The organism is Oceanospirillum sp. (assembly GCF_048265165.1).
Taxonomy (GTDB): domain Bacteria; phylum Pseudomonadota; class Gammaproteobacteria; order Pseudomonadales; family Halomonadaceae; genus Oceanospirillum.
Window position 1 is genome coordinate 1 of sequence record NZ_JBLXCD010000005.1, and the last position, 115,343, is coordinate 115,343.

General features: G+C 49.1%; 91 protein-coding genes, 5 tRNA genes, 1 other RNA gene and 1 pseudogene (1 of these 98 running past the window's edge). 39 read left to right on the plus strand and 59 right to left on the minus strand.

The genetic code is table 11. The annotated features are described in order from the left end of the window. The 6 genes from ACN0R8_RS10810 to ACN0R8_RS10835 all read right to left on the minus strand — a co-directional run. Positions 1 to 612: hypothetical protein (locus ACN0R8_RS10810; RefSeq protein ID WP_417597282.1), on the minus strand; the 612-nt coding region annotated here is incomplete at its 3' end. A gap of 113 nt (positions 613 to 725) precedes the next feature. Next, a complete protein-coding gene (locus ACN0R8_RS10815) occupies positions 726 to 2,114 on the minus strand; it encodes an HlyD family type I secretion periplasmic adaptor subunit (RefSeq protein WP_417597285.1) in 1,389 nt (462 codons plus the stop codon). Continuing rightward, positions 2,114 to 5,881: a peptidase domain-containing ABC transporter gene (locus tag ACN0R8_RS10820; RefSeq protein ID WP_417597287.1), complete on the minus strand. Its 3,768-nt coding sequence runs from the start codon at positions 5,879 to 5,881 to the stop codon at positions 2,114 to 2,116. Before ACN0R8_RS10820 ends, ACN0R8_RS10815 begins: the two co-directional genes overlap by 1 nt. 131 nt (positions 5,882 to 6,012) lie before the next feature. Continuing rightward, entirely contained in the window at positions 6,013 to 7,656 is a 1,644-nt protein-coding gene (locus tag ACN0R8_RS10825) for a LuxR C-terminal-related transcriptional regulator (RefSeq protein WP_417597289.1), read from the minus strand. Positions 7,657 to 7,662: 6 nt separating this feature from the next. Further along, positions 7,663 to 10,038 carry an efflux transporter outer membrane subunit gene (locus ACN0R8_RS10830; RefSeq protein WP_417597291.1) on the minus strand — a complete coding sequence of 792 codons (2,376 nt, stop codon included), beginning with the start codon at positions 10,036 to 10,038 and terminating at the stop codon, positions 7,663 to 7,665. Between the two features lie 462 nt (positions 10,039 to 10,500). Continuing rightward, a complete protein-coding gene (locus ACN0R8_RS10835; protein WP_417597293.1) occupies positions 10,501 to 13,014 on the minus strand; it encodes a putative bifunctional diguanylate cyclase/phosphodiesterase in 2,514 nt (837 codons plus the stop codon). 431 nt (positions 13,015 to 13,445) lie between these two features. Here ACN0R8_RS10835 and ACN0R8_RS10840 point away from each other — a divergent pair, with 431 nt between their 5' ends. Continuing rightward, complete coding sequence (locus tag ACN0R8_RS10840; RefSeq protein WP_417597295.1) at positions 13,446 to 14,375, plus strand: LysR family transcriptional regulator; 930 nt, start codon at positions 13,446 to 13,448, stop codon at positions 14,373 to 14,375. Between the two features lie 392 nt (positions 14,376 to 14,767). Here the strand turns inward: ACN0R8_RS10840 and ACN0R8_RS10845 are convergent, their stop codons facing one another. The 11 genes from ACN0R8_RS10845 to glnT form a co-directional block, all read right to left on the minus strand. Continuing rightward, positions 14,768 to 16,645, minus strand: coding sequence for a methyl-accepting chemotaxis protein (locus ACN0R8_RS10845; protein WP_417597297.1), 1,878 nt, complete (start codon positions 16,643 to 16,645; stop codon positions 14,768 to 14,770). Between the two features lie 313 nt (positions 16,646 to 16,958). Beyond that, positions 16,959 to 17,648, minus strand: coding sequence for a sarcosine oxidase subunit gamma (locus ACN0R8_RS10850; protein ID WP_417597299.1), 690 nt, complete (start codon positions 17,646 to 17,648; stop codon positions 16,959 to 16,961). 3 nt (positions 17,649 to 17,651) lie between these two features. Further along, the gene (locus ACN0R8_RS10855) at positions 17,652 to 20,660 is read right to left on the minus strand and encodes an FAD-dependent oxidoreductase (protein WP_417597300.1); all 3,009 of its coding nucleotides are present in this window, start codon (positions 20,658 to 20,660) and stop codon (positions 17,652 to 17,654) included. Next, positions 20,657 to 20,968, minus strand: a complete 312-nt coding sequence (locus ACN0R8_RS10860; RefSeq protein ID WP_417597302.1) for a sarcosine oxidase subunit delta — start codon at positions 20,966 to 20,968, stop codon at positions 20,657 to 20,659. Before ACN0R8_RS10860 ends, ACN0R8_RS10855 begins: the two co-directional genes overlap by 4 nt. 69 nt (positions 20,969 to 21,037) lie before the next feature. After that, on the minus strand, positions 21,038 to 22,294 hold the full coding sequence (locus ACN0R8_RS10865) for an FAD-dependent oxidoreductase (protein WP_417597305.1): 1,257 nt from the start codon (positions 22,292 to 22,294) through the stop codon (positions 21,038 to 21,040). Positions 22,295 to 22,365: 71 nt separating this feature from the next. After that, complete coding sequence (gene folD, locus ACN0R8_RS10870) at positions 22,366 to 23,223, minus strand: bifunctional methylenetetrahydrofolate dehydrogenase/methenyltetrahydrofolate cyclohydrolase FolD (RefSeq protein ID WP_417597307.1); 858 nt, start codon at positions 23,221 to 23,223, stop codon at positions 22,366 to 22,368. Positions 23,224 to 23,234: 11 nt separating this feature from the next. Beyond that, on the minus strand, positions 23,235 to 24,119 hold the full coding sequence (purU, locus tag ACN0R8_RS10875) for a formyltetrahydrofolate deformylase (RefSeq protein ID WP_417597309.1): 885 nt from the start codon (positions 24,117 to 24,119) through the stop codon (positions 23,235 to 23,237). Between the two features lie 137 nt (positions 24,120 to 24,256). After that, a complete protein-coding gene (locus ACN0R8_RS10880) occupies positions 24,257 to 25,588 on the minus strand; it encodes an FMN-binding glutamate synthase family protein (protein WP_417597311.1) in 1,332 nt (443 codons plus the stop codon). A 24-nt stretch (positions 25,589 to 25,612) separates the two neighbouring features. Continuing rightward, entirely contained in the window at positions 25,613 to 26,296 is a 684-nt protein-coding gene (locus ACN0R8_RS10885) for a protein glxC (protein WP_417597313.1), read from the minus strand. Between the two features lie 40 nt (positions 26,297 to 26,336). Further along, positions 26,337 to 27,233, minus strand: coding sequence for a class II glutamine amidotransferase (locus ACN0R8_RS10890; protein WP_417597315.1), 897 nt, complete (start codon positions 27,231 to 27,233; stop codon positions 26,337 to 26,339). Between the two features lie 156 nt (positions 27,234 to 27,389). Beyond that, positions 27,390 to 28,721 carry a type III glutamate--ammonia ligase gene (glnT, locus tag ACN0R8_RS10895; RefSeq protein ID WP_417597317.1) on the minus strand — a complete coding sequence of 444 codons (1,332 nt, stop codon included), beginning with the start codon at positions 28,719 to 28,721 and terminating at the stop codon, positions 27,390 to 27,392. A gap of 293 nt (positions 28,722 to 29,014) precedes the next feature. On the opposite strand from glnT, the gene ACN0R8_RS10900 reads away from it, so the two are divergent. Continuing rightward, positions 29,015 to 29,608 carry a helix-turn-helix domain-containing protein gene (locus ACN0R8_RS10900; protein WP_417597319.1) on the plus strand — a complete coding sequence of 198 codons (594 nt, stop codon included), beginning with the start codon at positions 29,015 to 29,017 and terminating at the stop codon, positions 29,606 to 29,608. Between the two features lie 132 nt (positions 29,609 to 29,740). Here the strand turns inward: ACN0R8_RS10900 and amt are convergent, their stop codons facing one another. The 6 genes from amt to ACN0R8_RS10930 all read right to left on the minus strand — a co-directional run bounded on the left by amt (position 29,741) and on the right by ACN0R8_RS10930 (position 35,414). Further along, the gene (gene amt, locus ACN0R8_RS10905; RefSeq protein ID WP_417597321.1) at positions 29,741 to 30,994 is read right to left on the minus strand and encodes an ammonium transporter; all 1,254 of its coding nucleotides are present in this window, start codon (positions 30,992 to 30,994) and stop codon (positions 29,741 to 29,743) included. Positions 30,995 to 31,003: 9 nt separating this feature from the next. After that, positions 31,004 to 31,342: a P-II family nitrogen regulator gene (locus ACN0R8_RS10910; protein WP_417597323.1), complete on the minus strand. Its 339-nt coding sequence runs from the start codon at positions 31,340 to 31,342 to the stop codon at positions 31,004 to 31,006. A 417-nt stretch (positions 31,343 to 31,759) separates the two neighbouring features. After that, positions 31,760 to 32,629, minus strand: coding sequence for a glutathione-dependent disulfide-bond oxidoreductase (yghU, locus tag ACN0R8_RS10915; RefSeq protein WP_417597325.1), 870 nt, complete (start codon positions 32,627 to 32,629; stop codon positions 31,760 to 31,762). 44 nt (positions 32,630 to 32,673) lie between these two features. After that, entirely contained in the window at positions 32,674 to 33,756 is a 1,083-nt protein-coding gene (locus tag ACN0R8_RS10920; RefSeq protein ID WP_417597327.1) for an alkene reductase, read from the minus strand. A 138-nt stretch (positions 33,757 to 33,894) separates the two neighbouring features. Further along, on the minus strand, positions 33,895 to 34,221 hold the full coding sequence (locus ACN0R8_RS10925) for a putative quinol monooxygenase (protein ID WP_417597329.1): 327 nt from the start codon (positions 34,219 to 34,221) through the stop codon (positions 33,895 to 33,897). After that, positions 34,221 to 35,414 carry an MFS transporter gene (locus ACN0R8_RS10930; protein ID WP_417597331.1) on the minus strand — a complete coding sequence of 398 codons (1,194 nt, stop codon included), beginning with the start codon at positions 35,412 to 35,414 and terminating at the stop codon, positions 34,221 to 34,223. Before ACN0R8_RS10930 ends, ACN0R8_RS10925 begins: the two co-directional genes overlap by 1 nt. Before the next feature lie 169 nt (positions 35,415 to 35,583). Between ACN0R8_RS10930 and ACN0R8_RS10935 the strand changes: the two genes are divergently transcribed. The 8 genes from ACN0R8_RS10935 to ACN0R8_RS10970 all read left to right on the plus strand — a co-directional run bounded on the left by ACN0R8_RS10935 (position 35,584) and on the right by ACN0R8_RS10970 (position 42,874). Further along, a complete protein-coding gene (locus ACN0R8_RS10935; protein WP_417597684.1) occupies positions 35,584 to 36,465 on the plus strand; it encodes a LysR family transcriptional regulator in 882 nt (293 codons plus the stop codon). Between the two features lie 126 nt (positions 36,466 to 36,591). Further along, on the plus strand, positions 36,592 to 37,380 hold the full coding sequence (locus tag ACN0R8_RS10940; RefSeq protein WP_417597333.1) for a metalloregulator ArsR/SmtB family transcription factor: 789 nt from the start codon (positions 36,592 to 36,594) through the stop codon (positions 37,378 to 37,380). After that, positions 37,373 to 37,657, plus strand: coding sequence for an NADPH-dependent FMN reductase (locus ACN0R8_RS10945; RefSeq protein ID WP_417597335.1), 285 nt, complete (start codon positions 37,373 to 37,375; stop codon positions 37,655 to 37,657). The genes ACN0R8_RS10940 and ACN0R8_RS10945 overlap by 8 nt, the downstream gene beginning before the upstream one ends. A gap of 32 nt (positions 37,658 to 37,689) precedes the next feature. Then, entirely contained in the window at positions 37,690 to 38,709 is a 1,020-nt protein-coding gene (arsB, locus tag ACN0R8_RS10950) for an ACR3 family arsenite efflux transporter (protein ID WP_417597337.1), read from the plus strand. 86 nt (positions 38,710 to 38,795) lie between these two features. Then, positions 38,796 to 39,797: an ArsJ-associated glyceraldehyde-3-phosphate dehydrogenase gene (locus tag ACN0R8_RS10955; RefSeq protein ID WP_417597339.1), complete on the plus strand. Its 1,002-nt coding sequence runs from the start codon at positions 38,796 to 38,798 to the stop codon at positions 39,795 to 39,797. Further along, positions 39,798 to 41,030, plus strand: a complete 1,233-nt coding sequence (gene arsJ / locus ACN0R8_RS10960; RefSeq protein ID WP_417597341.1) for an organoarsenical effux MFS transporter ArsJ — start codon at positions 39,798 to 39,800, stop codon at positions 41,028 to 41,030. Between the two features lie 189 nt (positions 41,031 to 41,219). Next, positions 41,220 to 42,542, plus strand: a complete 1,323-nt coding sequence (locus ACN0R8_RS10965; protein WP_417597343.1) for a permease — start codon at positions 41,220 to 41,222, stop codon at positions 42,540 to 42,542. A gap of 101 nt (positions 42,543 to 42,643) precedes the next feature. Further along, on the plus strand, positions 42,644 to 42,874 hold the full coding sequence (locus ACN0R8_RS10970; protein WP_417597345.1) for a thioredoxin family protein: 231 nt from the start codon (positions 42,644 to 42,646) through the stop codon (positions 42,872 to 42,874). Positions 42,875 to 42,958: 84 nt separating this feature from the next. Here ACN0R8_RS10970 and ACN0R8_RS10975 read toward each other — a convergent pair whose 3' ends face one another. Then, positions 42,959 to 43,888, minus strand: a complete 930-nt coding sequence (locus ACN0R8_RS10975) for a LysR family transcriptional regulator (protein ID WP_417597347.1) — start codon at positions 43,886 to 43,888, stop codon at positions 42,959 to 42,961. 256 nt (positions 43,889 to 44,144) lie between these two features. On the opposite strand from ACN0R8_RS10975, the gene ACN0R8_RS10980 reads away from it, so the two are divergent. Then, positions 44,145 to 44,948: an SDR family NAD(P)-dependent oxidoreductase gene (locus tag ACN0R8_RS10980; protein ID WP_417597349.1), complete on the plus strand. Its 804-nt coding sequence runs from the start codon at positions 44,145 to 44,147 to the stop codon at positions 44,946 to 44,948. Here the strand turns inward: ACN0R8_RS10980 and ACN0R8_RS10985 are convergent. Then, positions 44,945 to 45,088 (minus strand): annotated as a pseudogene (locus ACN0R8_RS10985) (zinc-binding dehydrogenase); the annotation flags it as partial. The gene ACN0R8_RS10980 and the pseudogene ACN0R8_RS10985 sit on opposite strands and share 4 nt — an antisense overlap. A gap of 258 nt (positions 45,089 to 45,346) precedes the next feature. Here ACN0R8_RS10985 and ACN0R8_RS10990 point away from each other — a divergent pair. The 3 genes from ACN0R8_RS10990 (at position 45,347) to ACN0R8_RS11000 (ending at position 48,882) form a co-directional block, all read left to right on the plus strand. Further along, positions 45,347 to 46,702, plus strand: a complete 1,356-nt coding sequence (locus ACN0R8_RS10990; RefSeq protein ID WP_417597351.1) for a diguanylate cyclase — start codon at positions 45,347 to 45,349, stop codon at positions 46,700 to 46,702. 138 nt (positions 46,703 to 46,840) lie between these two features. Then, entirely contained in the window at positions 46,841 to 47,701 is an 861-nt protein-coding gene (locus ACN0R8_RS10995; protein WP_417597353.1) for an alpha/beta fold hydrolase, read from the plus strand. A 20-nt stretch (positions 47,702 to 47,721) separates the two neighbouring features. After that, complete coding sequence (locus ACN0R8_RS11000; protein ID WP_417597355.1) at positions 47,722 to 48,882, plus strand: amidohydrolase; 1,161 nt, start codon at positions 47,722 to 47,724, stop codon at positions 48,880 to 48,882. A gap of 152 nt (positions 48,883 to 49,034) precedes the next feature. On the opposite strand, the gene ffs is transcribed toward ACN0R8_RS11000, so the two are convergent. Beyond that, positions 49,035 to 49,131: signal recognition particle sRNA small type (gene ffs / locus ACN0R8_RS11005), an RNA gene on the minus strand. Between the two features lie 572 nt (positions 49,132 to 49,703). On the opposite strand from ffs, the gene ACN0R8_RS11010 reads away from it, so the two are divergent. From ACN0R8_RS11010 to ACN0R8_RS11020, 3 genes are all read left to right on the plus strand, one after another. Then, positions 49,704 to 50,168, plus strand: coding sequence for an ATP-dependent zinc protease (locus tag ACN0R8_RS11010; RefSeq protein ID WP_417597357.1), 465 nt, complete (start codon positions 49,704 to 49,706; stop codon positions 50,166 to 50,168). Positions 50,169 to 50,231: 63 nt separating this feature from the next. Further along, positions 50,232 to 51,137 carry a 30S ribosomal protein S6--L-glutamate ligase gene (rimK, locus tag ACN0R8_RS11015; RefSeq protein WP_417597359.1) on the plus strand — a complete coding sequence of 302 codons (906 nt, stop codon included), beginning with the start codon at positions 50,232 to 50,234 and terminating at the stop codon, positions 51,135 to 51,137. Positions 51,138 to 51,270: 133 nt separating this feature from the next. Continuing rightward, on the plus strand, positions 51,271 to 52,335 hold the full coding sequence (locus ACN0R8_RS11020) for a succinylglutamate desuccinylase/aspartoacylase family protein (protein ID WP_417597361.1): 1,065 nt from the start codon (positions 51,271 to 51,273) through the stop codon (positions 52,333 to 52,335). 98 nt (positions 52,336 to 52,433) lie between these two features. On the opposite strand, the gene ACN0R8_RS11025 is transcribed toward ACN0R8_RS11020, so the two are convergent. The 6 genes from ACN0R8_RS11025 to nhaD all read right to left on the minus strand — a co-directional run bounded on the left by ACN0R8_RS11025 (position 52,434) and on the right by nhaD (position 61,702). After that, entirely contained in the window at positions 52,434 to 53,822 is a 1,389-nt protein-coding gene (locus ACN0R8_RS11025; RefSeq protein WP_417597363.1) for a sigma-54-dependent transcriptional regulator, read from the minus strand. Next, complete coding sequence (locus ACN0R8_RS11030; RefSeq protein ID WP_417597365.1) at positions 53,822 to 55,702, minus strand: sensor histidine kinase; 1,881 nt, start codon at positions 55,700 to 55,702, stop codon at positions 53,822 to 53,824. The genes ACN0R8_RS11025 and ACN0R8_RS11030 overlap by 1 nt, the downstream gene beginning before the upstream one ends. A gap of 140 nt (positions 55,703 to 55,842) precedes the next feature. Then, positions 55,843 to 58,041: a TRAP transporter permease gene (locus ACN0R8_RS11035; protein ID WP_417597367.1), complete on the minus strand. Its 2,199-nt coding sequence runs from the start codon at positions 58,039 to 58,041 to the stop codon at positions 55,843 to 55,845. 236 nt (positions 58,042 to 58,277) lie between these two features. Further along, complete coding sequence (locus ACN0R8_RS11040; RefSeq protein WP_417597369.1) at positions 58,278 to 59,306, minus strand: TAXI family TRAP transporter solute-binding subunit; 1,029 nt, start codon at positions 59,304 to 59,306, stop codon at positions 58,278 to 58,280. Between the two features lie 249 nt (positions 59,307 to 59,555). Then, on the minus strand, positions 59,556 to 60,035 hold the full coding sequence (locus ACN0R8_RS11045) for a YbjN domain-containing protein (protein WP_417597371.1): 480 nt from the start codon (positions 60,033 to 60,035) through the stop codon (positions 59,556 to 59,558). Positions 60,036 to 60,451: 416 nt separating this feature from the next. Continuing rightward, positions 60,452 to 61,702, minus strand: coding sequence for a sodium:proton antiporter NhaD (gene nhaD, locus ACN0R8_RS11050; protein ID WP_417597373.1), 1,251 nt, complete (start codon positions 61,700 to 61,702; stop codon positions 60,452 to 60,454). Between the two features lie 275 nt (positions 61,703 to 61,977). Here nhaD and ACN0R8_RS11055 point away from each other — a divergent pair, with 275 nt between their 5' ends. Next, positions 61,978 to 63,468, plus strand: coding sequence for a protein adenylyltransferase SelO (locus tag ACN0R8_RS11055; protein WP_417597375.1), 1,491 nt, complete (start codon positions 61,978 to 61,980; stop codon positions 63,466 to 63,468). A gap of 131 nt (positions 63,469 to 63,599) precedes the next feature. Here the strand turns inward: ACN0R8_RS11055 and ACN0R8_RS11060 are convergent, their stop codons facing one another. The 4 genes from ACN0R8_RS11060 to ACN0R8_RS11075 form a co-directional block, all read right to left on the minus strand. Beyond that, positions 63,600 to 65,711 carry a methyl-accepting chemotaxis protein gene (locus tag ACN0R8_RS11060; RefSeq protein WP_417597377.1) on the minus strand — a complete coding sequence of 704 codons (2,112 nt, stop codon included), beginning with the start codon at positions 65,709 to 65,711 and terminating at the stop codon, positions 63,600 to 63,602. Between the two features lie 390 nt (positions 65,712 to 66,101). Next, positions 66,102 to 66,189 (minus strand) — tRNA-Ser (locus tag ACN0R8_RS11065). Between the two features lie 160 nt (positions 66,190 to 66,349). Then, a complete protein-coding gene (locus tag ACN0R8_RS11070; protein WP_417597379.1) occupies positions 66,350 to 66,802 on the minus strand; it encodes a YiiD C-terminal domain-containing protein in 453 nt (150 codons plus the stop codon). Between the two features lie 51 nt (positions 66,803 to 66,853). Then, positions 66,854 to 67,414 (minus strand): nitroreductase, encoded by a 561-nt coding sequence (locus tag ACN0R8_RS11075; RefSeq protein WP_417597381.1) that lies wholly within the window; start codon positions 67,412 to 67,414, stop codon positions 66,854 to 66,856. A 183-nt stretch (positions 67,415 to 67,597) separates the two neighbouring features. Between ACN0R8_RS11075 and ACN0R8_RS11080 the strand changes: the two genes are divergently transcribed. Then, positions 67,598 to 68,383 carry a hypothetical protein gene (locus ACN0R8_RS11080; RefSeq protein ID WP_417597383.1) on the plus strand — a complete coding sequence of 262 codons (786 nt, stop codon included), beginning with the start codon at positions 67,598 to 67,600 and terminating at the stop codon, positions 68,381 to 68,383. A gap of 115 nt (positions 68,384 to 68,498) precedes the next feature. Here ACN0R8_RS11080 and queF read toward each other — a convergent pair whose 3' ends face one another. The 7 genes from queF to ACN0R8_RS11115 all read right to left on the minus strand — a co-directional run bounded on the left by queF (position 68,499) and on the right by ACN0R8_RS11115 (position 71,862). Continuing rightward, positions 68,499 to 69,371 carry an NADPH-dependent 7-cyano-7-deazaguanine reductase QueF gene (gene queF / locus ACN0R8_RS11085; protein ID WP_417597385.1) on the minus strand — a complete coding sequence of 291 codons (873 nt, stop codon included), beginning with the start codon at positions 69,369 to 69,371 and terminating at the stop codon, positions 68,499 to 68,501. Positions 69,372 to 69,374: 3 nt separating this feature from the next. Further along, a complete protein-coding gene (locus tag ACN0R8_RS11090) occupies positions 69,375 to 70,148 on the minus strand; it encodes an ABC transporter permease (RefSeq protein WP_417597387.1) in 774 nt (257 codons plus the stop codon). Then, complete coding sequence (locus tag ACN0R8_RS11095; RefSeq protein ID WP_417597390.1) at positions 70,149 to 71,123, minus strand: ABC transporter ATP-binding protein; 975 nt, start codon at positions 71,121 to 71,123, stop codon at positions 70,149 to 70,151. A 250-nt stretch (positions 71,124 to 71,373) separates the two neighbouring features. Continuing rightward, positions 71,374 to 71,449, minus strand: a tRNA-Gly gene (locus ACN0R8_RS11100). Positions 71,450 to 71,496: 47 nt separating this feature from the next. Then, positions 71,497 to 71,572 (minus strand) — tRNA-Glu (locus ACN0R8_RS11105). A gap of 73 nt (positions 71,573 to 71,645) precedes the next feature. After that, positions 71,646 to 71,721, minus strand: a tRNA-Gly gene (locus ACN0R8_RS11110). 65 nt (positions 71,722 to 71,786) lie between these two features. Beyond that, a tRNA-Glu gene (locus ACN0R8_RS11115) sits at positions 71,787 to 71,862 on the minus strand. A gap of 362 nt (positions 71,863 to 72,224) precedes the next feature. Here ACN0R8_RS11115 and ACN0R8_RS11120 point away from each other — a divergent pair. The 4 genes from ACN0R8_RS11120 to ACN0R8_RS11135 all read left to right on the plus strand — a co-directional run bounded on the left by ACN0R8_RS11120 (position 72,225) and on the right by ACN0R8_RS11135 (position 75,781). Next, entirely contained in the window at positions 72,225 to 73,001 is a 777-nt protein-coding gene (locus ACN0R8_RS11120; RefSeq protein ID WP_417597392.1) for a hypothetical protein, read from the plus strand. A 38-nt stretch (positions 73,002 to 73,039) separates the two neighbouring features. Further along, on the plus strand, positions 73,040 to 73,465 hold the full coding sequence (msrB, locus tag ACN0R8_RS11125) for a peptide-methionine (R)-S-oxide reductase MsrB (RefSeq protein ID WP_417597394.1): 426 nt from the start codon (positions 73,040 to 73,042) through the stop codon (positions 73,463 to 73,465). Positions 73,466 to 73,586: 121 nt separating this feature from the next. After that, positions 73,587 to 74,471, plus strand: coding sequence for a ribosome biogenesis GTPase YlqF (gene ylqF, locus ACN0R8_RS11130; protein ID WP_417597687.1), 885 nt, complete (start codon positions 73,587 to 73,589; stop codon positions 74,469 to 74,471). A 107-nt stretch (positions 74,472 to 74,578) separates the two neighbouring features. Next, complete coding sequence (locus ACN0R8_RS11135) at positions 74,579 to 75,781, plus strand: GGDEF domain-containing protein (RefSeq protein ID WP_417597396.1); 1,203 nt, start codon at positions 74,579 to 74,581, stop codon at positions 75,779 to 75,781. 61 nt (positions 75,782 to 75,842) lie between these two features. Here the strand turns inward: ACN0R8_RS11135 and ACN0R8_RS11140 are convergent, their stop codons facing one another. Beyond that, positions 75,843 to 76,670, minus strand: coding sequence for an enoyl-CoA hydratase (locus tag ACN0R8_RS11140; RefSeq protein WP_417597398.1), 828 nt, complete (start codon positions 76,668 to 76,670; stop codon positions 75,843 to 75,845). 199 nt (positions 76,671 to 76,869) lie between these two features. Here ACN0R8_RS11140 and ACN0R8_RS11145 point away from each other — a divergent pair, with 199 nt between their 5' ends. From ACN0R8_RS11145 to ACN0R8_RS11160, 4 genes are all read left to right on the plus strand, one after another. Beyond that, a complete protein-coding gene (locus ACN0R8_RS11145) occupies positions 76,870 to 78,084 on the plus strand; it encodes a pyridoxal phosphate-dependent aminotransferase (protein ID WP_417597400.1) in 1,215 nt (404 codons plus the stop codon). A 269-nt stretch (positions 78,085 to 78,353) separates the two neighbouring features. After that, positions 78,354 to 79,235, plus strand: coding sequence for a protease HtpX (gene htpX / locus ACN0R8_RS11150; RefSeq protein ID WP_417597402.1), 882 nt, complete (start codon positions 78,354 to 78,356; stop codon positions 79,233 to 79,235). A 341-nt stretch (positions 79,236 to 79,576) separates the two neighbouring features. Next, positions 79,577 to 82,180 carry an ATP-binding protein gene (locus ACN0R8_RS11155; protein ID WP_417597404.1) on the plus strand — a complete coding sequence of 868 codons (2,604 nt, stop codon included), beginning with the start codon at positions 79,577 to 79,579 and terminating at the stop codon, positions 82,178 to 82,180. 2 nt (positions 82,181 to 82,182) lie between these two features. Further along, positions 82,183 to 83,937 (plus strand): EAL domain-containing protein, encoded by a 1,755-nt coding sequence (locus ACN0R8_RS11160; RefSeq protein ID WP_417597407.1) that lies wholly within the window; start codon positions 82,183 to 82,185, stop codon positions 83,935 to 83,937. 102 nt (positions 83,938 to 84,039) lie between these two features. Here ACN0R8_RS11160 and ACN0R8_RS11165 read toward each other — a convergent pair whose 3' ends face one another. The 5 genes from ACN0R8_RS11165 to pdxB all read right to left on the minus strand — a co-directional run bounded on the left by ACN0R8_RS11165 (position 84,040) and on the right by pdxB (position 89,211). Then, on the minus strand, positions 84,040 to 84,492 hold the full coding sequence (locus ACN0R8_RS11165; protein WP_417597409.1) for a universal stress protein: 453 nt from the start codon (positions 84,490 to 84,492) through the stop codon (positions 84,040 to 84,042). A gap of 21 nt (positions 84,493 to 84,513) precedes the next feature. Continuing rightward, positions 84,514 to 85,800 carry a TRAP transporter large permease gene (locus tag ACN0R8_RS11170; protein WP_417597411.1) on the minus strand — a complete coding sequence of 429 codons (1,287 nt, stop codon included), beginning with the start codon at positions 85,798 to 85,800 and terminating at the stop codon, positions 84,514 to 84,516. Positions 85,801 to 85,863: 63 nt separating this feature from the next. After that, positions 85,864 to 86,439 carry a TRAP transporter small permease gene (locus ACN0R8_RS11175; protein ID WP_417597413.1) on the minus strand — a complete coding sequence of 192 codons (576 nt, stop codon included), beginning with the start codon at positions 86,437 to 86,439 and terminating at the stop codon, positions 85,864 to 85,866. Between the two features lie 113 nt (positions 86,440 to 86,552). Continuing rightward, positions 86,553 to 87,578 (minus strand): TRAP transporter substrate-binding protein DctP, encoded by a 1,026-nt coding sequence (gene dctP / locus ACN0R8_RS11180; protein ID WP_417597415.1) that lies wholly within the window; start codon positions 87,576 to 87,578, stop codon positions 86,553 to 86,555. Between the two features lie 469 nt (positions 87,579 to 88,047). After that, positions 88,048 to 89,211 (minus strand): 4-phosphoerythronate dehydrogenase PdxB, encoded by a 1,164-nt coding sequence (pdxB, locus tag ACN0R8_RS11185; RefSeq protein ID WP_417597417.1) that lies wholly within the window; start codon positions 89,209 to 89,211, stop codon positions 88,048 to 88,050. A 358-nt stretch (positions 89,212 to 89,569) separates the two neighbouring features. On the opposite strand from pdxB, the gene ACN0R8_RS11190 reads away from it, so the two are divergent. Next, the gene (locus ACN0R8_RS11190; protein ID WP_078320125.1) at positions 89,570 to 89,857 is read left to right on the plus strand and encodes a WGR domain-containing protein; all 288 of its coding nucleotides are present in this window, start codon (positions 89,570 to 89,572) and stop codon (positions 89,855 to 89,857) included. Here ACN0R8_RS11190 and ACN0R8_RS11195 read toward each other — a convergent pair. Together ACN0R8_RS11195 and rlmKL are read right to left on the minus strand one after the other, a co-directional pair. After that, entirely contained in the window at positions 89,854 to 90,099 is a 246-nt protein-coding gene (locus ACN0R8_RS11195; RefSeq protein WP_417597419.1) for a glutaredoxin family protein, read from the minus strand. The genes ACN0R8_RS11190 and ACN0R8_RS11195 overlap by 4 nt on opposite strands. Positions 90,100 to 90,211: 112 nt before the next feature. Continuing rightward, positions 90,212 to 92,395, minus strand: a complete 2,184-nt coding sequence (rlmKL, locus tag ACN0R8_RS11200) for a bifunctional 23S rRNA (guanine(2069)-N(7))-methyltransferase RlmK/23S rRNA (guanine(2445)-N(2))-methyltransferase RlmL (RefSeq protein WP_417597421.1) — start codon at positions 92,393 to 92,395, stop codon at positions 90,212 to 90,214. 437 nt (positions 92,396 to 92,832) lie between these two features. Between rlmKL and rmf the strand changes: the two genes are divergently transcribed. Further along, positions 92,833 to 93,042 carry a ribosome modulation factor gene (gene rmf / locus ACN0R8_RS11205; RefSeq protein WP_078320122.1) on the plus strand — a complete coding sequence of 70 codons (210 nt, stop codon included), beginning with the start codon at positions 92,833 to 92,835 and terminating at the stop codon, positions 93,040 to 93,042. Between the two features lie 141 nt (positions 93,043 to 93,183). On the opposite strand, the gene ACN0R8_RS11210 is transcribed toward rmf, so the two are convergent. From ACN0R8_RS11210 to ACN0R8_RS11220, 3 genes are all read right to left on the minus strand, one after another. Next, a complete protein-coding gene (locus tag ACN0R8_RS11210) occupies positions 93,184 to 94,218 on the minus strand; it encodes a quinone-dependent dihydroorotate dehydrogenase (protein WP_417597425.1) in 1,035 nt (344 codons plus the stop codon). A 155-nt stretch (positions 94,219 to 94,373) separates the two neighbouring features. Then, positions 94,374 to 94,595 carry a DUF2835 domain-containing protein gene (locus ACN0R8_RS11215; protein ID WP_417597427.1) on the minus strand — a complete coding sequence of 74 codons (222 nt, stop codon included), beginning with the start codon at positions 94,593 to 94,595 and terminating at the stop codon, positions 94,374 to 94,376. A gap of 10 nt (positions 94,596 to 94,605) precedes the next feature. Next, positions 94,606 to 99,453, minus strand: a complete 4,848-nt coding sequence (locus ACN0R8_RS11220; RefSeq protein ID WP_417597429.1) for an NAD-glutamate dehydrogenase — start codon at positions 99,451 to 99,453, stop codon at positions 94,606 to 94,608. Positions 99,454 to 99,940: 487 nt separating this feature from the next. Between ACN0R8_RS11220 and ACN0R8_RS11225 the strand changes: the two genes are divergently transcribed. The 6 genes from ACN0R8_RS11225 to ACN0R8_RS11250 all read left to right on the plus strand — a co-directional run bounded on the left by ACN0R8_RS11225 (position 99,941) and on the right by ACN0R8_RS11250 (position 107,232). Continuing rightward, positions 99,941 to 100,915: an AAA family ATPase gene (locus ACN0R8_RS11225; protein ID WP_417597431.1), complete on the plus strand. Its 975-nt coding sequence runs from the start codon at positions 99,941 to 99,943 to the stop codon at positions 100,913 to 100,915. Further along, the gene (locus ACN0R8_RS11230; RefSeq protein ID WP_417597433.1) at positions 100,915 to 101,892 is read left to right on the plus strand and encodes a DUF58 domain-containing protein; all 978 of its coding nucleotides are present in this window, start codon (positions 100,915 to 100,917) and stop codon (positions 101,890 to 101,892) included. Before ACN0R8_RS11225 ends, ACN0R8_RS11230 begins: the two co-directional genes overlap by 1 nt. 162 nt (positions 101,893 to 102,054) lie before the next feature. After that, on the plus strand, positions 102,055 to 102,549 hold the full coding sequence (locus ACN0R8_RS11235) for a DUF4381 domain-containing protein (RefSeq protein ID WP_417597435.1): 495 nt from the start codon (positions 102,055 to 102,057) through the stop codon (positions 102,547 to 102,549). An 83-nt stretch (positions 102,550 to 102,632) separates the two neighbouring features. Continuing rightward, positions 102,633 to 103,670: a vWA domain-containing protein gene (locus ACN0R8_RS11240; RefSeq protein WP_417597437.1), complete on the plus strand. Its 1,038-nt coding sequence runs from the start codon at positions 102,633 to 102,635 to the stop codon at positions 103,668 to 103,670. Continuing rightward, positions 103,658 to 105,526 (plus strand): VWA domain-containing protein, encoded by a 1,869-nt coding sequence (locus ACN0R8_RS11245; RefSeq protein WP_417597439.1) that lies wholly within the window; start codon positions 103,658 to 103,660, stop codon positions 105,524 to 105,526. Before ACN0R8_RS11240 ends, ACN0R8_RS11245 begins: the two co-directional genes overlap by 13 nt. After that, positions 105,520 to 107,232, plus strand: coding sequence for a BatD family protein (locus tag ACN0R8_RS11250; protein ID WP_417597440.1), 1,713 nt, complete (start codon positions 105,520 to 105,522; stop codon positions 107,230 to 107,232). Before ACN0R8_RS11245 ends, ACN0R8_RS11250 begins: the two co-directional genes overlap by 7 nt. A gap of 152 nt (positions 107,233 to 107,384) precedes the next feature. Here ACN0R8_RS11250 and trmA read toward each other — a convergent pair whose 3' ends face one another. Beyond that, complete coding sequence (trmA, locus tag ACN0R8_RS11255) at positions 107,385 to 108,485, minus strand: tRNA (uridine(54)-C5)-methyltransferase TrmA (RefSeq protein WP_417597442.1); 1,101 nt, start codon at positions 108,483 to 108,485, stop codon at positions 107,385 to 107,387. 267 nt (positions 108,486 to 108,752) lie between these two features. Between trmA and ACN0R8_RS11260 the strand changes: the two genes are divergently transcribed. Then, positions 108,753 to 110,120, plus strand: a complete 1,368-nt coding sequence (locus ACN0R8_RS11260; RefSeq protein ID WP_417597444.1) for a hypothetical protein — start codon at positions 108,753 to 108,755, stop codon at positions 110,118 to 110,120. 116 nt (positions 110,121 to 110,236) lie between these two features. Here ACN0R8_RS11260 and ACN0R8_RS11265 read toward each other — a convergent pair whose 3' ends face one another. The 3 genes from ACN0R8_RS11265 to ACN0R8_RS11275 all read right to left on the minus strand — a co-directional run bounded on the left by ACN0R8_RS11265 (position 110,237) and on the right by ACN0R8_RS11275 (position 111,758). Further along, the gene (locus ACN0R8_RS11265; RefSeq protein WP_417597446.1) at positions 110,237 to 110,551 is read right to left on the minus strand and encodes a TraR/DksA family transcriptional regulator; all 315 of its coding nucleotides are present in this window, start codon (positions 110,549 to 110,551) and stop codon (positions 110,237 to 110,239) included. 190 nt (positions 110,552 to 110,741) lie between these two features. Beyond that, entirely contained in the window at positions 110,742 to 110,981 is a 240-nt protein-coding gene (locus ACN0R8_RS11270; RefSeq protein ID WP_417597449.1) for a YdcH family protein, read from the minus strand. Positions 110,982 to 111,284: 303 nt separating this feature from the next. Then, entirely contained in the window at positions 111,285 to 111,758 is a 474-nt protein-coding gene (locus ACN0R8_RS11275; protein ID WP_417597451.1) for a PACE efflux transporter, read from the minus strand. Between the two features lie 205 nt (positions 111,759 to 111,963). Between ACN0R8_RS11275 and ACN0R8_RS11280 the strand changes: the two genes are divergently transcribed. Beyond that, the gene (locus ACN0R8_RS11280; RefSeq protein ID WP_417597453.1) at positions 111,964 to 112,848 is read left to right on the plus strand and encodes a LysR family transcriptional regulator; all 885 of its coding nucleotides are present in this window, start codon (positions 111,964 to 111,966) and stop codon (positions 112,846 to 112,848) included. Between the two features lie 113 nt (positions 112,849 to 112,961). Here ACN0R8_RS11280 and murI read toward each other — a convergent pair whose 3' ends face one another. Further along, positions 112,962 to 113,825, minus strand: coding sequence for a glutamate racemase (murI, locus tag ACN0R8_RS11285; RefSeq protein WP_417597455.1), 864 nt, complete (start codon positions 113,823 to 113,825; stop codon positions 112,962 to 112,964). 181 nt (positions 113,826 to 114,006) lie between these two features. On the opposite strand from murI, the gene ACN0R8_RS11290 reads away from it, so the two are divergent. Continuing rightward, positions 114,007 to 114,858: a transglycosylase domain-containing protein gene (locus tag ACN0R8_RS11290; RefSeq protein ID WP_417597457.1), complete on the plus strand. Its 852-nt coding sequence runs from the start codon at positions 114,007 to 114,009 to the stop codon at positions 114,856 to 114,858. A 106-nt stretch (positions 114,859 to 114,964) separates the two neighbouring features. Beyond that, positions 114,965 to 115,343 carry the 5' portion of a hypothetical protein gene (locus ACN0R8_RS11295; protein WP_417597459.1) on the plus strand. Its footprint extends 947 nt past the window's final position, so the window shows 379 of its 1,326 coding nt (coding positions 1–379); its start codon is at positions 114,965 to 114,967; its stop codon lies beyond the right edge, outside the window.

The window sequence follows — 115,343 nt, forward strand, 5'->3', positions numbered from 1 at the left end:
CTCTGGCTCTGGCTCTGGCTCTGGCTCTGGCTCTGGCTCTGGCTCTGGCTCTGGCTCTGGCTCTGGCTCTGGCTCTGCAGCGTTAGTGTTGCCATCGCCCTGTACAGCTGCAACAGGCGGAGTCTGAGAAGACTGAGAAGAATCCAGCGGAGTAATAAAATCACTCAAAGTGGCATCAGAGGGGATATCTGGTGACTGGGGGGCAGAACCCTGAGGTTCAAACGGGGCATTTCCCGGAGAGAAGATCTGTTCACTGACATTAAGCTGCGCACCATCGCCAAGCTCTGAATCAGGAATTAAAGCTTCAGTTTCGCTGTCAATCGGGCTAATTTTCTCAGAAAGTTCTTCCTGTTCAATGATACCTTCACTATAACTGGAGCGCAGGCTATCGCCCTGCTCCGGAACAACAGTCTGGATATTTTCGTTACCAGATTCCTGAGCTCCCCCCTTAATCTCTGAGGTATCAATACGGCTGGGATCTTTTTGCTCGCCTTCTTCCTCGCGGCTAAGAACCGTTGCCTCATCAAACAGCAGAGCCTCGTCAGAAGTTCTCTGAGTACCTGTATCTTCCTTAATACCCGACTCTTTCGGATTGCTGTTTTGATCTGCCATGATTTAAGACCTCAGGTTTTAGATATCACATTCGAATTTAACCCTCAGATAATAAAAGGCCAACTACTAAATAGCAGCTGACCAAAAGTTATATTTTTAATGACAGGAATGAATTAGCGTTCATCGAAACTATTAGATAACCCTTTAGTAATCGGGTCTGCCAAATAGGCGAGCAGTGTTTTATCGCCAGTTAAAATATCAGCAGACACCACCATACCCGGCATTAAAGGGAAGCGCGTATTCTCACTACCTAAATAGTTTTTATCCAAAGTGACCCAACCCTTAAAATAAGGCTGCTCAGATTCATCCAGGGTACTAAATGCTGAAACACGATCTAATTTACCCTTGGCATATCCGTATCTTGCAAAGTCATAACTACTTACTTTGATATTTACATTCTGACCAGGACGAACATAGCCAATATCATCCGGTGAGATACGCACCTCGGCCTCCAGTTCAACATCATCAGGCACAATCTGCATCAGCACCGATCCGGGCTGAACAACCTGACCTGGATTGTTAACGCCGAGATTAAAGACTAAACCACTGGATGGTGCCTTAACCCACAGCTCATCCAAACGGCTTTGCACCTTACTGAGCTCTTCCTGAGTTTCTGCAATCTGAGCTTCCAGTTGATCCAGCTGATCCAAAGGCTCCTGTAAAATCTGATTCTGTGTTTCATAGAAGCGACTTTTCGACTCCGCCAGTTCCTGCTGAATAAGATCCATTTCTTTCAGAATGCGCGCTTCTTCACCACGAGCAGTAACTGCAGCCCGTTCAGTTTCAAGCAATGTTATACGGGTAATAAGGCGCTTTTCAGCCATACTCTGGCGCATAGTCAACATCTGTTCTGTTAGTTTGCTATGTTCCCGAGCCGATTCAAGTGACTTACCCAGCTGCTCCATACGTGATTCACGTTGCTTTATCTGCTGATTCAGCACGTCCAGAGTGGATTCACGCACCTGAAGCTGATTCTTAAACTGCTGTTTCTGAACCGCTACCATCGAAGGGTAGTCCGCCTCATAAGTACTGAAGTCCGGTTGACGCCCGACAACAAAAGCCTCCTGGCGCTCAGCCCTGAGCTTTAACGAGGCCAGGCGACCTTCGATTTGCCGCAGATCAGATAAAGCCCGGGAGTCATCAAGTTTAACCAGAATGTCACCGGCCTGAACCAGAACACGCTCCTCCACCAAAACATCAGAAACCGTCCCTCCACTAAGGTGCTGCACAACCTTAATCTGACCAGAAGGAATAATCTCTCCTGGCGCAGAGGTAACCTCTGTTAACTGAGTAACCGATGCCCAGGCAAAAAAAGCTATTACCATAAGAATAACCAGATATAACACTGGCTTGGCATAAGAGGGTATAAGCTCATCTTCAACCTGAATGGTTTCTGATAATAACCGACGCTGCCTGGAACCCAGCGAGAGTTCAGCGCTGAGATTATTTGTATATTCGCCGACCTGAGCCTTGCGCTCTTGTTTTTTGGATTTACCGGACATTAGTTCAATCCTGCCATAATTTTGTCTTCAATTTCGGCGTAACTACCGCGCGCTGTAACCGTGCCGTTTTCCATATAGAGAATATGGTCGGCGTCTCTCAAATGACTTGGCCTTGGTGTGACCAGAACCAGTGTAACGCGCCCTCTAAGCCAGCTAATACAGCGCATCAGGGCTTCATCACCAGCATCATCCATTCCGTTACCAGGCTCATCAAGCAGAACAATAGAGGATGGCTTAAGGACTGTTCTTGCCAAAGAAAGCCGCTGACGAAATCCGTTCGACATCTCATCGGAACTGGAATCGGAAATTCGGGTATTAATACCTTGCTCCATTCGCTTAACATCCTGCGTCAACCCAGCCATACCAATGGCCCACCACAGCTCTTCTTCTGTTGCTGCCGGGTGTGCCAAACGCAAATTCTGCGCAATAGTACCGTAGAAAATATCACAGTTCTGCGGCATATAACTGATGATCGACCGCAGGTATTCTGCGTCTATCTGGCGGGTGTCAATGCCATCAATACGCAATGATCCTGCCTGAGGAGAGTGTAAACGACTAATCAAAGCCAGTAGCGTAGACTTACCTGCACCGTCCGGGCCGGTTATTCCCAGTAACTTACCCGAAGGAACCTTAAAGGTGACACCCAGTAAAACGGGGTCCAGGTGAGCGGCATACCGGAATGAAACACGATTAAAATCGATCGCACCTTTATTGACGAAACGGTTCGCCTCCGGGTTATGCCCGTCACTTTCCTGGGCCAGCTTCATCAGCTGGTTAACCTGAAACATATTAGTAGAGATACGCGACCAACTGCTTAGCGCATTAAAGAGATTCTGTAGTGGCGAAATAAGCCTCCAGGTCAGAATCATGGTCGCCATGATGGTTCCCGGGGTAATCGCCTGAAGAATGACCATATAAGCAGACGTTACCAAAATCGCCAATCCTGTCAGGCTGCCAATAAGGTGCGATACCGCAGAAATTTTCTGCTGAGTCTGCTGTTCACTGAAACCTGTATGAGCCGATGTGCCGCTAATATCACGGAAACGCTTCATCCAGACAGTCTGGCCGCCAAGAATACGAAGGCCGCGCATTTTGCCCAATGACTCATCCACCAACTCACTTTTTTTGCCTGAAGATTCAGATGCTAATTCTGAAGCACGATCCACAAGAGGGCGAGTCAGAAGCAAAAGCACAAAAAATGCAAAAATAGATACCAGCATGACGGCCCCAGCCCACGGGTTAATCAAAAAGATAACCACAAGCAGAATAATACTGGCTGGCAGATCAAAAAATAGAGTAACAAGAGGCCCTAAAAATAGCTCTCTCAGGCGCTCAAGACTTTTAATTCGGCTAATCTGACGACTAACAGAAACGCCATTCAGTGAAGAGGTTGGTAAACGAAGTACACGCTCAAAGATACTGCTACCCAGAATATATTCGATACGCCCTCCGATATACGCCAACAGTTTCCCTCTGAGGGTATTCAGAAACCAGCCGATACTGATTGCTAAGCCAACACCAAAGAGCAGATAAGCTCCCATCACAATATCGCCGGTAGGTAAAACCGTATCAAAAACAGAGCGCACAAAAAGAGAGGGAGCAATCGCCAGGCCTGTGCTAAGAAGCGTAATCAGAAAGACTAGGCTCAAATGCTTGCGAAATTTCCAGAAAAGTTCTCGAACCCAAGGGCGCTTACTTTGCTCTTCATCCGGTGGCAACGGCTGAAAAATATAGATTTCACCTTTACCCTCTGGCAATGTTTTATGGATCTCTTCTTCATTTGTCTTGCTGTTAAATACCCGGAAATCACCGTCTGAAAGTACTTCAAGGACCACAAGCGCAGGCTTCTGGTCAGGGACAAAAATACAGGGAAGCAGGCGGTTATCAAATTGCTTGAAATTATTGCCATAAAAACGGGCTTTGAAGCCCATATTAACCATAGCACCAAAGAAATATGACAGATCGATCTGATCGGCCAGGTGAGGGAGCGATTGTGCAAACTCACGCACACTCCCGCCCCACCCAAGATATCTTGCCAGAGGCAGAAGGCAGCGTGATAAGTCGGACTCATTAAAGACACGGGTTCCGATCACAGATTCCATTGCGTTATCGGCAGTAGGGCGGCTTGCCCCTGTATCCTCATGCTCATGACGGGCAAACGTAAACTCACCATCGTCTGAAACCAACTTGCCATCCTGAATACGATAGATCGTATCTGCCAACTTAACCATAGATGGTCGGTTAGCCACCATAATGATGGTCAGATCACCTTTACGGGACTCAAGATAGTGACGCAGCTTCTTATCACCTTCAAAATCCAGAGCACTGTTAGCTTCATCAAACAGCACAACATCAGGGTCGTAAGCCAAAGCCCGTACAATAGCAATCAGCTGGCGAACCCCCATAGGTAAAATCTCACTGGCATTTTCACCAAGAGGGGTCTGATACCCTTGCTTCATACCAGCAACAACCATATCCAGGCCGATCTGTTCAGAGATCTCCAGTGCTCGTGCCTCCCGGCTGGGCTCGAACATTGTCAGGTTTTCCAGGATAGAACCAACAAATACCGTACCCTGCTGTGGCAGCATGGCAATCTTCTGACGAACCGTCTCTGACTGGTATGCAGTAATCTTCTCACCATCAACCAGAACCTGACCTGAATCCGGCGTCTCAATACCATTAATCAGAGACAGAAGTGTTGTCTTACCACTACCACTGTCACCACGGATCGCGATGCACTGCCCTTTAGTAACCCCCAGATTAAGGTTTTTGAAAAGGTACGTTGTCCCATCTTCAGTCTCACTACCCAGGGAAATATTATCCAAGGCCAGCTCATTATAGACACCAGACAGAGGGGCCAGTCCAACCTCATGATCACCAGGCATCGACAAGACAGAACTAAGTCGTTTATCTCCGGCTATAAATGCCTGATAACGAAGCCAGGTACTCAACGCTTTTTGCAGAGGCTGTAACGCTCTTACCGATAACATCATGCATGCAGCAAGCGCCCCAAAACTCATGTCACCATCAAGAACAAGCATCGCTCCGAAAAAGATCACCAGAACAATCATAACCTGAGACATAACGCTGCCCAGGTTGCTTGCAAAGTTATTACCAAAGAATAAACGCTCCCCCTGGGAAGCACTATTCTCCTTCAGGCGCTCGTACCTGCGCTGCATAATACTTTCAAGCGACATCGTCTTAACTGAAAGCAAACCCGCTAAAACTTCTGTTAAAAAGCTTATCCGGCGCTCATCGTTGGTATCCCGCATAATAATTTGCTTATACATCCAACGACCGAAAAAGATAACGGCAACCAGAAAAACAAGCATCAGTAAAAGAGGAACAATGACGAGCTCTCCGGCAATAAGCCAGATAGCCCCTAAAAAGATAAAGACAAAAGGAAGATCCAACAGAACCAAAAGAGCACTGCCGGAATAAACATCAGCAACCTTAGATACCGTCTGCATTTTTTCAGCATATGCACCAGGTTCTTCTTTGCTGAACAGGCGCATAGGAATCTGAAACAGCTTGTTTAATACCTGCATACTGGCTCTGTGCTTAAATCGGGCACCAAGCCAGTTTGTAACCGTCGTGTTAATACCTTTGAGCAATTCCTCAAGCAGCATCATCATCACAATACCTATGGTCAGAACAACCAAGGTATCTATTGACTGATTTTTTAATACCCGATCAAAGATCTGCAACATACCCAACGGTAAAGCCAGAGCAAGCACATTGGTCATTAAAGAGGTAAGAACGATCACAGGAATGAGACGCCGCACATCACGTGACGCTAATATTTTGCGCAGTGACCGTATGCCTTTTATTTCAGTTTTCGGAGTATATCCGGTACCTGAATTTTGCTGCCTGGAGAATAATTTATTTTGATTCTGACTCATGAAGCTCTACTTACTACGTCGGAATGTTGATTTGGCTTAAACAGGTAATGGACAACATCTTTGACCAGAGGATGTTTAAAGCTGGCCTGTGCTTCGTCCAGAGAGAGAACCCCTAAAGCGACAGCCCGGTTGACTGCTGCTTTGATATAAGCAAAGTCATCGCACATCAGTTCTGACAGGCGAATCATAGAAACACTTTCTTTATGGGAGGCCACACAGTACAGGAGCTTCCAGTCAACACGGAATTTATCAATACGAGAGGCTACGGTAACCAAAAGTGCAAAAGATATAGTACCGGGTTCATTCATAGCCAACTCTCGGGCAAACAGAGGGATACCACGACAACGCTCAGCAAGCTCAGGACTGACATCAGCACCACTGAAAAAAGTATCCAGGTCAGACTGAGACAGGCGCTGCAGGTGAACTTTACGGACAATTAGTTCAATAGAAGGGTCAAAAGCATACGTCTGAGACTGGCGTCCACTGACTAGCAGCTTATGATGCTCAGGCAAACCATTCATATACTCAGTCAGGTCTGCACAGCCTTCATCAGTAAGATGATGTGCTTCATCAACAACAACCAAAACCGGAGTATTGTCCGGTAAGGCCCGCACAATATCCTGCCATTGGTCATAGTAACCATTGTTTGCACTATCAAGATACCCGGTGGGTAAAACCCGAATATAAGACAGGAAGTACTTTTGGCTGATCGCTTTCCTTGCAGCCTCACGACACAATCGAGACTTGCCTATGCCGTTCTCACCCTCAACGATAAGAATACTGAAGGCACCGGCAAGGAGCTTCTCAATCTCAGAAAATTCGCTTTCCCGGCCTACCAAAGGCTTATCCGTCCGAACATCCCAGTCATTAAGCGTAGAAATATCAGAGAACGCTAACTGATCAGGTACTCCATTCGGCATTGTCAGGTCAAACGCCTTCATAACATCCTGAACCGGCTGGTCTATAACCAGATATCCACCGGGAGCGCTATCCCGCAAGCGGTGCCCCCAGCTCAGAACGTGGCTACCGACTGTATCGCCGGACCAGCCACCAAAGCGGTTTTGGCTGATATTAATAAGGCCAGCTACAATGGCACCACTCAGTACCGACCCACCAGACGGCAATGATGAATCCAGGTCTAAAGGATTGCTCATAACCCGATTGACATGGTCAGCAACAAGTGTTGCCAACCTCATATCCTGGGCTGAGGATCTTTTCAGACCAAAAATAAGATCCCCTTCCCCCTCTTCACGACTTATAAAGAACGCATTGCAATCAAATGCCATTTCTGACAAGCAGGTATGAAACCGTTTGCGAGCAGCCCTTGGCTGTCCTTTGCCTATTTTCAGGCTTAAAACAATACAAGGTCGTTTTGCCATCAGGGTTTCGCCTGAAAATACCTGATCAAAACCCGACTGGTCTTTAAACTCCGCCAGACGGGCTACAGCCATTGTTCGGTTCTGAACATTAAGTTTTCTGAATATGGCTACCAGATGCTGTTTCACAGTGCCAAGGCTAATATCCAACTCACGGGCAATCTCTTTATTAACCTTACCCTGTTGCATCAGTTTCAGAATCTGATGCTGCCTGGGCGTTAACTCATCCATTGCAGATAACTCTGCAGAAGCTTTATTCGTCATATCCGGTCACTCCATGACGGGCAAGGAAATCAGCTTGCCTCCCCAACGAATATCTACACGATTTTCAGTTATAGACTCAATACGGCCTTTTCCGTATAGACGGTCGCCTTCCCGGTGATAATAAATCTCTCCACTTGGGCCACCCCAACGGAGGCGGGCAAAAAGATTACCCTCTGCACCAGATTCGACACTCTCGACTTTATAAAGAGGACGAAGCAGGTAATCTCTATTATCAAAACTGACAACGGCCCGGCTCGGGTTAACGCTTTTCAGTTTGCCATCGTAGGCAAGCCGCGCACCCACAGGAAAACGCCAGACACGGTATGAGCGATTCCCGATTAACCAAGCATGCCCTTGCTCAATTTTAAGCAATGAGTACATCTGACCAAGAGGCATCCCTCCTGCAGAAGTCCTTAACGGTGTGTTCTCAGCCACATACTCCGCTTTGTGCCGTTTTGCCAGTATCGACTCCCCTGTCTGATAGGAACGCTTTTCAGTTTCTTCAACATCAAATAATGCCGCATACCGGAAGTTTTCTTCTGGCTGATAAACAACACACCGCTGTTGATTCTGGCGAAGCATCTGGCACCACTGCTGCGCTTCTTCTTCTGAAGAAAAACCTGAAAAATTGACAGCATACCAAACAGCATCAGACACCGATGCAGTGGTCTCTTCAGCCGGCAAGCCAACATCAATAACTTCAATCAAAACAGACTCTGCCGGAGTGAGTGTTTCATAGCGCCGAGGAAGATCCCTCATCAGGGCTTCCACTGCAAAATAATCATAAACGCCAGTCAGCTTAACCAACCAGGGGCTTTCCTTCATCAGTCCAGGTTCTTTAAGCCAACCCGTTTGTTTGTATTTTTTTTTACTCACAGTAGCCGGTGAGAGCATAGCAATATCTGACACTTGCTGACCTGCGTATACCTCGCTATCTCCAGAGATATCCCGATAAGGAATTCCGCCGCCCAGAGCAGAGTAAAAATCAACAAAAGCCTGATAATATTCAAGCTCTAATTGATGCAGATTATCTTGGCGATCCTGATAAGATTGCATTGAATCCAAATACGTCAGGAAGTCGATTCCACCCACAGAGTAAGATTCAAAGCCAAAGTTCTGAGCGATCTTTGCGGCCTTGGCAGACTCACGCTGCATCGCCAGACGCTCACCGCTAAACTCAAGCTCGGCTACCGCCGTTCGGGCAGCAAGCAGACCATCAAAAACTGTGTCCACATAAGACTCAACCAGCTCATTACGCACAGATTGGGCATATTTAACTTCCTGCTCTTTAGCGCCGCCATCAAAAACAGTGGCGCTCAGCGTCGCTAATGTGCTCCAAATCAAAGTATTCGGCTGAAAAAGATCAGCAGGATTTAAAGACCCGGAACTCAGGTCCGCCGACAGCGTTAACCCGGGCAAAAGTGCTTTACGTGCAACATCAAGGTCAGCATCTGCTGCTAACATTCCAGATTCAATGGCGCGGATATCGGGACGGCGCAATACATACTCCGTAGAAATACCGGACACTCCTGATGGCAATGCAACGCTGTCCAGGCCTTCATTTGTAAGCTGTAAATATCCTGGAGCAACCCCCACCAAACGAGCTATCTGATAACTAAGTTGGTCACGTTCTTTAAGCAGTGTCGGAAGACGAACTTTAGAGTTAAAAACAGCGGATCTCTGAATCTGCATTTCAACAACGGTAGCATCCCCTTGCTCATACCTGTCCTCCATAGCCAGCAGCATCGAAGTCAGAACTTTTTCTGTTTCACGGGTATTCAGAATACGATCGTTTAAAGACAAATATTGAAAGTAACTTTTGGACAGCTGAGAAATAAGCTCAAGCAGCTGAGCATCATACTGAAAAACGGCCTGTTTCAACTTAAGCTCAGCGGAAGACCGTAAAGCACTTCTTTGCCCCCACAGATCAGGGCTGTAGCTTCCGGTAAGCCCGACTTCAAACTCTTCCGAGGTATTAATATCACCGCCGACAGGAACCGTCCCTAAACCATCTTCAGGGGCTTCTGCCTGATAGCTGGTTTGAGCCGTCACCGAAGGCATACTACTGGCTCCCGCCTGCACCGCCCTGGCTTTGGCCTGCACAACCCTTTGCGCGGATATCTGCAGATCCTGACTATTGGTGATCGCCCGATCAATCAACCATTCCAGCTCTTTATTGCCGGTAAAGCGCCACCAAAGGTTAAAAGCGTCACCATTTGGGACATGGATAGACGGTGTCTTTCGATCAAATGGGGAATCATTGCTTACCGATGAAACATCGTCGGCCAGCTCAGGAACAGCAACAATATCATCACTCAATTCATCAGGCACAGAAGAGCAGCCGACCATAAACAGAAAGAGAATGAGCAAATAGTTACGCACTAGCACAAACGAACCCCAAAACGTTAAAAAACGTAGTTCACATACCTGTGTATCTGAGACTTAATCTTAACTCAGCCAATTGAGCGCCATGATTCGGAGCCAATCAATGCTAAGGTAGAAGTAACTATCAAGCCATCAGAGACGTTTAAATAAATTAATCCCAAAAAAGGGAGGTCACTGCCATTGTCGAATGAACTTAAGTATATACAGTACCAAAGCATTTGTTAACAAATGTAACAGAAGAAAATCCCCTATATGTACATTTGGATTCTGACCAAAGGCCACTTTATCAAGTTTTCCTTACCTTTCAAAAAGCAACCGGCTGATTTAAAAGAGAAAAAATATGAACTGAGCGCCTAATTAAAAACATCTGATCAGGGGCTCCCCAGACACGTTCTGATAAAAATAAAAGATCACCAGATACATTGGCTGCTGTACGTCTGCTGTTGTACGTCGAAAATGTCAAGCCTTACTACTTCGGCAGTATGCTATCAACTGATCAAAAGTAATCGGCCGGGAAAAGTAATATCCCTGAACTTCATCGCACTTCTCTGCCGAGAGAAAATCCAGTTGAGCCGCTGTCTCAACCCCTTCCGCAGTCAAAGCCAGTTTAAAGTTCTTTGCAAGGCTGACAACGGCCCTTGTTAAAGCAACGCTATTGCTATCACAGGGCAGCCCATCCACAAAAGATTTATCGATCTTAATTCGTGTTACCGGCATACTCTGCAGTGTATTCATTGCTGAATAACCTGTACCAAAATCATCTATCGCAAGACGAACACCTCTATCGCGGAAATACTGTAGTCGCTCCCGGGCTTTTCCTGGCTGACGGGCAATATAGCTCTCTGTAATCTCCAGCTCCAGCGCATATGGGGCAATTCCACTCTCTTGTAAAACCCGATCCAGAACAGAGGGGAAAGCATCATCATCAAGCTGAACATTAGACACATTGATACTGACATGATCCAGTCTGACGCCAAGCCTGGAAAGCTCCATATAGTCCTGGCAGCCCTGCACTAATACCCACTCCCCTAGCGGGACAATAAGTCCAAGCTCTTCTGCAAGAGGAATAAACCGGGCCGGAGAGACCAGACCAAGACATGGGTGGTGCCAACGAATCAAAGCCTCAACGGCAACCACTTTACCGGTATCAGCAGAAACCTTAGGCTGGTAATACAACTCAAACTCAGAAAAATCTTTCAGCGCGTGTCGCAGTGCACTAGCCAGCTCAGCTTTTTCATTAACCTGTGCGGACAACTCTTTCGAGAAAAAGCAGAAACTGTTCCGGCCGTTTTCCTTGGCTTTGTACATTGCGAGATCAGCATACTTCGTCAGAGTAATGCTATCCTGGCCGTCTTCAGGAAAGAGCGTTATGCCAATGCTTGCAGAGATATTAATCTGCTGTTCGCCGACAGTGAAAGGATGACTGAGCAATCTGATAATTCTGCATGCGACAACTCTGGCATCTTCTGCTGAGCGAAGGTTCTCGATCAAAAGATTAAACTCATCGCCACCGATACGGGCCAGGGTTTCATTTACTGAAAGGCTACACTCCAACCGTGAGGCAACCGCCTGTAATAGTTTATCGCCTACATCATGACCCTGAATATCGTTCACCTCTTTGAACTGGTCCAGGTCAATAAAGAGAATTGCTGCAGAGCTGTGTAATTGGCCTGCTTTTTTAAGGGACTCATCCAGAAAGCGCGACCAGAAACGGCGGTTGGACAGACCGGTCAGCACATCATGATCCGACAAGTATTTCAGCTCTTTCCGGGACTTCGTCAGAGAACACTCCCGCTCACGAACAGTACTGGCCAGTACGTTAATACTCTCAGAAACCTGCTGCAACTCGTCACGACTCTCAAGCACGTGGGTTGGTGAGTAATCACACTGTTGAATTTTGAGAATCTGAGACACCAACGCATCCAGAGGTCGCCGCAGACTACGCACCGTAATAAAGCGAATCCAGAAAAGGGCAAAAAGGACAGCAACAAGCAAAAGCACAAACAGGTGGGTTCGATTCTGACTCAGAACTTGAGTTAACTGGTGACGTTGCATACTAACGTTAAAAAAAACTCGACCGTCAAGAGTATCCAGATACATGCTGCTATAATAACGCTCAGGCCCTTCGAAAATACTGAACACCTGCAAATCGTCGCGCAGAGGCCCGATATTTTCGACACCGCCAGCGGGGTCATCTGAAAGGATAAAATCCAGATTCATATTACCGGAAAGGGCAGTAAAGTAACCCTTACCTAACACCCGTGACATCTCAATATGAGCAATGGGACTATCAGGTTTTTTGTCTGAAAGACTCAGATGTGAAGTAATTGCTAACCCCTCTACCGAGCGGTGCAGCGTCAGATGAGTACTATTCTCTACAACCTCATCCGAATAAAAATTCACATGCTGGTAATTAATTCCGTCAACATCTATGAGAGACCAGGGCACTTCCGAGTAATGCAGTTCAGACTCATAGCGCCGGAAAAGGGTCGGCTCCCCCTTTCTGTAAGAAATAATATTCAAATGAAAGCCTCTGCTGTTATCACGAGCAACATAAGCGATGACTTCCATCTTACGTCCATAAAGTACTATAGAGTCGTTAAAGGAAAGCTTAACCTTATTCAGTAGCTCCTGAGCTAAAGCTTTCTTCTCCTGATCCGGCAGAAAACTTGTGTAGTGTTTCCTATCGTCATAAAGGTTGATCAACTTCAGAGAAGCCAAAGCCGTCTCATCAGCTTTAAGAAAAGCAACGCCATCATTCAGGCTTGATTCGATCTGAGAAAGATTGAAGTTTAAACGCTCAAAGCTGTAGGCCATCCGGGTTCGGGTCGCATCCAGAAAACTGGTACGCAAGAAGTAATCAAAGTAGACACCTAACCCTGTAATGACAATAACAGTCAGCATCGCCACCCAGAATGCTAAGCGGTTAGCCAGTCCATTTCTGCGGACAACAGAATCTTTAGCAAAGATCATCAGTCAGCATCTTCTCCATTTTCAGCAGATCAGCCATGATACACAGGCCGTGATTTCTCATGTTTCATTGCAAGGCCCGTTTTTCTCAGCAGATGGAAGCACTTGATCGTACCATACTCATCTGCTCCCTATATAAATAACCTCTCAGGCAGTTACTTTATACACCTCAGCAGTCATCACCAGGAAGTTCTGTAGGAGTCTGTCAGAAAAACAACGCCCGGGCTTTAGCCATGACAAAATATCAACATATTCACCACCCGCTGAAACATTAAGAAATAAATAAATGCTATCAAATGCAAGACGACCCAGAGCATCTGCCAGCCCGGACTCACAGTACATCACTCACCGGTTTACTAAAGATTGAGATTAAATCTGGTAAAGTGCGCCTTGCACTATTTAGAATCGGCGTAAACTTACCCCTGAACAATTGAGTGAACAACTGCGTGCTAAAAGACCTGAACCTGAAGCATCTCTATTATTTCTGGGTTATTGCAGAAACAGGATCTATTGCCAGAGCCAGTGATCAACTGGATCTGGCCCCTCAAACCCTGAGTGGCCAACTCTCCGCCTTTGAAGCTAAAACCGGTGCCCTTTTCAGCCGTAAAGGTCGTGGCCTGAAGCTAACGGCCCTGGGAGAAAAAGTCAGAGACTATGCAAATAAAATTTTCGCACTGGCCGGGGAACTGGATCAGGTATTGCGTAATCCGGATGACAACCAACCCATCAGGTTTTCTGTGGGCTTTTCTGCTTCCGTTCACAAAATGATCGCTTACCGGCTTATTCAGCCAGCACTTGAATGTGGGCAACGGCTGCAATTAAAGATTGTCAGCGGAGACCTGACTGACTTGCTGCGCAGCCTGAAACGACAGACACTGGATCTGGTCATTAGCGACCAACCCATTACACCGGATATGTCAGCGGGTATTGGTGACCTTCACCCGAAGCACCTGCTCAGCTCTCCCCTCTCCATGTTTGCAGCCCCAAGACTGGCTTGGAGTCTGCGCCAAGGCTTCCCTTACTCACTGGACGGGCACCCTCTGTTAACCAACGATACGGACACTCAGTGGTTTTCAGAACTGTCCTTCTGGTTGAAACAGCAGAAAATTGATATGAAGGTTCAAGCAGAAATTAATGACAGTGCTCTGATTAAAATTTTTGCCCGGGAAGGTATGGGGATATTTACCGCTCCTTCCGTTATTGCCGATGAGGTCTGCCGACAATATTTGGTGGAAGAAGCCGGTGAAATTCAGTCCGTTTCGGTCAGCCATTACGCAGTAACCCGAACACCAGACCCAATTCATCCCGGTATAAAAGCAGTTTTGGCCGCATCCGGGCCTGGTACTGCCGATAAAAAGAGATGATTTATTGATACCCTTGGTGATTACTCATCAATACAGGGATAGAAGATCCACAAAAATTACAAGGTTTTACGAGAAGTAGCAAACAAACGGGTAAAACCGACCAATCATCGAAAAAAACAGACAATTGAAACGAAAAAACCTGTTTTTCCTGATCATTTAATCCGTCACTCTTACGCACGTTGCTGATGCGGAAAACGCTTTTGCTTTTTACAAGCAACGGTACTGATTCGTAATCTGAGGTAACACAGCAAGGCACAGATCCTTCTCGCCCGCCCGCGTTACAGCTTATCCAAGCTGATTATATGGGGGTTTGTGCCTTGCTTTACCTCAGAATGCTGACACATTAGCCCTATATCTCTGAGATATCTTGGTAATGATATTCCTTCAGATCATCAACGATTAGCTAAATTTTCCACTGATTTAAGCTCAATCTCAAATTTGGCACAGTGCTGCTGATACATTGTCTCCAGCTCCAGCTCACCCTTCAGGTTACCCGGCTCATCTTTATAGCCAGCCTTACCTTGCACCGGCTGCCCTTGCCAGCGCTGTTCAATCTGATTTCGTTCCGGACGACTACTGAACCAACGAATAAAGCGGTTTGCCTGTGCCAACAATCGATAGCTGGATGCAGAAGCGGAAACCGCCATGGTGTAGTAAAAAGGTTGCAACTCCGCATGCCCCGGAAGAATCTCAATCTTTCCATACCAGGGGCTCTGAGGATTTTCGCACGCCCAGTAATAAATTGGCAGATCCACCCCAAAGGCATCAACAATCCCATCCGACAGACAGTTATGAATCCGTGACTGATCCGAGTATGCGATCAGGTTGTCCAGAACGACCTTTCCGCCAGGCTTACTGGCATTGGCACTCCAGCGCAGATTATTATCTTCCAGCACCTGAATAGCTGCAGGGTCATTGATCACACCCAGTACTTTACCGTTCAGGTCATTCAGCGTCTTGATTCTGCTATCATCTTTGCGCCGGGCAAGGACAAAATGCAGATAGGTATATGCATCGGAATAAGCCAAATTTCCATACTCAGCAGATGGCGGCAGTGCACTGATCACAATATCCGCCGGAGGTTCTCCAAAGCTCTTGCCCGCACTGAGCAACTCAGTGCACATATCCCAGGGAGCTTCAATAAACTCACATTTCACCCCCAGATAGTCTGCAAACGCCTGAGCATAGTCCACATCCAGCCCTTTCAACGGTTCACCTAAGCGTTCCCGAAAGGATAAACCGACAAAATTTGGCTCAATGGCAACCCGTAAGATACCCCGCTGGAGAATATCATCCAGCTGGTCATGGCCCGGGTCAGGTACCAGATAAAGTTTTTGACTGATCCGGTCAAAAGCACTAACCGCCTGATCGATCTCGCCATTGATCAGGTCAATTCTGTTCAGCCCTTTGCTCATTTCACCGGCAACACTACTAATATGCAGGCTCTTATCATTAATGCGCTCCATCGCACCGGTACTTAACTCCAGTGTTTCAAAAATCACACCGGTATTCTCCATCACCGTACCAATCTGCTGTTCGATGGACTGAAACAGAGTCGTCAACTGATGACTGGAGTTTTGAATGGTATCCACAAACTCCGATAACCGCGCCATATTACTGACACGGACATTATTCAGCTCATCGTTAACCGATGTAAAATCTAATTGAGCAGCTGCCTCCTGAACCTGCTCCATAGTAACCGCAGCCAAACGACGGACTTCATCAGCCACCACAGCAAAACCTCGCCCTTGCTCCCCAGCTCTTGCAGCTTCAATGGATGCATTCAGCGCTAACAAATTAATTCCTTTGCCAATATCCTCAATACCACTTAGCACTGACGTTACGCTACTGGCCTTCTCTTGCAAAACCGTGGAGATCTGACTAAGCGTTCCATTGAGCGCCTCATTAACCTGATTCACCTCATCATCCATCAGGCTTTGCATAGAGTGGACGGTACTGTTTGAGCGGTTAAGGTGATCTTTAGCCTGATTCAACTCATCATCCAGCTTATTTGCCCGCTGCCGCACTTCAGACAAAAAGTTATCCTGAGCTTCCAGTGCCCTGAATACCTGAAGAGAAAGTAAAGAGGTGTGTTCACTGACTAACTGCATTGCACGGTAAAAACGCTTACTTTTCTGGAGATGCTCAGGATCAGGGATAGCAGCCTCCAGACAAGACTCTAATTCCGGGTCAATCATGTCACCTGTATCCAGTTGAGCATCATTGGTACGCGAAAAAGATTTAAATACAGATCCGAGCCTTTTTCTCATATTCCAAGTCCTGTAAAAGGTGGGCTTAACAATCAGGTGTTACAGAGATAACAGCAATAGCTATGCCAGCGTCGCAACCCCTTATAAACGCTGATGTTTCAGGTTAACGCCATCCTATTAACTCAACCTCTGCCAACAAAATGCACGGCCTGACATTGGCTTGCACCACTATAGGGCGCAAGCCTTTATTAATCGCGATAGTCGAGTCCGAGTTAGAAAACAAACAGAAGGGCAAGGCTAGAAAATCAACAGAAGAAAATGTAAGTCCATCAAAAGGCATCGCCGGAGTACTCTCCGGCGATACCCAGGGTATTTACAGCAATGGCGCTATACCGCACAAGCCTCCCTGATACTCAGCTACCGCATCCTGCAAAACCGTCAGCAGATACTCACTGGAGCTGATATCACTGAGAATGGAGAAACAAGGCAGTTCTCGGATCTGGTGACGTACAACAATACAGTTAGTTCGGGCAACCGATGTCTGAGCGATAGCCCCCACAGGAAACGCCTTCTCCCGGAGATCCACCGCACAAAGCTTGGCCATCACCTGTTCGATATAATCGCCGGTCAGTGCAAACCAGGCATGACTGTCCTCACAGAACAACGGATAACAGTGTGCCGGAGTATCCCGATGCTGGAGGGGCATCTGCGCAACCCGCTGCCCCAGATCCTGCAGGCTACCCAGCAACCAGAACTCCGTAGGGCTCAGTCGAAGCGCCAACTCCCCAAGAGGTTGTACTGTGCTCTGATTGGGGGTCTCAGGCAAAAGAGTGCTCTGGTCGCGCAAAAACGCCTCTGCCCCCAGCCCTCGATAACCCACCCGAGGCAGCAGGGTCAGATCCACAATGCCGGCACGCTTCAGACGGTCGGTATCCCCGGCATCAAGCTGTGTCAACAACCTTCCGCCCAAGGCGGTCTCAGTGTCATATTGGCCGGATAACAGACGATAGTACGGCGTACGCACTGCACCTGCTTCCGGCGAACGATCTTGTGTTTGCATCATCAATTAAACCTCCTGCCGCTTTTGTTCAGGATCATAAAAAGGCAGAGCCAACACTTCCGCCTTAACAATCAGGTCTCCCTCAACACGAATCGGGAATGAAGAGCCCACATCCGACTGTTCGATCCCCACATAGGCCATGCCGATAATGGCGTTAACCGTTGGTGAGTATTCACAAGAGGTCACATGGCCGCTGATATCAGCCCCCGGACCGGCATGAGATAGCACAAGATGCCCCTCCTCCGGCTTCTGGTTCTGCGCCACAAGCTCTTTTGGCAGAGTGAAGCCCACCAGTTTTCGGGTTTGTGGACGCTTCATCACAATATCTACGGCCCGACAGCCGTTGAAGTAGGGCTTCTTCTTGCTAACCGCCCAGCCCAGAGCAACCTCACCGGGATGACTCATGCCGTCAGTATCCTGCCCGATGATGATATGCCCTTTCTCAAGGCGCAGCAGACGCTGGGTCTCAACGCCAAAGGGTCGGATATCAAACGACTCACCCGCGTTCATCAGCAGGTCCCAAAGGAGCTCACCAAAGCGGGCCGGAACGTGTAACTCGTAACCCAACTCACCCACAAAGCCGACCCGTAGCATACGAACCGGAATTTCCTGCTCACTGCCCGGAATATTCAGGAAGCCTTCACGACAGGCCAGATAGGGGAAACCTTCCGGACTCAGATCCTGATCCGTCAAACGTTCCAGAACCTTACGGCTGTCCGGCCCCGCAAGGTTGACGGCGGCAAAGGCAGAGCTGACATTAGTGATATCAACATCCAGCCGCCACTGGGTATTCCAGAAGGTCATCAGACGGTAGACCGTATCAACCCCTGTGGTGGTCGCCGTCACATAGAAGTGGTCATCAGCAAAGCGACAGGCCACACCATCATCAATCACGACGCCCTGGTCATTGGTCAAAACAGCATAACGGGTTTTACCCACCGGCTGTTTCAGAAAACCGAAGGTGTAGATACGATTCATCAGTTCTGCAGCATCCGGCCCGCGCAACTCAATGCCACCCAAAGTTGAGACATCAATCAGTCCTACCTTCTGACGCACATGACTGGACTCATTTTCGATGCAGGCATTACGGATCTGGCGTGCCTGAGGCCATAATGGACTGGCATCACTGCCTTGCAACTGCTGATCCGGCGTCGGATAAAAAGCCGGACGCATCCAGAGACCGGCGGGAATCATCTTTGCTCCCATCTCAAGGTGACGATGGTGCATGGCGGTGTGCCGATAGGGGTCAAACCCTCGGCCAGCCAGATAAGCCAGCTTCTCCGGCGTTAACGGCGGGCGCGCCGTTGTCACACCGGTTTCCGATACGGTACGTTGGGTCACCTTCGCCACCAGTCGCGCCGTTGGCAGTGCTGAGTGCCGCCCCTGACTGGGGCCCATGCCAACGGTGGAGAAACGTTTCACCAGTTGAATATCACGGTAACCCATTCGGGTGGCATTAACGATATCCTTAACCTGAAGATCTTCATCAAAATCCACAAACTCTTTGCCCTTAGGGTGAGGGAAGATCGGCCAGGGAAAGTTCATCGTTTTATCGCACAACACCTTGGTGGCTGACTCATCACTCAGCCCCAGCTCTCTCAGAGCCTCAATGGCAGCCCGTTCACCATCTGCTATTACAGCAGATAAGCCATAAATCCCGTTGACAGAACCGGCAATATGCAGATTTTCCGGCAGATTTTTCAGTGAGAATGCAGCCCGTTCATCACTGTAAGAGAGCTGACCTCCCGCTTGACACAGTAGTTGGTAGGCTGGCATATAACCGGCAGACATGCAGAGCAGGTCGCAGGGAATAATTTCGTAATCGCTAGCTACTTCACCCGGTGAGGTGATGGTGCGAAGCTCAACAGACTTCAGATGCAGATCACCTTTTGCTTCATAAACCGTCTGACTGAAGCGAACGTCCACTCCCATGCCGACCAGCTGCCTGACCAGATCCTGTTCTGCTGCTGAAAGCTCAGATGCCTGACGCATTTCCGCCACGGCACAAACCTTAACCTGCTGTTGTTTAAGTGTCAGAGCGGTCAGATAACCATCTTCGTTGCCGGTCAGCACCACGGCACGTTCACCGGGTTTCACCGCGTAGAGTTTCATTATGCGCATCGCAGCGCTGGACAGCACAACCCCCGGAAGGTCATTACCCCGAAAAACCACATGTTGCTCATAAGCACCAGTTGCCATGATGCACTGTTTAGCTCGTACCTTATAAAGGCGTCTTCCCTTTAACACCGGCAGCCAGTTATCCATAAACCAAGCATTACAGACCGCATCCGTCATTACCGAAATATTTTGATGCGCCTCAACTTGAGCCACCAGATCCTGACGCAGCGACTCGGGCTCGGCACCATCCGGGAAAGCGGCATAGGTCAACGCGCCCCCCAGGATCGGGCTCTCCTCCAACAGCAGAACATCGGCACCTGTGTCAGCCGCTTTCAGGGCAGCAGAAAGCCCCGCCGGGCCAGAGCCCACTACCACCAGATCGTGGTGTAAAAAGGCCTTATCGTAGTATTCTGGCTTAAACTTAAGATCAGCAACCCCAAGCCCCGCCTTCACCCGGATCTTCTTCTCCCACCAGTCCCAAACCCCCTTAGGTTTATAGAACGCCCGGTAGTAAAACCCCACCGGCATAAAGCGGCCAAAGTGATTCAAAATGGCATCTTTGTCTTTTTTCAGGCTACCGTTTACATTTTGCCCGCCAATGCTGATGCCATTACTGGCCAGCTGGCGATCAGCCAGTACGTTAGGCTCATCCGGTAGCTGAACCAGACTATTAGCATCATGCCCGGACAGCGTCAGTGGGCCACGGGGACGATGGTATTTAAAAGACCGTGACCAGACCCACTCCCGGTTTGCCAGTAAGGCACTAGCCAGCGTATCGCCTTTTAAGCCAACAATAGGTGTACCTTCAAACTCAAATTCAACCGTTTGTCGCCGATCCAGCAGCAGCCCCATGGGCTCCGGTAGACGATGCAAAACAGCAGGGTTCGGTGCACTCATAAGACCACCTCCCCAGATGATGATCCCACTCCAAACTGAGTTGTGGTGACCTCATCCGCTAATAGCGCAGAATCATAGGTGCGGATAATCTGCTCACTGGTTCGGTCACGTTCCGCCACAAACCAATAACCGGACGCGCTGTGGTACCACCACTCACGGACAACACCTGTACTGTTATTCTTATAGAAGGTGTACTCCGCCCAGGCCTGATCTGTTGCCTGCAGATCCGGCAGCGCCGTCACCTCACCACCAAAAACAAATTCGTTGATGTTTCTAAGCCCATTCAGAGGGCATGTCATCATTTTCATCATCGATCCCCGACTCTTCATAATATATGCCGCTAACCGCCATCAGCGCTGATACGGCTGTTACTCTGTTCAGTGGGAGGCCGCCGTAGCGCCCATTTCATTGACCTGCCTGAACTGGTTAAATCGTTCCGCACCAAAAGGCTGGATTAGCGTAGGGGTTTTACCGGTGGCCACCAGCTCTGCCATCGTCTGTCCGCAGATGGGGGTCGCCTTAAAGCCCCAGGTTCCCCAACCTGCATCCAGGTAATAGTTTTTCACCGGACTCATTCCCATAATCGGACTGTAATCTGAGGTCATATCGGTCAACCCCGCCCACTGGCGCATCAGTTTCAGATTAGCCATAAAAGGGAACAGCTCGACGGCATGGGCCAACAGCTGTTCTTTCAGCTCCAGGCTGGACCGGCTGTTATAAAGCGGGTAAGGGTCAGAACCGCCACCAAAGACCAGCTCACCCCGCCCGGTCTGCTGAACATAACAGTGAAATGCAGGAGAGCTCACCAGAGGGTCCAGGAAGGGTTTTACCGGTTGAGTGACCATCGCCTGTAAGGGATAGGTCACAATCGGCAGACGAAACCCTGCTTTCTCCGCCATCATCGAGCTGTGCCCGGCAACCGCCTGAACAGCAACACCACACGCAATGGTGTGTTCAGCACTTCCCTGTCTGACTTTCACCCCTTTTACGACGCCCTCTTCCACCAGAATATCGGTCACCTCTGTTAGCTGGTGCAGCTCAACACCCCGCTGGGTGGCTCCCTTGGCATAGCCCCAGGCGACAGCATCATGACGAGCGGTAGCACCATCCATATGCCAGAGTCCTGCCAGAACAGGCTGGTGGCCTGGGTTCATATTCAGAGTGGGTACCAGTTCTTTTATCTCCTGAGGCCCAATCAGTTCTGTCTTGCCTCCAAAGTGTTTATTCACTTCGGTTCGCTGACGAAAACCACGAATGGCAGCATCGGTGTGCGCCAGTGTCAGCTGGCCCCGCCTGGAATACATAATGTTGAAATCAAACTCATTGGAAAGCTCCTGAAACAATTTCACCGACTCGCTGTAAAACCGAACCCCCTCTGAGGTCAGATAGTTGGAGCGGATCACTGCGGTATTACGAGCCGTGTTTCCACCGCCCAAATACCCTTTTTCCAGAACGGCTACATTGGTAATGCCATGGTATTTCGCCAGGTAGTAAGCGGTGGCGATCCCGTGCCCGCCACCACCGATAATCACCACGTCGTAGTGTTTTTTCAGCGCGGTTGGTGGGGGTAGGTCGGCATCCTTCTCAAAGGGGAAGTCACTGTTAAGGCCGTATTTAAGAAGTGCAAAGGGCATAAGCCTGCTCCTGTATCATCAGCTCCACTGATGGGATATGTTTCATCTGGCGGCAGATGGCAGCCAACGTCTTACTGCTGAGCTCGTGCAGCCAGCAGTGTATTTTTTATCAGACAGGCGATGGTCATCGGCCCTACGCCACCGGGCACCGGTGTTACGGCATGGGCGATGGGCTCAACCGCGGCATAATCCACATCACCGACCAGCTTGCGCTTACCATCACGCTCGATGACATTGATGCCAACGTCGATAACCGTAGCCCCTGGCTTTACCCATTCGGAGCCGATCATTTCAGGAATACCGACAGCGGCCACCAGAATGTCAGCCTGCCGGGCAAGCTTTTCCGGCTCTGGGGTACGTGAGTGCACAATCGTCACCGTACAATTGGCCTGCAGCAGCAGAGAGGCCATCGGCTTACCAACAATATTGGAGCGCCCCACAACCACCGCGTGTTTACCGGACAGGTTCCCCAAGGTCTGCTGGAGCATAATCATGCAACCCTGAGGCGTGCAGGGCACCAGTGCGTCTTTACCTACACTCAAAGCGCCAACATTTTCCGGATGGAAGCCATCCACATCTTTAGCCGGTGAGATAGCCGCTATCACCTGTTCCTCATCCAGATGCTCTGGCAAAGGGAGCTGTACCAGAATGCCATGTACTTCGGGATCACTGTTCAGTTCTTCGATCAGATCATTCAGAGCGGCCTGAGTTGTCTCGGTTGGTAACCGGTATTCCGTGGAATTCAGGCCCGACTCAGTGGCACGAGCGGTTTTGTTACGCACATAGACCTGACTAGCTGGATCTTCTCCTACCAAAACAACAGCCAGACCGGGCCTGAGGCCGAACTCCCGCTGGAATTCCGCAGCATTCTGCGCCACTGACGTCAACAGCTCAGCAGAGAGCTTTTTTCCATCAATTCGCGTTGCCATAATCTTTCTCCTTACTTGAAGACAACAGTCTTATTGCCGTCCACAAAGACACGGTGATCGGTATGCAGCTTTATGGCCCGGGCCAGAGCCACCGTTTCCGTATCCCGACCGGCACTGGTCAGCTTCTCCGGTCCCATGGTGTGATCAACGGTCTGTACCGACTGCTCAATAATTGGCCCCTCATCCAGATCGGCGGTGACATAGTGAGCTGTGGCACCGATCAGCTTTACCCCCCGGTCATAGGCCTGATAGTAGGGACGTGCGCCTTTGAACCCCGGCAGAAAAGAGTGGTGAATATTGATCGCCTTCCCTGCAAGGTGACCGCAGAGGTTGTCTGAAAGGATCTGCATATAACGGGCAAGAATCACCAGCTCTGAACCGGTTTCTTCAACAATCTCCAGCAAAGCCTGCTCCTGCCGGGGCTTGTTCTCCTTATTGACCGGAAGATGGACAAAGCGGATCCCCTCCCGCTCCACCATAGGTCTCAGATCCAGGTGATTGGAAACCACTGCGGTGATCGCTATCTTCAGGTCACCTTTATTTTTCCGATAAAGCAGATCCCTCAGACAGTGGTCGGCCTTGGAGACCATAATGACGGTTTTTAACGGAGCGCAAGCGTTATGCAGGGTCCACTCCATATTCAAATTCCGGGCAATTTCGGTAAAACCCGATTCAATACGTTTAGCCGTAATTGCCGCCTTATCAGCATCCTCACCCTGAAAATGGAACCGGGTACGCATAAAGAATTTGCCACTATCCTGATCATCAAACTGCGCTTGCTCGCTGATATAGCAGCCCTGCTGAGTCAGATAACCGGCAACATCGGCCACAATGCCACTTCCTGCCGGACAGGTTGTTCGAAGGATATATTCGGTTTTGTTGCTTGCATGAGGCATGGTCAAAATCCTGTTTACTTTTTTCAGGGTGCAGAAACCCGTAAAGCGAATGCTTTAATTAAAAAATGGGCCTTGAAAAGGGTTGATAGCGGAGCTGCCAGGGCAACTCCGGTCTGTCGGTGACTAGATATTCAGGCTCAGAATGACTGTCCCGGAATCCAGCTGGTGCCGGCCAGAGGAACCCGTGCCATGGCAGCGGCTTCCACATTCAGAGCCACCAGATCTTCCGGCTCCAGGTTACGCAGGTCATTCTTGCCGCAGGCCCGGGCCAGAGTTTGCGCTTCCATGGTCAGAACCCGTAAGTAGTTCGCCAGACGACGACCCGCTTCAACCGGATCAAGGCGTTTACTGAGCTCTGGGTCCTGAGTGGAGATACCTGCCGGGTCTTTACCTTCATGATAATCATCGTAATAACCCGCCGCGGAGCCGATCTTTCTGAACTCCTCATCCCATTTAGGATGGTTACAGCCCAGAGCAACCAGTGCGGCTGTACCGATCGCCACGGCATCAGCTCCCAGCGCCATCGCTTTCGCCACATCAGCACCGTTGCGAATCCCACCGGATACGATCAGCTGAACCTTACGGTGCATCCCCATCTCCTGCAACGCCTGCACCGCCTGAGGAATCGCCGCCAGTGTCGGGATACCGACATGCTCAATAAACACTTCCTGAGTGGCGGCGGTTCCCCCCTGCATACCGTCAACCACGATCACATCCGCACCGGCTTTCACCGCCAGCTTTACGTCGTAATAAGTACGGGTTGCACCTACCTTGATGTAGATCGGTACCTGCCAGTCGGTGATCTCCCGCAGCTCCTGAATTTTGATCGCCAGATCATCAGGCCCGGTCCAGTCCGGATGGCGGCAGGCGGAACGCTGATCCACTCCCATGGGAAGGGTGCGCATCTGAGCGACACGATCCGTAATCTTCTGCCCCAGCAGCATACCGCCACCACCGGGTTTAGCTCCCTGCCCCAATACCACTTCGATCGCATCGGCCTTGCGCAGATCATCAGGGTTCATGCCGTAACGGGAGGGCAGATACTGATAAACCAGTTTAGTGGACTGGCCGCGCTCTTCCGGCGTCATACCACCGTCGCCCGTGGTAGTAGAGGTTCCCACGGCGGAAGCTCCGCGCCCCAGTGCCTCTTTAGCATTCGCGGAAAGCGCACCAAAACTCATACCGGCGATGGTAACCGGCGTTTCAATCACAATCGGCTTCTTGGCAAAACGGGTGCCTAAGGTAACCTGGGTATTGCATTTTTCGCGGTAACCTTCCAATGGGTAGCGCGACATGGAAGCTCCCAGAAACAGCAGGTCATCAAAGTGAGGCACCTTGCGCTTGGCACCAAAACCACGGATATCATAGATACCGCTTTCGGCAGCCCGACGGATCTCAGTCATGGTCGCCGCATCAAAGGTTGCAGACTCACGCAGGCCAGCTTTTACATTCAGATCTTGTTCACTCATCGTTTTATCCTCGTCTCTGCGTGATCAGTAAGCACTGACATTATCAACTTTAAAGTTATAAAGCTGGCGGGCTGAGCCATAGCGTTTAAAGCTGGCCGGATCTTCATCCATACCTGCTCGGTTAAGCAGGTCAGCCAGATAATCCAGATGCTCCTGGCGCATCTCTTTTTCCACACAGTCTGCGCCTAATGAAGCGACGCTGCCTTTAACAAAAATCTTGGTTTCATACAGAGAGTCGCCCAGCGCATCACCGGCATCACCACACACAACAAGAGCACCGGCCTGAGCCATAAAGCAGCTCATGTGGCCCACATCACCACCTACAACAATCTCAACCCCTTTCATGGAAATCCCACAACGGGCACCGGCATCACCTTCAATCACCAGCAGCCCTCCATGGGCTGTTGCACCGGCTGACTGAGAGGCCTGACCTTTGACACGTACAATGCCGGACATCATATTTTCTGCCACGCCCTGACCCGTATTACCGTGAACCACCACATGAGCTTTCTTATTCATACCCGCACAGTAATAACCGGCGTGACCTTCAATATCGACACTTAAGGCTGCATCCAGGCCACAGGCAATATTGTGATCCCCTCTGGCGCCGGTAATTTTCCATTCACGCTCAGTGCACTCACCAGACTGCTCATGCAAAGCCTGATTCACATCACGCAGCGAGCTTGTTGCCAGATCAAGTGTTTTCATAATTCAGATTCCTCGTATTTAACCTTGTCAGCGGATGCGCTTAGCTGCGTTCCCAAACGTAGATTTTGGCTGCTTCCGGCTCCCAGACTTTTGCCTTCTCAATACCCGGCAGAGAGGTCAGAGCCTGATACTCAGAGGCCATGGCCACATAATCATCCGTTTCCGCTAAAACCGCTGGTTTACAGGCGATCGGGTCACGAACCACAGCAAAACCGTCCCGGGTGCCGATGGTAAACGTGAAGAAACCATCCAATTCCCGCAGAGCGTTCTCCAGCGCCAGCTTCAGACTGTCTCCCTGCTGCAGACGATGCATCAGATAACCAGCAGCCACTTCAGAATCATTTTCTGTTTCAAAATGAATCCCCTGGCGCTTCAGCTCTAGTCGCATACGGTTGTGGTTAGAGAGGGAGCCGTTATGCACCAGGCAAAGATCCTCTCCGGTTGAAAATGGATGCGAACCGGCCATGGTGACCGCTGACTCGGTGGCCATACGGGTATGTCCGATAATATGAGTCCCTTTCATCCCTTTGAGATTGAAACGGTTGGCGATCACTTCCGGCAGCCCTACCTCCTTCAGAATTTCGATGGAGTGGCCAGCGCTCAAGATCAGAACATCAGATGCCTTTTCTTCCACAAAGGCTGTTGCCTTGTCCGCAGGGCACGCTATTTTAAAAACCGCCACCGTATCATTCCGGAACCAGCTAACTTCAGCATCCAGCTCAATACGCGCCTGCTCCGCCAGTGCTTCCCAGTTGTAGTCCACATCCTCGTGGCGCAGCGTCAGTTTGCAACCATCGGCAACCTCATCACCATAAATGGCAAAACCGGCACTGTCCGGGCCTCGATCGGTCATCGCGATCAGCATGGGCTCAAACAGGGCACCCAGCTGACTTTCCAGCGCCGGGTTCTTCAGGTAGAGACCTACGATTCCACACATCGCATCATCCTCACTTCAAAAAAGAGTCATAAAAAGTCATATCAAAGAGTCAAAATCCGACTCGCCCGCTGATTTCAGGCCGAGCGAAGCCGTTCCGCTTAAATCAGACTTAAGCGGGCTCTATCCATTGGTAAAAATGGTGAAACTCAGGTCAGATCAGAAGAACTCGCCGTAGCGGGCTACTTCCCAATCACTGACATGGCGGCAGTAGTCGATCCACTCATCACGTTTCAGACTGACAAATTCTGCCATCAGGTCTTTACCTAAAGCCTCGGTCAGCACAGTGTCCGCCTCCAGAGCAGCCACCGCTTCACCCAGATTCTGAGGCAGAATATCAATACCTTTCGCGGCCAAGTCCTGGCTGCTCATGGTGTAGAGGTTTTCATTCACCGGATCTCCCGCTTCCAACTCACGCTCAATACCATCCATACCCGCCGCGATCAGTGCTGCATGAACCAGGTAGGGATTGCAGCCTGAGTCCGGCAGCCGGAATTCAAGGCGACCATAGGGAATACGCACCATGGCGGAGCGATTGTTATCACCGTAGCAGATATAAGCCGGAGCCCAGGTTGCCCCGGATGCGGAACCGCCCACCACCAGGCGCTTATAGGAGTTCACGGTAGGGGCTGCAATAGCGCACAACGCCTTAGCGTGATGCAACAGACCCGCCGTAAAGTGATAAGCCATTTTGGACAGTCCCATGCCATGCTTATCGCTGTCGTCGCCAAACAGATTTTTTCCACTCTCATCACAGATGGAAAGGTGGAAGTGCATACCATTACCGGTGCGATCAGAGGCCGGCTTGGGCATAAAGGAGCAGACCATGCCCAGGTCATTGGCAATCTCACCGGCTGCCATACGAACAAAGGTAAAGCGATCTGCGGAAGTTAAAGCATCACTATAGGTGTAGTTAATCTCGAACTGACCATTAGCGTCTTCGTGGTCAATCTGGTAAACATCCATATCCACTTTCTGCAGGCTATCAACCAGCTTCTCAAGAAACTCCCGGGAGCGGGATAATCCTTTGTAGTCGTAGCATGGCTTGGTCAGCGTATCCGTATCATCCACCGGCCCCAGAGAACCATCACTATTGCGTTTAAACAGCGAAAACTCAGGCTCAAGTCCGGTATTGAGTGTCCAGCCCCGGCTACTCAATCGCTTTAGCTGTTCTTTCAACACGACACGACTGTCATAGTGATAAGGCTTGCCCTCCACGTAGCCATCACAGGCGATCCGGGCATAACCCGGCTGCCAGGGAACAATCGTTAAACTATCCAGATCTCCCCGTGCCAAAAAATCAGGGCCATGAGGTTCCATACCTAGTCCCCAAACCGCAAAACCGGCAAAGCCTGCGCCCTTTTCAACAACATCCATCAGGCAATGGGCAGGCACAGACTTCGTCTTGGCAACACCATGAATATCGACAAACTGTGCAAGCACATATTTGATGTCATTCTCATCGCAGAAACGCTTTACATCTAACGGCATCAGGTCACTCCTAAAACAGTTTAGGTCACTCATCTTCCTGTCAGGCTATAAAATTTCCCGTCAGGAATATTTGTTTAAATATAAGAAAGCAACCGCTGTGCCACATATTTTCCTGATGGGAATATTTTATTCATGATCTGATCAAGTTATTGATTTTACTAGAGTTATGAAAATTAGTTTCCTAACAGGAATACTGCTAACCATACACAGAGGGTATAATCCCCTTCTGTTCTTGGGATAACCGCAGGCATTACGCATGAAACCAGTGCGCAACCGCATTAAATTGGAGCACTATGATGGATCAGAACCGCACCGAGGAGTTTAGCCTCGACCAATACATCGGCATGGTGGTTAAAAAGGCCAGAGTAGAGCAAGGGCTTAAAATTACAGATGTTGCCCGCATCTCCAATATCAGTCAGGGGATGATCAGCAAGATTGAAAACGCTCAGGTATCCACCAGTCTTGAGACGCTAAACCGGCTGTGCAACGCCATAGGGCTGTCAATTTCTACCCTGTTCACCGACTACAATCGCCCAGAGGGTAGTGCTCAGTTTACGAAAGCTGGCGAGGGTTTAGAGGTCGTACGACGGGGAACCGATAAAGGCCATAACTATCAGCTACTCACCTATCAGCGGGGAGGAAAGAAAAACTTTGAAGCATTTCTGATCACCATGGATGATCTGGCGGAAGTGTTTCCAACCTTCTCTCATCCGGGGCAGGAGTTTGTTTATCTGCTGTCAGGGCGTCTTCAGTATCGCCATGGTAACCATCTGTATGAGATGAGTGCCGGTGACAGCCTGACTTTTGATGCTGAGGTACCCCATGGCCCAGAGCAGCTCTACGATGTGCCGCTGCAACTACTCTCTATTATCAACTACTCGGAGTAGCATTACGGCAACCCATAAGAAGGAATAAAGCAGAGTGGCTAAAAAAAAGCGCTTACCTGGCTCTGATAAAACCGGTAAGCGCAATAGGTATAGCATCGGAGGGTCTTTCTAATTATTTCATGAACTCATAGCTTACTTGTCATTGGTAAATTCAGGATAGGCGGTCATACCACACTCATGAACATCCATACCTTCCATCTCTTCCTCATCACTGGCCCGCAGACCCATCACCGCTTTGATGATCATCAGCGTTACCATGGTGGCACCAAACATCCAGGCGAAAACGACTACTGTGCCGATTAGCTGATTGATAAAGGTAGCATCCGGATTGCTGATCAGAACCGCAAAGATCCCCCAGATACCCGCTGACCCGTGGACAGAGATCGCACCAACAGGATCATCCAGCTTCAATTTATCCAGCAGAAGTACCGAGCCAACCACAACCAAACCACCTACAGCACCAATAAAGGTTGCCATACCTGCAGAAGGCAGCAGAGGTTCAGCTGTAATGGCTACCAGACCGGCCAGAGCACCATTAATGGTCATGGTCAGATCGGTTTTACCAAACAGGAAGCGCGCCAGCAATGCGGCAGCCACCATACCCGCAGCCGCAGCCGCGTTGGTGTTAACAAAAACCCGGGCAACGGCGTTAGCTTCTTCCACATTAGCGATCTTAAGCTCTGAACCACCATTGAAACCAAACCAGCCCATCCAGAGAATAAACATACCCAGTGTTGCCATTGGCAGGTTTGCACCCGGAATCGCAACAGGTTTACCCTCTTTGGTGTAACGTCCCTTACGTGCTCCAACCATAATCACAGCAGCCAGGGCAGCAGATGCACCCGCCATATGAACGACAACAGAGCCAGCAAAGTCCTGGAATCCCATCTGATCCAGGAAGCCACCACCCCATTTCCAGTAACCCTCTACCGGATAGATCACCGCAACCATCACAATGGCAAAAATCAGGAAGGGCCACAGACGCATCCGCTCAGCAACTGCACCGGAAACAATGGACATGGTCGCCGCTGCAAAAACCGCCTGGAAGATAAAATCAGCCATCGTGGAGTAATAAGGTGCATCATCCGCACCGGATACCACATCAGCAGCGCCATTATCCGCTCCCAGGAAGAACTCGATACCCGGAATCACACTGGAAACAGGGTTCGCCGGATACATAACGTTGTAACCCACAAACAGGTAAACAATACAGGCAATGCCGTAGAGCAGAGCATTCTTATTCAGAATCTCTACCGTATTCTTACTTCTTACTAAACCCGCTTCCAGCATGGCAAAGCCTGCAGCCATCCACATCACTAAAGCAGCGCTTATTAAGAAATAAAACGTGTCCAGGGCGTAACCAATTTCAATGACTAAGTTATCCATTTTTTACTCCTAAAGTGCCTGTTCGCCGGTTTCACCGGTACGAATCCGGACAGCTCGTTCAAGATCTAAAACAAAAATTTTGCCGTCTCCGACCTTACCGCTACCGCAACTTTTTGTGATTGCTTCAATAACTTGGTCTACAAAAGCATCAGAAACAGCAACTTCTATCTTGATCTTCGATATAAACTCAACACTGTATTCAGCCCCCCGATACAGCTCAGTGTGCCCCTTCTGACGTCCGTAACCATGAACCTCCGTGGTTGTGAGCCCCGTTACCCCAAGCTCTTGCAACGCTTCACGTGCATCGTTCAATGCATGGGGTCTGATAATTGCACTGACTAACTTCATAGTATCCCCTTCTTTTTGAGAAAATATATTTCTTGAAAGGAATATTGAAGAATTGTGCCATGTTCCAGAAAACCTATAACTTTCATGGTGTTAGCCATAGAAAGATAAAAAAAAGAGCACCTGAGCACCTGATGGCCGCACCATGAGAGAACAACGGAAGCACAGCAGTGCACCAGACATTAAGTATGGGATCACAGCACTTTTAGGGAGAGGGAGAGGGAGAGGGAGAGGGAGAGGGAGAGGGAGAGGGAGAGACAAAAGTATCGAAGAAGCAGAAAGGTACTACCAGAACAGAAAGGTGTTATCAGGATTGAAAGGAGAAACAGCACCGGAGGCCAAAGGGAAAAATGAAAAACCGGGATGAGGCGACCAAGGCCTCATCCCGGCAATTTGCAAATACGGGTATCCTATGACTTTTTAGCCCAACTGATCAAAATCTGCAGCACTGTGCCGCTCACGCAATTGTTCAAAGGTTTCCCCCCAGGTGCGGTTCACAATACGGCCACGCTGAACCGCCGGACGCAGATCAATCGCTTTTGCCCAGCGCATCACGTTTTTATAGCTGTCCACGTCAAGGAACTCTGCCGCATCATACAAACGGCCCAGCACTAACGCTCCATACCAGGACCAAACAAGGATATCGGCGATACTGTATTCCTCTCCGGCCAGATAAGGATTATCCGCCAGGCGCTTATCCAGTACATCCAGCTGGCGCTTCACTTCCATGGTGAAGCGATTGATCGGATATTCAAATTTCTCCGGTGCATAAGCATAAAAATGTCCAAAACCACCGCCCAGAAAAGGAGCAGAACCCATCTGCCAGAACACCCAGTTCATACACTCCGTTTTCGCAACGGGATCTTTCGGGATAAAAGCACCGAACTTTTCCGCCAAGTATAATAAGATAGCACCGGATTCAAACACCCGTTGCGGCGGACTGACACTATGATCCATCATCGCCGGAATCTTAGAGTTTGGATTGATCTCGACAAACCCGCTACTGAACTGATCCCCTTCTGTAATATCGATCAGCCAGGCATCATATTCCGCCTCTTTAAAGCCCAGTGCCAGCAGCTCCTCCAGCATAACCGTTACTTTAACGCCGTTTGGTGTTGCCAGAGAGTAAACCTGTAGAGGATGCTCTCCCACCGGCAGTGCTTTTTCATGGGTTGCCCCGGAAACCGGACGGTTGATATTGGCAAACTTGCCACCATTACCTGCCTCCCACTTCCAGACTTTAGGGGGCGTGTAAATGTTCTTAGACTCTGTATTTGTGCTGTCGCTCATCGTGTTCTCCTGTTCGTTTCTGCTTGACCGCTTATATCAGACACCTATGCAGGAGCCAGTTCCTCAAGAAACGGATAGTCGTTATAACCTTCCCGTGCCTGAGTATAGAAGGTTTTTGGATCAGCCTGATTCAGCTCCGCTCCTTCTTTAATGCGGCGGGGCAGGTCCGGGTTAGCGATAAAGGGCACACCAAAGGCAACCGCATCAGCAATACCTTCTGCCACGACATGCTGTGCTTCCTGGGGGCTATAGCCCATATTCACAATCAGGTTACCTTTGTAGCTTTCACGAACCGGTGTGACAATATCCATTTGCTGCTCACCTAAAAAGTCAGCACGCATCAGGTGCAGGTAAGCCAGATCGTAGTCGCTTAGTTTCTGCGATAGCCAGGTCATCAGCCCTACCGGATCACTGTCTTTCATGCTGTTAAAGCTGTTCAGTGGTGACAGGCGTACACCGACCCGGCCAGAGTCCCATACCTTGCTGACCGCTTCGATCACTTCCAGCAGCAGACGGGCACGGTTTTCAATCGAGCCACCATAAGGGCCTTCACGCAGATTTGAACCATCGCGCAGGAACTCATCCAGCAGGTAACCATTAGCACCGTGTACTTCTACACCATCAAAGCCGGCACGCTTGGCGTTCTCTGCCGCTATCACAAAACCATCGATAATAGATGGAATTTCAGCATCTTCCAGAGCGCGGGGCTCGGTATAAGCCTTTTTACCTTCCGGTGTGTGTATATCTGAATTGGTAATCGCGATAGCGCTCGGCGCTACCGGTTGTTTGCCGTCATTCAATACCGGATGACAGGCACGACCACCGTGCCAGATCTGCAGAAAAATCTTCCCACCTTCAGCATGTACGGCATCGGTCACCTTTTTCCAGCCTTCGACCTGCGCCTCTGAATAGATACCCGGCTCACGCCAGAAGGCAGAGTTACCCTCCATCGCCATGGTCGCTTCAGCAATCAGTAGACCACCGGTAGCACGCTGGGCGTAATGCTCAGCAATCAGGTCCGTGGGCACATGATTCTCATCCGCACGGCAGCGGGTTAGCGGAGCCATCAATACCCGGTTTTCTACTTCAACAGCGCCCAGTTTCAGCGGTGAAAACAGATCAGTCATAGTCGCTCCAAAAATCGTTTAAAATTGATTTAGTTACTTGGTTACTCTCCAGATGGATACGAATAGTGAGATTTAAAGATCATCGAACCGAAAGATGGCCAGGCAAAATTAATCATTCACAGTTAATGAAACCCAAAATCAGGCTATAGGAGTTATACAAGCTCTGCTCAGGGTATTTAAACGGATCTCTGTGATCCATTCAGTGGCTTGCTCCTGAAATACATGCATATATTCCTTTTCAAGGTGGCGATGCAGGTCAGTTTCACTACGCCAGATCTCTGAGATCAATATCAGGTTGTCTGACAACGCATTCCGCCCTTCCAGTTCTATCGGCAGATCCTGAAGTAGTTCGTACTGAATGCAACCAGGTTCTTTCAGGGTTTCAGTACGCAACCGATCCAACGACTCAAGCACCTGGTGCTTATGGCCGGAAGTCACCTGCAGGTGAGCTAGCAGATAAAGCATCAGAGCACCTCCTTTGTGACTAGCTGACCACATTGATCGCGTTGATCCAGAAAACCGGACAGACGGGTCAGCCCAAGTGCTACGACCACAATAAGAGCACCGATCCAGGGCAGATCGAGCAAGGTCATACTTTCGATAATCACGCCACCCAAAAGAGAGCCCAGAGCGATACCAACGTTGAAAGCTGCGATATTCAGGCCCGAGGCAACATCCACCGCTTCCGGGGTGTACTTCTCCGCCAGCTGAACCACATAGACCTGCAAGCCCGGAACATTACCGAAGGCAAACGCACCCCAGATCAATACCGTTAACACCGAAGAAACAGGATTAGCCGCAGTAAAGGTGAAGGCCAGCATCACTAACGCCAGCGCAGTGAAGATAATATGCAGCGCTTTAATCGGCCCCATACGATCCGCCAGGCGGCCACCCCAGATATTACCTATCGCGACAGACACACCGTACACCAGCATAATCAAACCGATAGAGCTGGATTCAAAACCGGAGACCTGTTCCAAAATCGGAGCCAGAAAGGTAAAGGCAACGAAAGTACCGCCATAGCCCACCGCCGTCATACCGTAGACCAGCAGCAAACGGGGCTGAGTCAAGACTTTCAGCTGTTGACTGATTTTGGCCGGTGCTGATTGTTTCAGATTCTTCGGCACCAGAAGCGCACTACCGATCAGAGCGATCAGTCCCAGTGCAGCAACCACCATAAAGGTCGCCCTCCAACCAAAGTTTTGACCGATCCAGGTGCCCAAAGGTACACCGGTCACTAGTGCAACGGTCAGGCCGGTAAACATAATGGCAATCGCACTGGCTTCTTTCTCTTTACTGACCAGTCCCGTGGCAATCGTGGAGCCAATGGAGAAAAAGACACCGTGGGCAAGCCCCGTCAGAATACGGGCAGTGACTAATGACTCGTAACCCGGAGCAACCCAGGCCAGAAGATTACCCAGCACAAAGAGCGCCATAATGGTCAACAGAACCGTCTTACGCTTCCAGCGCCCGGTCAATGCAGTCAATACAGGTGCGCCAACCGCAACACCCAGCGCATAGAGACTGACCAGCAGTCCCGCAGAAGGTAAAGAAACACTCAGATCCTGAGCAATAGTTGGTACAAGACCAACAATAACAAACTCCGTTGTTCCGATAGCGAATGCACTCAGGGTGAGTGCAAAAAGAGCAATAGGCATAGCAGTTCTCCAAAATTAGCAAAGCGTACCTGAAGGGTTTGCACTTCAGATTTGATTTGCCGCGCAGTATGCCTAAAGCTAAAATTTGCAAAAACAGCATAAATAACAAATTACTTTATCAATAAACGCAATAATTAACTCAATATTAATAAGGCCACCGAGTATGTCTCTGATCAGCCGAACTCAAGATCTTGAAATTTTACTCACCGTTGCTGACTGCGGTGGTTTCTCAGCAGCTGCCAGACAGATGGATATTCAGGTTGCAAGAGTATCCCGCTCTATCAGTCGGCTTGAGAAAGAACTTAAAGTCACTCTGATTAACCGGACAACACGCAAACTTCAGTTCACAGATGAGGGGCTGTTTTTTCTGGATCAGGTTCGCAGTGGCTTACAGCAGCTGGCGGTTGCTGAAGAAAGCCTCAAACAAGCAAAAGACACACCAGGAGGACGACTGAGAGTTGATGGCGCGTCTCCTTTTATCCTGCATCAACTGGCTCCGTTAATGGAAGAATTCAGAAACTGCTATCCGGATATAAGGTTAGAGCTGGTCGCTAACGAAACCATTATTGACCTGATCGAGCGACGAACGGACATCGCCATCCGTATTGGGGATCTGGATGATTCAAATCTGCATGCCCGTCTACTGGGGCGAGGAAAACTCCATCTTGTGGCCAGCCCGGACTATCTGCAGCGCCGTGGAGTTCCACAAACCCAAGAAGCACTCCAACAACATGACCTGATCGGTTTCGCTGATGCGCCCCATCTGAACATCTGGCCATTCAGCAACCCCATGAAAATAGAGCCGACTATCAGTTCAAGTAATGGCGAAGTCGTACGCAATTTATGTTTGAAAGGGCTGGGAATAGCACTGCTATCAAACTTTATGGTTCAGGATGATATCGCCGAGGGCAGCCTGATCGCCCTGATGACAGAGCAACTGGTATCACCAAACCGCAGAGAGGTGGTACAGGCGGTTTATTATCAAAATAGTGCTATTGCCGCCCGCATCAGCGCATTTCTCGACTTTATTCAACCAAGACTCAAGCTATGAGTTGCTGTTCCTGAGAAAGTCTGCTCTCCGGAAAGCGCTTATAAAGAAGCGATTACGACAAACAAAATATTGCATATATGGATATCCATATATATGATTATTTAAAACTCATCGAGACCATACTCTATGAAACGTGTTTTATTTGTTTGTACCGCTAACTCAGCCCGATCTCAGATGGCGGAAGCCCTGCTTCGTCACTTTGCAGGGGATCAGTTTGAAGTTTTCAGCGCCGGAACCCACCCTACCCAAGTAGACCCCAGAACCCTTCAGGCCATGGAAGAATTTGACCTGAAAACAACCTCTATCGAATCAAAGTCTGTTGATAGCCTCAGTCATCTGGAATTTGATTTTGTCATCAGTCTTTGCGACAAGGCCCATGCGGAATGTCAAAACTGGCCGGGAAAAGGGGTCATTATGTCCTGGGATTTTCCAGACCCTAAAGAAAACGATAACCCTAAGGCCTTTGCCATCACTCTGCAGGAATTGAGCGAGCGAATCCGCCTCTTTGTACTGGTAAATAAGAAAGACGTGGAATCCAGTATCAGGCCGGTCACCGCCATCGATTTTTTTAAATCCCTGGCTGATGAAACCCGCCTGCTGAGCCTTTTGCTGATTCAGCAGGAAAAAGAGTTATGTGTTTGCGAATTAATGGAAGCGCTTGATCAGTCTCAGCCTAAAATTTCCCGCCATCTGAGCCAGCTACGTAAATCCGGATTACTGATGGATCGACGCCAGGGACAGTGGGTGTTCTATAAAATTCATCCTCTGCTGAATGACTGGATGAAAGAGATCCTGGAAAACACGCGACAGCACTCCCAAAAGCTGCTGGAAACCCCTGAAGCCCGACTAAAAGAGATGTCTGCCCGCCCCTCTTTAGGTGGCAATGCCTGTCATTCAGGAGAAAATCATGAGTAAGCCGTTTAGCGATATGCCCAATATCAGCCCGGTGCAGTTCAAACATATCGGGACAGAAAGCTTCGCCCGTTCTGAAGCGACTCACCCTCCTAAAATCTTATTACTTTACGGCTCCGTAAGAACACGCTCTTTCAGTAGGCTGGTGGCCGAGGAAGCCGCACGGATCCTTCAGGCTTTTGGTGCTAAAACCCGTATCTTCAATCCCAGCGGGCTCCCTCTGCCAGATGATGCTGATGATGATCCCCCCAATGACGTGAGCTTTCTCCGTACCTCTTAACCACAACAAGCAAACAACAGACAGGAAGTCCAATGGGTATTTTTGAACGTTATTTAACCCTTTGGGTGGCACTCTGTATTTTAGCGGGTGTTTTACTGGGTAATTTTTCCCCAGAAGCCTTCAGTGCCATCGCTGCATTAGAATACGCACATGTTAACCTTGTCGTCGCTCTGTTCATCTGGGTGATGATCTATCCCATGATGGTCCAGATCGATTTCTCCTCTATTAAGGATGTTGGGAAAAAGCCCAAAGGACTTTTGCTGACGCTATTGATTAACTGGTTAGTCAAACCGTTCAGTATGGCGCTGCTTGGCAGTCTGTTTTTTCGGGTTATTTTTGCTGACTGGGTTGATCCGCAAAGCGCCTCTGAGTACATCGCAGGAATGATTCTTCTGGGTGTAGCGCCCTGCACCGCAATGGTTTTCGTCTGGAGTCAACTGACCAAAGGGGATGCGAACTACACCCTGGTTCAGGTTTCTCTGAACGATATCATTATGATTTTTGCCTTTGCGCCTTTGACCGCTTTTCTGCTGGGTATCAGCGATATACAGGTTCCCTGGGAAACGCTGCTGATCTCAGTGGCGCTCTACGTTCTGCTCCCCTTGGTTGCCGGTGTTTGGACGCGGCATGCCCTGAATCGCAAAAATAACGGCCAAAAACTGGATCGTTTTCTGCAAGGCATGAAACCCTGGTCCATTCTTGGGCTGCTTGCCACCGTGATACTACTATTTGGTTTTCAGGCAGAAACCATTATTAATCAGCCCATGACCATAGGCCTGATTGCCATACCTCTTCTGATTCAGACCTACGGGATCTTCGCTATTGCCTACGCAGCCGCCTACTGGATGCGCCTGCCACACAATATTGCCGCTCCCGCCTGCATGATAGGTACATCAAACTTCTTTGAACTGGCTGTCGCCGTGGCTATATCGCTATTTGGCCTGCATTCAGGAGCCGCCCTGGCAACCGTCGTTGGTGTACTGGTGGAAGTCCCGGTGATGCTGTCCTTAGTTGCTTTTGCAAACAGAACGCGACACTGGTTTAACCCTTGAAGCGATTGAACATCGCCCTCAGAAACAGAGTGCCATTAACTCAGTACAACTAGCTCAGTTACTTTTGCTCGAACTCGGAGAAAACCATGACTATCAAGATAGGAATCAATGGCTTTGGTCGCATGGGACGACTGACCATGCGGGCTTTATTTGACCAGCCCGAGATCTGTATTACCCGGATCAATGACCCTGCCGGTGACGCCAGCACCCTGGCTCACCTGATGAATTTTGATTCTGTGCATGGTCGCTGGCACCATGAGGCTCAGTCACAGGGCGACCAGATCACCATAAGCGGTCAGTGTATTACCACGACACACAACAGGGCGATTGCCGATACTGACTGGTCTGACTGCGACCTGGTTATTGAGGCTTCCGGCAAGATGAAGACCAAGGCACTGCTCCAGGCCTATTTGGACCAGGGGGTTAAACGTGTTGTGGTAACCGCACCGGTCAAAGAAGAGGGTGTGCTCAACATTGTTATGGGTGTTAATGATCACCTCTACAACCCTGCGGAACATGCCATAGTCACCGCCGCCTCCTGCACAACAAACTGTCTGGCACCTGTGGTTAAGGTCATTCATGAAAAGCTAGCTATCCGGCACGGCTCGATAACAACCATTCACGATATTACCAATACCCAAACCATTCTGGATGCTCCCCACAAGGATCTGCGACGGGCACGGGCTTGTGGCTCCAGCCTGATTCCTACCACAACAGGCTCCGCAACTGCGATCACCCATATCTTCCCTGAACTTAAGGGTAAACTGAACGGCCATGCCATACGGGTTCCCCTCGCCAATGCCTCCATCACCGACTGTGTCTTTGAGGTAGAGAAGGCGACGACGGCTGAAGAGGTGAACCGCCTGCTAAAAGCAGCATCCGAAGGTGAACTAAAGGATATTCTTGGCTACGAAGAACGTCCCTTAGTATCTGTGGATTACAAAACCGACCCCCGCTCAGCCATTATTGATGCTCTATCCACCATGGTTGTTAATGAAACCCAGGTAAAAATCTACGCCTGGTATGACAATGAATGGGGTTACGCCAACCGCACCGCGGAACTGGCGGTCAAAGTAGGACGCTCCTGAATGTTAAGCCAGCTATCCCCTGCTATTCGCCAATACCTGGTCGTCACCGGTAACTATTGGGCGTTTACACTGACCGATGGCGCATTGCGTATGCTCGTGGTATTGCATTTCCATGGTCTGGGATATTCCCCACTGGAAGTCGCACTACTGTTTTTGTTCTATGAGATCTTTGGTGTGATAACCAATCTGGTGGGGGGCTGGCTTGGGGCTCACCTGGGCCTGAACCGTACCATGAATGTAGGCCTGGGACTGCAGATTATTGCTCTGGCGATGCTGCTGGTTCCTGCCCACTGGCTAACCGTCAGCTGGGTTATGGCCGCCCAGGCGCTATCAGGCATTGCCAAAGATCTGAATAAAATGAGTGCCAAAAGTTCAATTAAGCTTTTGGTTCCCGCTGATGCCCAGGGAACCCTCTATAAATGGGTCGCTATTCTGACCGGGTCTAAAAATGCCCTTAAAGGTGTTGGCTTTTTTATTGGCGGCCTCCTACTGGCGTGGTTAGGCTTTGAAGGCGCTGTGCTATCCATGACAATCGCCCTTAGCCTCGTCTGGCTGAGCAGCCTTGCTCTGCTGAAAAAAGACCTGGGTAAAGCCAAAGGAAAACCCAGATTTCGGGATATTTTTTCAAAAAGCCCTGCCATCAACCGGCTCTCCGCAGCCCGAATGTTCCTCTTTGGTGCTAGGGATGTTTGGTTTGTGGTGGCTTTACCTGTCTTTCTCTACCAGTCGCTGGGCTGGAATCACAGTCTGACCGGTGGCTTTATGGCACTCTGGGTCATAGGATACGGGGTCGTTCAGGCGCTGGCTCCCCGTATTACCGGTAAGGCATCGGGAAAAACCCCGGATGGAAAAGGGGCAACCCTCTGGGCCGGAGCCCTGACCCTGATACCGGTACTGATTGCTATCAGCCTGATGCTGGGCATGGATCCAACCTTGGCGATCGTCGGTGGGCTTTTGATTTTCGGGGCCGCTTTTGCGGTTAACTCTTCCCTGCACAGCTATCTGATTATTCGGTATGCCGGTAGTGATGGCGTATCCCTGGACGTTGGCTTTTACTATATGTCCAACGCTATGGGACGACTGATTGGCACCCTTTTATCAGGCTGGGCCTTCCAGTCAGCAGGCCTGGGGCTCAGCGGGCTTGAAGCCTGTCTTTGGATCTCGGCACTGTTTCTGATATTCGCAACCCTGATATCCATTAAGCTGCCCAAACACTGTGATGCAACCGCCTGAGAAAAACCAAGCTTAGAGGGCAACGACCCCGTGTACCAAACCGATAAGAACACCGCCATAGCGGAAAGATGCATCAGGAAAAGTCTGTGAGCATATTCCTAGATAAAAAAGTCCGATAAAAAGTGCATCCTTTTTGTTCCGCCTGCGTCTTCTATTATAAGAAACACTGTTCGTTATGAGGGATAAGCTGTGCTGTATAAACAATTCATTGAAAGCTACCGGGCCAATCCTCGGGAAGGGAATCTGCTTTTTATCGTCTTGGCAGGTTTCCTTGGTATTTACTTTATGCCAGCGGGGACAGAGCGTTTTGATAACGCTGTGCTGGAAGCGGTTAGGCTGACGAACTGGTACGCGAAAGAGCATGTTATTCTCTGTCTGCTTCCTGCCTTTCTGATCGCCGGCGCGCTGTCGGCTTATATCAGTCAGGGTGGCGTTATGCGCTATTTAGGCCCCAGCGCACCCAAACCTCTCGCCTTTAGTGTGGCCTCTGTATCCGGAGTCTTACTGGCCGTATGCTCCTGCACCGTACTCCCCTTGTTTGGCGGTATCTACAAAAGGGGGGCCGGGCTTGGTGCGGCTATCGCTTTTCTCTACTCCGGCCCCGCAATCAATATTATGGCCGTTGTGGTAACCGCTAAGGTGCTGGGTGCTGAAATCGGAATTGCCCGCGCTATTGGTGCTATTCTCTTTGCTCTGGTTATAGGTACGCTCATGCACCTGATCTACCGTAAAGAGGAGACGGAGCGTTCACAAAAAAACACCCGGGGATTTGAAGCCTCCGCCGATGAAAAACCTATCGGGGTTATTGCTGTTTTTTTCGCCCTGATGGTTGGTATCTTGGTCTTTGCCAATTGGGCACAGGCAGATAGCTCCGCCTGGATCGCCATCTATGAATGGAAATGGCAAATTACCGCTTTTCTGTCCGCCGCATTAGTCGCCGTGCTTAGTATTTTATGGCAGTGGCCCGTGCTGCCACTTCTGGTGTTGACCGGCATTATTGCACTCTCCACCATCCTGATTCCGGGAGTACCTGAGCTTCCCTTCGCGCTGGGGATTGCCGGCCTTATGATCATTGCCAGCTCCCGGGAGCAGGACAAAGACTGGGCGGACCAAAGCTGGGACTTTGCCAAACAGATTATTCCTTTGCTCCTGGCTGGGGTATTTGTAGCGGGATTTGCCTTGGGTCGCCCGGGTCATGAGGGGATTATTCCATCGGCCTGGGTTGCCGCCTCTGTCGGTGACAATAGCCTGCTATCAACCGTTATCGCATCTGTACTGGGTGCCCTTATGTACTTCTCAACCTTAACGGAAGTTCCGATTGTTGATGCCCTGATGGGAGCCGGAATGGGCAAGGGGCCTGCTCTGGCACTATTACTGGCAGGCCCGGCCTTGTCACTGCCGAATATGCTGGTGATCAGAACGATCCTGGGTACGGAGAAAACTCTGGTTTACTGCCTGCTTGTGGTCGTTATGGCAACCATCAGCGGCTTTATATACGGCAATTTCTGGTGAGTCGCAGACATCATTTGACTCACTCACGTCTTTCCGGACGAACCCCAGATCTCTATGTAATCAACAACGGAAAACCTTTCATCCAATAAGAGGAACAACCGATGAAATTTACGATTTACGGTAGCGGATGCGCAAAATGTAAGCAGCTGACAGCCCATGCGGAACAGGCAGCCACCTCAGAAGGCATTGAGTATGAGATCGAAAAAGTGACGGATACTGTAGAGATTATCGATGCAGGCATTATGCGTACACCCGCATTGGCTATCGATGACAATCTGGTCATCGAGGGTAAAGTAGCCAGCAGCGATGAGATCAAGAAGCTACTCTCCTAGCTGCTCGCAGACAGGGCCCATCAATAAAGCGCAGCACCGAGCCTAATATCCGCAGGCTCAGTGTTGCCCGGACGGTCACTTATTCTATGATCCGTGAAGAGCGCCATGCTGCCGCAGAGCCAGAAGAATATGATGGCATTGATGCCGTATATGGTCGCGCAACACCCTCATTACAGGCGTTATAGCGCTCCTGCTGGGGCAGACTAACCATAGCTCTGACTGCCTTGGCTGATAGCCAGGCAAAAGTGATTTAAGCCGCCCCGTCAGCAGATCTTCAGATACATCAAGACAGGATTTAACCGCTACCCCTTTACCCTGCACACACCAACGCCGTACAAGGTCACCATCATTGGAAGCACGATTACCGGTGAGCCTGATTTTTTGAGTATGACCGGCCCTATCGGTAAAAGCCCAAACATCATGCAGAATATCCCCCAGCTGATAAAAAAGGCCGTTGTGATCCGCAAGGTCTGCAGGCTGTTCAGGCTCACCAAATTGCTGCAGATAACTCTCAGAGGCACAAAGCACGCCGGGAACATCACAGATTTTAAACCCGGACATACCGGAGTCCTTTGGAGCACCATACCGCAGCGCCATATCGATCTCATCCCGATAAAAATCAATAGTGCTATCACTAATATTAATTCTGAGCTTTACCTCGGGGTGCTGTTCAATAAACTCATCCAGCCAGGGCAACACTCTATTTCGCCCCAGATCAGAAGATACGGCCAGGCGCACCTCGCCGGTTATCGCCTCATTGTCCCGAATAATATTGGAGCGGGCCTGTTCCAGAAGCTGCAAAGCCTGTTCACACTGGGGCAGAAAACGCTCACCGGCAGCGGATACCCTTAACTGACGGGTCGAGCGGATAAACAGCTCAGTGCCTAAGATTTTTTCCACCCGTTTAACTGCAGCACTGGCTGTTGCGATATGCATATCCAGGTTTGCTGCCGCAGCAGTAATACTACCCAATCGAGCGACTTTCAAAATAACCTGTAGATCTTCTGTCTGCATATTTTCAATAATTTTTTGAATGTATTTCTTTGATTGTATTGTTTTTCTTTGACCAAGGAAAATTCAGAATCATACTTTACTGAAAACAGAACCTAAAACAGCGAAGATCACCATAACCGAAGAGACACATACAGTTGATGAAACACAGGTTTTGATGAAACAGGTAAGATTGCAGAGAAAGGCTATTCTCAACAACCTCTATCTGATTCAATCGGTACTAGATTTAACCGCTAACAGCCAGCAAAGGTAAGCAATAATGAAAAAGTGCATTCTTATTACCGGTGCCACCGATGGCATCGGACTGGAAACCGCAAAGGCACTGGCTCTAGAGGGTCATACACTCTTGCTGCACGGACGCAGTGCTGAAAAATTGAATTCGGCACAACAGCAGTTGATGGCACTGGCTGATAACCTAAAGATCGAGACCTACCGGGCTGACCTCTCAGAGCAGGATCAGGTAGAAAAGTTAGCCGAAGCGGTGACCCGGGATCACAAAACGCTGGATGTGCTGATCAATAACGCCGGTGTACTGAAAACAAACCAGCCAAGAACCACCGATGGACTCGACCTGCGTTTTGCCGTAAACACCCTGGCCCCCTACCATCTGACCCAACTGCTGCTGCCGCTTCTGCCGCCATCAGGCCGGGTTATCAATCTCTCATCAGCAGCTCAGGCTCCGGTCAGCATTCCCGCCCTAGAAGGCCGGGAGGTACTGACAGACGATATGAGCGCCTACGCCCAAAGCAAACTGGCACTCACTATGTGGAATCGGGTGATGGCCAAGCGGTTTCCCAGCGGGCAGCCACTCTTTATTGCGGTTAACCCAGGCTCTCTTTTGGCCTCAAAAATGGTCAAAGAAGGGTTTGGTATTGAAGGTAAAAGTCTCTCGGTGGGGGCTGACATTCTGGTTGAAGCAGCTCTTTCAGAGCGCTTCAACAAGGCTTCGGGACTCTACTTTGATAACGACGCCGGTGACTTTAATACCCCCCATGCCGATGCGATGAATGATAGTCAATGTCAGGCTGTAACAGAAGCTATCGAGTCTGTCCTCAAACGCTAATCATGGCAACGGATTACCAGCTTACCGGCCCATTTTTTGCTGATAAAATCCTTCTGTGCCTGATGTAATTTATCAAGAGAGTAGACCTTAACAATCTGAGGTCTTATCTTCCCCTGTTCGATATAGCGGATCAGATTTTCAAAAACCTGACGTGGCTGCTAGGTTGAACCAAAAAACATCAGAGCATTCATTCCGCAGTCAAATTAATGCTCGCGCGGGCATAATTTTCCTCTCTAATGTTATGACAATCCATCGACGACGGCCTGATTGAGCAAGGCCTTTTCTGCAGAACACCCTGCCACCCGGTACATTTTAATGTACCGGCCCTACATCACAAAAACTACATGTCACCAGAATATTGCTTTACTTATCTGCCAGCAGGGCTCAATAATAGTTTTATGATCACATCAGGCTTTATCCACCATAAACACTCAACTGTGTTGGCCTCATTACTCTACTGGGCCTGCGCCGTTTTTTTATTGCTAAGCTTTGCCGATAACCGCAGCGAATACCTGAAGTCTGAGCAGGAAGAGGGGCTTCGCCGGGAAGTTGCTCTGGTGCGTGCCAAGCTGGAAGCGAAAATTTTTGAGCACATTTATAAAGCAGAGAGTCTGGCCACGGTCATCACAATCGACCCTGATTTTGCACTCCAACGTTGGGACCAGATCGCCAAAAAACTGCTGCAACAAACACCTTATGTACGCAACATAGGTGCAGCTCCAGACAACATCATGCGCTATGTATATCCTCTCGAGGGAAATGAAAAGGCCCTCGGTTTTGATTTCCGAACCAACCCCAGACAATATGCATCTGTTCTGAAGGCTAAATCCTTGGGTAGTGTTTATCTGGATGGCCCCCTGGAGCTGGTTCAGGGTGGGCAGGCGGTAATCGCCCGCTTTCCCATTTTTCGGGATTATCCGCTAAATAGTGACTACTGGGGGAGTGTCAGTGTCGTTCTGGACTATGGAAAACTCCTGGCAGATACAGGCATTTATACTTTGAATAACGCCAGTGTCGCGATACAAAGACCTTATCCGAAAAGCCCGGAGCCTGTTACCTTCTTCGGTGAGGCTGAGGTTTTCAACCAGGCGGATCTGGTGTTACCGATTCATCTGCCTAACACAGAATGGATATTAGCAGCCCGGTTTACACATTTATCACCGGATTTGAGCCTGGTGTACCTCTTGGGTTTAGGAGGCTTTTCACTGCTTTATATCTCCCTGCTGGCACTGGTCAGGGCTTACCGTATTTCCCATAATGCTTCGCTACAGGATGAACTGACACGGCTACCAAACCGACGATTTGTCATCTCATACCTTGAAAAGCATACCTCAGAAAAGGCGTCCACAGATTTCACCCTGCTTAATATCGACCTAAATAACTTTAAAGTCATTAACGATAGCCTGGGCCACCACACCGGGGACCTCCTATTGCAGCATATCGCCCGGCACCTGCGGGGTGCCGTTCGCAAACAGGATGTGGTGGCACGCATCGGCGGTGATGAGTTTCTGATTATTCTGGCATCAGTCCGCCATGAGTCAGAGGTTGTCCAACATATTGAACGCATCAGAGCACACCTGGCCAAACATCCCCTTGAATTGGGCGACCGTGTTTTAGAACCTTCATTAAGTATTGGTTACGCCATTTTCCGCAGGAAGAAACCCCGTACGATAGAAGAGCTGCTGAATATTGCCGATCGCCATATGTACGAAAATAAAAAGGCGGCCAAGGCCGGTCACCCCCTAAGCGCCTGAGTGATCCGTTTTTCCCATACAACCGTGACCGACAGGTCTATCCAAACAGACACACAAACGCAGCAATCCGGTTGATTTATTGGCATGATACATGGATATATCATGACCATAAAAAACAAGAACAACAGGATACCGGATATGACCTCAGCGACACAGAATACACCTCAGCCTTCCTTGCCCGGTCAAACAACACAAGGCGAAAGCTTTTACCTTGCCACACCCTTCGGGCAACTGTTTGCCAAACGCTGGACACCTACTGGACCTCAGCAAACATCCACTATGTCTACGCCCAGGGCAGCCCCATTTCTGCTGTTCCACGATTCACTGGGTTCCGTGGAACTCTGGCGGGATTTTCCTCAACGCCTGGCTGAAGCAAGCGGCCGTGACGTTATCGCCTATGATCGCCTTGGCTTCGGTCTGTCAGACCCGGTAACAGAATCAATTGATATCAACTTTATCGCTCTGGAAGCGGAGCGCTTTATTCCACTGATTTGTGATTACTTCCAGCTAGAGCGCTTTATCGCTTTCGGTCATAGTGTGGGTGGCTGTATGGCGGTCTATACCGCCGCACAACACCCCCAGCGCTGTGAAGCGCTGATTACCGAATCAGCCCAGGCTTTTGTCGAAGAGCTGACCCGTGATGGCATTCGTGATGCTGAGGCGTTGTTCCAGGATCAAAAGCAGCTGGATCGGTTAGCCCGTTACCATGGCGAACGTACCCGTTGGGTACTGGACTCCTGGATCAACAGCTGGCTTTCACCCACCTTTGATCACTGGACTCTCGATAGCGCTCTGGCAAATGTTACCTGTCCCACCTTGGTGCTGCATGGGGAACTGGACGAATATGGCTCTGCGGCACAACCTGAACATATCGCAAACGGCGTTAAAGCAGACGTTCAACTGGAGCTGCTGCCGGGAATACACCATGTCCCCCACAGAGAAAATCCGGATCTTATTCTGGATAAGGTGACTTCTTTTCTTAAGCAGTCACTGAACTAAAATTGCCTGAGGAGTTTTCCATGCTGACCGATCAGAATCTGATTCAATTTCGCCACACCCTGCACCAGCACCCGGAACTCTCCGATCAGGAAACAGCAACCGCGCAACGTATCAAAACCATCTTTCTCAGCTTTAAACCCGATGAAGTGCTGGAGGGTATCGGTGGTAACGGGCTAGCCTTCTGTTTCAATGGCCAAGCATCCGGCCCCACAACCCTGATTCGCTGCGAACTGGATGCCCTGCCCATTCAGGAGATTAACGACCTGCCCTACCGTTCGGTATGTGATGGTGTTTCCCATAAGTGTGGCCATGATGGCCACATGGCGATCATCACCGCCCTTGGCAGCTATCTGGCAGAAAACCGCCCACAACTGGGACAGGTTATCTGCCTGTTTCAACCTGCAGAAGAAACCGGTGCCGGAGCTGTCAATATGGTTCGCGACAGCCAGTTCCAGCAACTGAAACCAGATTACTGCTTTGCCCTGCACAACCTGCCCGGTAAGCCCTTGGGCACGGTTTACTGCAAACCCGGAGCCTTTAACTGCGCATCCAGGGGCATGATTATTCGCCTGAAGGGCAAAACCTCCCACGCAGCCCATCCGGAAGATGGCATCAGCCCCGCACTGGCCATGAGCAATATCATTCAGCAACTGAATCAGCTGCCCCAACAGCAAGAAAAAGGACAGATGACGGGCTTTAATCTGGTCACCGTGGTTTACGCCCACCTCGGGGAGATCGCCTTCGGCACAGCCCCTGGCGAAGCCACCGTGATGGCAACACTACGCACCTCCACCAACGAAGCGATGAATCAACTGATCGAACAGGCCACCACTCTGGTTCAGCATCAGGCGGAACACCATAAACTCAGCTTTTCACTGGAGTGGGATGATGTTTTCCGCGCCAGCGTCAACAGTGAACGCGGTTATCAGATAGTCAAAAACGCCTGCGACATTACAAACACACCACTGGTCACACCGGATAAAGGTTTCAGATGGTCAGAGGATTTTGGCATCTTCACCGACGTTGCCGAAGGCGCCATGTTCGCTCTCGGCGCAGGAGACACCAGCCCGCAGCTGCACAACCCGGATTATGATTTTCCGGACGAGCTTATCCCGGTGGGATTTAAACTGTTTCGGGTGATTGTTGAAGGGATTAATGGGGTTGAAAATGCTGACCGTTAACGGCTAAAACATGTAGGGAGATGTTAGATAAGGCAGCCGACAGCTACCCAGAAGCACACAGATATCCACAACCGCTCTTAAACAAAGTGGATGTGTATAAGTAGGTAAAAGAGGGGAAGTACTGACATTTCAGAGACCTGAAATGGAGATGGCCCCGCCAGCCACACCCCGGCACACGAGTCGCTCGCTGTGGCTGCTTCCTTCCGGACCTGACCAGGTTCACGAGGTATCGTTGCGGGGGGACCGACAGGGCCACCACAATTTTTGTTTGGCGGTATCCTGAATAATCAAGGACTTATAAGCACTTGTGCTCTACCAAACAACGGGCGTAATTCTAGCACTATCAATTAGTTAGACACAACCTTAGATTTGCGCTTTTCCCTAAAAGGTCATTTACACACAGCAGGGGGGGCTTACCCATTCACCGCTCCGTGCATAGTTCAACCCATATCATAGTTCAGCCCATCATTTCCCGAAGAAATAATTCCGGCTGAACAATCCAAGCCACGACTCTGCTCAGTGAGCAACGCTCTTTACGATGCGAAAGATAAGGGCTGTAAACAGTTTTACTAAAATTGCAAGATAGCCGCATTTACCAGCACTTTCATCTTATTTAATCTTATAAAAAGCGATTTTATCTTTTTTAAGCTTTTGGTGATTTTTTTGTTGACGCCGGACTCCACAGACATAAAATGCCGCATCTTTTTTGCACCGCCCCTGCAATAAATTCCTTATACCCTTTTATGAATATTACTGGACGCACTTTCCTGAATACCTTCTAGAATCCTATTAAAAGAAGATATTCGGATTGAAGGAAAACTATGACTGAAAACCCAAAACACAAACGCACACTGGGTTGGCGTGAAGCCTTATCCATTCCATCTCTGGGTGTGGAAGAGATTATCGCCAAAGTGGACACCGGTGCCCGCACATCTGCTATTCATGCTTTTTTTGTTGAACCTTTCACCGCGGCAGATGGCTGCGACTGGGTTCGTTTTGGTTTACATCCGCTACGTAAAGAGCAGCAGCCCGAACTCATTGTGGAGGCACAGATAAAGGATCGTCGCCAGGTCAGTGATTCGGGTGGGCATACTGAAGAACGTTATGTCATTGAAGCGGCACTGAATATTGGGGATGAAACCGTGATTGCAGAGATAACACTGACCGACCGCGAAAGTATGGCCTATCGCATGCTTCTGGGACGTACCGCTTTGCGGGGACGTTTTATTGTGGATCCAGATCTGTCCTATGCCTGCTCAACACCACGACTGCACCCTAACGATTAAAAGCGACAGCACCTGTTATCTGACAACCCGATCAATGGTACTCAAATTTTATAAGGAAGCCCTATGAAAATCGGCATTCTATCCCGTAATGGAAAACTCTACTCTACCCGCCGCCTGGTGGAGGCCTGTATCAATCGCGGTCACGAAGTTAAAGTTATCGATACCCTAAAGTGCTATATGGACATTACCTCATCGTCCCCGGCAATCTGGTATCAGGGGGAAAAACTGGAAGGCTTTGATGCCATTATTCCGCGCATCGGTGCGTCTGTGACCCAGTACGGTTTGTCGGTGATCCGCCAGTTTGAAATGATGGGTGCTTACACCCTGACAGAGTCTATCGCTCTGGGACGATCCCGGGACAAACTGCGCTCTCTGCAGCTGCTCTCCCGCAAAGGTGTGGGTATGCCGAAAACCGGTTTTGCCCACAGTGTCGATAACACCAAAGAGCTGATCGATCTTGTGGGAGGCGCACCTTTGGTGATCAAGCTGACCGAAGGCACTCAGGGTAAAGGGGTTGTTCTGGCGGAAACCCGTAAAGCCGCAGAAAGTGTAATTGATGCTTTCCGCGAGCTGGAAGCTGACATTCTGGTTCAGGAGTTTATCAAAGAGGCCGGCGGTTCTGATGTACGCTGTCTTGTCATCGGTAAGAAGGTTGTAGCTGCCATGGAGCGTACTGCCGCTGAGGGCGAATTTCGCTCCAACTTGCACAGAGGTGGCACCGCCCAGCTCACCAAGCTATCGCCGGATGAACGGGCTACCGCAGTCAAAGCCGCTCAGTGTATGGGACTGAATGTGGCCGGTGTTGACCTGTTGCGCTCTAATCGCGGCCCTCTGGTCATGGAAGTAAACTCTTCGCCGGGCCTGGAAGGAATCGAAACCTCAACACAAAAAGATGTCGCCAGCCTGATTATTGAGTTTATCGAACTGAACGCCAAACCTAACAGCACTAAAACCCGTGGTAAAGGCTAATACCCATACAACAGATGACAGATACCGCATCTGTTGAGATATCGACAAAACGGCTGGGCCTTTTGCTTTTCAAAGAGGTCAGCCCCGAGCAGACAACGGCCTCCCGAATACTCTTCATTGGAAACCTGCATGCATGAAAGCACCTCCGTTTGAAATCAATGGCGAAACCATACAACCGGGCCAACGCCGCACACTGAAAATTCCGGTTGCAGCGATGGTTACCAATGCCGATGTTAATCTGACCATACAGATTATCCACGGCAAAAAGCCAGGGCCGGTGTTACTGATCTCAGCCGCCATTCATGGCGACGAGATCAACGGCGTTGAAATTATCCGCCGCCTGCTGAAACTGCGCCAACTATCCAGTCTGTCCGGAACGCTGATTGTTATCCCTATCGTAAATGTCCACGGCTTTGTCGCCCACAGCCGCTACCTGCCCGATGGCCGTGACCTGAACCGTAGTTTTCCGGGATCACCTAAAGGCTCTCTGGCCGGGCGTATGGCCTATAGCTTTATCGAGCAGGTTGTTAGTCATGCCACACATGGCATCGACCTGCACACCGGAGCACGGCATAGAGCGAATCTGCCCCAGATCCGTTTTGATCCCAACAATAAGACTTGCACAGAGATGGCCCGTGCCTTTGGTTTACCCGTTATTCTGCACTCCGAGAGCAAAGAGGGCACCTTTCGTAAAGCGGCAGCTGATAAAGGCATCCCTATTATTCTCTACGAGGCTGGAGAAGCCCTACGCTTTGATGAGGTCTGCATTCGCGCGGGTATGAACGGTATCGTTAACGTGATGCGCCAGCTGGGCATGATGCGCAAAGTTCGCCGCAAAAAGGAGCCACAGGAACCCACCATCGCGCTGAACTCCATCTGGGTGCGCTCGCCGACTAGCGGTATTTTGCGAACCCTGCTGCCGTTGGGTGCACGCACCACCAAAGGCAGTGTTATCGCCCTGGTGGCCGATCCGATGGGAGAGTTTGAGGTAGAAGTCATTGCTCCCTGTGATGGCATCGTGATTGGCCGGGTCAACCTGCCATTAGTTCATGAAGGAGAGGCTCTGTTCCATATCGCCCGTTTTAAAGAAGATACCAGCGATATTCTGTACCAAGTGGAAGCCTGGAATGAAGAGCTGGAACCGGATACGCCTATGGAGCCACCTTCCCAGCCGGAGATTGCACCGATTATTACCTGATATCTCCCAGTTAACACCGGGTAAAACTAGCTTCTGGTCTGTTCGCTCTTCACTGATTATCGAACAGGCCACCTTTTTTCAGGCAAGCCCCTCTCTATTCAGGCAGAAAAATCCTTCCTTTCCAGGCCGTGTTTTTTCATCAGTTCATTAAAGGTACGTCGGGGTAGATCAAGCTCCTCCAGCAGAGGTTGCACCTGTCCCTTATGGCGTCGAAGCGCATTTTCCAACAGGGTTCGCTCAAAACTTCTCATCTGGCACTGCAGGCTAACACCGCTTTTAGCTGCCGGTGTTTTCATCAGCTCAGAAACCGCCATCTTCTGCCCCTGTCGGCCGAAGACAAAACGCTGGGCGATATTTTTAAGCTCTCGCACATTACCGGGCCAACGGTGCTGCATCAGTTCCTGAAGGTCATTCAGATCCGGCTCGAAAGGCTCTCGGTCATAATCCTGAGCCAACTGATAGATGAAGTGTGTGAATAACAGCGGAATATCCTCTCGTCGCTCCCGCAAAGGAGGAATATGAATCTCAGCCACATTAAGGCGAAAATAGAGATCTTCCCGAAACTCACCTTGTTCACTGGCCGCCTGAAGATCAGCTTTAGTGGCCGCGATTAAGCGAAAATCCAGATCCACCAGCTGATTGGAACCGAGGCGCTCAACTTTCATCTCCTGCAAAACCCGCAGCAGCTTTACCTGCAGATTAAGGGGCATGGTTTCAATCTCGTCGAGAAAAACCGTTCCACCCTTGGCGTATTCCAGCTTACCAATGCGCTGACGATCCGCACCGGTAAATGCTCCTTTTTCAAAGCCAAACACTTCACTTTCAAACAGATGCTCAGGCATAGCAGCGCAGTTCAGGGCAACATAGGGTGCTGCTTTACGATGACTGAGCTGATGCAGACAGGTCGCCACCTGCTCTTTGCCACTACCGGTTTCACCATGAATCAATACATTTACCGGCAGGTCTGCCAGATCCAGAATTGTATCTCTTAGGGCCTGCATCTGGGGAGTTTTTCCCACCAGCAAAGAATCAAGGAGATCTGGCGATTCAATGCTTCGCCTCAAACGACGATTGTCCAGCACCAGAGCCCGTTGTCGCAGAGCATGACTGACAATGCGGATAAAGTGATCCGGGTCAAACGGCTTCTGCTGAAAGTCATAGGCTCCTTTGTGCATGGCGCTGACAGCCATATCAATATCGCCATGACCGGTAAGCAGAATCACCGGCATTTCAGGGTCTAAAGCCAGGGCCTGCTCCATTAGGTCGATGCCCGTCATGCCAGGCATACGGATATCCGTCACCAGAATACCCGGATAACCCGGTTCCAGATGTGCCAGAGCCTGCTTAGCATCAGAGCAGGTAACGACCTGAAAATCTTCCAGCTGGAGGCATTGCTCTGCTGACAGGCGCATGTTCTCTTCATCATCAACAAAGAGCACCGTCAGTTCCGACTGAACGTTGTTTGGTTGAGATCTGGTATCAAACATCACAGGTCATTCCCTTCTGTGGCCGGATGCCCTTTCTGGTTCCGGGGTTGAAAAAGAGGCAGGCAGACACGTATCTCGGCCCCCTGATTATTACGGGCATCAATCTCGCCGTTATGCTCCATCAGGATGCCATAGACAATAGAGAGCCCTAGCCCCATCCCTTCACCGACCTCTTTAGTGGTAAAGAAAGGGTCAAAAATCGACTCCAGTACCTGATCGTCAAAGCCAGGCCCATTATCATGAATGATAACCTCCGCACTGCCTTGCACCGCTCTCAGGCGGATCACTATGCGTTTATCAGGGTTATCGGTGCTGTGCAGCGCTTGAATACCGTTACTGAGCAGGTTAACGAATACCTGCTCCAGCCGCACAGGATCGCCGGCGACAATCAGTTGCGGATCACCCTCCACCACCAGACCGATCTCGACCTGATCTCTCTGACTCATGTGATCGACCAGCAGCAGGGCGTTCTCAACACACTGCTGTAGATGAACCTCCTCCCTGCGCTTCTGGCTCTTACGGGCAAAAGTTTTCAGGTGATTGATGATCTCGCCCATTCGGCTGGTGAGGGCAAAAATACGGCTGAAGTTTTCTCCAGCGGCAGCATAGCGCTCCCGTGCCACCAGTTTTTCACCATTTCGGGCAAAAGTCTGAATTGCCGACAAGGGCTGATTGAGCTCATGGGTGATACCCGCTGACATCTGTCCCAGCGCCGCCAGCTTACTGCTTTGAATCAGATCATCCTGAGCACGACGCAGGGCCTCATGAGCCTTTTGCCGCTGTTTAATCTCATGGGTTAATTGCAGATTACTTTCGGAAAGCTCCTTTGTGCGTGCTTCAACCCGTTGCTCCAGTAAATCATGGGCCTCTCTCAGTCGGTCAGCCACCCGCTTACGCTTCATTAGCATGTAGGCCAGTAACCCCACTAGGCTGGAGAGCAGCAGCCCCAGAAAAAAAGCGTTAATAGCCGCTTCACGGGCACCTAAAGCACTGGCCATGATATGCAGTTTCCAAGGGCTCTTGGGCAGCGCCTGCGTCAGCCAGAGATAACGTTTACCCAGTCGAGGACGCTCAACAATCTGGATCAGGCGATAATCCTGAACCTCAGGATCGCGACGGATCGGTAACGACTTTATGGGATAGTCCAGATATTTTCGATCAGCCCTCAGGCTTTCTCTTTGCTCGGGTGTCAATTTAAAGAGCGCATTAAAACGCCAGTCCGCCTCGGTACTGCTGAAAATAATATCATTGGCATCGGTAAGAAATACTTTCTCCGCCCCCTGCTCCGCCCAGAGCTTTTCCAGAGGCCGCATACTGACCTTTAACACAACCACACCGGCAACTTCATCATTCAGATACACCGGATGTGACAAAAACAAGCCGGAAATTTTAGTGGTCACACCGATGGCAAAAAAGATACTTGGCCGACCCGCCAGTGCATTAAGAAAATAGGGACGATAACTATAGTTCACCCCCAGATAACTGGTTTTCTCTTTCCAGTTACTGGTAGCAATCGTGGTGCCATCTGTATTCATCAGATAGATGTTGAGGGCATCAGTTCCTTCGCTGAGAGATTCCAGATGAGCATTCAGCGCCTGGCCTTTCATCTTCAGCTCTGAGTCATACAGGAACTCCAGTACCTGGTCATCCTTCGATAACATCAGTGGTAGATAGGCATGGCGTTTTAGCTCACTCAGAACCACCTTTTTATATAGATTAAGCTTAAAGTGGCTTTCCTGCTCTAGCTGAGCCAGGGTGCTGTAGTAGGAGTAATGGCTTACCCCTGCCGTCAGCAGCAAACAACAGACCACCAAAAACGTAATCGCAGCAGGATAGGATATAAGACGAGTCCGGCCAGCGGACACAACCGGATCATTCAAAGTCAGCCCCGAATCAATCACATATAAAGCATCGAAAAGGCTGTTCAGAAAGAACAGCAATAAAGGCCGAGCATATCAAAATATTCGGCCTTTCAGAAAAAAGAAAAGCGGCCAATTTTTCAATTGGCCGCTTCTTGGATTTAAGCAGCTTCCGCACTGACAACCCGGTGAGGGTTTACCGGCTCTGCCCGGCGACTCAACACAAAGAGCAGCAACAGAATGGCAAAACCTGCCAGCTGAGCAACCAGTCCCAGATCCGGCCACAGCATAAGACCTGCAGCAGGCACCAGTAATATTCTCTGCCAAAGCTGAAGTGGCCCTTCAAGATGATTCTCAAAGAAACCTGCCAATGCGTACATCCCCAGACAAGCAAAGATAAAGACCTGTAACACTTCCGGCAATGTTCCACCAATTAAAGGTGTATAGGCGAACAGCAGGGGCACCACATACAGAGCCTTAGCAAAGCGCCAGGCCATAAAACCTGTGCGCATCGGGTTCGCCCGAGCAACAGCTGCTGCCGCAAAAGCTGCCAGACAAACCGGAGGTGTAACGTTACTATCCTGAGACAACCAGAAAATAATCATATGAGCCGAGATCAGACTGATCGTCAGTGTTTCTGCGGACAATCCTTGCTCAATCACCATATCCAGAGAGTCGGATGGTAACGTTGCGATCACCTGTTGCGCCTGCGCCAGCGTTAACCCCTGAGGTAAAGCCTCGGCCAGACTCGGCAGGCTCAGAGTAATCATAGCGCTTGCCATACCTTCAACCTGACCACTCATCAGATAATCGATCAGATGGGACTCATTCATCAGGCTGTAAAGCGCCGGAGCAGAGAGCGTACCCAGTACAATATAAGACGCCGTCACCGGAAGCCCCATACCCACAATCAGAGAGGCCAGAGCAATCAGTACCAAACTGATCAGCAGACTACCGCCACTCCACTGACTGATCATCAGAGAGAAGGTATTACCGACACCGGTCGTGGTAACCACATTGATAACCAGCCCCACCGCAATCAGCAGAACAGCTGTTGGGATCATATTGTAGGTACCCTGCACCATGGACCCGGCGATATCACGCAGGCCCATAGGTTTAGGCGACAACCAGGAAGCGATCACCACACTCAGAATACTGAAGCCTGCCGCATAGGTTGGTGTAAAGCCATAAATCAGTAGCGCGATCAGTACCCCAATAGGCACCAGAGAGTGCCAGCCACGCTTCAGAATATCTCGGGCCCGTGGCGTTTCCTCTTCCACAACCTGAATATTCAGGCGCTTGGCTTCGATCCGCACAAAGAAAGCCACCGACAGGAAATAGATCATCGCCGGAAGAAAGGCCAGCGTAATAATCTCCAGATACGGAACCTGCGTATAAGACGCCATAATAAAGGCACCTGCCCCCATCACCGGCGGCATCAACTGACCACCGGTTGAAGCCGCTGCCTCGATACCACCGGCATACACCGGACGGAAACCGGCCCGCTTCATCATAGGAATGGTGATCACACCGGTGGAAACGGTGTTAGCCACGGCAGAACCTGAGATTGAGCCCATCAGCGATGAACCCACAACAGCAACAAGACCTGGCCCACCAATCATACGGCCGGCAACACAGCGGGCCAGCTCAATAATAAATTCTCCGGCACCGGAGCGCACCAGAAAAGCCCCAAACAGGATAAACATATAAACATACGTTGAGCTGATCCGTGCAATGGAACCAAACATACCTTCATTAGAAAAATAGCTGCGAAATAGCAGGGTTTCAGCGGTCAATCCCGGAAAATGGAACACACCAGTCAGGTACTTTCCCCACCATGCTACATAGGAAAGTGCAATCAGAATCATAACGGGAATAACCCAGCCACTGGTACGGCGGGCAAACTCAACCACAAGGATCACCGCTACTGTGGCAGCCAGCCAATCCGTGCTAATAAAGGTAACGCCACGGGCGTAAAGAGCCGATTCTCCCAGCATCAGATAAGCCACAACGACAAGGCTTAAGCCCCCCAGCAGAATGTTAATGCCCCAATGGAAGGTTTTGGTTACACCGGTTTTATCCTTACCTGTCCGGTAAAGCAGCGCACAGAGGAAACCAAACATGCCGAAGTGCATGGCCGATAACCACAGCTCAGACATATTACCCAAAGTGTTGAAGTAGATATGGCTTAACGCGACAAAAATACAGAAAACAAACGTGAACTTGCCAAACCAACCCTGGGTTTCCGGCTCAGGAACCGCTGATTCCGGGTCGGAGGACAGATGAGCATCCAGCTCTTCAGGTGTCGGCGTATCCTGAGGCTCCCGGTCAGCCCTATGACTTAATGACTGTTGATTCATAAGAGGGTCCTTTTAAAACGCAGATTTGCGCAAAAGCAGCTGGTCACCTGAAAAAATGACAGGCAACCAGCGAGACGTAAAGAAAACAAAAAAGGGCAAGGCCCTAATTAAGCAAGACTGCCCGTACCCGAGTGATGCCATGCCGGCATCCGTGTGAGCTACGGGGGCCGGCGTTGCTCAGGCAACGGTGCAGTGACACCCTGCTAAGTATTCAGATAGGCCTTGCCCTAAAAAAGTTAAAGCAACGCGCCCGGAATCTTTACGCCCTGTTCACGGTAGTAACGCAGAGCACCAGGGTGCAGTGGAACCGGAAGGCCGTTGATCGCCGTTTCCAGTGACATTTCAGATGTGGCTTTATGGATATTTTTCAGGAAACCTAGGTTTTCATAAATCGCTTTTGTCAGCTGATAAACATCCTCTTCACTCACGTCATCGCGCACCGCCAGGAAGTTAGACTGAGCCATCGACTGAACAGGCTGAGATTGATTCGGATAGGTATTTGCAGGAATGGTGTACGGTACCCAAAGCGGGAATTTGGCATTTACCTTGGCTAACTGATCTTCCGTCACACCCAGCAGAGAAACCTCTGTATTGGTATCCGCCATTGCACGGGTCACGGCTGAAACCGGCATACCGCCCGAGGTGTTCATACCCTCAATTTTACGGTTGCTGAATGCATCCGCAGAAGCGCCATACCCCAGGAATGCCAGATCAAACATCTCGTCCGGGTTGATACCCAGTTGACCGAAGATATACCGGTTGGCACCTTCTGTGCCTGAGTTACGCTTACCGATAGAAAAGCTCGCACCCTGCAAGTTCTGCAGATCATCCAAAGTGCCGGTTTTTACTTTATCTTTGGTAACCAGAAAATGTTCAACCTGAGGCCACAACATGGTTACCGAACGCAGGTATTCTTGAGGCCCCGCATTCGTCAGAGGACCTTCACCATTTTTTGCCCAACTGCCATACAGACCCATCAGAATGGCAAACTGCGCCTGATTTTCACGCAATAACTTAACATTTTCACCGGAACCGGCAGAGCTGATAGCCGACAGGGAGATCTTGTGAGTAGGTTCCAGTTTCACCTTAGTCAGGGTGCTGACAGCAACACCAACAGGATAGTAGGTGCCACCAGTCGTTGCTGTCGCAAAGATATATGACTTACTGTCCTGCGCCTGAACGCCGGACGCAAAAGCAGAAGCGGTCAGTGCCGCGGCCATCGCAGTGGTTTTAACAAACGTGCTTTTAAAAATAGAACTTTTCAAAACTGTACCTTGCATCAAATGTTTCATTGTTATGTATTCCTTATCTTTTTTATTTTTGTCTTGCCTGATTCCGAAGAAGAGGAATCTATACAGCGATAAGGATTGCAAGGCACGGGCCAAAAGCAAAAAACCTATAACATCTTGATTTAAAAGGAATAAATAAGATAAAAAAATACCCGATCAGCAAGATTTTGCTGATCGGGTATTTTAGATAGGCGAAATTTCGCTCATAGGTTTAAAGCAGATCACTCAGTGCAAATACTCACCTTCATTTTCTCCCTCGTCCCCTTCAGGGCCATCAGGATAAGTGATCACACCCATATTCTGACAGTCACTCACCAACTGTCGGGTATACTCCATCACATTAAGCAGAAAGTGACGGAACTGGCTGAAAGAAACACCAGCGCGAGTATGTAAGGTATCCATCATTATCAACTTGGGTAGCGCGTCGTCTGAGACCTCCACAAATACCTTCAGGTGTGGAAAGGCAGTGTTGATCCGTCCCATCTCAATGGTTAACGGTAGCAAAGCAGTGGGACGAAGCTCCACTTCTGTCGTCAGTACCAGATGATCCGACTCAACAAAAATTCGGCTATCCAGAACACCATCCAGCTGCTGCAGATCGGTCAGATGTAAACCATCGCAATGCTCACAAATATAGTTAGTGGTTGGACCTTCATTTAGCCAGCGCTGAACCTGATCACTGTCAGGTACAAATAGGGGTTCCATAGTTGCCTCGATTAAGTCATCAAACCAGTTCGGTCATCGGTATCATTATTGTGAGCATTATAACGGGCTGCATCAGTGCCGACTAGGAAACTCGCCGCCTAAGTCATGATCATCACAGCATTTTTCTGCTTTTCGCCCGACAAATCCCATCTATGGTTTTTATGAACAAAATAGATTTTAAGAAATAAAAAGCCAGGAACTTTCTACCATACAGGCGTCTAAGTCATCGTCACTCACCTGAAACCAATCTCTCATCGGGTGAGTGTACATTCGGAATGGGTCGAGCATTTATGCTCACTTTTTAGCCGGTTTCCTGCAGAGGAATACCGGCTTTTTTATCTTATCGGTTTTTCCTGCAATCCATTTGCCCCCTAAGATATGATGCACACCCTACACATTAGACGGAACTTTCAGCATCAGAACATCCATTGCCCCAGCACCCAAGCTCCAGCATAACCTATGGTATAGGCGATCAGCAGTGGCAGAATAAAGCGCACATAACGACCAAAGGTCAGGGCACCAATTTTGCTCATCATGACGATACCGGCGGCGGAACCAATTACCAGCAAAGACCCACCGACACCAACGGCGTACGTCAGACCCATCCATTCCTGGGTGGTCATATCGATACCAGACTTCAGCACAGCCGCCGTTAACGGTACGTTATCAATACCTGCCGATAAGACGCCCATCATATAGTTCGCCAACACCGGTGGCATCAGTTCGTAGAGGCTCACTAAGGATTCCAGGACACCGATCTCTTTCAGCATTCCCACCAGCAGCAAAATCCCTAAGAAGAAAAGCAGCGTTTCAAACTCAATCACCCGGATGTAATCCATAATCGGGTCTTCATCGTCATCTTCAAAAAAGCGGGCCACCAGAAACATCAGTGACATACCAGCTAGGAAGGTCAGCATTGGCGGAATATGAAACAAGGCATTGAAGACAATGGTGAGTAAAATAGTGCTTAAAAATATCACTGCGATGATCAGGTCTACCTTGCGGATTGGAGTCATCCTCTTCTCAATGACGACATTACCTTTAAGGCCGAAAGAGAGCATAAGGGTCAGTGCGATCACACCCAGCAGCGCAGGCAGCGACAGGTACAGTAGCTGCAGTACACCGACATGACCTGATAGGAAAATCATCAGAGTGGTTACGTCACCGGTAATCAGCGCAACACCACCGGAGTTCACCGCAAAAACTACCAGCGCAGCAAAACGCAGGGTCTTTTTCGCCTCAAGATTGAGGGAGAGTATCAGTGCAGCAGATACCAGGGTGGCTGTGATGTTATCCGCAATGGAGGAGAAGACAAAACAGAACAGACCGGTGAGTACCAGCAGCATCTTTTCTGAGATACGCGAGGGTAAAAACAGATAGATCAGGTTTTGAATCAGGCCTTTTTTGTTTAGGTAGGCAACAAAGGTCATCGCAGCGACCAGAAATAGCCAGAGTTCGGCAATCTCAGATATGCTCTCAGACAACCCTTCTTCAATGCGGACAAGGCCCGCATCGCTCTCGGAGAAGATAAACATCAATAACCAGGAAACAGTTCCCAGAAACAGCGTTACCTTGGCTTTATTGATATGGATTACTTCTTCAAAAACAACACCTAGTAGCGCCAGAAAAGCCAGCGCCAGCAGGATGGTATGCAGCAGTTCGGTCATTGGGGGCCTTCTTGATTGTTATCTTATTATTAGCTGCAGCCACGACCACTGATTGCACGCACTCTGAATAAAGTGTCTGAAAGACAGGCTCATCAGTGGTCTATGATGCAGTGCGGCAAATTTTTAGGACATCGATTATAGGCCTAAAAACCAGGCAACGGGTATAGACTTTGAGAGGTATTTTTTTAACTGAGGCGACCTGCAAGCCCTTTGGATAGACAATTCCGACTAAAAAACTATGATATAAACTTAGCCTATTCAGAGAGAGCAGCATTTTGAGCATTCCCACAGGCTCTCAGCCGAACACCGCCACTCCTCTGAATCAACTACAGCTGACCTGTCATTACCGGCAGTTGCCAGACCATCATTATCAGTCTCTGGCACCATCACCACTCAATAATCCATGGTTGGTTAGCGTCAATCACGATGTGGCGCAAAAGCTGGGGCTGGATCTAAGCTCCCTTAACCCTCAGGAGCTGGCAGAGTTTGCCTGTGGTCAGAAGCTGTTCAAGGGCAGTAAGCCTCTGGCAATGAAATACACAGGGCACCAGTTTGGGGTCTACAATCCGCAACTGGGAGATGGCCGAGGTTTGTTGCTGGGTGAACATCTCGGGCCGGATGGCATATTGAGGGATATTCATCTGAAGGGTGCGGGTAAAACTGCTTACTCCCGGTTTGGGGATGGTCGGGCTGTTTTACGATCCAGTATTCGGGAGTATCTGGCCAGTGCAGCCATGGCAGGGCTGGGTATCCCAACCACTGAAGCGCTCTGTATTGTGGGCTCCACGGATACCGTATTGCGAGAAGGCCTTCATCAGCCTTGCGCAACACTACTGCGGGTGACCCCCTGTCATATCCGATTCGGCCACTTTGAACACCTTTACCACAACCGTAAATTCGACGAACTCACCCAGCTGACGAACTACGTGATCCATCGTTATTTCCCCAAGTCAGTCGAAACTGATAACCCCCCGCTTGCACTGATCCGGGAGGTGATTCTCCGTAACGCGACCCTGATCGCCCACTGGCAGGCCTATGGCTTTGTACACGGCGTGATGAACACCGACAACATGTCAATTATCGGTGAAACATTCGACTACGGCCCCTTTCAGTTTATGGATACTTATAAAGCTGGCCAGGTAAGTAATCACTCTGACTATCAGGGGCGCTTCGCTTTTAAGCGTCAGCCGGACGCCATGCAGTGGAACCTGCTCTGTTTGGCTCAGTGTTTTATGCCCATGGTATCCAATGATGAAAAAACGGCTCAGTCATTACTGGAAAATGAGGTGCGGCACTTCTCAAAGCTCTATCAGCAGGAATACCTGACACTGATGCGACAGCGTTTAGGCCTGCAGATATATGAACAACAGTCTGTCGGTCAGCAATCTTCTGTACAGCAACGAAAAGATGCCGATGATAGCCAGCTGATCGAAGGTCTCTGGCGTCTGCTGGAGGCTCAAAAAACCGATATAACCCTCTTTTTTCGCCTGCTTAGTGAAGTACCAGCTCGCGAGCAACAGAATAAGCTGGCTAAGATCTGTACCTACCCATCAGCTTTTGAGCTTTGGCTGAGGCAATACCACCAGAGGGTCACAGAAGACCAACAACCGGAAACGGAGCGCCTGGCTAAAATGCAAAAGGCAAATCCGGTTTACCTGCTCAGGAATCATATGGCTCAGGAAGCAATTGAGCAGGCTGGAAAAGGCGATATGACACTTATCAATGAGCTGCTGAGGGTGCTGCAGAACCCCTTTAGCTATCAGTAACAGCAATCTCAGTATGCAAGAGTAGCCACAAAAAAACCCTCAAAGCTGAGTAACCAGCAAATTGAGGGCGCTTTTAAACACAGATTACCTAAACAGCGTTATTTCAGACAGCGTGTGCTGGTGGAGAAGTACTACACCTTAAGACGGCTCAGCTGCTCATCCAGCAAACCAACAACCTGGGTCAGCTCCTGCCGGACACCATCAATCATATGGGCCTGATCGTTCAGCTCCTTCGCTGTGTCACCTATGCCGACAACACTTTGGCTGATTTCGTGATTCACCTGGCTTTGCTCTTCAGCTGCCGACGCCACCTGTACCGTATTGTCAGCAATGAGATTAACCTGAGTAGCCAGCTCTTTCAGGCTATCAACACTCTCAGCAATACTTTGGGTCGTTTCTTCTGAGCGGCTCTTATTTGCTTCAATCTGCTCTACTGCTTCAGCAACGTTGCTTTGTAAGCGTTTCACCAGCTCATTGATTTCTTCTGTAGACTTCTGAGTATTCGCAGCGAGCGTACGAACCTCATCAGCTACAACAGCAAAGCCACGTCCCTGATCTCCGGCACGGGCTGCTTCAATCGCCGCATTCAGGGCAAGTAAGTTTGTCTGCTCAGCAATATCCGAGATGGTATTTACGATCTGGTTAATATCATCACTCCGGGCTGATACTTTGGCGATACGCTGACTATTCTCAGCCATAGCCTGAGCAATGGTCTGCACCTGTTCAACGCTGTGATCAAAGCTTGCCTGAGTGCTTTGCAGAATTTTCTCTGAAACCTGAGTACCTTCAGCACTGGTGGAAGCAAGGCGCGCAACTTCAGCACTGGTTGAGGCCATCTCCTCCATTGCAGTGGCCACACTATCCGTTTCAGCGGTTTGCCGGGCGATGGTCTCTGAGGTGATGGTCGTGGCTTCACTCAGCAGGTTTGTTTGTTTCTGCACCTGCAAGCTTTGCTCCTGTAACGCAAGAATCATATCCCGAAGCTTAGCAATAAACTGGTTAATCCCCTGGCCTATTTCAATCAATTCCCGATGGTTTTCAACCTTAAGTGTCTGTGTCAGATCACCATCAGCACTACTAAGGTTAAGAACACGCTCACGCATCTGATTCAAAGGACGCGTAATCGTACCAACAAAAATAATGATGGCCGCTACAGCTAAGCCAATAATGACCAATGAAAATACCAGCAAGGTTCCTTGGGTATTACGTACATCTTCCAGCAGGTCGGCTTTAAGCTGATTAACTCCGGCAAAAGCCACAGATTCAGGCACCGTTAATATCAGTCTCCATTGAGTATCCGGTGCTTCAATATGAACCGGCTGATCTGCAATTAATAACTGGTTATACCTGAAAATTTCACCATTTTTCCCTTGAATAGCATCTGAGAAACCTTGACTGGCTTCCGTAAGCGGGCGAGAAAGCTTATCAGCATACTCGCTACTGGCCACAATGCGTCCCTTAGCTGTGATCAGGTGCAGTTGCGCCCGTCCATCAAATAACGTTGAAGACATCTCTTCCATCATTTTCTGTAAAACAGGCAAGTTAATATCTGAGCCAGCAACCCCGACAAACTGCCCTTTACGCACCAGAGGTGTTACCAAGCTTGTCATCAGGACTTCATTACCGGGCTCTATCTCATAAAGGTAAGGCTCTACGATGCATGGCTTATTGGTTTCGTAACTACACAGATACCATTCAGACTCCCGGTCCCCTAAATCATTGAGCGTCTCCGAATACTTAGAATCCGGCTCATCAGTGACGTAGTGCGTCAACGCACCGGCCTCACGAACCCAATAAGTCTCCAAAGTCCCTATCACCGTGGTGTGATCGCCTGTTCCAAGCATTTCGGCATCATCATCACCGTAACCATTTTTCTCAAACTGAATATAAGAGGAACTGACCAGAGGATTCGCCTCAAGAGCCTGGCGTACCATTATCTGGACCTCATCACGACTCATCCGCTTACCGGGATCATCCAGGCCTGCGCTAACAATTCGGTTCATTGTAACCGGCGTATCAAAGGCCCGGTTCATGTAGCTGCTGACCTCAGTACTGACACTGTATGAAGCCTGTCTGAGAATGCTGAAAACCCGCTCACGACTGGATGCCGAAATCTGACTGACAACCTCATCAGAAGTATGCTTCATACCGCTACTGGCAACCCATGACAGTCCACCTAAAGCGAGTGCAAGCAGTAGCAAAGAGAACAAAAGCAGTTTATTTCGTAACGACCATGTTTTCATAGATAGGGATCTCATTAGCAATCAGGATTATTCACTACGCAGGGTCAGAATCGTATTTAGCGCAGTCAGGTTCGTAGTCAACACCATCAAAATACATAACATTGTGGAGGCAAGGTATATTCACTATATCTAAAAAATAGCATTGCAAACCAAAGCTCTTATAAAGCTTAGCAGTTGATTATGACTTTGCTGTTAACTAAGCATATAAACCATGACAGTTCGCTTGAAGAGGCCTGCTAAGAAAGCATAATTATTACGAACACATAGCTATTGTGGACAACAGATCAAACAGAATAGGTGGGAATAGATATGAGAATAGGTGGTTGTATCTAAGAATATCAAAAACGAAAAAGCCCGCTAACTCATTGAGTTAGCGGGCTTTAGAATTCGTGGCGGAGAGGGAGGGGTTCGAACCCTCGATACCTTGCGGTATACACACTTTCCAGGCGTGCGCCTTCGACCACTCGGCCACCTCTCCACAATATCTTGGCTGAACAACTACAGTCGCTCAACAGATGGCGCGTATTATAGGGATGCGCTCTACCCAGAGCAAGACTTTTTTAAGTTTTTTTATAACTTTTTTATAAATCTCAAGCACTTACCCATCAATAAAACCAGCACTGGCTCTATGCAAAACCTCAGCTATCCAGTGCGACATAATCACCTGTATAACGAACGGCAAGCACATTACCCTGACTGATTTCTGCCACTATAGGCAAGCGGCCCCGCCCTTTGCTTTGCACCTGATCTATCAAGGCAGCACTACCCTCCGGGTCAGGACAAAAGCAACGGACAACAAAATCAGAAGTCACGGGAGCAAAAAAATCGATCGTGCCGGTTTTAACCACAGCACTTCGCTCAAGATCTGCTTCTATCAAAAGCAGAGTTGTCAGTGCCCAGCCCGCCAATGTGCAAAGGCTACTGATCGAACCGCCAAACCCTGTGCCTTTATCATTCAGGTTAGGTGACAGGGAAACATGAAAACACACTTCATTGTTCTCAAAGGTTACCCGGTTCAGCCCCAGATGATTTACCAGAGGAATAGATGCTTTTACATGGTCTAAAAATTGATCAACCCGAACCTGATGCACTGCTCACTCCTGTTTTGTCACTGTATTATCTTTCTTTGAAGAGGCCCGATATCAATTCCAGCGCTCGACAAAATCTTCAGTATTGTGCTCAGGAAGAGGTTTATTACGGCCTTCCACATCACCAATGTAGAGATAACCAACGATCTGATCTTCACCTTCAAGACCCAGCTCCTGATTCACGACAGGATCAAACGCCACATCACCGGTACGCCAGATCGCCCCCAAATTCTTTGCGTAAGCCGCCAGCACCATGTTCTGTGCAGCTGCTCCGGCAGAAAGCACCTGTTCAATAACGGGAACTTTCGGGTGGTCCTCTGTAACCTTAGCGATTACAGCGATAATCAAAGGCGCTCTTAATGTCATCATGCGCACCTTATTTTGCTGGGTTTCATCTGCCTGCGGGTTACGAGCCATCAGCCCACGAAAAAAGATCTCCCCCAGACGTTCGCGCCCGGCACCGGAAAATTCGATAAAGCGCCATGGACGGATACAGCCATGATCAGGGGCCCGTAAGGCAGCCTGATAGATAAACTCCAGCGTGTCAGCATCTGGCAGTTCACCGGCCAGCTTAGGATGAGAATTTCGATTTAAAAGTAAAGTATCAGCTTGCATATAAACCTCATTTTTCGACCCAATAGATGCATACATCCTACTGGTATAAAGCGTCCATAAAGTGACAATAACCACTCTGATAAGTTGTATTCTGGCTTATTTTCAAGCCATTAAAACCAGCATAGAGCTTACCAGCAATACAGGTTATGATGCCAAGATCTGAGTCTTTAAGGAAACATTGACATGGTTCTGTCCACTTTGGCACTTGTTGGTATTATACAGCTCTTCCTGCTGCTGGCAGGAGGCATATTCTTTCTCTTTTTACATACCCGCTTTCTGAAAAAACAGATCCGTATTCTTCGCGGCGAAGATCAGAGTGAGTCAGATACTGTACCACCTCCAATCGCCGCAATGACGGAAAGCCATGAAGCCGGTCCCTCCATCAATATGCCGGAAGAACATGACTCCCAGGCACTCGCCCCGGAAGAAGAAATACAACCATCAGCCTCACTGGAAGCATCAACGGATCAATCGCCAAAAATGGAGGGGGAGGGTTTTATTCCGGTTAGTCCCAATTTAAGCGAAGAAGACTCTGTCAAAGTTACCGGGGAGATTAGTGAACTGCGAAATATGCTCAATGAGAAGCTTTTGCTAACGGCAAATTTACGCAAACTGATCGAAGGGTTGCTTGAAAACCCAGCCAACGCCGAGAGTACCGCTGACATCGCAGAGCAACAGAATAGCTCGCTACTCGACTTAGAGGAATATATTAAGCTGAGTCGCAAAGAAGCCGCTGCTGTCGAAGAGAAAATAATGCATTACCGCGACCAGCTGACAAAGGCCAAGGTATTATTAAGCCGTTATAAAGAGCAGCATGAACAGGACATAATACAGCTGAAAGAAGAACATGACGCATTAATCGGTCAATCTGCAGAAGCCAAGCCAGAAGCATCAGAGGCCGCAGCCACCTCGGAACCCGAAGAGCAGGTACACCAGGAAGCCCGTCCTCAAACAGATAAACTGGAATAATTTCTTTCGGGGTGCCCCAGGCACAGGATACAAATACCAGAAAAATACAAAATGCCGGTAAAAAGATTTTATTCTTTAAATTACCGGCCTTTCCTGCATCTTAACGCCAACAGAACTATTGTCGGACAAAACGCCGATTTTCCAAATCCGGGCGATTCGAAGAACGCCACGGATTAATATCCAGACCACCCCGGCGGGTATAACGTGCGACCACCGTCAACTCTTCCGGTTTGCAGCGCTGACTGAGATCCACAAACATACGCTCAACACACTGTTCGTGGAAATCATTGTGCTGACGGAAAGAGACAATATAAGCCAGAAGCCCTGCTTTATCGATCTTCTTACCAATATAACTGATCTCAACCGTTGCCCAGTCCGGCTGACCGGTTACCGGACAGTTAGAGCGTAGCAGATGGCTGTAAAGTGTCTCCTCAACAATGAGGTCACTCTGATTCCTCAGTAGCGTAGGCTCCGGATGGTAATGACTGACCTCAATATCCAGACCATCGATACAGCGGCCTTTGGGCTCGACAACCTGAAGTGCTGTTGCACCATCCAGATCATGTAACTCCACAACCACCAGCCCTCCAGCAGCCGCTGACAGGTCCTTTTCCAGAATCGACTGAAGCTCCTGACGACCTGATAACCTAGTCTGGTTAAAGGAATTGAGATAAAGCTTGAAGGATTTGGACTCAATAATATTTTCCGAATCCGCCGGAATACGGAATACTGCAATCGCGACTTCCGGCTTGCCCTTGGCGTTCAACCATGACAGTTCAAAGGCGTTCCAGATATCCTGACCAAAGAAGGGCAAGCGCCCCTCTTCAACCCCTAGCTGCTCAAGAGCGATCTCATCACGTTTCGGCTGGCGGGGAATCGGAAAAAGCAGACTAGCATCATACTGATCCACATACTGGGTTTTCCTACCCAATTGAGAAGCCTCTGGACTGGCTTTCTCATGCCTATGCACTTGTTCTGAATCACTCATCATTTAACTCCGGATTCCTTTACCTTTATTGAGCAGAGTCAGACAGAGGGTAAACATCGCCACAATAAAGACAGTAACGGCGGACAGAGCGTAGACCACATCAATATCCGACACACCAAGAATGCCGTAACGGAAGGTGTTCACCATGTAGAGAATCGGGTTCAGCATGGAAACACCCTGCCAAAAGTCCGGCAGCAAAGAGATGGAGTAAAACACCCCTCCCAGATAAGTCAGCGGCGTCAGAATAAAGGTCGGTACGATGGAGATATCATCGAAACTGCGGGCAAACATGGCGTTCGCAAAACCGCCCAGGGCAAACAAAATAGAAGTCATCAGCACCACCAGAATAGTGATCCAAATGTTGTGCAGATGCAGGTCTGTAAAGAACAGGGAGAGGATTGTTACGATAAAACCTACAGTCAGACCCCGTGCGACACCTCCCAGTACAAAGCCAGTCAAAATGATCCAGTTTGGCGTCGGGGAAACCAGCAACTCCTCAATACTCTTCTGAAAACGTGCACCATAAAAGGATGACACCACGTTGGAGTAGGAATTAGTAATCACCGACATCATGATCAGACCGGGTACAATAAACTGCATATAGGAGAAGCCTCCCATCTCACCAATCCGGCTACCGATCAGATTACCAAAGATGACGAAATAAAGCGTCATCGTGATCGCTGGAGGCAGCAGTGTCTGAGCCCAGATACGGGTAAATCGGCTGATCTCTTTTTGGAGAATGGTGGTAAACGCAATCCAATATTCCTGAACACTCATTTATGCAGACACCTTATCTTTTTGATCGGACTTCTGATTTGCAGCATTCTGTTTGTTACGATCCTGCTCCACCAGCTCCACAAACAACTCTTCAAGCCGGTTCGACTTGGTTCGCATAGAGCTGATACCAATACCGACCGTGTTCAACTGAACAAACACATCATTCAGGTGCTGGCCACGCTGCATCACCACCTCAAAACTGCGCTCATCAAGCAGCTGGGTTTCAAAGCCTTCAATCTGAGGTGCCTGAGTCAGTGTTTCTACCGTATCCATAATGAAGACCTCGGTATTCAGTTGCTGCAGCAGTGCTTTAATCGTAGTGTTCTTCACAATATCACCCTGATCAATAATGGCGATATTACGGCACAGACTTTCAGCCTCTTCCAGGTAGTGAGTGGTGAGGATAATTGTGGTGCCTTCCTCACGGTTGATCTTCTTGATGAACTCCCACATGGAACGGCGCAGCTCAATATCAACACCGGCAGTCGGCTCATCCAGAATCAGCAGGCGAGGCTTGTGAATCAAAGCCCGTGCAATCATAAGTCGACGCTTCATACCGCCTGACAACATACGCGCAGCATTATCGCGCTTATCCCACAAGCCTAACTCTTTCAGAAACGTCTCCGTCCGAGCTTTGGCTTCTGCACGCGGGATTCCGTAATAACCCGCCTGACTCAGGACAATATCCTTCACCTTCTCAAATTGATTAAAATTAAATTCCTGAGGCACAACCCCCAGAAAACGCTTCGCTTTGGAAAAATCCTTATCAATATCAACACCAAAAATCGAAACGCTGCCTTCCGACTTATTTACCAGAGAGCTGACAATGCCGAGAGTCGTGGACTTGCCTGCGCCGTTGGGCCCAAGCAGAGCAAAAAAATCCCCTTGTTCAACATCCAGGTCAATACCTTTCAGGGCAACAAAACCGTTGCCGTACACCTTTTTCAGGCCCCGTATGGAGAGTGCTTTGGTCATTAAGAACACCTTTTGAAAATTCAGTGCGCTGACAGGCATAAAAGCTAAACCTGCAGAAATAGGGAGCGATACGGGAAGCCCGTATAGTCAGTGGCAGAGATATAAGGGCTCTGTGAGAGATTACAACCGTAAGGTAAATAAAATAACTGACAAGAGAAAAAAACAGGCCTGCTATAGATCAGAAGTAGAAATCAAAGAAAGAAGAAAAACGAAAAAAGCCAGTTACATAAAGCAACTGGCTTTTAAAATCTGGAGCGGGAAACGAGATTCGAACTCGCGACCCCAACCTTGGCAAGGTTGTGCTCTACCAACTGAGCTATTCCCGCGTAACAATATTATTGCTTACAATAATAGTATCTTCTTAAAAAGAAGATGGCGTCCCATAGGGGGTTCGAACCCCTGTTACCGCCGTGAAAGGGCGGTGTCCTAGGCCACTAGACGAATGGGACACATACCTTACTTAAAAGGTGACACCCGATAAGACCGACAACAAGTTAACCATTTGACCAAATCAGCAAATATTGGAGCGGGAAACGAGATTCGAACTCGCGACCCCAACCTTGGCAAGGTTGTGCTCTACCAACTGAGCTATTCCCGCATCACAACACTATTTACTATCAACATACGGTTTCACGCCGACATGCTGTAAACAGCAACAAGAAATGGCGTCCCATAGGGGGTTCGAACCCCTGTTACCGCCGTGAAAGGGCGGTGTCCTAGGCCACTAGACGAATGGGACGTGGTCTTGCAAATAACCCCTCATCGAAGGATGGCGCGCATTTTATAGACGACCAAAGAGAGTGTCAACCACTTTTTTCTTTTCTTATCAGAAACTTCCATTACTTTGCACTCAGGCTAAATCATCTCTAAAGCCTTGGCTTTGAATCATCTTTTTAAAATTCGCGCTGATGGTTTTTTTTTCTTATTATTCATCAAGATGTATTGCAACTGCTGTTTTAAGTTTTTCCGGATCATGCCGATAGTCACTATATATATGAAGCTGTATCTTCATTTATAGTGAATAATAGTGGACACTTGCTACACAAGTGAAAAGCTTATCAGGTATCAGAAACTACAAGCTCAGGATAAAGGGAACCTGGAATGTCATCAGTGATCATTCTTGGCGTTGTGCTTTCATTAGCACTGGGCCTCGTATTTATTGTCTACTCGAAGCAGGCTGCAGAAAAGAAGCGCATCGAGCATATTCGCTATTTACGCTCTTTGGGAGACAGAGCCAGAAACTTAATGTTTTTAATGGAAGAGGTTCCCGCACACTACCTGGACCAGAATATGCGTATATTTCTGTCCCGCAGTGTTGTGGAGTTATTCCAGCAACAGTACGAAGCAGACCCCGATGATAAAGTTGCCAAGCATTTAGAAAATGCCAAGCAAATGTTGGAACTTGCCACTAAAAATAAAAATGTTTCCGCCGTTCCTGTCACTGATATTCAGACCGCCAACAATGTACGTCGCAACCTGAAACTGCTGCATAAGCATGTATCGGTTCAGTATCAGGAAAAGAAGATATCCCACGCGATGGCTCAGGGGTTCCTGAAACAGCTCAGAAAGGCTTTCACGCAAACGATTATTGAGGTGTATATCTCAGCCGGTAAAAAAGCAGAGCGTGAAATGAAGCATAAAATTGCGGCTCTGCATTACCGTCGCGTTATTAGTGAAATGGGTAAAAACAATCAGGGCGGCGATTACACCGATCAGATTCTGGCAACCAAAAGACGGGTTGATGAGCTGGAAGAATCAGCGGCTAAACAGGAACAACAGGAACGCCTGGAAGGACAACAAGGTGACCAGCTGACCAAAGAGCTGGAAAAAATGGTAGAAGAAGAAGATCAGTGGAAGAAAAAACAGGTTTATGATTAACCAATCTGCTCAGTAACTCTTGTTTAGGATGCAGCACTATGTCTGATACTAAAGAATCAAATACGCCACTGCAAAAAGATGATCAGCAATGGCGTCAGGAGCTTTCTTCAGAGCAGTATGATATTTGCCGCTGTGGCGGAACGGAACCTCCCTTCAGCGGAAAGTACTACCATCATCATGAAACGGGCACTTACCTTTGCGCCTGCTGTAAAGCACCGCTTTTTGACTCAGATACAAAGTACGAGTCCGGTAGTGGTTGGCCCAGCTTCTGGCAATGCCTTAATGATCAAGCGATCAAAGAGCGTACCGACCAAAGCCACGGCATGTTACGCACAGAGATTCTCTGCAATGCCTGTGATGCGCATTTAGGTCATATCTTTCCCGATGGCCCCCAACCCACAGGCTTACGTTACTGCGTTAACTCCGCATCTCTGGATTTTGCCATTAAAGAATCTGATGTCTGACGCTTTCTTGCATTAAACTACTGATAAAATCCTACCTGCTTGTTATAATTTTTCCCTTTATCAAGCCGCTTCATGCTGAAGCGGCTTGTTGCGTTCAGAGCGACAGGAGAGCCCTATGGCGATGTTAGGTTGGTATCCGGGACATATGAATAAGGCACGCCGGCAAATTAAAGACGCTCTGCCTGAAATCGATGTTATTATCGAAGTGCTGGATGCTCGACTACCCTACTCCAGCGCCAATCCCATGCTAAATGAGCTACGCGGCAACAAGCCCTGCCTGAAGATCCTGAGCCGTGATGACCTGGCTGATCCAACTGTTACCAAACGCTGGATCAGACACTTCGAAGAACAGAACGAAACACGGGCAATTACGGTCACGACGACAGAGTCCCGCACCCTGAAACAAATCCCAAAAATCGTCAAAGAGATGGCTGGCCAGGTACGCAAAGACCGGCCTGTGCGGGTTATGGTGATGGGGATACCTAACGTTGGTAAATCGACCTTGATTAACAGCTTGGCAGGCAAAAAAGTCGCTAAGGTTGGAGATGAGCCTGCGGTTACCAAGCGCCAGCAAAAAATTGCACTGCCATCCGGTATTGCCATTATTGACACCCCCGGAGTGCTTTGGCCCCGTATTGAAGATCAGAACAGCGCTTACCGTCTGGCAACATCAGGTGCTATCCGCAATACGGCTATCGACTATCTGGACATCGCCATGTTTGCGGCGGGAGAGCTTATGGTACGCTACCCTCAGCCTTTATCATCCCGCTACAAGATGAATAAATTACCAGAAACCCCGGAAGCTATACTCGAACTTATCGCCAGTAAGCGTGGCGGATTAAAGGCTGGAGGCCAGATCGACTGGCATAAAGCCTCAGAAGTATTGCTGAATGACCTTCGGGGTGGCCACATGGGTCGACTGTCTCTGGAGGTGCCGGAAGATATCCCTGATCCTGTGGATGAAAGTGAGAATGAAACTGAAACCACTGTCCCCGCTACCGACTGAGCCTATAGATCTTCGGGCATAATACCTTCAGTCAAGGTCTACCAGACCTTGCCTGAGAGAGAGCCTGCTCAACCGTATAAAAAACAGTTCAAGGTAAACGCCCATTTATGTCTAAACCCTCCACACCAAGTTCAGATCAGAGAACGCCATCAGAGGACAGGCGCCAGAGGCCTTCTGCTGCGTCAACGCTGGATGACGCAACAGGAGGACTCTATCGGAAGTTATCTGAACTCAACCTGTTTGACACTCTAAGCAACCATTTTCATTCCGATGATTTCAATGCTACCCGCAGTGAATATATACGTACCCGTGTTAATATCCTGGGCTTTATTTTTGCTATTTTTGCCCCTCTGTGGATTCCTATAGATTATCTGCTATTGACACCTGATGACGCTGGAGCCATCGCTATTTATAGGCTACTACTGTCCATCGCAATGCTGGGGCTGCTTCTGGTTAACAATATCCGCAAGAGAAACCTTCAGCACTCACTGCTTTGTTTAACATTACTTATTATTTTCCCGGCACTTTTCTATACGGTCTGTCTGCTTCAGTTATCAGGTAACGATACCCTGATAGGTTACAGCTTTATCCCATTTCTTCTGGTTGCCATACTTAGCGTTTTTCCCCTCACCTTGATTGAAGCCAGCTTTCTGGGGATTGGACTGATTGCTGCTCTGCTCTTCAATGACTTTTATTACGATACTCTTTTTACTCTGTCAGGCTTTAAAGACCTCTGGTTAATCAGCGTTCTTCTGGTCATCGCCCTGTGGGCTAACCAGGCCCAGCTGCATATGCTGCTTCGTCTTTATCGCCAGGCCACCCGGGATCCTCTCACAGGTCTTCTGAACCGTCGGGTTATGATGGAGCGCGTAAAAGAGATGAGCAAAACCTGGAGCAAGTCGGAACAACCGATGGTCAGCATTCTGATGCTGGATCTGGATCGCTTTAAGCGGATAAATGACACATACGGACATCTGACCGGTGACCAGGTACTACAGGCTTTCAGTCAGATCATGAAGGATGAATTACGCGACACGGATATACTAACCCGTTATGGTGGAGAAGAGTTTACGGCGATTCTACCCGGATCAGATATGGAGAATGCAAGCCATGCCGCAGAACGTATCCGTATGCATTGTGAACAATCCTGGGTAGCTTCAACCGATAATGAACCTATACGCTTCACTGTCAGTATAGGTGTTGGTGAATTAAAGCCGGGCGAAACCTTTAATGACGCACTACACAGGGTAGACAACTCTCTCTATGAGGCAAAAAAAACCGGACGAAATAAAGTGGTTCAGGCTGACTGAACCACTCTGAGTAGGCCTGCGCTCAGGCAGGCCCGGGACACCAAGTCCCAGCAGAAAGCTACTACCGACCCTGCCAGCAAGCGGGGCGCTTACCCAAAAAAGCGTCAACCCCCTCCTGTGCATCATGGGCCAGCATATTTTCTGTCATCACCCGACTGCAATAGTCATAAGCTTCGCTCTGTGTCATATCCCGCTGCTGATAAAACGCTCCTTTACCGACCTTAAGTGTGTAGGAGGATTTGGCCGCAATCAGCTGGGCCACCTGATCAACCCGTGCATCCAGTTCTTCCGGCGCAACCGACTCATTAATCAAGCCTACCTGTTCCGCTTTATCAGCCGAAACCATTTCACCGGTCAATAGCATGGCCATCGCCTGCTTAGGGTGCACAGCACGGGTCAGAGCCACCATAGGGGTCGAGCAGAAAAGACCGATATTAACGCCCGGCGTTGCAAATCGGGAGTCCGCTGCGGCATAGGCCAGGTCACAGGTTGCCACTAACTGACAACCCGCTGCCGTGGCAATACCATGTACCTTGGCGATCACCGGCTGCGGAATAGATTGAATTTTCGCCATCAGGTCTGCACAGGTGGAAAAGGTTTCCTGATAAAAAGCCTCAGTGCCCCCTTCTTTCATCTCTCTGAGGTCATGGCCAGCGCAAAACCCTTTACCGCTACCGGAGATAACAATCACTTTAATCGATTTATCATCCGCCAAAAGACCCAGCTGATGAACCAACGCCTGCATGCAGCCCAGTGAAAGCGCGTTGTAAGCCTTAGGCCGGTTAAGCATCAGATAGCTAACCCCGTCTTTATCCTGACGCAAGACCAGCGCCTCATTTCCCTGATTTAAATGAGCCGACTGAGCTTGATGAGATTGTTTTCCTGACATAAAAACGGTCCTTTTTATTGTTTGAATTCAGTTTATCAGCAAAACAGCATATCACCTTAGCAAAAAAAACCCATTAGTCAGGCTATTCATCTGTTTATCGTCTTACCAAAGACCGATAAATTATTTAATATGGTTCTTTCTAAAAAAATGAGGCAAATACTGCCCCACCCTATACCCCTTACCGCACAACGGAACCCGTATGCAAACCATCAAAAAGTCCACAAAACTGAACAATGTATGTTACGACATCCGTGGACCTGTCCTTGAAGAAGCCAAACGAATGGAAGAGGAAGGTCACCGTATTCTTAAACTGAATATCGGCAACCCGGCCCCATTCGGCTTTGAGGCACCGGAAGAGATTCTGCAGGATGTACTCTATAACTTGCCCAATGCCCAGGGCTACTGCGAATCCAAAGGTTTGTACTCGGCCCGTAAAGCAGTAATGCAGGAGTGTCAGCGCAAAAAAATCGACAACGTCTCCATTGAGGATATCTACCTCGGTAACGGCGTCAGTGAACTGATCGTCATGGCAACTCAGGGTTTACTGAATGACGATGATGAGCTGCTGATCCCCGCTCCGGATTACCCTCTGTGGACCGCAGCAACCCGCCTGGCCGGTGGCAAAGCCGTACACTATATTTGCGATGAACAAGCCGACTGGTACCCGGACATAGAGGATATTCGCAGTAAAATCACCGATCGCACCAAAGGGATTGTGCTCATCAATCCCAACAACCCTACTGGAGCCCTCTACCCCGAGTCCCTGCTACTGCAGATTATCGAAGTGGCACGGGAGCACAACCTGGTCGTTCTGGCGGATGAGATCTACGACAAAATCCTTTACGACGAAGAGAAGCACACTTCCATCGCCAGTTTAGCAGACGATGTTCTGTTTCTGACCTTCAACGGGCTATCAAAGTCCTACCGGGTAGCTGGTTTTCGGTCCGGCTGGATGATTATCAGCGGCAATAAACACAATGCCTCAGATTTTATCGAAGGCCTGAGTATGCTCTCGTCCATGCGCCTTTGCGCCAATGTTCCGGCTCAGCATGCGGTTCAGACAGCCCTTGGCGGTTACCAGAGCATTAACGACCTGATACTGCCCGGCGGACGCTTGAAAGAGCAGCGAGACCTGGCCTGGGAGATGCTGGACAATATCCCCGGCATCAGCTGTGTCAAGCCGAAAGGGGCACTCTACCTGTTCCCTAAACTGGACGTGAAGCGCTTTAATATCCATGACGATGAGAAGTTCGCTTTCGACCTTCTCAAACAGGAAAAAATGCTGATTGTGCAAGGAACCGCATTCAACTGGCCGGAACCTGATCACTTCCGCATCGTTTCACTGCCTTACGTCGATCAGCTAGAAGATGCCATCAATCGCATCGACCGTTTTCTGAGCAAATACAGCCAGTAAAACCGGACGATATCCAAAGAACCTGATACCCCGACTCAATCGGGGTATTTTTTCACAAATATCTTTTTTTGCTCAATGGCTATGGAACCAAAAAAAGTGACCGCTATCAAAAGGCAACATTGGTTTAATAATGTTCCCAAAGAAACTCCGGCTAAGGCAGCTGCGTAACAACTAAAATGTGAACGCACCTTGCAACCGGACGTTTCAACCCAATTTAATGTATAACTATTATTTAAAAAGCTGATTAACTTGATGGAGAATTCGCAAAAATGATGCGTATCGGACTATTCCTTTTAACGAACCTGGCTGTACTTGTAATTGCGGGTATCGTTCTTAGCGTACTGGGGGTAGGCAGCTATAAGTCAGGTGGCAGCCTCAACCTGACCAGCCTGCTGATCTTCTGCGGTGTTTTCGGCATGACAGGCTCTCTGATCTCTCTGTTTATGTCTAAAACCATCGCTAAAATGAGCACCCGTACTCAGGTTATTGATCAGCCCCGTAATGAAACCGAAGCCTGGTTACTGCAAACGGTTGCCGAACTGTCACAAAAAGCAGGCATCAAGATGCCGACCGTGGGTATTTTCCCAGCGATGGAATCGAATGCTTTTGCAACGGGCTGGAACCGAAATGATGCCTTGGTATCGGTTAGCGCCGGATTGCTACAGCGCATGAGCCCTGATGAAGTACGCGCTGTTCTGGCCCATGAGATCGGCCATGTTGCCAATGGTGACATGGTGACTCTGGCGCTAATTCAAGGCGTGGTGAACACCTTTGTTATGTTTGTAACCCGTGTTGTAGTTTACGCAATTGATCAGTTCACCGCCAACGAAGAAGGTGAAGGCGGCCTGGGCTGGGTTGCCGAAATGGTACTGACTATTGTGCTGGATATCCTGTTTGGCATTCTGGCTTCTGCTGTTGTTGCCTGGTTCAGCCGTAAGCGTGAGTTCAAAGCAGATCACGCTGGCGCAACCCTTGCGGATCGTCAGTCGATGATCTCTGCTCTGCAACGCCTGAAAGCAGAGTCTGGTGAGGAAAGCATGATGAAAGGCTCAATGACAGCTCTTGCTATCTCCGGTGGCAGAATGTCAGCTATGTTTGCATCTCACCCACCACTGGATGAGCGTATCGAAGCACTTCAGCGTGGCCGCTAATCCGTTAGGAAATATTGATTAGCTTCCGGATAAAGATCAGGAAGATGTCTTACAAAAGAAACGGTCTGCTTACTGCAGGCCGTTTTTTATAGGCAGGCCTTATACCGGCAATAATGTCTTTAAAATAGCGCTGAATACACTTTACTCAAGCAAGCACTTTTCAATCGTCATATAGCAGAAAACAGCATCTATCATATTTGTTTTATCATATAATTCTTAATTATCCGCAGTTGCAACTCAATGGAAGGGGAAATATCCGCTGATGATGGAATATATCACCTGTAATTCTCTGTAACTCAAAAACCGGTTACCGCCAAACCCTGTAAGCGAAGGTCTTAATCATGTCTGATCTATTATTGCCAGCCAACGAAACAGAACGCCTTCAGCATCTACATGAACTGGCGATTCTTGATTCAGGGCGAGATGCTGCGTTTGACCGACTGACAGAACTGGCAAGAGACCTTTTTGACACCCCCATCGCTTTAGTATCACTAGTGGATAAAAACCGGCAATGGTTTAAGTCTGAGCAGGGATTTAACTGTACCGAAACCCATAGGGATATCTCCTTCTGCTCTCACGCCATATCCCTGGGTGAAAACCTGGTCATCCCCGATACACTTGCTGATGAGCAGTTTCGGGACAATCCTTTAGTCACCGGTGAACGCTCAATTCGTTTTTATGCCGGCATCCCCATCAGCATTAGCGACGGGTTACACCTGGGAAGTTTCTGTATTCTTGATACCCGGCCAAGAACCCTATCTGCCCGGGAGGTGCTCCGCCTGGAGCAGCTCGCCCGTCAGGCTGAAGAGCTGATTCGCCTGCATCAGCAAACCCTTATACTTGCCCGTGAAAAAAACGAAGTGGGTATCAGCCGTGCCCGTTACCGTGCCATTGTCGATTCAGCGGCAGCGGGCATCATCCGTATCAACCACCTCGGCACCATTCTTGAAGTTAATCCCTTCGCCCAGCAGCTTCTCGACTACAGTGAAGAGGAGCTAAAAGGCCAGAATGTTAAAGTGATCATGCCCAACCCATGGGCAAGAGAACATGACGACTACCTGAGCCGATTTATGCAAAGCGGCCAGGCCAAGATCATTGGCAAAGGCCGGGAAGTTGAAGCCCGGCGGAAAGATGGCACACGATTACCGATTCACTTAGGGGTCAGCGAGGTTCATAACAACCAACCTGAAGAGCGCCAGTTCATTGGTATTTTATCGGACCTGCAGGATGTTCGGGCGGCTCAACGGGCAGAGCAGCAAGAGAAAACACTACTGAAAATCCTCCATCAGGGCCTGACTGATTATCAGGCGCTGCTTTCAAAAGACAAACTTTGGGCCTTTCTTATGGAAGCTCTCAAGGAGCTGACTGACAGTGACTATGCATTCATCGGTGAAGTTTTATTGGTTGATGGTCGCAAAGCTCTCAAACTACATGCCATAACGGACCTGTCATGGAGTAAAGAGTCCAAGTTACTGATGGATAAGCTGGTGGCAGGCGATATGTTACTCAGCAACCCGGATACTCTTATTGGTAAAGTATTCGCCGATGAAGAGTTAATTATTGATAACAAGATGCAGGAACGGTTTGAGAACAGTTATCTGCCTCCGGGTCACCCGGAACTTTATCGCTATATGGGTGTACCTATATTTGATCAGGGTGAAGTGATTGGTATGTTTGCCATCGCGAACAGCCAAAAGGACTATCAACCGGAACTGGCCGAGTGGCTGAATCCTTTTACCAGTACCTGCGCATTACTGATTCGCCTGTACCGGCAAATGCATGAGCGTGAGCAAATCAATGGACAGCTACGCCAGGCACGGGATGCGGCTCAGCAAGCCAGCCAGGCAAAAAGTGAATTCCTCTCATCGATGAGCCATGAGCTGCGTACACCAATGAATGCGATTCTGGGATTTGCTCAGCTTCTGCAGTCCGGTAAGCATCCGCTGACAGATCGCCAGCAACGCCATGTAAAGCAGATCTACAAAAGCGGGCAGCATCTGCTTGCTCTGATTAATGATGTCCTGGATCTGGCCCGCATTGAGGCAGGCCGTATCAGCGTTTCTCTGGAATCGCTTAATGTACGGGAAATGATGCTGGATGCACTGGAAGGGCTACAACCGATAGCAGACCAATATCAGATTCTTCTGCAGCCGGATGAAAGCACGAATCAAACCATCTGGGTCACTGCTGATTATACCCGCTGCCAGCAGGTACTGATAAACTTGGTTACCAATGCTATTAAATACAATCGCCCTGAAGGCCGTGTATTTATACGCTGTAAAATACAAGGAAATCAACTGCGTATTGAAGTTGAAGATACCGGTGAAGGTATCTCTTCAGATAAGCTTGAACAGTTGTTCCAACCCTTTAGCCGACTCGGCGCTGAGAATTCCGCCATCGAAGGCACAGGCATCGGCCTGGCCCTGAGTCAACAGCTGGTCGAGCTGATGCGAGGGCGTATCGGTGTGGAGAGTGAGGAGCACAAGGGAAGCTGTTTCTGGTTTACACTACCACTGGCTGAGCAGAGCACTACCGAGCCTTACAACACGGCTCAAAGAAGCGATGTGGAACAAAAGGGAATTCATCTGCTATATGTGGAAGATAATCCGGCTAACCAGCGTTTACTGGAAGCTTTTGTTGACGAACATCCGGACTACCGGCTATCACTGGCCTCCTCCGCAGAGATCGCCCTAGAGATGGCCGCCTCAGACATACCGGATCTGATTCTGATGGATCTTGACCTGCCTGGTATTACAGGGATTCAGGCACAACAAATGTTATCCCGTAACCCTCTAACCCGGAAAATACCTGTTATTGCAGTCTCCGCAGCAGCTTCAGATAAGTGTCGCTCCGAGCTTATGTCAGACGGCTTTATCGATTACCTCAATAAACCTCTGGATATGGATCAGTTACTCCAGACACTGCAAAAACAACTGGAGCACTAACTGTGGATAGCCAAAGCTCATTGAATACTGATGCAGACATCCTGATTCTTGATGACAATGAGGTCAACGTCGATCTACTGGCCAGCATGCTTGAAGATGAAGGCTTTGAGCAGATTGAGTGTATGACTGACCCGCGAAAACTCATGCCCAGGGTTAAGCAAAAGTGTCCGGATCTGATTTTCCTTGATATCCGCATGCCTCACATTACAGGTCTTGAGCTTCTGCAACAGCTTCGGGATCAACTGCCGGACAAACAGCCTGCAGTGATTATTCTGACAGCCAATACAGACCAGAGCACCCGTTACCAGGCATTGGAGCTGGGTGCCCGGGACTTTCTGACCAAGCCCTTCGATAACAAAGAAGTCTTGCGCAGGCTGGAGAATATTCTTCAGGAGCATATAAAGCTTCAGCAACAGATGTTCCGTGCCGACGAGCTGGAAACACTGGTACAACAGCGCACTTCTGAGTTACGCCGAATGACCGTCGAAGACCCTTTAACCGGACTGCCAAACCGGCGGGGGTTACTCAACCTGCTCCATGAACGCCTGCAGAAAGGTAAACCTCAACTGCTCTATTTCTTCTCCGTGGATGGTCTAGAGGAAATGGCCCGGTTGCACGGGCTTGAAGTAGCGGAGAATCTGGCACTGGCCTTAAAAAACAGAGCCATAGCACACCGTCAGCCAGGAGATATCCTTGGTCTATGGAGCAGTACCGAATGGGTTCTGCTGCGCGAAACCAAACAGGCGGCAGAGCTTTCCTGCCAACAACTGGCAGATCACGTAACCCCACTGCTGGACACTATCCGAGAACCCATCGATTACCAGGAGTTTCGGATACGACTCAATGTGCGGGCAGGATTGAGTGCATCCGGTGCCCAGCGTTCAGCAGAGAACCTGATCCGCCTGGCTGCTTTGGCAGTGCCTGAAAAACCGAATACCTGGCGAGACTATACACCGGAGCTGGAAGCCCAATTACAGCAGAAGGTGACGCTACAGGAAGCCCTGAATCAGGCAATTGAACGTCAGGAGTTGGAACTTTACTTCCAGCCCAAGATTACCCTGAAAAATCAGCAATGCCATGGCGCGGAAGCCCTCCTGCGCTGGAGTCACCCTGATTTAGGCCGCATACCTCCTGATGTTTTTATTCCGGTAGCAGAAAAAACCGGGCAGATTATAGAGATAGGCCAGTGGGTATTAGATCAAAGCTGCCAGAAGCTGAAGCAGTGGCGTGACCAACAGCTGGTTGCTGATAACTTTGTGTTAGCCATTAACGTAGCCAGTCAGCAACTGATTCAGTCTGACTTTGCTCACAAATGCCTAAACACCTTACAGCGCTATCAGTTGCCCCCAGGCTCACTGGAGATAGAAGTCACAGAGTCCGGTCTGATGACCGATATGGTCGCCGCCCTGGAGCAGCTCTGTCAGTTAGCGGCAGCGGGAATATCCATCGCCATTGATGATTTTGGCACCGGATACTCCTCTCTGGCCTACCTGAAAGAACTGCCGGTTTCGGTGCTTAAAATTGACCGCACTTTTATTAAAGATATGCATGAGAGTGACCGGGACAAGAAACTGGTGGAAACCGTGATGCAGATGTCGGAGAACTTCAACTTTATCACCGTTGCGGAAGGGGTTGAAAATGAAGAGCAGCTGGACATTCTGAGAGGTTTCAACTGTGAGTTAATTCAGGGCTACTATTACTCGCCACCTCTGGCTGAAAAAGCCCTGCTGCAATACCTGCATGCGATCAATGACTAGCCTGTAACGATTGCCTGTCTGCCCCGGAAAAATAATAGCCGGATTTATCGAAGATATCGGTAAGTCCGGCCAGTAAGCAGGAAGTGTTAGCGTCGCTTTTTGCTAAACGATCATCACCGGGCATTTGGCATGGGCTGCCACCCGCTGCGAAACACTTCCCAGAAACATACCATCCACATCGGTATGAGTACCTTTTGAACCCATAACAATCAGATCAACCTCTTTAGTTTGTGCAAAAGACACAATTTTTTTAGAGGGGCGTCCTCCTTTAACAAAACCACGGCAGGTTACACCCTGCTTCAGGGCATGTTTTTTGGCCTGATCCACAACATCTCGGGCATATTCTGTCAGTGCCTGATCCGGGATCTGCATCTCATCCGGGCGAACCATGGATAAAGATGCCTCGAATAAGCTGTGATGTTTGTACACACAAAGCAGATAGATTTCAGCTTCGCCATCCTGCTGACGAGTTAATTGCTGTAGTTCAATCGCTTTATCTAAAGCATCCAGGGCTGTTACTGAGCCATCCACCGCCACTAAGATTCTTTTAAACATATCGAACTCCTTAATCCTGAGTTAATCACTGAATGCCACATCCCGAAGGAAGAGGGCAATTTCAGGAAAAGCCACGAGCAATCCGGCCGAGAACAGCAAAATAGCAATAAAGGGCCCAGTTCCCCGAACGACTTCCCAGTAAGGTTTCTTAAAGATTGCGATGGCGGTAAAAATATCACAGCCAAAAGGAGGTGTTGCCGAACCGATGGCAACCTGCAGTGTGATAATGATCCCAACGTGAACCGGATCAAGACCTGTCGCTTCTATGGCCGGTGCAAAAATCGGCGTCAGCACCAGAATAACAACAATAGGATCAACAAACATACAGGCAACAAAAAAGGCCACTGAGATCGCGACCAGAACACCAACCGGCCCCATATCATTGATACCAACGGCATCCAGAATAGTTTGAGGTATCTGCGCAAAAGAGATAATCCAGGAAAAGCCGTTCCCCACACCCACCAGGATAAAAACTACCGCCGTAATCAAGCCCGTGGATTTGGCAATCGTGTAGATATCTTTACTGCTCAGGGAGCGGAAGACACCAAATTCCAGAATGACCGCATAAAGTACGCATACCGCAGCCGCTTCAGTCGGGCTAAATACACCACCATAAATGCCGCCAACAATAATAACGGGAAACATCAGTGGCCAGATTGCCATGCGAGTCGCTTTAAAACGCTCACTCCAGCTCGCTTTTTCCTCTGTTGGTACATTGTGAACAGTGGCGTAAATCAGACAGTAGGCAGAAAACAGAAACAGGATCATCAGACCCGGGCCGATACCGGCAATAAACAGTTCTGCAATAGATGTTTCCGAGATCACACCATAGATGATCATGCCGATACTGGGGGGAATCAAAAAGGCAATGTCGCTGGCATTGATAATCAGCGCCAACGAGAACGAGTCAGAGTAACCCGCTTTTAACAGTTTCGGTCTGAGCGCTGAGCCCACAGCAACAACCGTCGCCTGAGTCGAACCGGACACGGCACCAAACAAAGTACAGGAAGTCGCAGTACTGATCGCCAGCCCCCCTCGGATATGTCCGATAAAGGTCATCACCATATCAATCAGGCGGTTGGCAGATTGCCCTCGGGTCATAATATCTGCAGCCAGAATAAACATAGGAACGGCAATCAATGAGGCCGGACGAATACCACCCAGCACCTGCTGGATAAAAGTATCCATCTGCCCAATACCGCCAAACATCATATAAAAACCGGCAAGGGCTGCGGTAATCAGGGGAATCATCATTGGAAAACCGAGCAAAAGCAGCACGATCATGATCAGCATTAGGGTTGTAGCCATGATAAATCCTTATGCATTATTTTTTTTAAGATCATTTTTATCACTGAGCCGAAAACTCTTAGCTCAGACCTCGGACTCATCATCGGCATACCCATCAAGTACCCCCGTAGACAGGTAAATATCCTTACTGGTGAGGTTTTTTATGACCGTCAGAAAATACTGTATGCCTGTAATCGCAAAGCCTATGGGAACCCAGATATAGATCCACCAGATCGGAAAGCCCAATGCAGGCAAAATACGCCCTCGTTTGAAAACATCTGAGACATATTCAAAAGAAAGCCAGGCAAGTAAAAACATAATGCACGAGGTTATCAGTGCAATCATAATCATGGCCCACTTCCGGGCCTGATGGGGCAAGGAATCATAGATGGCAGACATTCGGATATGCCGTCCCTGACGGGCCGCATAGCCAATACCGGCAAAGGTAATAAGAATGATAAGAATCCGGTTAATTTCACCGGTAAAAAAAAGTCCCTGACCAAAACCAAACCGGGCAACAACATTAACGCAGGTGTTCAGTGCCATCAGTAACACGCCCGCAGCCAGCATAAAGGCTTCTACTTTACTGATCAGGTTGTCGAATTTGCCCAGAAGGCCGGGGAGCTCAGAGTGATAGGTTAAATTCTCAGAATCCGTCATGGCATTTCGCTCATGCTTCGGCAAACGATGTTGCCGTTAATATCTGACAGAGAGACCCGCTCAGCCGGGCCTCCCTGACGTCAGTATCCATTAAAAAAGATACGCAGAAGGGCTTACTTGGCAACCGCATCCAGATCAGTTTTAAACTGCTGCAGGAGTACTTTGCCACTTTCCCCAGCCATTTCATAAAAGGTTTCCTCAACCTTAGGGGCACGGGCTTTAAACTTTGCGATCTGGCGATCCGTCAGGCGGGTCACCGTCACCTTGTCACTACTTTTAACAATCTTATCCAGAGCCCGATCTGCTAAACCATCAATATGCTTCATCGTTTCGTTAAAAGCATATTCAGAAGCATCCCGAACCACCTGCTTGTCGCTCGCAGAAAGATCATCAAAGAAGTCTTTGTTCGCCATGGAGGCCGTCGTAAACCAGCCGTGGCCGGTAAAGATCAGGTTAGGGGAAACCTCATAAAGACCACCGGATTCAATCCAGAAAATTGGATTTTCCTGCCCCTGAATCATATTGGTCTGCAGTGCACCATACACTTCACCCCAAGGTAGCGGTGTTGGGGTTGCACCAAAGGCTTCGTAGGTCGATGACAACAGAGGATTCGTCATCACGCGAATTTTTTTGCCTTTAAAATCCTGCGGATTGGTCACCGGCTCATCTGCTGTGACAACCATCTCCCCCTCAGGGTACATCTTCAGAAGTTCCAGGCCTTTATCTGCATAGAGTTCAGTAAAGTCTTCATTGATCGCCTTACTTTCACGGAAAAACTTAACCACAGTTTCCATATCAGTCGGTAAAAGATAAGGAATAAAAAAGATCTGAGCCTCGGGAATCAAAGAACCAGTGAACCCCGGTGACTGGTTAACAAACTGCAGAATACCCGCCTGCGTTTGCTCCATAATATCGTCGGATTCACCCAGCTCACCGAAACGATAGACCTGAAGTGTATGCTCAGAGTTATCTTCGATATATTCCTTAAATTTAAGGGCGTACACATCCTGTACATCACCTTTGTATTCCTCATGGGCATAGCGCCACGTATCGGCTTGTGCAACCCCGGTTGCCGTTGCCAGAGTGGCGGCTACGCAGGAAATACCTGCGATTTTCTTTAATTGACTGGTTAGAGACATCATGTCGCTCCATCTTTCCGACACTGCCGAACAAGGCAGTAGAATTGATCCGGGCACCCCTGACCCCCTTAAACTCTCTTATCCTTATCGGGAGACCCGACATCGATAGAGTTCAATGGATCCGACATACCCAGCAAACTGAACAGGCTAAACCTGTTATGGAGAGCTTCGAACGGTTCTCTCCGATACAGACAGGTAATACACACCTGCCTTTTTTAACGTAGCTAAATTTATGATTCAGCGTCAAGGCGTGAATAAAAAACAAATTAACGCATAAATTGAGACTTTTAGGAGTGAGTTATAACCTTTCTACCGAAAGCGGAATCTACTCAAAATCAGCACACAAGCGGTGTCTGCAGGATTTTAAAACCAGAAACCAGGCAAAAAATACCCGGTAAAAACCGGGCATTTCACTAAAAAAAGGGATATTTTTTATTAGAACAATAATTAACCGTTTGATTAAAAAGACTTATTTACCCAGACGAACAGAAAAACCAAATTTCTCCAGCCGGTCACCCAATTTTTTCTGGCTGGTTTTCAGTTGCACTTTAAGAGTGTCAAATTCACGGCGTACCGGGTAAGTGCGCCTCAGCTCATCAAATGCCTGACCTAACGATTGGTTCTGCCGCCGAGCTTTACTAAAGGCCCGACGTAGTGCCATATCATCATTCCGAACATCGTAACAAGCGCGAATTGCAGTGAGAGTGGCCTGCCAACGATGGGCCTGATTTGAAAATGAAAGCTTGCGTAAAGGTGGCTCCGGGATAAGCTGCCCCAGCTTTTTGCGGGCGGGTAAGCCGAAATACCCACAAACAGCCCGATAGACCATCTCGGTGCCGCCAAGCTTGCCATCAAGGCTATAGCCGGCAATATGTGGCGTACCTATATCCACCAGTTCCAAAAGTTCATAGTCAATATCCGGTTCCGACTCCCATACATCAAGCACCGTGACTAAATCGCCTTTCTCCTGCAGCCTTCGCTTTAGTGCTACCGTATCGACAGCGGATCCCCGACCACTGTTGATCAACACAGTCTCCGGTTTCAGCTTGTTGATGCGGGTTTCATTCAGCAGATGCAGAGTTGGGTGATCACCATGTTTAATCAGCGGTGTATGCATGGAGATAATGTCAGATTGCCCCAACAACTCATCCAGATCAGTAAAACCCTCAGCACCTTCAGTCAATGCACGAGGTGGGTCATTTACCAATACCTTGATGCCGATCTCCTGTAAACGATCCTTCAGCCGCCGTCCCACATTGCCAGCCCCGATAATACCGACAGTTTTCTCTTTTAAAATAAAGTCTTCCTGATCTGCCAGCAAAGACAACACACTCAGAACATATTCAACCACCGAGTTCGCATTGCAACCCGGTGCATTGGCAAAACCAATATTATTCGCCGCCAGGTACTCCTGATCGATATGATCACAGCCGATGGTGGCCGTTGCGACAAAGCGCACTTTTGAGCCTTCCAGCAACGCCGGACTGATATTCGTAATAGAGCGAACCAGTAGCACATCTGCCTTTTGAATCTGCTTCTGAGTCATAGAACGCCCCGGAAGTGTTTCAATCGTACCCAGTTCAGAGAAAAACTCCTGAACAAGAGGGATATTCTCATCGGCAATAATGTGCATCTGTCTTCCTCTGGTTTTATCCTGCCCTGAGTAAGACCTGCCAAAATAAACATCACGGCAGGAAAGGGCTTTTTATATCAACACTTTACAAATGCGAGGGATTCAGGCTCAATTCCTGCCACTGGTCAGAATTGGGTGAATCATTACGCATACCTATGGCGGCTTAAAGCCGTACTTGTTGGTGCAATTCATTCATTGAGAAGAACCTTCTCTGACAACCGGTACATTGAGCAATATCAGTCAGCAAAGTGCCTCTGATCCAGTATCAGAGCGTAGGCGCTTTCATTAAGGGACTACTGATCTGATCTCTGTTGATCACAGTAGTTGAGAATCATATCAGTCCGCAGGAGTTGCACAAGTGATTGTTCGCTGGCAAAACGAACATGATTACTGTCTGGTTCATATCCATCAGGATATGTTCGGCGACTGGCTATTAACCAAAGCCTGGGGACAGATCGGTACGCAATTTGGCGGCCTGACGCACTCCTTAGTAGAGTCCTATGATGAGGCTGTCACTCTGATGGAAAGCATCGGCACTATTCAGGAAAGTCGTGGTATGAAGCGCGTACTTCAGCTGGATGACAGTGAAGAAGCCGCCGATCTCTTCTCGGACCTGATGAGGGCCGGCGAACTTCCCACCGGTTAACCCAAAGACAAATAGCGTCTTGCAGCTTCAGCATCAAACGGCCAACCCAGCTCCTCTTCCTGGTCAGCAAGGCGGATTACGGGGATTCGAATCCCATATCGCTCCACCAGAGCTTCCTTCTCACTGATCTCCACCAACTCTAAAACCATACCCTCTTCTGCTATCAGCGGATGAACGATTGCCAATGCCTGCTCACAAAGGTGGCAGCCCAAGGTGGTGTAAAGATACAGAACCTTACTCATTATTGACTCCGTTTTTCATACTCTTAACAAAACCTCTCTCAGAAAGGCATCCTGGAGAATAAAAAACAGCCTGCCCGGACAAGCCCGACAGACTGCTGATAACGCTTACCGATCAATCGAAATAGCGTATCTCAAAACAATGATGGATCTTAGGATTACGGGCAAAATCCGTTGGCACCGATTCTTTAGAAATATCCTGCACATCAAACTCATCTAGAATCGATTCATCCATTTTGAAGCTGCGCAGATTATTAGAGAAGATCAAGGCACCACCTGGCGCCAGCACACGCATGGCATGACGTATCATGCGGGCGTGATCACGCTGAACATCCAGCACATCTTTCATCCGCTTCGAATTAGAGAAAGTTGGTGGATCCATAAAGATCAGATCAAACAGCCGCATATTTTCCTGCAGCCATTGAGTGCAATCAGCCTGAATAAATTCATGCTCTTCACCGTAAAAACCGTTCAGACGCATGTTCTTCTTGCCCCACTCCAGATAGGTGTTGGACAGGTCCACACTAACAGTGCTCCGGGCACCGCCTACCGCAGCATGAACTGTAGCAGTAGCGGTATAGCAGAAGAGATTCAGTACACGCAGGTCTTTTGACTGCTCACCAATGTAGGTACGAACAGGACGATGATCCAGAAACAGACCCGTATCCAGATAATCATCCAGATTAACCAGCAGCTTGCAGGGACCTTCGTTAACGGTCAGCATCTCGCGCTTCTTGTCCATTTTTTCATACTGTGCACGACCGGCCTGACGCTTACGCTGCTTCAGATGGATATTCGACGGGTTGATATTAAATACCGCTGGCAACACCTGAATCACATCCAACAAACGGCGCTCAGCTTTAGCAGGGTCGATGGTTTTAGGAGGTGCATACTCCTGAACATGCAGATGATCGCCGTAAACATCTACCGCAACCGCATATTCAGGAATATCAGAGTCATAGGCGCGATAGCACTCCGTTTTCTCTTTTTTCAGCCACTTTTTCAGGTTTTTCAGGTTTTTTCGCACCCGGTTTGCAAACATCCGCCCGCCATCACTCCAGGCCGATTCATCCATAATCAACTCTTCGGTGCTTTGAGTCGGTTTATCCGGGCGCACCCGCTGATCAGAATCTGCAGCTACAGCAAACAACAGAAGCTTACAGGGCAGAGCACCATTAAACATGTTGTACTGCTTGTGACTGCGCAGCCCCATCTTGTGACAAAGGTCGGTATTACCTGTGAAGACCGATACCTGCCAGCCTGGGAAAGACTCTTTCAGTCGATCCCCTAGGTGGCGATACAAATGGATCAACGACGGCATATCACTGATCCGTTCCCCATACGGAGGGTTCGTTGCCACAAGGCCTGCATCAAGATTGCCAGCATGGGTTGGCTGAACAAAGTAAGCCAGCTCTTTTTTCGTAACATTAACGATTTTATCCAGACCGGCACGACGAATATTTTTCTGCGCGGCAACAAGAGCTTTACCACTGGCATCATAACCGTAAATCAGCCCATCCCAACGCTTATGACCAATGGAAGCACGTGCTTCTGCCTCGTGTTCCACTTCTCGCCATAAATCAAAATCGTGCTGCTTCCAGGTAAAGAAGCCAAAGTGGCTGCGGTTCAGGCCTGGAGCCTGGTCCATTGCCATCAACGCCGCTTCAATCAACAACGTACCGGAACCACACATAGGATCGATCAGCGGCTTTCCTTCTTTGGCCAATTCAGGCCAGCCACTGCGGATCAGAATCGCCGCCGCCAGATTCTCTTTCAGAGGCGCCATGGCACCATCCAGGCGATAGCCCCTCTGATGCAGACTACTACCAGAAAGATCGAGGCTCAGCACCACTTCACCACGGTTCAGCCGCGCATTAACCCGCATCGACGGGCGCTCTTTATCCACCGAATGGCGATAGCCGGTTTTCTCTTTAAGTTGGTCAACAATGGCGTCTTTAACGCGCTGAGCGGCAAAGTGCGTATTACGGATCTCACGGTTAGTACCGGAAAAATCTACGGCCAGAGTCCCCATCTCCTGCATGTGGTCCTGCCAGTTGACCCACTGAACCGTATCGTACATCTCATCGGCAGTTTCCGCCGGGCCAACATATAACCGCAGCAATACACGGTTTGCCAGGCGAGACCATAAACAGAGACGATAGGCCACCTCCAATGTCGCCTGACACTCCACGCCCGCTACTTTTTCCCTAACACTTTCGGCACCCAGTTGCGCGCACTCCTGTGCCAGCAGACCTTCAAGGCTTTTCGGACAGGTTAAAAAAAGATCTAGTAAAGCCATTATTTCCCAGCCAATTCAACAGGCTAACTTTATTAGCATGTTTCGTTATTCCTGCACCGACTAAGCAGCTACAGGATTATGAAAAAAAGGTGTTCGACAAAGTATGACAATTCCACTACAACTAAGTTGTTGCCGCAGATTTTGCGCAAACGTCGTAAAACACAGTGAACTCTAAACCCCTAAACAGGTCATTAAAAGTACAGGCTCATTTTAGTTTTAAGAGTGTACTTCAACATCAGACCGGAGGTTAAAGAAACCTGATGTCTTTCAGATCTGATGCGATCTGATCCCGGACCTGAAAAAAAGGCACCCAGGTGCCACAGGACTTTACATTTAGGGAGTGTTTGTCAGAGGCCATATAACCGGCCTGCCGTGAAAGCTAAACAGAGCACGGTAATCAGACAAACTCCACAGATAGTTACGAGGCGTTACTCACTATGAAAAGACAAAAAAGAGACCCAGCCCAACGATCTTTTTTACGTGGTTACCAAGCAGGCGTATCCGGAAAATCCCGGGATTTATGCCCAAACAGTAACATTGATGCCCGGCAATACTGGATGAGCGGATGGCGAGAAGGCCGCGCAGATTCGTGGGCGGGTATGACTGGTGTCTCCGGAATCCACAAGAATCCGACCGTACTGCCTTAGACTGAAGCTACCTGGCAGCTTATCTGCTGGCCAGAGTTAAAGCGACATTGTCCATACCAGAATAACTCTAAGGCTCGCAACTGCGAGCCTTTTTAGTACTATTCTGAAATGCATCCCAACCCTGAAATGCACCCCGCCAGTTTAAGACCTACGAGATACCTGCAAAGCTGCAACCGCTTCAGCGACTTCTTTCACCAGTTTGGGCCCCTGATAGATAAACCCAGTATATACCTGCACCAGGCTGGCACCTGCTTCTATTTTCTCGCAGGCGGCTTCAGCACAATCAATACCACCTACCCCGATAATGGGCAGCTCACCCTGCAAAGTCTCAGCAAGAACTCTGATCACATGGGTAGATTTATCACGTACCGGTTTACCGCTCAAACCACCTGTTTCATCGGCATTGTCCAGCCCAAGAACGGCATCACGATCCAGAGTGGTGTTGGTCGCAATCACCGCATCCATCTTCTGATTACGGATATTATTCGCCACCAGACGAATCTCTTCATCACTCATATCCGGTGCAATTTTCACCGCAATGGGTACATAACGTTGATGTTGCTCCGCTAAGCGGGTCTGCTCCTCTTTCAACGCACGAAGTAGCGCTTCCAGCGTTTCACCAAACTGAAGGGTACGCAGCCCCGGAGTATTCGGAGATGAGATATTAACGGTCACATAGTCCGCATGCGGGTAAACTTCTTTCAGGCAGTAGAGGTAGTCTTTTTCAGCATCATCCACAGAGGTGGTCAGGTTTTTACCGATATTGATACCGACGATACCCTGAAATTTGCGCCGCTTAACCTGCTCAACCAGATGATGTACACCTTTGTTGTTGAAGCCCATCCGATTGATGATGGCTTCTTTTTCCGGGATACGGAAAAGACGCGGCTTATCATTACCCGGCTGAGGTTTAGGAGTTACCGTACCTACCTCGACAAAACCGAAGCCCAGGGCACCCAGCGCATCCAGATAGTCCGCATTTTTATCTAACCCTGCAGCCATCCCCACTGCGTTTGGGAACTTAATCCCCATCACTTCAACCGGCGCATTTACCGGCTTTGCCACAAACGGCGACAAAACACCCAGACGATTGGCGGCATTCAGGCCATCCAAAGCCAGTTCATGGGCCGTTTCACCAGAAAAACGGAACAGAATATTGCGCGCTAAACCGTACATGACAGGACTCCTGAAAGCGATGCATCAAAGCGGATGTAAAACGGCAAAATTATACGCTGACAGCGCACTAAAAGCATTAACGGTGGAAAGGTTGAGAGGAGTTAAAAAAATTGATGAGTAAAAGCGTCAGAATAAATAAAAAAAGGGCAGCCTCTTCAGGCTACCCTTTCTATACTCTGGAATTTATTACCGGCTCCAAACCTGACCCTAAACACCCCTTGAATACCCTTATGGGTAACAAACTGGCGCAACACGGAGGCGGGCAACTGCACCCGCCTGCCAAGGGTGTCGTAAGCGATTACACCAGAGGCATAGCCCCGGTAGTATTCCAGATATTTTTCAGCACTTAGGCTGAGTGAGACGATAACTTCCTGCATAAAGCATATTTTATGCTTCCATCTGCATCTGTGCCAAGTCAAAAAGCTCGCGCATGGCCACAGAGTAGATCGGGAAGTCAGCTTTGTTGCCAGTTTCAATCTCCTGAAGAATCGTCTGCCAGCGATTAACCTGATGCTGATGTCGCTTCATCCACTGGGTCACACGGCCTTCAACATCTAATGCACCATCCTCCATCTGCAGCACACTGATGGCCAGCGCACGACTTTGCCAATCCAGGTCATCACGGAAGGTTTCGCGGGCTAATGCTTCCCAGCTATCATGAACATCCAACTGAGTGATTTTCTGACTGATCCACTGCAGATCCAGTTGATGCCCCAGCTCGAAGTACACTTCAGCAACACGTTGAAGTTTTTCACCGGTTGAACGTTCTGCTTCAACAATTCCCAGTAAAGAGTAAAGCCCGGAAGTTGCAGCAACCTGATCAGCCAGTGCTTCAGGAACACCTTTGCTAATCAGATCTTCGCGCCGCTTGCTCCAGTTTTCCAACTGTGCTCCGCGCAGACGCTCACCGATGCCTTCGCTCAGCATACGAACTTTAGGTTCATACAGCTCAATCGCATCACGAACCGGAAGATTGGCTAGGTGCGGGCGCAGGAACCAACGGGTTGCCCGACGAATCAGACGCATCAGTTCCAGCATCATCTCATACTGAACAGAGCTGCTTACGCGGTTATCCAGTTGCTCGATCTGGCTCCATAGACTATGGATACCAAACACTTCACGGGTGACCACGTACGCGCGTGCAATCTCAGCCGCTTCAGCACCGGAAGAGTCGATCAGGCGATGAATAAAGGCAATACCACCGTGATCAATCAGATCATTTGCCAGCTGCGTGGAAACAATCTCACGCTTCAGTCGGTGGTTGTACATAGCCGGTTTGTACTTTTCCATCAGAACATGAGGGAAGGCACGTTCGACTTCACGCTCGATAAAGCTGTCATCCGGTACTTCTGTTGCCAACAGTGCCTGTTTCAGGTCTGACTTGGCATAAGAGATCAGTACCGACAGTTCAGCCCGGGTCAGGCCTTCGCCCTGATTGAAGCGTTCCAGCAGCACATCATCAGCCGGAATAAACTCCAGTTCACGATTCAGTTTGCCTTCACTTTCCAACGCATTAATAAAGCGGCGGAATTGGCCGATGCCCTCTTTCGCCATGATCTTAGCCAAACTCAGTGCCTGAGACTGGCTATAGTTATTCTTCAGAACCAGATCACCCACTTCTTCGGTCATCGCTTCCAGCAGCTTATTTCGCTGCTTCTCGGTCATATCACCCTGTTCTACCAGCTCAGCCAGCAAAATCTTGATGTTAACCTCATGGTCAGAGCAGTCCACACCGCCTGCGTTATCGATAAAGTCAGTGTTGGATGCACCACCATGCAAACCGTATTCGATACGGGCCCGCTGAGTGACACCCAGGTTACCCCCTTCACCCAGTACACGGGCACGCATCTGATTACCATTGATACGCAAGCTATCATTTGCCTTATCGCCTGCATCCCCATGGGACTCTGAGCTGGCTTTAATATAGGTGCCAATACCACCGTTCCAGATCAGATCAACAGGCGCTTTCAGAACAGCTGAGATCAGATCATTTGGTGAAAGATGATCCTCTTTGATATCAAAACGCGCTTTCATCTGCGGCGTAACCACAATGGATTTCGCGGAACGGGAGAAAATACCACCGCCCTCAGAGATCAGTTTCGCGTTGTAGTCTGCCCAACTTGAACGCGGCAGGTCAAACAAGCGCTGACGCTCACGGAAGCTGCTCAGAGCATCCGGATTCGGGTCTACAAAAATATGAAGATGGTTAAATGCGCATACCAACTGAATGTGCTCAGACAGCAGCATACCGTTACCGAATACATCACCGCTCATGTCGCCAATACCGACAACCGTGAAATCTTCGTTCTGGACATCATGATCAAATTCACGGAAGTGACGCTGTACAGAAACCCAGGCACCACGGGCCGTAATACCCATTTTCTTATGGTCGTAACCGTTAGCACCACCGGATGCGAAAGCATCTTTCAGCCAGAAACCGTGCTCCAGTGAGATGCCATTGGCAATATCAGAGAAGGTCGCTGTACCTTTATCCGCTGCAACAACCAGGTACGGATCGTCTTCATCGTGACGCACCACCTGCTTTGGTGGAACCACTTCACCCTCAATCAGGTTATCGGTGATGTCCAACAGGGCGTTGATAAAGGTTTTATAACACGCGATACCTTCCTGCAGGATATCGTCACGGTCACCGCTTGAAGGTGGGCACTTGCTGACGAAGCCACCTTTCGCACCAACCGGTACGATGACAGAGTTCTTAACCTGCTGGGCTTTAACCAGACCAAGCACTTCGGTACGGAAGTCTTCATGACGATCAGACCAGCGCAGGCCACCACGGGCTACTTTGCCACCGCGCAGGTGAACGCCTTCCACTCGTGGGGAGTAAACGAAGATCTCAAACATTGGTCGGGGCAGAGGTACATCAGGAATCTTATGGGTATTCAACTTAAACGACACGTAAGATTTAATATTGCCGCTGTTGTCCAGTTGGTAAAAGTTGGTACGCAGAGTCGCCAGCATCAACTGCATATAGCGGCGAAGAATCATATCTTCTGTCAGAGACTGAACCTGATCCAGCGCTTCAGTAATGCGGTTGACCAGGGCTTCTTCAGTTCCTTCAGTGTAATTTGCACTGGGATCAAAGCGCAAACTGAACAGCTCAAGCAGCATGCTGGTGATCCCCGCATGGTTGCCTAATGTCGTTGCGATATAGCTCTGTCCAAAACTAAAGCGAATCTGCTTCATATACTTGGCATAAGCACGCAAAACGGTAACCTGACGCCAGTTCAGGCGAGATGTCAGAACCAGGCGGTTAAAGCTGTCATTTTCTGCAGAGCCGTTCCAGATCTGTTCAAAGGCTTCCTGGAAAACATCGCGTACCTCAACCAAAGGCGCATCCATCCGACCGGAGGACGGCTCCAGTGAGAAGTCATGCACCCAGATAACGTCACCATCGCTACGACAGATCTCGTAAGGGTGCTCGCCGACAACCCGCATGCCCAGATTTTCCAATACCGGAATGACATCAGACAGAGGCAGCTGTTCGTTTTTGTGAAACAACTTAAATTGCAGATGATTGTTTTCAGCTTCCAGCTGGCGGTAAAAAGACATAGTGACCGAGCGTGTATCATTCAGCTCATCGATATAACCGATATCAAAGACCGCCGTTCTTGGACTGTAGTCCTCGCGGTAACTCGCTGGGAATGCATCACGATAAAGGCGCAGATAAGCGTTGGCCTTCTCTTCGCCATAACCCTCCACAAGCGCCTCAGCCAGATCGTCACTCCAGGAGCGAACCACCTGAATCACTTTTTTCTCAATTGCACGAATATCGTACTTAGGCGGTGTATCACCATTGAAGCGCAGGATCAGTTGAGAGCGAGCCAGAACCGATTCAGAGAAGTAGGTGTGGAATTCGTTACCGTGGGCATCCAATTCTTCGCACAGCAGATCGCGCAGTTTATGGCGCAGCTCAGTACTGAAGATATCACGGGGCACATAAACCAGGCAGGAAAACAGTTTGCCGAAACGGTCTTCACGGATAAACAAGCGCACCTTAGGGCGCTCGCGGATGTTCATAATAGCAACAGCTGTTTCTGTCAGTTCAGGCAGGCTTATCTGGAACAGGTCATCACGGGGATAAACCTCCAGAATCTGAACCAGCTGCTTTCCATTGTGCCCGTTTGGATCCAGGCCGGATGCCTCAAGTACCGCCTGTATCTTCTTGCGAAGGATAGGTACATTACGAGGTGTCTCATTATAAACTGATGCCGTATACAGCCCTAGGAAGCGACTCTCCCCCACCAGGTTGCCTTTCTCATCAAAGCGCTTGATACGAATATAATCAGGGTATGCCGGGCGATGAACACGGGCATGCTCAGGGGCTTTAGCAAAAGTCAGCAGCTCGGGAATCAATACAAACTGACGACCGTCGAGCGCCAGCTCATTACGATCCTGAGAGTTGTAACGGGGGTCATCCAGCTTCAGAACCCCCATTTCAGAACCGGAAACCAGCTTCAGAACCTTCTTGCCATTGTCATCAGCAACATCGTATTCGTCATAACCCAGGAAGGTAAAGTGCTCGTCATTCAGCCACTTCAGGAAGTCGACTGCTTCGTTTACATCCTCATCGGACAAATGCTCAGGATGACTGGATGCAAGCGCATCACACAGCTCAAAGCACTTATGCTCCATCGCATCAAAATCATCAACCGCAGTGGAAACCTCCAACAAAACTGTCGCCAGGCTGGCAGACAGCTCGTCCAGTTCAGCCTGATCAGTATGACGATCAACTTCAATATAGATCAGTGATTCAGCACAACCCGTATCTTCAGAGCTATCACGGCGGCCCTTCAGATCTGTCATCTGCCCTTTATCGTCGCGCAGGAAGTTCAGAACCGCATTATGGATCGAGTGAACCGTTAAACCCCGTCGATTCAGTTCGATACGAATGGAGTCCACCAGAAAAGCCATATCCCGGTGCAACACCTCAATAACAGTATGGGTTGACTGCCAGCCATGCTGTTCAAAGTCAGGGTTGTAGACACGAATTTTCGGTTCATTATCATCGTGCTTCTGGACAAAATTCCACGCAGATACCGTTGCGCCATACAGATCGTCCGAACGACGTTCAGCCAGCTCTTCCAGAGAAGCCGATGCGTAATACAGGCCGGCAAAAGTACTGATATCTTTTGCCTGTTTTTCAGAAAACTTTTGTGCAAGCTGGTCTTCCAGAAGACCGAGAAACTGTTTGTGACCTTCACTGGCTTGATACATCGTCAATTAACCTCAGGGGTGATTCCGGGATGACTTTATGTGATTTAAACCCATAACAAAACAGGCATAACATCCTATCTAATATAGAGATAGCTTTGTTCAAAACATAGTACAAATCAACCGCTGTACCGATGATCTATTACAAAAAAGCATAGGGGGAGAAGCGAACAACATAGGAGATAGCTTTCACACCGTAAAACAAGCCCCAAAATGCCGATTTGTTTCAAGCGGCTCAAAGTTTAGTTTACAAACCAGGGCACTTTTTTTTAATGGAACCCATGCTCAATTCGTTGATCAGATGCTAGCCAGCCAGAAAGTAATCTCGCTATACTCGCTGACATTAATGCAGTCTCACACGTATAGGTGCAGTCTCACAGGTATAGGTATTGAGCCAGCCTGTATCTGGATATGGCATAATCAATAAAGCCACAGGCAAGTGTGCTTATCCATAGACAACAAACAACACCCTGACGATACAAGGATAACCATGAGTGTTCGCGACGCCTTTCAGTCTCTGAATGACCACTTAAAAAGCCAGATTATCGGGCAGGAAACACTGCTCAGTCGTTTATTGATTGCTTTACTGGCCGACGGCCATTTGCTGGTGGAAGGCCCTCCCGGCCTTGCCAAGACCAAGGCTATCAAGTCGCTATCTGATTGCCTTGAGGGTGATTTCCAGCGTATCCAGTTTACCCCTGACCTGCTACCTGCTGATATTACTGGTACAGATATCTACCGTCCGGAACACAACAGCTTCAGTTTCCAACAGGGCCCTGTGTTTAACCATTTTGTGCTGGCGGATGAGATCAACCGCGCCCCGGCTAAAGTTCAGGCCGCACTACTGGAAGCAATGGCAGAACGCCAGGTTACAGTTGGTAATACCAGCTACTCCCTGCCGGAAACCTTTCTTGTCATGGCGACCCAAAACCCGATAGAACAGGAAGGCACCTACCCCCTCCCGGAAGCACAACTCGATCGCTTTCTGCTGCATACCAACCTGAGCTATCCCAGTGCTGAAGCTGAGCTTGAAATTTTGCGCCTGATCCGTAACGAGCAAAAAGAGATGTTGTCATACACACAGGACAGCAACGTATTGCCATCAGTCAGTCAGCAGGAGATTATTCAGGGCCGGAAAGAGGTCCTGGATATCTACATGGCGGAAAGTATCGAGCAATATATTGTGCACCTTGTGGATGCCACCCGCCGCCCGGATCGTTATAACAAGGATCTGGCTCAATGGATTGAATACGGTGTCAGTCCCCGTGCCACACTGGCTCTGGATCGTTGTTCCCGGGCCCACGCTTGGCTTGATGGCCGTGATTTTGTAACGCCTGAAGATGTTCAGACGATGGTGCCGGATGTTTTTCGTCACCGGTTGCTGCTCCGCTACGAAGCAGAGGCAGCAGGGTTCAGAGCCGATCAGATAATCGCGCATTTATTACAACAGGTACCGGTGAGTTGATGCTGAATTCCGCATGGCAACAGATCCGCAAAAGCCTGCGACCAGAGCCAATACAGGACATGGAAACCCCTTTCCTGCCAGAGCTAAGATTGGAGCAGCTCAGTCGACTGCAGGAGTATAAAAACCTCCTAGGTTTGAATTTACGCTCTCCAACGGGCTCGACACTAGCAGGTCAGCACCGCTCCCGTCAGCAGGGACGAGGTATGGAGCTCAGTGAAATACGGAATTACCAGCCAGGGGATGACATTCGTCTGATGGACTGGAAGGTAACAGCCCGTACCCGCCGGCCTCACACCAAAGTTTTTATGGAGGAACGGGAGAGACCCGCTCATCTAGTTGTGGATCTCTCTGCCTCTATGCTATTCGGCAGCCTGCGTAGTAAAGCTGAGCAAGCAGCTAATATCGCCGCTACACTCGGCTGGGCTCTAAGCTATCAGGGAGATCGTTGCGGTGGGCTGGTGTTTAATGGAGAAGAAGCACGCCTGATAAAGCCCAAAGCCCGGCATAAAGGACTTCTGCCTTTACTGAAAACCAGTTGTGATCTGGGGCATAACATCACCCAGGCGAAAAGCCGGTCTCAAACCGGCCGCATGAATCAAGTGCTACGGCAAATTGCGGTACAGCCAGGGCATGGTAGCCTGATTGTACTCATCAGTGATTTTTGGTCTCTGGATCTGGAAGATTTATCTATTCTGACACAGCTCAGTCGTAGCCATATCCTTGTTGCCATTCAGGTCAGCGATATACTAGAGCGGGAATTACCAATGGGCTCCTGCTTTCTGACCGATGGCAGCCAGGATTTCTATTACGACGGCACCAAACCAGCGGAGCAAAAGCGTTACCGGAGAGAGTTTGACCTGCACAAAGATGCCCTTAAACAAGCCATACAAAAAGCCCGGGGGCATTTTATATCCCTGTCAACACATGAGAAACCAACTGACAAACTGAAACAGTTTTTTGCCAGGGGTTCCCGGTAAAACCTAGTTTAAACCGGTATAATGATGATCCCTTTTGGGGATAAAAAAGCCAGAAACAACAAACAGATACCTAAAAATATAAATAAAAAATGTATTGCATATAGTATCCATGATATCTGTTCATGATCACAAACGAATAGAGCTCGGCAGGAGCCCCGCTGAATGAGCACCGCACACGTCACTCAAGAAGCATCCAAATTACTGGATCAACTTAAAGATATACATATTCCGGAACCTAGTGGTGGCTGGACCCCCAGCGTCAACATCTGGTGGATCTCCGTTGCCGGTATTCTGGCGGTTATCATGATCGGAGTTCTGGCTCGTCGTTACTATATGCGCACCCGAACACGCCGTTATGCACTGAAAGAACTGGAGAGTATGCAGGTACGTTTCAACGAACATGGTGAGCACCAACGACTGCTGAACGAGCTTAATATGCTGCTGCGGCGCATGGCCATGATCAATTATGACCGGGAAAAAATTTCACCCCTAGCCGGACGGCACTGGCTGACATTTCTGGATCGTAGTGGTCAGACCCAGGAATTCAGCCAGGGTGTCGGGAAAGTACTAATTCAGGCTTACCAACCCTCTCCGGAAGCATTTGATGAGAACGCCTTGATTGAGGTAGTAAGACAGTGGATCAAGCGACAGCTTTAGACGCCTTATCACAGCTAAACTTTTTCTCCGGTTTTTTCGTACCCCTAAGTCAGGTGCATTTTGTCTGGCCCTGGGTTTTCCTAATGCTGCCATTACCTTGGCTGGTATACCGATTTATGCCACCCGCTTCTCCCCGGCATTACCGTTTACGTATTGCCTGGCTTAGCTCAACTCAAAGCGTCAAAAGTGGGACACTGCGTAATCAGCGCAAAATACTACGCCTTATTGTCGGCAGCTGGATTTGGGTATTACTTGTTATAGCAACGTCTCATCCTCAATGGATAGGAGAGCCCCAGCCTTTGCCAAATAAAGGCCGGGACCTGATGTTAGCGGTGGATATTTCAGGCAGCATGCAGATGGATGATATGGTGTTACACGAAGAGCGTACCGATCGGCTAACAGCAGTTAAAGAGATCGTATCGGATTTTGTACTTCGCCGTGAAGGCGACAGACTTGGCCTGATCGTATTTGGCACGCAAGCCTATCTCCATGTCCCTATCACTCATGACCGTAAAACCGTTTCAGCCCAACTGAATGAGATTGAGCTACGTATGGCTGGTGATCAGACCGCCATAGGCGATGCCATCGGTTTAGGTATTAAACGCCTGAAAGATCAGCCAGAAGAGGGTCGCATTCTGATTTTGTTGACAGATGGCGCGAATACAGCCGGTGCCATCGATCCACTTCAGGCAGCACAACTGGCCGCTAGCCAGCAGCTCAAAATTTATACCATAGGGATTGGTGCCGATGAGCTGGAGGTAGAGACCCTGTTTGGGCTTACCCGGCGTATTAACCCCTCTCAGGACCTTGATGAGGTAACACTGAGAAATATTGCAAGCACCACCGGTGGTAATTACTTCCGTGCACGCAGTACAGAAGAACTGGATGCCATTTACAGAGAGCTCGACCGACTGGAGCCCGTTGAGCAGCAGTCTCAGGTATTTCGCCCCCGCCATAGCCTCATTTATTGGCCTTTGCTGCTGATTTTTGCTTCGCTGATCATAGCTTTCGCTGGGCGCTGGTTCCTCGTGTATTGGCGGGAGCAAGCCAGTACACCCGAAGGGGATACAGTACCGGAATTCAATAGCGCTAAAGGTAAGGAATCACCTTGGAACTACTGAATAGCTTTCATTTCGCCCGCCCCTGGGCTCTATTGCTGATACCCGTGGTCATCATTCAGGTGATCTGGTATCTACGCTTTCGTCACGCCAGCAATCCCTGGCAGGGCCGAATGCGCCCGGATCTTCAGCAACAGCTATTGGCAAAACCGGAGAAACAACCCGGTTATCTGCTTTGGACACTCACAGCTCTGAGTCTTGCCGGTATCGCTCTGGCGGGACCAAGCTGGAGTCAGCAGTCCCGACCGGCACTTATCAAGCAAGACAACCTGGTCATCGTGCTGGACCTCTCGCTGTCCATGCTGGCCGAAGACAGTCAGCCAAACCGTATCACCCGAAGCAAACAAAAGCTGCAGGATCTGCTCAGGCAACGTAACGAAGGCATGACAGCATTGGTCGTCTACAGCGGTGATGCCCACGTCGTAACACCTCTGACTCAGGACACCGCAACAATCCGAAATCTGTTGCCCGCACTTGACCCTCTCATGATGCCCAAACTAGGTAGTGCCGCTGAAGCAGGCATAAACAAAGCAGCTGAGCTAGTCCGTCAATCAGGTTTTCAGAAAGCCCGCCTGCTACTAATGACAGATGGCCTCGATCATCAGGCCCAAAAAGCCATTCGAAAACAGCTGCCAAATAACCTCAAGCTCAGCATTATGACAGTCGGTACCGAAGCTGGAGCCCCAATCCCTCTGGATCGTCAGGGCTTTGTCAAAGACTCGCAAGGCAATGTTATTATCAGCAAATTGGATCCGGCTGCCATGACCTCATTTGCGGCCTCCGTTAACGCTCTGATTCACCCTATTACTTTGGATGATGATGACCTGAGAGCACTGCTGCCACAAGAGATAACCCAACAGGAACTGAAAGAAGGCCAGGCCCAGCTCCCCCTTTGGATTGAGCAGGGACACTGGTTTCTGTTACCTGTTTTACCACTGATAGCACTGGCCTTTCGCAGAAACTGGTTACTGATACTGCCGCTGTTCATTATTCTGGGGGCACCAAAGCCGGTTTTTGCCTTCTGGCCTGAAGCCCCACAAATACAGGGTGAAAAAGCCTTTACTCAAGGTCACTACTCAGAAGCCCAGAAACTGTTAGAAGACCCTCTTTGGCGGGGCAGCGCCCTCTATCGGCAAAAAGACTACCCGCAGGCAATAAGCGAATTTTCGAAAAGCGACACCCCTATGGCACATTACAACCGTGGTAATGCGTTAGCCAAACTGGGGCGTTTTGATGAAGCCATGAATGCCTACAGCAAAGCATTGGAACAAAACCCAGCACTCAAAGATGCTGAATACAATAGAGCCTTGATTGAAGAACTGTTGAAGCAGCAGGAAAAAAATCAGCAAAAAACGCAAGAGAGCGCTTCGAATCAAGGACCGTCAGAGCCGCAGAAACAGAGCTCGCAGAATCCACAAGGCAACAACGCTTCAGCCAACTCTCCGGCAGGCATGGATAACCAAGGAGGTTCGCCTGGGAGTCCAGCTTCAGATAAAAGCCAATCATCAGAATCCAACAGAGATCAGGAATTAGGCCCGGATGATGATTCATCCATGTTTGGCCCAAATAACCCGGAGATGACAGACCTGGAAGAGCCAGAGCAATCCATTCTGGATAAGCTGGCGGAGCAGGAAAAGAAACAACAAGACCGACTGGCAAAACAGCAATCCGAACAGAAGACCGGAAAAACATCTGACCAGAACAGTGCAACCAACTCGGGAATGAGTGAGGAGGAGCTTTCTCTGGAACAGTGGCTACGCCGCATCCCGGATGACCCGGCAGGTCTTTTACGCCGAAAATTTGAATATGAAGCTAATCAGCGCCGTGAACCGCTGCCTGAAGGACGAGCACCATGGTAAGCCCTATCCCCCGTCAAACTTTTCCTCTGAGTCTCAGAATGACTCTGGTTATTATGATTCTTTTTTTCTCATTTCACGCTCAGGCCAACAACCTGGAAGCAAGCGTTGACCGCACCCGTCTGACGGTAAATGAAAGCGTCACGCTTTTTCTGAAGGCCCCTGGCCTGGAACTGACCGGAGACCCAGAGCTAACCGAGCTTTATCAGGATTTTGAAGTATTGGCTCAGCAGGTGCGCACCAATATTCAGATTATCAATGGCGAAAATCATTCGGAACGAATCTGGGAGATCTCTTTGCTGCCTCGCCGTACCGGCACTCTGATTATTCCGGCCATTACAATCGGTGATATCAGCAGTCAACCTATTACGCTTGAGGTCAGAGCCGAACCAGAAAACACCCAGGCCAGTGCAGATATTTTTTTACATAGCGAGATAGATCACAGTGGCAGCATCTATGTTCAGCAGCAGCTGATTTACACCCTGCGTCTTTACTATGCCACCAGCATCTCAGATCACGGTCTGACAGACCTGGAGCTGGAGAATGTACTCATGGTACAGCTGGGTAACCGTAAAGATTTTGAAGCCCGTATTGATGGCCGCCTCTACAATGTAGCAGAGTGGCAGTTCGCGCTTTATCCGCAAAGCAGCGGTGAGCTAGTACTTCCTCCACAAACCTTTAGTGGCCGTGTACGAGTTCAGAACCGTTATTCTTTGGGGGGCTTAAAACATATTCGTATTCAAAGCCCTGAGCATAAAATCAATGTTCTGCCTGTACCGGATAGCTTTCCGGCAGATGCTCAGTGGCTACCAGCTAAATCAGTAACCTTAAGCCAGCAATGGAGCGGTAACTATGCTCAATGGCAGGAAGGCACGCCATTGACCCGAAAACTGACACTGCAAGCCAGAGGGTTGACTGCAGCCCAGCTACCACCTATTGAAATGCCTGTTATGCAGGGGGTACGCCAGTATCCGGAACAGCCACAACTGAATGAGCGCCCGGAAAACCTGAACCAGAGTGGTACAGGATTAGTGGGAGAGAAAACGCTCAGTATTGCCCTGATTCCTACGACCACAGGGGCACTCAGATTACCGGAGATTCGTATTCCCTGGTGGAACACCAATACTAACAAGCTGGAATACGCAGCACTTGAGCCTCTTCCACTCGACATAAGTGCTGACCCGGCGCGCGTGCCTGAACCTGAAAAGGTAAAGGCGACCCCATCAGATACCATTGTCCCACCCGTTCAACCTCAGGCTGACAATAGTTTTCTATGGCAGATCGCAGCACTGCTTTTTTCAACATTAAGCGCCATATTGGCCGCACTTCTGTGGCAAAGCAGACAACAACTTATATTTGCCCGCCAGCAACTACTTCATAATCTGGGGCAGAATAGTGTTTCAAAAAATCAGACAAAAACAATGGCATTTGGAGAAAACCCAATCTTTCGGCAGGCATTGTTGAATGCTTGTCAGCAAGATCAAGCCAGAGCCGCATGGGACGCCTGGCAGAAATGGCAGCGTGTTGAAGCACCACAAACAACACCAGAGTTCGATCGGGCATTACACCAGTTACAGATGAGCCTGTTTGGCCCAGATGCCACACCTGAAAACTGGCAGGGTAGTGATCTGGCTGCTGCCAGTAAAGGAATCAAACAGGTCTTCAAACAGAAAGATCGGCCATTGCCTGAACTTTATCCGGAAAGCTAACGGTAGCCGACCCACAAATAACAACAGAAAGAATACACAAAGCCTGAAAAGCAAAAGCCCTGTTCGGTGCATAACAGCAACGAACAGGGCTTTTTCATCTCAGCAGCAGAACTTAAATGCCTAAGGGCATAAAAGAGCAACAGTTCAAAATATCAGCGACGTACCATAAAGACACCACTTTCAATATGATGGGTGTACGGGAACTGGTCAAACATGGCGAAACGTACCACTTTATGGGTCTTGTTCAGTTCCAGCATATTCTCATGCAGGGTGTCGGGGTTGCAGGAAACATAGATAATATTGTCGTACTGGGCGATCTGCTGCACCGTGTTGTCATCAAGACCGGCGCGCGGCGGGTCCACCAGAACTGTCGTGAAATTACGGCTGTCTAGATCAAAACCTTCCAGACGGCGCATCTCAGTTTTACCCGCTAAAGCATCGCTAAACTCTTCGCTGGAAACACGGGCGACCTTCACATTTTCAATGCCGTTACGCTCGAGATTGAAATGGGCAGAACGAACTGATGTTTTGGAGATCTCGGTCGCGACCACATGATCAAAATTATCCGCCAGCGCCAGGGTAAAGTTGCCGTTACCGCAGTACAGCTCGACCAAGTCACCACCCACGCCTTTACTGACATCCACCGCCCAATTGAGCATTTTTTCACACAAAGCTGCATTCGGCTGGGTGAAGCTGTTTTCTACCTGCTGGTATTCCAGCGTGCGCTCACCCACCTGCATGGTTTCGATCACGTAATCCACATCCAGCACAACACGCTGCTTGCGGCTACGGCCAATAATGCGCACACCCAGCTTGGTCTGCAGTTCACGAGCCAGCACTTCCCACTCATCGCCCAAGGCGCGGTGGTAGATCATAGTAATCAGGGCTTCGCCGGATTGGCTGGTGAGAAACTCCACCTGAAACAGGCGACGACGCAGTTCCGGTACGCCACGGATCTCGTCCAGCAGCGCCGGCATCAACTCATTGATACGCTCATTCGCCACCGGATACTGGTCCATACGCACCGTTTTGCGGTCGGTTTTCGGGTCTTCACCGATATCAAACATCACATAGAAGAGGTCATCACCCTTGTGCCAAACCCGAAACTCGGCACGCATACGGTAGTGGCTGGCTGGCGACTCAAAGACTTCCAGCTCTGGCGGATTAAAAGCTGCGAATTGCTCACGAATCCGGTTGGCTTTCTCTTCAAGCAGAGCGGCATAGTTTTCAGGTTCAACAACAGGTAGGGCCACGGAATAACCTCAATGTTCGGTAGATTGATCACTGGCTGATGGACAGTGTTTTACAAGGGCGCAGAGCATAACAGGAAATCCCCTCAGCTCAAGTCTGCAGGCAAAAAGGCTGATTGATTATATTCCTTCATTTCGCTTCTGCAGCAACTCGAAAATTCATAATGGCAGGCGTATCATGTGCCTATCAAATAGTCAGTTACTTTAAAATATCGCCCACTGACTCATAACTCGCACGCTTATTTATTCGCACGTAAAAAGCAGGTCACTGTGTCACAAGCTACCGATAGCACGCGCCCAACACCTCCACTCACACCGGATCAGTCCCTACGACCTGATCCGGCAGATAAACCCTCTGTGCGTTATCAGCTGATCGGCGGCTCTATGGTCTTGGCTCTGCTGCTGACTGCCAGTAATCCCATCACTCATCTGTCACTGATCTGGCCGGGACTCCTGCTCTGGACTGCATTAGCACTTAGCTGGAGTCAGCTAGCAGTTGCAACCCGCCGTCAGGCAGGGCTTCTGATGCTGGTGGGCTTCGGCAGTATGGGGTGGAGTGTAATGCAGGGTGCCGATCTGCCCTGGCAAACAGCGATCAGCTCAAACGGTAATCTGCTGGCGATGCTGATGGCGGTGAGCTTCCTGTCCATGGTTGCCGCTAAAGAGCCCAATGAGGAGCCCGAAGCTCTATCGGAAGGGAAAAAAGCTCTCAAACAAACGTTAGCAGGTGTCCATCTGTTTGGCGCTGTCATCAATATGTCGATCGTTTTTATCATGGCGGATCGCTTTGCTGCCGCCAGCGGCGATGGCAAGACACTAAAGAATACCCAACACCAGGTTTTATCACGGGCATTCTGTGCGGGAGCATTCTGGTCACCCTTTTTTGCGGCCGTTGCGGTTGCCCTGACCTACGCACCCGGTGCCAATCTGCTGGCATTAATGCAGGCAGGTATTCCACTGGCATTTACCGGCATTCTGATTACCTACTTTGAGCTGCGGCCAAAAGCAGAGTCTTTTACCGGTTATCCAATGCAGATCAGTAGTCTGGCCTTACCGGCATTTCTGGCGTTGGCTGTAATCAGCGCACACTACCTGTTTCCTGATCTTTCGGTATTACAGATCATCAGTATTCTCTCACCCCTAACGGCAATGGGTGTTTTGCTGTTTAAACGTCAGCCCTTGGTGCAAAAACTGAGAAATCATACCAATACCCGCCTTGCTCGCATGGGCAATGAACTGGCGCTATTTCTGGCGGCGGGCACGATGGCAGCAGGGCTGGGGACCTTGTTTACACTCTATGCCGATCAATTGCCGATTCCTCAGCTAACACCACTGGTGACATCGCTATTGCTACTTACCATGCTGATTCTTTCTCTTCTGGGGGTTCACCCTGTGATCAGCATTGCCACCATCAGTGGTCTTATGGTGCCGACGGAACCACCGATGGATCTGCTGGCGATGGTTTTTCTGGCCAGCTGGGGGATAGGAACGGCCTGCAGCCCCATGTCAGGAATGAACCTTTCATTGCGGGGGCGCTACTTTATCAGTACAAAGCAGGCACTGAAGAATAACCTGCATTACGGCGTGATTATGTGGCTGATCACCAGCGTATCGCTTTGGTATTACAATCCGTTATAAAAGACGGCCGACAGATAGGCTGCTATGAGAAACAGATGCGGTGCTACAAGAAAGGCTGGAGACAGGCAAGAAAATATCAGGTGCTGCAGCATCACAACACCTGAAAAGGACTAAGATCATTCAGCGCACTTCACGCAGAAAGTGGTTTCCGGCAGAATAAGTAGACGCTCAGGGGCAATCTCATCACCGCAGCTTTCGCAAATACCGTACTCACCCTCATCGATACGTTTCAACGCTGCTTTGATCTGCTCAATGCTGTGCAGGGTTTCATTACCAATCTCATCCAGAACCTCATCATTTTCCCGCTCCTGGGCCTGCTCTGCAGAATCACTGGAGTGAGCCTGGATCACATCTTTTTCAATATGGCTAAGACGCGATGTTAAGCTCTCCAGCTCTGCGCTCAGTTTGTCTTTAATCGCTTGAATATCCATAAGCATAACCACCTTGTTAAAAGTGCTTCGATCAAAATCAAGACTAAATCCAATAATCAGGATAGACCCAAGAACCGAAGCTAAATGAAGAAAGGCCGCAGACTTCGATAAAATGAAGCTGCGACCCTCAATGCAATCTGGTTAAGTTAGCCTTCAGACGAACCAAAAGGCCAATAACTCACGCAGACAGTTAAGCTTCTTTCAACATAGCAAACATTTCATCTTTCAGTTTCAGACGACGTACTTTGGCTGTCTCTTCCACTTCAGTGGCAACCGGCTTTTGCTCAGATTCCATGTTCTCAACATCTTTTGTTAACTCATGGTATTCATCAAACAGTTTACGGAAATGCGCGTTACTCACCTTCAGTTCATGAATCTGATCTTTATATTCTGGCAGTTCATTCAATAGGTCATGATGTTCAATAGGCATAGCTTTCTCCTTGGTTATTTATTCAGATACCCTGTCTATATACCTTGAGATTAAAAGACAAAATTCAACACTTTTGCTGATATTTTTCCCTTAACCTCTTGAGTTATCAGGTTATTTAGAGGCCTCTGCTTTACCTTCAGACTACGCCTCCTGCAGGTTATCGTACTGATTCAGATCAAAAAAAGCCCCGGATAACAAAGTTATCCGGGACAACCGTTACACTTGAGAAAGCAGTAACAAAGGTAGTAAAAAATGAGAGAACCACGAGGATGGGGTCTCATACGTTAATCAACACAGCTCTGATTAAACCGCCTCACCTCTGACAAAATCTTCATGCTTCGGTTGAACAACCGGAAATATACGGTCGTAGCACCAGGTAAAGCCCATGGTGTAACCCACAATAAAGGCCATCACCAGAGCATCCATCGCCAATGCTTGCCAGATCGCAATATCCAGCCACCAAACCACAATAGGCAATGATGTGATCGTCAGAACAACCTCAAGACCCATTGCATGAAATACCCGCTGCAGGCCAGTACGTTCTGTGGGTACAACGCCACGCTTTGCATCAAACTGATCGAAGAAATAGTTGTAGATCATATTAACGATCATCGCCTTTGCCGCCAAAACCAAAGTCAAAACAGCAGTATCAGAAGTTTCTTTATCAAAGGCAAAAGCGATAGCCGGAGCCAGTACCAAAAGTAGCAGAACCTCAAACAACAGCACGTAGCGAACCCGATCCAAACCAGAACGAATTACAATTTTCTTATCACTCATAATATGCCTCCAAATACTGATAACGCAGTCTGTACTGCGCCATGCTTTATCACGTTGCCAGCAGCCACCAAATCTTAAAGATGCTTAAAACCCCGATAGCAGCTGCTGTTTATGGCTAGGCATTCTATGGATTTTTATGATAAAACAAAGTTAGTTTCTATCTGATTTTAAGATAGGTTGAGCAATACCTGATGAGATAAAAACGATGCCACACCCCGACCAACTCAACGCCTTTATAGCTGCGGCGGAAACCGGTTCTTTTTCTGCCGCCTCCCGTCGACTGAAAAAAGCACAATCAGCGGTGAGCAACGCCATTATCAATCTTGAAATCGAGACCGGTGTAGAACTATTTGATCGCAGTAAACGCAGCCCGGTTCTGACGGAAGAAGGCGAGACTCTGTTACGCTCAGCCTACTCGATTATGGAAAGCCATCACGACTTCATCAGCCGGGCTATGGCGCTAAACGCCGGTGAAGAGAGTCATCTGTGTCTGGCAATTGAGCAAAACGTTTCTGCACAACCTCTGATGGAGTTGTTGATCGTGTTTGAAGAAAAGTATCCCCATATCGAGCTGGAACTACTCGACCCCGGCACCAGCGATGTGCCAAGTCTGCTGCGCTCCGGACGAGCAGACCTGGGACTGATGATGGAACAGGAGCATTATCCAAAGGGCTTTCTCTTTCGCGGCATCGGCCACTCCCGGAAACTACCCGTTTGCAGCCGTCATCACCCTTTAGCCAAACTTGATCAGGTCGACCATAGTGATTTAAGACGTTATCGGCAGCTGGTACCAAGAAGCCTTGATCTGAAAGATAAAAGCCATGAAGAGCAGATTCTGAGCCCTAAAGTCTGGTATGCCGAAAGCCCCTTTGTCATCGCGGAAGTTCTCTCCGCTGGACTGGGCTGGGCATCGTTACATGAAGCGGTCGTGAAGGAGCAGTTAGAACAAGGCACTCTGGTCGCCCTGAAGCGCACCTATCAGCAGGATGCTTCTCTTCAGGGCGTCGATGTTGTCTGGAGCCGACATAAGCCTCTGGGCAAGGGAGGACAATGGCTGCTGAATAAGTGCTTTAAGCTGAATGTCAGCTAACCTCGCCCCTGAAAGCGGAAAAACCACGTGAGTCAGATTATGTACCGGCTAATGGCTGAATGTCTGTTAGCCGGAGCTTAAAGTCCTGTCTCAGAGCCTCAATAGGAGCGCCTTTAGAGTTTCAAGCCACTAGAACCGTGAGCCTCATGCTCTAATATCACCAGTTGGGAAAAACCATTGTGCCGAAAGGATTTCATCAAAGAAGCCTCTTTCGAAAGCGCCTGGGTCAGGAACAGAAGATCACTCTGAACAGAGTTCTGTCCAGCCAAACATTGAGCTGGGGTTTGGTCCAGCAGCATAGCAACTCGACGGGCGATGGCAGCGCCAGAATCAACCCAATGAATATTACGGGGTTGAATCTGTTCTAACTCATCCCGTAATAGCGGGAAATGAGTACATCCCAGAACAACAGTATCCAGCGTCTCAGGTTCAAACAGAGGTGACACCGCCTGCTGCAGCCTCGTCAGATCAACGGGTATACCGGCCAGTTTATCTTCAGCAAGCCGAACCACCTCGGTCGACCCAACCCGGGTTACCTTACAGTGGGCAGCATGATCTGAGATCAGCTGATCGGTATAACTACGATTGACCGTTCCCGGTGTTGCCAGCAAACCAATATGACCACTCAGACTCAAAGCTGCCGCTGGCTTGATGGCAGGTACGACCCCTACAACTGGAATTGACAGTGCCTTACGAAGTGCAGGCAAAACCACGGTACTTGCCGTATTACACCCAAGAACTAATAGTTTGATTGGGTATTGATCAACCAACTGATACGCCAGCTTGACCACACGATCCACCAGCCAGCTTTCGTCTTTATCACCGTAGGGAAACGCCCCATTATCAGCCAAATAAAACAGAGGTGTATCCGGGCAGGTTTTACGGATATGGGCAGCAATAGACAAACCGCCAACACCCGAGTCCATCACCAGAACAGGGGCTGATATTTTAATATTCGACTCGTTTGCAGGCTTCAAGATATGGGATCAGTTTTCAGAAGGTTCTGTGGAATGTAAGGATTCTAGCATGCCTCTCCGAAGCCAACCAGATTCAGCCGCTCTGTTGTTTTTTATATAAGACGATATCCTGCACCTCCAGTTTTTATTGGATCTGATATCCTTTGCCCACCGATGGTAATAAATAGTAAGGAAAGCCTTTATGGCTGCACGCAATAAAAAACCGACCCGACTGGATAAAATCAAACTCTGGCTATCTCCTTTTCTGGCCTGGCCGATGCGCTACCTGAACCGGTTAGTTTATTTTCTCGGCTGGATGTTTCTCTCGTTTCTTCTATTAATTGGCACGGGTCTCTGGCTTTTCTTCAGCAGTCTGCCCGATGTAGAGCAGATGACTTACAGTGAACTGCGCCAGCAGGCGGAGGTTCGTCTGGAAAGCAAGCTGAAAAAAAGCAGCAACAGCCACCACTGGGTTGAGCTAAAAAATATTAATCGCGACCTGCTTTACGCTGTTGTTATGGCAGAGGATGCTCGTTTTTTTCAACACCAGGGAATCGATTACAGCGCCTTGTTAGATGCGATGGTCGCCAATATCAAAAAAGGAGAGACCCGGTTTGGCGGTAGTACACTGAGTCAGCAAACGGTTAAAAACCTATTTCTAACCCCACAGCAAAGCTATTTCCGTAAACTACAGGAGGCATTTATCACCCGGAATCTGGAGCAGAATTTCAGTAAAAATGAAATTATGGAGCTCTACCTGAATATGGCTGAGTTCGGGCCGGATCTTTACGGGGTGGGGGATGCAGCCCGTTATTATTTCGACAAAAAACCAACCGGGATCAACGCTGCAGAAGGTGCCTGGCTAGCACTGATGCTACCCAGTCCACGCCGTTATCATTACACCCTCTATCAGAACCGCAACGTCACCTCATCACTGAAGCGAAAGTATCAGCGTATTTTGCAAGGAATGCATCAATCAAGTTATATCTCTTCGGTCCAGTATCGGCGCTACTTAAGCATGATCAATCAGGTTAATTGGCCCAAAAAAACATAAAGTGATCATCAGAGTTCAATAACAAAAAACAAACAAAACTAGTGCAGAGCAAAAAACAGCATTAGCGTTAAATGTCTAACAGAGTATCAATAAATCAGGTGAAGCGATGAAAGAACTAGGTACAGCGTTGGGTGTTGTTGCAGGGGTCGGTTTATTGCAGGCCTGCGGTAGCAGTGATGGCAGCTCTGCGACGCTTGATGTTAAAGCTAAGCAAATGCTTTATCTGCCGAATGACATGGACATTGATAACCTGGACAGTCAATCTCAGAGAAGTGTTGCAGGCTTCAATGAACTAACCTATGAAAAACAACGCTACTTCATTGACAGCAAACGCCCGGAACAGAATATTCTTTTGCATCTGCTATTCAATGCACGCTCTGACAACACTGAATTTTCTAAGGAATACTTTGATCTTTGGATCACCTATCAGCTGCTGAACTCTTTTGTACTGGCAATGGGAGATGAACTTGACACAGTATCATCCG

Bases quoted from the DNA above. Each gene is read 5' to 3' on its own strand.
- ACN0R8_RS10815 (WP_417597285.1), bottom strand. From the start codon at position 2,114: ATGTCCGGTAAATCCAAAAAACAAGAGCGCAAGGCTCAGGTCGGCGAA.
- ACN0R8_RS10825 (WP_417597289.1), bottom strand. From the start codon at position 7,656: ATGACGAATAAAGCTTCTGCAGAGTTATCTGCAATGGATGAGTTAACG.
- ACN0R8_RS10835 (WP_417597293.1), bottom strand. From the start codon at position 13,014: ATGATCTTTGCTAAAGATTCTGTTGTCCGCAGAAATGGACTGGCTAAC.
- ACN0R8_RS10845 (WP_417597297.1), bottom strand. From the start codon at position 16,645: ATGAGAAAAAGGCTCGGATCTGTATTTAAATCTTTTTCGCGTACCAAT.
- ACN0R8_RS10850 (WP_417597299.1), bottom strand. From the start codon at position 17,648: ATGATGCAAACACAAGATCGTTCGCCGGAAGCAGGTGCAGTGCGTACG.
- ACN0R8_RS10855 (WP_417597300.1), bottom strand. From the start codon at position 20,660: ATGAGTGCACCGAACCCTGCTGTTTTGCATCGTCTACCGGAGCCCATG.
- ACN0R8_RS10860 (WP_417597302.1), bottom strand. From the start codon at position 20,968: ATGAAAATGATGACATGCCCTCTGAATGGGCTTAGAAACATCAACGAA.
- ACN0R8_RS10865 (WP_417597305.1), bottom strand. From the start codon at position 22,294: ATGCCCTTTGCACTTCTTAAATACGGCCTTAACAGTGACTTCCCCTTT.
- folD (WP_417597307.1), bottom strand. From the start codon at position 23,223: ATGGCAACGCGAATTGATGGAAAAAAGCTCTCTGCTGAGCTGTTGACG.
- purU (WP_417597309.1), bottom strand. From the start codon at position 24,119: ATGCCTCATGCAAGCAACAAAACCGAATATATCCTTCGAACAACCTGT.
- ACN0R8_RS10880 (WP_417597311.1), bottom strand. From the start codon at position 25,588: ATGAGTGAACAAGATCTGAATGTAAAAGCTGGCCTGCGTGAGTCTGCA.
- ACN0R8_RS10885 (WP_417597313.1), bottom strand. From the start codon at position 26,296: ATGAAAACACTTGATCTGGCAACAAGCTCGCTGCGTGATGTGAATCAG.
- ACN0R8_RS10890 (WP_417597315.1), bottom strand. From the start codon at position 27,233: ATGTGTGGAATCGTAGGTCTCTACCTGAAGAACCCGGCGCTGGAAAGT.
- glnT (WP_417597317.1), bottom strand. From the start codon at position 28,721: ATGCCGTTAGATGTAAAGCGTTTCTGCGATGAGAATGACATCAAATAT.
- ACN0R8_RS10900 (WP_417597319.1), top strand. From the start codon at position 29,015: ATGATGGATCAGAACCGCACCGAGGAGTTTAGCCTCGACCAATACATC.
- amt (WP_417597321.1), bottom strand. From the start codon at position 30,994: ATGGATAACTTAGTCATTGAAATTGGTTACGCCCTGGACACGTTTTAT.
- ACN0R8_RS10910 (WP_417597323.1), bottom strand. From the start codon at position 31,342: ATGAAGTTAGTCAGTGCAATTATCAGACCCCATGCATTGAACGATGCA.
- yghU (WP_417597325.1), bottom strand. From the start codon at position 32,629: ATGAGCGACAGCACAAATACAGAGTCTAAGAACATTTACACGCCCCCT.
- ACN0R8_RS10920 (WP_417597327.1), bottom strand. From the start codon at position 33,756: ATGACTGATCTGTTTTCACCGCTGAAACTGGGCGCTGTTGAAGTAGAA.
- ACN0R8_RS10925 (WP_417597329.1), bottom strand. From the start codon at position 34,221: ATGCTTTATCTGCTAGCTCACCTGCAGGTGACTTCCGGCCATAAGCAC.
- ACN0R8_RS10930 (WP_417597331.1), bottom strand. From the start codon at position 35,414: ATGCCTATTGCTCTTTTTGCACTCACCCTGAGTGCATTCGCTATCGGA.
- ACN0R8_RS10940 (WP_417597333.1), top strand. From the start codon at position 36,592: ATGAAACGTGTTTTATTTGTTTGTACCGCTAACTCAGCCCGATCTCAG.
- ACN0R8_RS10945 (WP_417597335.1), top strand. From the start codon at position 37,373: ATGAGTAAGCCGTTTAGCGATATGCCCAATATCAGCCCGGTGCAGTTC.
- arsB (WP_417597337.1), top strand. From the start codon at position 37,690: ATGGGTATTTTTGAACGTTATTTAACCCTTTGGGTGGCACTCTGTATT.
- ACN0R8_RS10955 (WP_417597339.1), top strand. From the start codon at position 38,796: ATGACTATCAAGATAGGAATCAATGGCTTTGGTCGCATGGGACGACTG.
- arsJ (WP_417597341.1), top strand. From the start codon at position 39,798: ATGTTAAGCCAGCTATCCCCTGCTATTCGCCAATACCTGGTCGTCACC.
- ACN0R8_RS10970 (WP_417597345.1), top strand. From the start codon at position 42,644: ATGAAATTTACGATTTACGGTAGCGGATGCGCAAAATGTAAGCAGCTG.
- ACN0R8_RS10975 (WP_417597347.1), bottom strand. From the start codon at position 43,888: ATGCAGACAGAAGATCTACAGGTTATTTTGAAAGTCGCTCGATTGGGT.
- ACN0R8_RS10980 (WP_417597349.1), top strand. From the start codon at position 44,145: ATGAAAAAGTGCATTCTTATTACCGGTGCCACCGATGGCATCGGACTG.
- ACN0R8_RS10990 (WP_417597351.1), top strand. From the start codon at position 45,347: ATGATCACATCAGGCTTTATCCACCATAAACACTCAACTGTGTTGGCC.
- ACN0R8_RS10995 (WP_417597353.1), top strand. From the start codon at position 46,841: ATGACCTCAGCGACACAGAATACACCTCAGCCTTCCTTGCCCGGTCAA.
- ACN0R8_RS11000 (WP_417597355.1), top strand. From the start codon at position 47,722: ATGCTGACCGATCAGAATCTGATTCAATTTCGCCACACCCTGCACCAG.
- ACN0R8_RS11010 (WP_417597357.1), top strand. From the start codon at position 49,704: ATGACTGAAAACCCAAAACACAAACGCACACTGGGTTGGCGTGAAGCC.
- rimK (WP_417597359.1), top strand. From the start codon at position 50,232: ATGAAAATCGGCATTCTATCCCGTAATGGAAAACTCTACTCTACCCGC.
- ACN0R8_RS11020 (WP_417597361.1), top strand. From the start codon at position 51,271: ATGAAAGCACCTCCGTTTGAAATCAATGGCGAAACCATACAACCGGGC.
- ACN0R8_RS11025 (WP_417597363.1), bottom strand. From the start codon at position 53,822: ATGTTTGATACCAGATCTCAACCAAACAACGTTCAGTCGGAACTGACG.
- ACN0R8_RS11035 (WP_417597367.1), bottom strand. From the start codon at position 58,041: ATGAATCAACAGTCATTAAGTCATAGGGCTGACCGGGAGCCTCAGGAT.
- ACN0R8_RS11045 (WP_417597371.1), bottom strand. From the start codon at position 60,035: ATGGAACCCCTATTTGTACCTGACAGTGATCAGGTTCAGCGCTGGCTA.
- nhaD (WP_417597373.1), bottom strand. From the start codon at position 61,702: ATGACCGAACTGCTGCATACCATCCTGCTGGCGCTGGCTTTTCTGGCG.
- ACN0R8_RS11060 (WP_417597377.1), bottom strand. From the start codon at position 65,711: ATGAAAACATGGTCGTTACGAAATAAACTGCTTTTGTTCTCTTTGCTA.
- ACN0R8_RS11075 (WP_417597381.1), bottom strand. From the start codon at position 67,414: ATGCAAGCTGATACTTTACTTTTAAATCGAAATTCTCATCCTAAGCTG.
- ACN0R8_RS11080 (WP_417597383.1), top strand. From the start codon at position 67,598: ATGGTTCTGTCCACTTTGGCACTTGTTGGTATTATACAGCTCTTCCTG.
- queF (WP_417597385.1), bottom strand. From the start codon at position 69,371: ATGAGTGATTCAGAACAAGTGCATAGGCATGAGAAAGCCAGTCCAGAG.
- ACN0R8_RS11090 (WP_417597387.1), bottom strand. From the start codon at position 70,148: ATGAGTGTTCAGGAATATTGGATTGCGTTTACCACCATTCTCCAAAAA.
- ACN0R8_RS11095 (WP_417597390.1), bottom strand. From the start codon at position 71,123: ATGACCAAAGCACTCTCCATACGGGGCCTGAAAAAGGTGTACGGCAAC.
- ACN0R8_RS11120 (WP_417597392.1), top strand. From the start codon at position 72,225: ATGTCATCAGTGATCATTCTTGGCGTTGTGCTTTCATTAGCACTGGGC.
- msrB (WP_417597394.1), top strand. From the start codon at position 73,040: ATGTCTGATACTAAAGAATCAAATACGCCACTGCAAAAAGATGATCAG.
- ylqF (WP_417597687.1), top strand. From the start codon at position 73,587: ATGTTAGGTTGGTATCCGGGACATATGAATAAGGCACGCCGGCAAATT.
- ACN0R8_RS11135 (WP_417597396.1), top strand. From the start codon at position 74,579: ATGTCTAAACCCTCCACACCAAGTTCAGATCAGAGAACGCCATCAGAG.
- ACN0R8_RS11140 (WP_417597398.1), bottom strand. From the start codon at position 76,670: ATGTCAGGAAAACAATCTCATCAAGCTCAGTCGGCTCATTTAAATCAG.
- ACN0R8_RS11145 (WP_417597400.1), top strand. From the start codon at position 76,870: ATGCAAACCATCAAAAAGTCCACAAAACTGAACAATGTATGTTACGAC.
- htpX (WP_417597402.1), top strand. From the start codon at position 78,354: ATGATGCGTATCGGACTATTCCTTTTAACGAACCTGGCTGTACTTGTA.
- ACN0R8_RS11155 (WP_417597404.1), top strand. From the start codon at position 79,577: ATGTCTGATCTATTATTGCCAGCCAACGAAACAGAACGCCTTCAGCAT.
- ACN0R8_RS11165 (WP_417597409.1), bottom strand. From the start codon at position 84,492: ATGTTTAAAAGAATCTTAGTGGCGGTGGATGGCTCAGTAACAGCCCTG.
- ACN0R8_RS11170 (WP_417597411.1), bottom strand. From the start codon at position 85,800: ATGGCTACAACCCTAATGCTGATCATGATCGTGCTGCTTTTGCTCGGT.
- ACN0R8_RS11175 (WP_417597413.1), bottom strand. From the start codon at position 86,439: ATGACGGATTCTGAGAATTTAACCTATCACTCTGAGCTCCCCGGCCTT.
- dctP (WP_417597415.1), bottom strand. From the start codon at position 87,578: ATGTCTCTAACCAGTCAATTAAAGAAAATCGCAGGTATTTCCTGCGTA.
- pdxB (WP_417597417.1), bottom strand. From the start codon at position 89,211: ATGCACATTATTGCCGATGAGAATATCCCTCTTGTTCAGGAGTTTTTC.
- ACN0R8_RS11195 (WP_417597419.1), bottom strand. From the start codon at position 90,099: ATGAGTAAGGTTCTGTATCTTTACACCACCTTGGGCTGCCACCTTTGT.
- rlmKL (WP_417597421.1), bottom strand. From the start codon at position 92,395: ATGGCTTTACTAGATCTTTTTTTAACCTGTCCGAAAAGCCTTGAAGGT.
- rmf (WP_078320122.1), top strand. From the start codon at position 92,833: ATGAAAAGACAAAAAAGAGACCCAGCCCAACGATCTTTTTTACGTGGT.
- ACN0R8_RS11210 (WP_417597425.1), bottom strand. From the start codon at position 94,218: ATGTACGGTTTAGCGCGCAATATTCTGTTCCGTTTTTCTGGTGAAACG.
- ACN0R8_RS11215 (WP_417597427.1), bottom strand. From the start codon at position 94,595: ATGCAGGAAGTTATCGTCTCACTCAGCCTAAGTGCTGAAAAATATCTG.
- ACN0R8_RS11220 (WP_417597429.1), bottom strand. From the start codon at position 99,453: ATGTATCAAGCCAGTGAAGGTCACAAACAGTTTCTCGGTCTTCTGGAA.
- ACN0R8_RS11225 (WP_417597431.1), top strand. From the start codon at position 99,941: ATGAGTGTTCGCGACGCCTTTCAGTCTCTGAATGACCACTTAAAAAGC.
- ACN0R8_RS11230 (WP_417597433.1), top strand. From the start codon at position 100,915: ATGCTGAATTCCGCATGGCAACAGATCCGCAAAAGCCTGCGACCAGAG.
- ACN0R8_RS11235 (WP_417597435.1), top strand. From the start codon at position 102,055: ATGAGCACCGCACACGTCACTCAAGAAGCATCCAAATTACTGGATCAA.
- ACN0R8_RS11240 (WP_417597437.1), top strand. From the start codon at position 102,633: ATGCTGCCATTACCTTGGCTGGTATACCGATTTATGCCACCCGCTTCT.
- ACN0R8_RS11250 (WP_417597440.1), top strand. From the start codon at position 105,520: ATGGTAAGCCCTATCCCCCGTCAAACTTTTCCTCTGAGTCTCAGAATG.
- ACN0R8_RS11265 (WP_417597446.1), bottom strand. From the start codon at position 110,551: ATGGATATTCAAGCGATTAAAGACAAACTGAGCGCAGAGCTGGAGAGC.
- ACN0R8_RS11270 (WP_417597449.1), bottom strand. From the start codon at position 110,981: ATGCCTATTGAACATCATGACCTATTGAATGAACTGCCAGAATATAAA.
- ACN0R8_RS11275 (WP_417597451.1), bottom strand. From the start codon at position 111,758: ATGAGTGATAAGAAAATTGTAATTCGTTCTGGTTTGGATCGGGTTCGC.
- ACN0R8_RS11280 (WP_417597453.1), top strand. From the start codon at position 111,964: ATGCCACACCCCGACCAACTCAACGCCTTTATAGCTGCGGCGGAAACC.
- ACN0R8_RS11290 (WP_417597457.1), top strand. From the start codon at position 114,007: ATGGCTGCACGCAATAAAAAACCGACCCGACTGGATAAAATCAAACTC.